Annotated in this window: 109 protein-coding genes, 1 tRNA gene, 1 pseudogene and 1 other annotated feature (1 of these 112 running past the window's edge); of the genes and pseudogenes, 94 read left to right on the top strand and 17 right to left on the bottom strand. The window is 35.8% G+C overall.

Annotated features, from left to right (window positions below):
* Positions 1-609, bottom strand: the 5' end (the start) of a protein-coding gene (locus tag RWM19_RS04515) for an FAD-dependent protein (protein WP_313984210.1). Its footprint begins 945 nt before the window's first position; 609 of the gene's 1554 nt are visible here — the first part of the coding sequence; its start codon is at positions 607-609; the stop codon falls past the left edge of the window.
* A gap of 76 nt (positions 610-685) precedes the next feature.
* Between RWM19_RS04515 and RWM19_RS04510 the strand changes: the two genes are divergently transcribed.
* The 12 genes from RWM19_RS04510 to RWM19_RS04455 all read left to right on the top strand — a co-directional run bounded on the left by RWM19_RS04510 (position 686) and on the right by RWM19_RS04455 (position 13369).
* Positions 686-1555 carry an RluA family pseudouridine synthase gene (locus RWM19_RS04510; RefSeq protein WP_313984207.1) on the top strand — a complete coding sequence of 290 codons (870 nt, stop codon included), beginning with the start codon at positions 686-688 and terminating at the stop codon, positions 1553-1555.
* A gap of 74 nt (positions 1556-1629) precedes the next feature.
* Complete coding sequence (locus RWM19_RS04505; protein ID WP_313984204.1) at positions 1630-2733, top strand: M20/M25/M40 family metallo-hydrolase; 1104 nt, start codon at positions 1630-1632, stop codon at positions 2731-2733.
* 124 nt (positions 2734-2857) lie between these two features.
* Positions 2858-2934 (top strand) — tRNA-Arg (locus tag RWM19_RS04500).
* Positions 2935-3006: 72 nt separating this feature from the next.
* Complete coding sequence (gene argS / locus RWM19_RS04495) at positions 3007-4662, top strand: arginine--tRNA ligase (RefSeq protein ID WP_313984202.1); 1656 nt, start codon at positions 3007-3009, stop codon at positions 4660-4662.
* Positions 4663-4902: 240 nt separating this feature from the next.
* On the top strand, positions 4903-6132 hold the full coding sequence (arcA, locus tag RWM19_RS04490) for an arginine deiminase (RefSeq protein ID WP_294020162.1): 1230 nt from the start codon (positions 4903-4905) through the stop codon (positions 6130-6132).
* Positions 6133-6181: 49 nt separating this feature from the next.
* Entirely contained in the window at positions 6182-7174 is a 993-nt protein-coding gene (gene argF / locus RWM19_RS04485; RefSeq protein ID WP_294023273.1) for an ornithine carbamoyltransferase, read from the top strand.
* 4 nt (positions 7175-7178) lie between these two features.
* The gene (gene arcC, locus RWM19_RS04480) at positions 7179-8117 is read left to right on the top strand and encodes a carbamate kinase (protein ID WP_313984198.1); all 939 of its coding nucleotides are present in this window, start codon (positions 7179-7181) and stop codon (positions 8115-8117) included.
* A 17-nt stretch (positions 8118-8134) separates the two neighbouring features.
* Positions 8135-9646, top strand: coding sequence for a YfcC family protein (locus tag RWM19_RS04475; protein ID WP_313984194.1), 1512 nt, complete (start codon positions 8135-8137; stop codon positions 9644-9646).
* Positions 9647-9755: 109 nt separating this feature from the next.
* On the top strand, positions 9756-11030 hold the full coding sequence (locus RWM19_RS04470; protein ID WP_294020167.1) for an AraC family transcriptional regulator: 1275 nt from the start codon (positions 9756-9758) through the stop codon (positions 11028-11030).
* Between the two features lie 25 nt (positions 11031-11055).
* Positions 11056-12666 carry a putative manganese-dependent inorganic diphosphatase gene (locus RWM19_RS04465; protein WP_313984190.1) on the top strand — a complete coding sequence of 537 codons (1611 nt, stop codon included), beginning with the start codon at positions 11056-11058 and terminating at the stop codon, positions 12664-12666.
* Between the two features lie 27 nt (positions 12667-12693).
* The gene (locus tag RWM19_RS04460) at positions 12694-13254 is read left to right on the top strand and encodes a phenylalanine--tRNA ligase beta subunit-related protein (RefSeq protein WP_313984187.1); all 561 of its coding nucleotides are present in this window, start codon (positions 12694-12696) and stop codon (positions 13252-13254) included.
* Positions 13223-13369 carry a hypothetical protein gene (locus RWM19_RS04455; protein ID WP_313984184.1) on the top strand — a complete coding sequence of 49 codons (147 nt, stop codon included), beginning with the start codon at positions 13223-13225 and terminating at the stop codon, positions 13367-13369. Before RWM19_RS04460 ends, RWM19_RS04455 begins: the two co-directional genes overlap by 32 nt.
* Positions 13370-13463: 94 nt before the next feature.
* Here RWM19_RS04455 and RWM19_RS04450 read toward each other — a convergent pair whose 3' ends face one another.
* Positions 13464-13910 (bottom strand): hypothetical protein, encoded by a 447-nt coding sequence (locus RWM19_RS04450; protein WP_313984181.1) that lies wholly within the window; start codon positions 13908-13910, stop codon positions 13464-13466.
* A 297-nt stretch (positions 13911-14207) separates the two neighbouring features.
* Between RWM19_RS04450 and trxB the strand changes: the two genes are divergently transcribed.
* The 17 genes from trxB (at position 14208) to brnQ (ending at position 35585) form a co-directional block, all read left to right on the top strand.
* Positions 14208-15107 carry a thioredoxin-disulfide reductase gene (gene trxB, locus RWM19_RS04445; protein WP_313984178.1) on the top strand — a complete coding sequence of 300 codons (900 nt, stop codon included), beginning with the start codon at positions 14208-14210 and terminating at the stop codon, positions 15105-15107.
* 72 nt (positions 15108-15179) lie between these two features.
* On the top strand, positions 15180-15884 hold the full coding sequence (locus RWM19_RS04440; RefSeq protein WP_313984176.1) for an HAD-IA family hydrolase: 705 nt from the start codon (positions 15180-15182) through the stop codon (positions 15882-15884).
* Positions 15885-15950: 66 nt separating this feature from the next.
* The gene (gene bcp / locus RWM19_RS04435; RefSeq protein ID WP_313984173.1) at positions 15951-16403 is read left to right on the top strand and encodes a thioredoxin-dependent thiol peroxidase; all 453 of its coding nucleotides are present in this window, start codon (positions 15951-15953) and stop codon (positions 16401-16403) included.
* 110 nt (positions 16404-16513) lie between these two features.
* Positions 16514-18820: an FAD-dependent oxidoreductase gene (locus RWM19_RS04430; protein WP_313984170.1), complete on the top strand. Its 2307-nt coding sequence runs from the start codon at positions 16514-16516 to the stop codon at positions 18818-18820.
* An 82-nt stretch (positions 18821-18902) separates the two neighbouring features.
* Positions 18903-19478: a hypothetical protein gene (locus RWM19_RS04425; RefSeq protein ID WP_313984168.1), complete on the top strand. Its 576-nt coding sequence runs from the start codon at positions 18903-18905 to the stop codon at positions 19476-19478.
* A 1-nt stretch (position 19479) separates the two neighbouring features.
* Positions 19480-20091, top strand: a complete 612-nt coding sequence (locus RWM19_RS04420) for a hypothetical protein (protein ID WP_313984165.1) — start codon at positions 19480-19482, stop codon at positions 20089-20091.
* Positions 20092-20435: 344 nt separating this feature from the next.
* Complete coding sequence (gene nrdD / locus RWM19_RS04415) at positions 20436-22640, top strand: anaerobic ribonucleoside-triphosphate reductase (protein ID WP_313984163.1); 2205 nt, start codon at positions 20436-20438, stop codon at positions 22638-22640.
* Between the two features lie 339 nt (positions 22641-22979).
* Complete coding sequence (locus tag RWM19_RS04410; RefSeq protein WP_313984160.1) at positions 22980-24902, top strand: Cna B-type domain-containing protein; 1923 nt, start codon at positions 22980-22982, stop codon at positions 24900-24902.
* Positions 24903-25049: 147 nt separating this feature from the next.
* Positions 25050-25284 (top strand) — a binding site (T-box leader).
* 80 nt (positions 25285-25364) lie between these two features.
* On the top strand, positions 25365-26972 hold the full coding sequence (locus RWM19_RS04405) for an ABC transporter substrate-binding protein (RefSeq protein WP_294023148.1): 1608 nt from the start codon (positions 25365-25367) through the stop codon (positions 26970-26972).
* A gap of 80 nt (positions 26973-27052) precedes the next feature.
* Positions 27053-27985: an ABC transporter permease gene (locus RWM19_RS04400; RefSeq protein WP_294023147.1), complete on the top strand. Its 933-nt coding sequence runs from the start codon at positions 27053-27055 to the stop codon at positions 27983-27985.
* The gene (locus tag RWM19_RS04395; protein ID WP_294023146.1) at positions 27985-28848 is read left to right on the top strand and encodes an ABC transporter permease; all 864 of its coding nucleotides are present in this window, start codon (positions 27985-27987) and stop codon (positions 28846-28848) included. The genes RWM19_RS04400 and RWM19_RS04395 overlap by 1 nt, the downstream gene beginning before the upstream one ends.
* Positions 28845-29831 carry an ABC transporter ATP-binding protein gene (locus RWM19_RS04390; protein ID WP_313984154.1) on the top strand — a complete coding sequence of 329 codons (987 nt, stop codon included), beginning with the start codon at positions 28845-28847 and terminating at the stop codon, positions 29829-29831. The genes RWM19_RS04395 and RWM19_RS04390 overlap by 4 nt, the downstream gene beginning before the upstream one ends.
* Entirely contained in the window at positions 29824-30801 is a 978-nt protein-coding gene (locus tag RWM19_RS04385) for a dipeptide ABC transporter ATP-binding protein (RefSeq protein ID WP_313984152.1), read from the top strand. Before RWM19_RS04390 ends, RWM19_RS04385 begins: the two co-directional genes overlap by 8 nt.
* Positions 30802-30805: 4 nt before the next feature.
* Positions 30806-31885, top strand: a complete 1080-nt coding sequence (locus tag RWM19_RS04380) for a hypothetical protein (RefSeq protein WP_313984149.1) — start codon at positions 30806-30808, stop codon at positions 31883-31885.
* 86 nt (positions 31886-31971) lie between these two features.
* Entirely contained in the window at positions 31972-32661 is a 690-nt protein-coding gene (locus RWM19_RS04375; RefSeq protein WP_313984146.1) for a phosphatase PAP2 family protein, read from the top strand.
* A 15-nt stretch (positions 32662-32676) separates the two neighbouring features.
* The gene (gene abc-f / locus RWM19_RS04370; protein ID WP_313984143.1) at positions 32677-34239 is read left to right on the top strand and encodes a ribosomal protection-like ABC-F family protein; all 1563 of its coding nucleotides are present in this window, start codon (positions 32677-32679) and stop codon (positions 34237-34239) included.
* 8 nt (positions 34240-34247) lie between these two features.
* The gene (gene brnQ / locus RWM19_RS04365; RefSeq protein ID WP_313984141.1) at positions 34248-35585 is read left to right on the top strand and encodes a branched-chain amino acid transport system II carrier protein; all 1338 of its coding nucleotides are present in this window, start codon (positions 34248-34250) and stop codon (positions 35583-35585) included.
* Positions 35586-35593: 8 nt separating this feature from the next.
* Here the strand turns inward: brnQ and RWM19_RS04360 are convergent, their stop codons facing one another.
* Positions 35594-35941, bottom strand: a complete 348-nt coding sequence (locus RWM19_RS04360; protein ID WP_294025088.1) for an HIRAN domain-containing protein — start codon at positions 35939-35941, stop codon at positions 35594-35596.
* 247 nt (positions 35942-36188) lie between these two features.
* On the opposite strand from RWM19_RS04360, the gene RWM19_RS04355 reads away from it, so the two are divergent.
* From RWM19_RS04355 to RWM19_RS04335, 5 genes are all read left to right on the top strand, one after another.
* The gene (locus RWM19_RS04355) at positions 36189-37406 is read left to right on the top strand and encodes an aminotransferase class V-fold PLP-dependent enzyme (RefSeq protein WP_294020193.1); all 1218 of its coding nucleotides are present in this window, start codon (positions 36189-36191) and stop codon (positions 37404-37406) included.
* Positions 37407-37477: 71 nt separating this feature from the next.
* Positions 37478-39031: a Cof-type HAD-IIB family hydrolase gene (locus tag RWM19_RS04350; RefSeq protein ID WP_313984134.1), complete on the top strand. Its 1554-nt coding sequence runs from the start codon at positions 37478-37480 to the stop codon at positions 39029-39031.
* A gap of 93 nt (positions 39032-39124) precedes the next feature.
* Entirely contained in the window at positions 39125-40474 is a 1350-nt protein-coding gene (locus tag RWM19_RS04345; RefSeq protein WP_294023137.1) for a PTS transporter subunit IIC, read from the top strand.
* A 20-nt stretch (positions 40475-40494) separates the two neighbouring features.
* A complete protein-coding gene (locus RWM19_RS04340) occupies positions 40495-40797 on the top strand; it encodes a PTS sugar transporter subunit IIB (RefSeq protein ID WP_294023136.1) in 303 nt (100 codons plus the stop codon).
* 36 nt (positions 40798-40833) lie between these two features.
* Positions 40834-42282 (top strand): hypothetical protein, encoded by a 1449-nt coding sequence (locus RWM19_RS04335; RefSeq protein ID WP_294023135.1) that lies wholly within the window; start codon positions 40834-40836, stop codon positions 42280-42282.
* Positions 42283-42352: 70 nt separating this feature from the next.
* Here the strand turns inward: RWM19_RS04335 and RWM19_RS04330 are convergent, their stop codons facing one another.
* Positions 42353-43156: a DeoR/GlpR family DNA-binding transcription regulator gene (locus RWM19_RS04330; protein WP_294023134.1), complete on the bottom strand. Its 804-nt coding sequence runs from the start codon at positions 43154-43156 to the stop codon at positions 42353-42355.
* A gap of 217 nt (positions 43157-43373) precedes the next feature.
* On the opposite strand from RWM19_RS04330, the gene ulaG reads away from it, so the two are divergent.
* Genes ulaG through RWM19_RS04295 form a run of 7 tightly spaced genes read left to right on the top strand, consistent with a single transcriptional unit; the run spans position 43374 to position 49316 of the window.
* Positions 43374-44438, top strand: coding sequence for an L-ascorbate 6-phosphate lactonase (gene ulaG / locus RWM19_RS04325; protein WP_313984128.1), 1065 nt, complete (start codon positions 43374-43376; stop codon positions 44436-44438).
* A gap of 13 nt (positions 44439-44451) precedes the next feature.
* The gene (locus RWM19_RS04320) at positions 44452-44907 is read left to right on the top strand and encodes a PTS sugar transporter subunit IIA (protein WP_294025092.1); all 456 of its coding nucleotides are present in this window, start codon (positions 44452-44454) and stop codon (positions 44905-44907) included.
* Positions 44908-44924: 17 nt separating this feature from the next.
* Positions 44925-46385: a PTS ascorbate transporter subunit IIC gene (locus tag RWM19_RS04315; RefSeq protein WP_294023132.1), complete on the top strand. Its 1461-nt coding sequence runs from the start codon at positions 44925-44927 to the stop codon at positions 46383-46385.
* 7 nt (positions 46386-46392) lie between these two features.
* The gene (locus tag RWM19_RS04310; RefSeq protein ID WP_006525163.1) at positions 46393-46686 is read left to right on the top strand and encodes a PTS sugar transporter subunit IIB; all 294 of its coding nucleotides are present in this window, start codon (positions 46393-46395) and stop codon (positions 46684-46686) included.
* A gap of 47 nt (positions 46687-46733) precedes the next feature.
* On the top strand, positions 46734-47783 hold the full coding sequence (locus RWM19_RS04305) for a hypothetical protein (RefSeq protein WP_313984123.1): 1050 nt from the start codon (positions 46734-46736) through the stop codon (positions 47781-47783).
* A 2-nt stretch (positions 47784-47785) separates the two neighbouring features.
* Positions 47786-48475, top strand: a complete 690-nt coding sequence (gene araD, locus RWM19_RS04300) for an L-ribulose-5-phosphate 4-epimerase (protein ID WP_294025095.1) — start codon at positions 47786-47788, stop codon at positions 48473-48475.
* Positions 48465-49316 carry an L-ribulose-5-phosphate 3-epimerase gene (locus tag RWM19_RS04295; protein WP_313984117.1) on the top strand — a complete coding sequence of 284 codons (852 nt, stop codon included), beginning with the start codon at positions 48465-48467 and terminating at the stop codon, positions 49314-49316. The genes araD and RWM19_RS04295 overlap by 11 nt, the downstream gene beginning before the upstream one ends.
* A 78-nt stretch (positions 49317-49394) precedes the next feature.
* On the opposite strand, the gene RWM19_RS04290 is transcribed toward RWM19_RS04295, so the two are convergent.
* Positions 49395-50180 carry an HAD-IIB family hydrolase gene (locus RWM19_RS04290; RefSeq protein WP_313984114.1) on the bottom strand — a complete coding sequence of 262 codons (786 nt, stop codon included), beginning with the start codon at positions 50178-50180 and terminating at the stop codon, positions 49395-49397.
* Positions 50181-50370: 190 nt separating this feature from the next.
* Here RWM19_RS04290 and agaB point away from each other — a divergent pair, with 190 nt between their 5' ends.
* From agaB to RWM19_RS04265, 5 genes are all read left to right on the top strand, one after another.
* On the top strand, positions 50371-50844 hold the full coding sequence (gene agaB, locus RWM19_RS04285) for a PTS galactosamine transporter subunit IIB (RefSeq protein WP_294020211.1): 474 nt from the start codon (positions 50371-50373) through the stop codon (positions 50842-50844).
* Positions 50845-50858: 14 nt separating this feature from the next.
* Positions 50859-51662 (top strand): PTS galactosamine transporter subunit IIC, encoded by an 804-nt coding sequence (agaC, locus tag RWM19_RS04280; RefSeq protein ID WP_294024928.1) that lies wholly within the window; start codon positions 50859-50861, stop codon positions 51660-51662.
* Complete coding sequence (gene agaD, locus RWM19_RS04275; RefSeq protein ID WP_294024930.1) at positions 51649-52449, top strand: PTS galactosamine transporter subunit IID; 801 nt, start codon at positions 51649-51651, stop codon at positions 52447-52449. The genes agaC and agaD overlap by 14 nt, the downstream gene beginning before the upstream one ends.
* 323 nt (positions 52450-52772) lie before the next feature.
* Complete coding sequence (locus RWM19_RS04270) at positions 52773-53399, top strand: DUF4230 domain-containing protein (RefSeq protein ID WP_294209319.1); 627 nt, start codon at positions 52773-52775, stop codon at positions 53397-53399.
* 27 nt (positions 53400-53426) lie between these two features.
* A complete protein-coding gene (locus RWM19_RS04265; RefSeq protein WP_313984106.1) occupies positions 53427-54035 on the top strand; it encodes a DNA-3-methyladenine glycosylase I in 609 nt (202 codons plus the stop codon).
* 27 nt (positions 54036-54062) lie between these two features.
* Here RWM19_RS04265 and RWM19_RS04260 read toward each other — a convergent pair whose 3' ends face one another.
* The gene (locus tag RWM19_RS04260) at positions 54063-55040 is read right to left on the bottom strand and encodes a YafY family protein (protein ID WP_294023125.1); all 978 of its coding nucleotides are present in this window, start codon (positions 55038-55040) and stop codon (positions 54063-54065) included.
* A 114-nt stretch (positions 55041-55154) separates the two neighbouring features.
* Between RWM19_RS04260 and RWM19_RS04255 the strand changes: the two genes are divergently transcribed.
* The 20 genes from RWM19_RS04255 to RWM19_RS04160 all read left to right on the top strand — a co-directional run bounded on the left by RWM19_RS04255 (position 55155) and on the right by RWM19_RS04160 (position 71779).
* A complete protein-coding gene (locus tag RWM19_RS04255; RefSeq protein ID WP_294023124.1) occupies positions 55155-55844 on the top strand; it encodes a DUF3862 domain-containing protein in 690 nt (229 codons plus the stop codon).
* Positions 55845-55946: 102 nt separating this feature from the next.
* Positions 55947-56273: an HIRAN domain-containing protein gene (locus RWM19_RS04250; RefSeq protein WP_313984099.1), complete on the top strand. Its 327-nt coding sequence runs from the start codon at positions 55947-55949 to the stop codon at positions 56271-56273.
* A gap of 144 nt (positions 56274-56417) precedes the next feature.
* Positions 56418-58262 carry an FAD-binding protein gene (locus RWM19_RS04245; protein WP_313984096.1) on the top strand — a complete coding sequence of 615 codons (1845 nt, stop codon included), beginning with the start codon at positions 56418-56420 and terminating at the stop codon, positions 58260-58262.
* Positions 58263-58322: 60 nt separating this feature from the next.
* Positions 58323-59132 (top strand): Cof-type HAD-IIB family hydrolase, encoded by an 810-nt coding sequence (locus tag RWM19_RS04240; RefSeq protein ID WP_294023121.1) that lies wholly within the window; start codon positions 58323-58325, stop codon positions 59130-59132.
* 43 nt (positions 59133-59175) lie between these two features.
* Positions 59176-59706, top strand: a complete 531-nt coding sequence (locus RWM19_RS04235; protein ID WP_294023120.1) for a flavin reductase family protein — start codon at positions 59176-59178, stop codon at positions 59704-59706.
* Positions 59706-59993 (top strand): hypothetical protein, encoded by a 288-nt coding sequence (locus RWM19_RS04230; protein ID WP_294023119.1) that lies wholly within the window; start codon positions 59706-59708, stop codon positions 59991-59993. Before RWM19_RS04235 ends, RWM19_RS04230 begins: the two co-directional genes overlap by 1 nt.
* The gene (locus RWM19_RS04225) at positions 59978-60331 is read left to right on the top strand and encodes a tRNA-binding protein (RefSeq protein WP_294020223.1); all 354 of its coding nucleotides are present in this window, start codon (positions 59978-59980) and stop codon (positions 60329-60331) included. Before RWM19_RS04230 ends, RWM19_RS04225 begins: the two co-directional genes overlap by 16 nt.
* Before the next feature lie 261 nt (positions 60332-60592).
* Complete coding sequence (locus RWM19_RS04220; RefSeq protein ID WP_313984091.1) at positions 60593-61621, top strand: ABC transporter substrate-binding protein; 1029 nt, start codon at positions 60593-60595, stop codon at positions 61619-61621.
* Positions 61608-62366: an ABC transporter permease subunit gene (locus RWM19_RS04215; protein WP_313984088.1), complete on the top strand. Its 759-nt coding sequence runs from the start codon at positions 61608-61610 to the stop codon at positions 62364-62366. The genes RWM19_RS04220 and RWM19_RS04215 overlap by 14 nt, the downstream gene beginning before the upstream one ends.
* Positions 62363-62950, top strand: a complete 588-nt coding sequence (locus RWM19_RS04210) for an ATP-binding cassette domain-containing protein (RefSeq protein ID WP_313984086.1) — start codon at positions 62363-62365, stop codon at positions 62948-62950. Before RWM19_RS04215 ends, RWM19_RS04210 begins: the two co-directional genes overlap by 4 nt.
* 31 nt (positions 62951-62981) lie before the next feature.
* A complete protein-coding gene (locus RWM19_RS04205; RefSeq protein WP_313984084.1) occupies positions 62982-63293 on the top strand; it encodes a hypothetical protein in 312 nt (103 codons plus the stop codon).
* A gap of 12 nt (positions 63294-63305) precedes the next feature.
* Positions 63306-64571, top strand: a complete 1266-nt coding sequence (locus RWM19_RS04200) for an amidohydrolase (protein ID WP_313984081.1) — start codon at positions 63306-63308, stop codon at positions 64569-64571.
* A gap of 108 nt (positions 64572-64679) precedes the next feature.
* Positions 64680-65681 carry a zinc ribbon domain-containing protein gene (locus tag RWM19_RS04195; protein ID WP_294021002.1) on the top strand — a complete coding sequence of 334 codons (1002 nt, stop codon included), beginning with the start codon at positions 64680-64682 and terminating at the stop codon, positions 65679-65681.
* A 105-nt stretch (positions 65682-65786) separates the two neighbouring features.
* Positions 65787-66485, top strand: coding sequence for a TIGR02206 family membrane protein (locus tag RWM19_RS04190; RefSeq protein ID WP_313984079.1), 699 nt, complete (start codon positions 65787-65789; stop codon positions 66483-66485).
* Positions 66486-66526: 41 nt separating this feature from the next.
* Entirely contained in the window at positions 66527-67525 is a 999-nt protein-coding gene (locus tag RWM19_RS04185; protein WP_313984077.1) for a DUF6709 family protein, read from the top strand.
* A 103-nt stretch (positions 67526-67628) separates the two neighbouring features.
* Positions 67629-68987 carry an MATE family efflux transporter gene (locus tag RWM19_RS04180; protein WP_294023623.1) on the top strand — a complete coding sequence of 453 codons (1359 nt, stop codon included), beginning with the start codon at positions 67629-67631 and terminating at the stop codon, positions 68985-68987.
* 9 nt (positions 68988-68996) lie between these two features.
* The gene (nrdG, locus tag RWM19_RS04175) at positions 68997-69518 is read left to right on the top strand and encodes an anaerobic ribonucleoside-triphosphate reductase activating protein (protein ID WP_294024967.1); all 522 of its coding nucleotides are present in this window, start codon (positions 68997-68999) and stop codon (positions 69516-69518) included.
* A 246-nt stretch (positions 69519-69764) separates the two neighbouring features.
* Positions 69765-70649: a DMT family transporter gene (locus RWM19_RS04170; RefSeq protein ID WP_313984072.1), complete on the top strand. Its 885-nt coding sequence runs from the start codon at positions 69765-69767 to the stop codon at positions 70647-70649.
* Between the two features lie 133 nt (positions 70650-70782).
* Positions 70783-71337 carry a DUF3793 family protein gene (locus RWM19_RS04165; RefSeq protein WP_313984069.1) on the top strand — a complete coding sequence of 185 codons (555 nt, stop codon included), beginning with the start codon at positions 70783-70785 and terminating at the stop codon, positions 71335-71337.
* A gap of 19 nt (positions 71338-71356) precedes the next feature.
* Positions 71357-71779, top strand: a complete 423-nt coding sequence (locus RWM19_RS04160) for a flavodoxin (RefSeq protein WP_294020994.1) — start codon at positions 71357-71359, stop codon at positions 71777-71779.
* Between the two features lie 102 nt (positions 71780-71881).
* Here RWM19_RS04160 and RWM19_RS04155 read toward each other — a convergent pair whose 3' ends face one another.
* From RWM19_RS04155 to RWM19_RS04145, 3 genes are all read right to left on the bottom strand, one after another.
* On the bottom strand, positions 71882-73339 hold the full coding sequence (locus RWM19_RS04155; RefSeq protein ID WP_313984065.1) for a polysaccharide deacetylase family protein: 1458 nt from the start codon (positions 73337-73339) through the stop codon (positions 71882-71884).
* 86 nt (positions 73340-73425) lie between these two features.
* Complete coding sequence (locus RWM19_RS04150; RefSeq protein WP_313984063.1) at positions 73426-73731, bottom strand: hypothetical protein; 306 nt, start codon at positions 73729-73731, stop codon at positions 73426-73428.
* 62 nt (positions 73732-73793) lie between these two features.
* Complete coding sequence (locus RWM19_RS04145; RefSeq protein WP_313984060.1) at positions 73794-74318, bottom strand: DUF7000 family protein; 525 nt, start codon at positions 74316-74318, stop codon at positions 73794-73796.
* A 105-nt stretch (positions 74319-74423) separates the two neighbouring features.
* On the opposite strand from RWM19_RS04145, the gene RWM19_RS04140 reads away from it, so the two are divergent.
* Genes RWM19_RS04140 through RWM19_RS04130 form a run of 3 tightly spaced genes read left to right on the top strand, consistent with a single transcriptional unit; the run spans position 74424 to position 76693 of the window.
* The gene (locus RWM19_RS04140) at positions 74424-75278 is read left to right on the top strand and encodes a CPBP family intramembrane glutamic endopeptidase (protein WP_313984057.1); all 855 of its coding nucleotides are present in this window, start codon (positions 74424-74426) and stop codon (positions 75276-75278) included.
* Positions 75253-76248, top strand: coding sequence for a D-2-hydroxyacid dehydrogenase (locus RWM19_RS04135; RefSeq protein WP_313984055.1), 996 nt, complete (start codon positions 75253-75255; stop codon positions 76246-76248). Before RWM19_RS04140 ends, RWM19_RS04135 begins: the two co-directional genes overlap by 26 nt.
* A 58-nt stretch (positions 76249-76306) precedes the next feature.
* Positions 76307-76693 carry a rhodanese-like domain-containing protein gene (locus tag RWM19_RS04130; RefSeq protein ID WP_313984052.1) on the top strand — a complete coding sequence of 129 codons (387 nt, stop codon included), beginning with the start codon at positions 76307-76309 and terminating at the stop codon, positions 76691-76693.
* 24 nt (positions 76694-76717) lie between these two features.
* Here RWM19_RS04130 and RWM19_RS04125 read toward each other — a convergent pair whose 3' ends face one another.
* On the bottom strand, positions 76718-77521 hold the full coding sequence (locus RWM19_RS04125) for a hypothetical protein (RefSeq protein WP_313984049.1): 804 nt from the start codon (positions 77519-77521) through the stop codon (positions 76718-76720).
* A gap of 125 nt (positions 77522-77646) precedes the next feature.
* On the opposite strand from RWM19_RS04125, the gene RWM19_RS04120 reads away from it, so the two are divergent.
* From RWM19_RS04120 to RWM19_RS04085, 8 genes are all read left to right on the top strand, one after another.
* Positions 77647-78678 carry a hypothetical protein gene (locus RWM19_RS04120; protein ID WP_313984046.1) on the top strand — a complete coding sequence of 344 codons (1032 nt, stop codon included), beginning with the start codon at positions 77647-77649 and terminating at the stop codon, positions 78676-78678.
* Between the two features lie 135 nt (positions 78679-78813).
* Entirely contained in the window at positions 78814-79911 is a 1098-nt protein-coding gene (locus RWM19_RS04115; protein WP_313984043.1) for a hypothetical protein, read from the top strand.
* A gap of 189 nt (positions 79912-80100) precedes the next feature.
* Complete coding sequence (locus RWM19_RS04110) at positions 80101-82044, top strand: BglG family transcription antiterminator (RefSeq protein ID WP_313984040.1); 1944 nt, start codon at positions 80101-80103, stop codon at positions 82042-82044.
* Positions 82045-82054: 10 nt separating this feature from the next.
* Positions 82055-82492 (top strand): PTS sugar transporter subunit IIA, encoded by a 438-nt coding sequence (locus RWM19_RS04105; RefSeq protein ID WP_313984038.1) that lies wholly within the window; start codon positions 82055-82057, stop codon positions 82490-82492.
* A gap of 18 nt (positions 82493-82510) precedes the next feature.
* Positions 82511-82798 (top strand): PTS sugar transporter subunit IIB, encoded by a 288-nt coding sequence (locus RWM19_RS04100; RefSeq protein ID WP_294020981.1) that lies wholly within the window; start codon positions 82511-82513, stop codon positions 82796-82798.
* A gap of 26 nt (positions 82799-82824) precedes the next feature.
* A complete protein-coding gene (locus tag RWM19_RS04095; protein WP_313984034.1) occupies positions 82825-84093 on the top strand; it encodes a PTS ascorbate transporter subunit IIC in 1269 nt (422 codons plus the stop codon).
* Positions 84094-84110: 17 nt separating this feature from the next.
* A complete protein-coding gene (locus tag RWM19_RS04090; RefSeq protein ID WP_313984031.1) occupies positions 84111-84854 on the top strand; it encodes an SIS domain-containing protein in 744 nt (247 codons plus the stop codon).
* Between the two features lie 210 nt (positions 84855-85064).
* Complete coding sequence (locus RWM19_RS04085) at positions 85065-85427, top strand: type II toxin-antitoxin system HicB family antitoxin (RefSeq protein ID WP_294023745.1); 363 nt, start codon at positions 85065-85067, stop codon at positions 85425-85427.
* A gap of 35 nt (positions 85428-85462) precedes the next feature.
* Here RWM19_RS04085 and lysS read toward each other — a convergent pair whose 3' ends face one another.
* Both lysS and RWM19_RS04075 read right to left on the bottom strand, forming a co-directional pair.
* Positions 85463-87097: a lysine--tRNA ligase gene (gene lysS, locus RWM19_RS04080; RefSeq protein WP_313984025.1), complete on the bottom strand. Its 1635-nt coding sequence runs from the start codon at positions 87095-87097 to the stop codon at positions 85463-85465.
* Positions 87098-87366: 269 nt separating this feature from the next.
* Positions 87367-88725 (bottom strand): solute carrier family 23 protein, encoded by a 1359-nt coding sequence (locus RWM19_RS04075; protein ID WP_313984022.1) that lies wholly within the window; start codon positions 88723-88725, stop codon positions 87367-87369.
* Positions 88726-88859: 134 nt separating this feature from the next.
* Between RWM19_RS04075 and RWM19_RS04070 the strand changes: the two genes are divergently transcribed.
* Genes RWM19_RS04070 through RWM19_RS04060 form a run of 3 tightly spaced genes read left to right on the top strand, consistent with a single transcriptional unit; the run spans position 88860 to position 91047 of the window.
* Positions 88860-89588: an HAD-IB family hydrolase gene (locus tag RWM19_RS04070; RefSeq protein WP_313984019.1), complete on the top strand. Its 729-nt coding sequence runs from the start codon at positions 88860-88862 to the stop codon at positions 89586-89588.
* Positions 89589-89600: 12 nt separating this feature from the next.
* On the top strand, positions 89601-90182 hold the full coding sequence (locus tag RWM19_RS04065) for an NUDIX hydrolase (protein ID WP_294023751.1): 582 nt from the start codon (positions 89601-89603) through the stop codon (positions 90180-90182).
* A complete protein-coding gene (locus RWM19_RS04060) occupies positions 90172-91047 on the top strand; it encodes a GNAT family N-acetyltransferase (RefSeq protein WP_313984014.1) in 876 nt (291 codons plus the stop codon). The genes RWM19_RS04065 and RWM19_RS04060 overlap by 11 nt, the downstream gene beginning before the upstream one ends.
* A 21-nt stretch (positions 91048-91068) precedes the next feature.
* On the opposite strand, the gene RWM19_RS04055 is transcribed toward RWM19_RS04060, so the two are convergent.
* Together RWM19_RS04055 and RWM19_RS04050 are read right to left on the bottom strand one after the other, a co-directional pair.
* Complete coding sequence (locus RWM19_RS04055) at positions 91069-92466, bottom strand: penicillin-binding transpeptidase domain-containing protein (protein WP_313984011.1); 1398 nt, start codon at positions 92464-92466, stop codon at positions 91069-91071.
* Positions 92426-93856, bottom strand: coding sequence for an FtsW/RodA/SpoVE family cell cycle protein (locus tag RWM19_RS04050; RefSeq protein WP_294023444.1), 1431 nt, complete (start codon positions 93854-93856; stop codon positions 92426-92428). The genes RWM19_RS04055 and RWM19_RS04050 overlap by 41 nt, the downstream gene beginning before the upstream one ends.
* Before the next feature lie 153 nt (positions 93857-94009).
* On the opposite strand from RWM19_RS04050, the gene RWM19_RS04045 reads away from it, so the two are divergent.
* From RWM19_RS04045 to RWM19_RS04035, 3 genes are all read left to right on the top strand, one after another.
* On the top strand, positions 94010-95020 hold the full coding sequence (locus RWM19_RS04045) for an aldose epimerase family protein (protein ID WP_294023445.1): 1011 nt from the start codon (positions 94010-94012) through the stop codon (positions 95018-95020).
* A 45-nt stretch (positions 95021-95065) separates the two neighbouring features.
* The gene (locus tag RWM19_RS04040; RefSeq protein ID WP_313984006.1) at positions 95066-96589 is read left to right on the top strand and encodes a sucrose-6-phosphate hydrolase; all 1524 of its coding nucleotides are present in this window, start codon (positions 95066-95068) and stop codon (positions 96587-96589) included.
* A 103-nt stretch (positions 96590-96692) separates the two neighbouring features.
* Complete coding sequence (locus tag RWM19_RS04035) at positions 96693-97709, top strand: helix-turn-helix domain-containing protein (protein WP_313984003.1); 1017 nt, start codon at positions 96693-96695, stop codon at positions 97707-97709.
* 38 nt (positions 97710-97747) lie between these two features.
* Here the strand turns inward: RWM19_RS04035 and RWM19_RS04030 are convergent, their stop codons facing one another.
* Both RWM19_RS04030 and RWM19_RS04025 read right to left on the bottom strand, forming a co-directional pair.
* Positions 97748-99016 carry a 2-hydroxyacyl-CoA dehydratase gene (locus tag RWM19_RS04030; protein ID WP_313984001.1) on the bottom strand — a complete coding sequence of 423 codons (1269 nt, stop codon included), beginning with the start codon at positions 99014-99016 and terminating at the stop codon, positions 97748-97750.
* Positions 99016-101937 (bottom strand): acyl-CoA dehydratase activase-related protein, encoded by a 2922-nt coding sequence (locus RWM19_RS04025; protein WP_313983999.1) that lies wholly within the window; start codon positions 101935-101937, stop codon positions 99016-99018. The genes RWM19_RS04030 and RWM19_RS04025 overlap by 1 nt, the downstream gene beginning before the upstream one ends.
* A gap of 191 nt (positions 101938-102128) precedes the next feature.
* Here RWM19_RS04025 and RWM19_RS04020 point away from each other — a divergent pair, with 191 nt between their 5' ends.
* The 6 genes from RWM19_RS04020 to RWM19_RS03995 all read left to right on the top strand — a co-directional run bounded on the left by RWM19_RS04020 (position 102129) and on the right by RWM19_RS03995 (position 109936).
* Positions 102129-103562, top strand: a complete 1434-nt coding sequence (locus tag RWM19_RS04020) for a TldD/PmbA family protein (RefSeq protein ID WP_294021305.1) — start codon at positions 102129-102131, stop codon at positions 103560-103562.
* Complete coding sequence (locus RWM19_RS04015) at positions 103562-104842, top strand: metallopeptidase TldD-related protein (RefSeq protein ID WP_313983996.1); 1281 nt, start codon at positions 103562-103564, stop codon at positions 104840-104842. The genes RWM19_RS04020 and RWM19_RS04015 overlap by 1 nt, the downstream gene beginning before the upstream one ends.
* A 137-nt stretch (positions 104843-104979) precedes the next feature.
* Entirely contained in the window at positions 104980-106500 is a 1521-nt protein-coding gene (locus RWM19_RS04010) for a PAS domain-containing protein (RefSeq protein WP_313983994.1), read from the top strand.
* A 168-nt stretch (positions 106501-106668) separates the two neighbouring features.
* Positions 106669-108165 (top strand): carboxypeptidase M32, encoded by a 1497-nt coding sequence (locus tag RWM19_RS04005; protein ID WP_313983992.1) that lies wholly within the window; start codon positions 106669-106671, stop codon positions 108163-108165.
* Positions 108162-108731 (top strand): xanthine phosphoribosyltransferase, encoded by a 570-nt coding sequence (locus RWM19_RS04000; RefSeq protein ID WP_313983989.1) that lies wholly within the window; start codon positions 108162-108164, stop codon positions 108729-108731. Before RWM19_RS04005 ends, RWM19_RS04000 begins: the two co-directional genes overlap by 4 nt.
* Before the next feature lie 35 nt (positions 108732-108766).
* Positions 108767-109936: an iron-containing alcohol dehydrogenase gene (locus RWM19_RS03995; RefSeq protein WP_313983987.1), complete on the top strand. Its 1170-nt coding sequence runs from the start codon at positions 108767-108769 to the stop codon at positions 109934-109936.
* A gap of 229 nt (positions 109937-110165) precedes the next feature.
* Here the strand turns inward: RWM19_RS03995 and RWM19_RS03990 are convergent, their stop codons facing one another.
* The gene (locus RWM19_RS03990; RefSeq protein WP_313983984.1) at positions 110166-110378 is read right to left on the bottom strand and encodes a hypothetical protein; all 213 of its coding nucleotides are present in this window, start codon (positions 110376-110378) and stop codon (positions 110166-110168) included.
* A 137-nt stretch (positions 110379-110515) separates the two neighbouring features.
* Between RWM19_RS03990 and RWM19_RS03985 the strand changes: the two genes are divergently transcribed.
* The 5 genes and pseudogenes from RWM19_RS03985 to RWM19_RS03965 form a co-directional block, all read left to right on the top strand.
* A complete protein-coding gene (locus tag RWM19_RS03985; RefSeq protein ID WP_313983981.1) occupies positions 110516-111193 on the top strand; it encodes a response regulator transcription factor in 678 nt (225 codons plus the stop codon).
* A 4-nt stretch (positions 111194-111197) separates the two neighbouring features.
* A complete protein-coding gene (locus tag RWM19_RS03980) occupies positions 111198-112109 on the top strand; it encodes a sensor histidine kinase (RefSeq protein ID WP_313983978.1) in 912 nt (303 codons plus the stop codon).
* Between the two features lie 87 nt (positions 112110-112196).
* Complete coding sequence (locus tag RWM19_RS03975; protein ID WP_313983976.1) at positions 112197-112958, top strand: ABC transporter ATP-binding protein; 762 nt, start codon at positions 112197-112199, stop codon at positions 112956-112958.
* Positions 112958-114937 carry an FtsX-like permease family protein gene (locus tag RWM19_RS03970; protein WP_313983973.1) on the top strand — a complete coding sequence of 660 codons (1980 nt, stop codon included), beginning with the start codon at positions 112958-112960 and terminating at the stop codon, positions 114935-114937. Before RWM19_RS03975 ends, RWM19_RS03970 begins: the two co-directional genes overlap by 1 nt.
* A gap of 143 nt (positions 114938-115080) precedes the next feature.
* Positions 115081-115343: pseudogene (locus tag RWM19_RS03965) on the top strand (hypothetical protein); the annotation flags it as partial.

The raw sequence follows: 115343 nt of genomic DNA, 5'->3' as shown, positions 1-115343 counted from the left end.
TTTGACGATTGTTTGTAGTACATCAGTACCTAGGTGAGGGCGCTGTTGGTATAGAATGGCGGGGTTAGCACCAGCTTCTACAAATTCTTCATATACTTTAGAAACACGTATATTCTTCATGCGTGTTGTAAGTTTCCCGTCAGAGAACGTACCGGCACCACCTTCACCAAACTGTACGTTGGATGATTCTAAAAGTTTCCCTTTGGTAAAGAATTCGTTGATATCTTTGGTACGTTGTTCAACTGCTTGACCACGCTCGATGATGATTGGTTTTAAACCGGCTTCTGCTAAGATTAGACCGGCATACATACCACTAGGTCCAAATCCTACGATGATGGGTCTTTGGCTTGGAGTCTTTGCGGTTGTAGGAAGATTATAGACTTCTTTCGATTCTTTTTTTACATCACGGTTCTTGAGATATTTATCTTCGTTTTTAATGGATGCGTATACACTATAGGAATAGTGTAGGTCATCACCCCTAGCATCGATAGATTCACGATCGATTTCAAAGGAGTGAATATCATGAATAGAACAGCGTAATTTCTTTGCGATGTGATGAACCGAAAATGTCTCTCCAACTTCACAACGAATCTGGTTAATTTTTAGCATAACGTACCTCTCAACAATGATTATACAATAGCATTCTCTCTTTTGATTAGAGATTGATTTGCGTTATAATTTGAACATGAAAATCGCAAAACAAAAGAAAATTAAATCAAGTGAAGATGGTCTTCTTGTTAAGAATATCTTATCGAAACAAATGGGTTTTTCACGTCGCGAGATAAGTAGATTTCATGTGTCTGGTTCGATTTATCTCAATGATGAAAAGTGCAGACTGACACAAGAGGTACATACAAATGATGTAGTGACTATACGGACAGAAGAGTCACAGTTAGAATCAAAACCAATCATCCTCTATGAGGACACTGAGATTGTTGTGGTTAATAAACCTGCTGGAATTCCAAGCCATGCGAGTGCAGAACATTTTAATGATGATATGGGGTCTATTTTAAAACGCTACTATCAAGATGATAACTTTACAGTTAGAACAGTTGGACGCTTAGATAAAGGTGTTTCAGGCATTGTTGTATATGCAAAAACAAAGCAAATGGCAGCTTTGCTAGCTTCTGCTCGCGAGGAACAATTATTACATAAAGAATACTTGGCTATCGTAAAAGGAAGGTTTGAAGAACAAAGTGGGACTTTAACGTATACCTTAGGAAAAGAGAAGGGAATACGTGGAAGAAGTGTGACCGTGGATGGTCAAAATTGTATTACCAATTATGAAGTGATTATCGAGGGTAATTTCTTCTCTCTGATTAAAGTTCATATTGAAACTGGAAGATTACATCAGATACGTGCAGGTATGGCTTATTTTGGACATCCACTGATTGGTGATCGTCTCTATGGTGGCAGTATGCATGCGATGAAGCGACCAGCATTACATTGTTGGAAAGTAGAGTTTATCCATCCTAAAACAAAGAAGCAGATAAAGATAGAATGCAAATTACCAGATGATATGCAAAAGGTAGTTGATAGACTTCAAGAAAAATGATGGCATTGTGAGATTTGTAATCAAAAATATTTAGGCATAGAATCAATGATAGAAGTGCGCAAAGGAGTATCTGTATGAAACAGGAAAATCTTGAAAAGATTATTGCGTTTCGCCATGTATTACATGAGCATCCAGAATTGTCTAATCACGAAGTAAATACACGAAAATTAATTAAAGAATTTATTGCACAAAATATGTCTAGTTATCTCGTGTTTGATGAAGGGGATTGGTTGTATTGTATGAAGCCATATCAACCTACCAAGAAGACGATTGTATTACGTGCAGATCATGATGCGATAATGAATTCTTCAAATACACCATTTCATGGCTGTGGTCATGATGGACATACTGCGATTTTGCTGGGTGTGATGCTAGAAGAAGAGGATAGAAAAAGTGAGTATAATGTTATCTATCTTTTCCAACCGGCCGAAGAAAATGGTAGTGGTGCCGCTATCTGCAAACCATTATTTGAAAAGTATCATGTGGATAAAATTTTTGGCCTGCACAATATGCCTAATTTAAGAAAGAATGTGATTTACTATCGACCAGAGACAGTCATGTGTGCTTCGGTTGGGTATCGCATTTCTTTAACAGGAGTACAAAGCCATGCTTCAGAACCTGAGAAAGGACTTAATCCAGTATATGCTTTATCTGCATTTGCTAAATCGATTGAACCTCTAGCAAAGCAGACTGGATTTAAACCATTTACATTTGCGAATAATCACTTCAGTTCACTTGCAATGATTACGATTATCCATATGAATGTGGGTAGTTTGAACTTTGGCATCTCGCCAGCAAATGGGGAAATTTGTTTGACTTTACGGGCGGCTAAAGAAAATGAACTAGCTGTCTTAGAAGAATATGTTCGTGCTTACTTTGAGGGATTAAATGGAAAGTTTAAAGTAAGCATTGAAGAGTTTGATCGCTTTGATGAAAATTACGCAGATCCATCTCTAGTAGATAAAACTGTTAGGAAATTAAAGACTGCGGATCTAGAGGTTGAAGAATTATCTGAACCAATTCGTGCCAGTGAAGATTTTGGTTATTATAAGAAGTTTGCACCATGTATGTTTGTCTTTGTTGGAATGGGAACGTGTCCTTCTTTACATCATGATTCCTATGTATTTGATGATGAAATTATTCCTACCGCTGTATGTATGTTTGAAACAATTATTTGATAGTGCTTGCATGTATTTCACAAGTACTATTTTTTCATTGATTTTACAATACTTTTTTCTGAAAAAGGCTTGTATTTTCTAGGGGAATGGAATACTATTAAAAAGCAAGGTGATAACACCGAATGCGCCGATAGCTCAACTGGATAGAGCATTTGACTACGAATCAAAAGGTTGCGGGTTCGACTCCTGCTCGGCGCGCCATTTATAAAAAGCCCGCTACAAGCGGTTTTTTTATTAGGATATTTATGCTATCAAATGAGGGAGGACAAAAAGATGAGTGATTTTGAAAGCAAAATTAGTTCAGCTGTCCGTGAGGCAGTGAAGCAAGTGTACGATATTGACGCAGATGATTCAATATTGATTGTTGAAACCCCACGTGATCCAAAGATGGGAGACTATTCAACTAGTGTAGCTATGCGCCTTTCCCGAACATTGCATAAGAGTCCATTAGATATAGCTGGACCTATCGTTGAAAAGTTAAAGGAAATCTACACAGAAGCTTCTTCAATTGAAGTTGTAAAGCCAGGCTTTATCAACTTTCGCTTGAAGAAAGATGCTTTGGCTGAAGTGATTAATACTGTTATCGACGCAGGTGATGATTATGGTAAGAATAACACTGGTGCAGGTGTGAATGTATTGGTTGAGTGGGTATCCGCTAACCCTACAGGTGACTTACACTGTGGACATGCTCGTAACGCTGCTTGGGGAGACTGTATCTCACGTCTTTACGAAGCAAGTGGTTATAACAACTACAGAGAGTTCTATGTTAACGATGCTGGTAACCAGATTGTGATGTTAGGTGAATCTTTAATTTCTCGTTACTTTGAGCACTTTGGAAAAGAATATCCACTTCCAGAAGATGGATATCATGCACAGGATATCATCGATATCGCAAATCAGATTGCAGAAAAAGATGGTGATAAGTGGTTAAACGCTGATCCTGCAGAACGTCTTGAATACTTCAAGAAGACAGGTGTTGAGTTAGAATTAAAGAAGATTGAGGATGACTTAAAACTATATCGTTGTGATTTCCAAAACTTCCAACATGAAACATTCTTCTATGAAAACAATCGTCAGCGTATCAATGATTGCTTAATAAAGATGGCTGATATGGGTCTAACATATGAAAAGGATGGTGCTCTATGGTTTAAGAGTACTGAATATGGTGATGACAAGGACCGTGTATTACGTAAGAGTGATGGAACATTATCTTACTTAACACCAGATATCGCTAATCACATCTATAAGATTGAAAGAGGATATGACCACTTAATCGACTTATGGGGTGCTGACCACCATTCTTATGTAACACGTATGCAGTCTGCTTTAACAGCATTGGGTTATCCAGATGTACTTAAGGTTGATATCATCCAGATGGTACGTATGGTTGAGGATGGTAAGGAAGTGAAGATGTCCAAGCGTACAGGTAACGCAATTACAATTCGTGAACTTTGCGAAGATGTAGGTGTTGATGCCGCTCGTTGGTTCTTCGTTTCCAAGGACGTTGCGACTCACATGGATTTCGATATGAAGTTAGCTCGTTCTAAAGATAACAACAACCCTGTATTCTATGCACAGTATGCATATTCCCGTATGCATTCCATTATGAACAATCCTAAGATTCCTGCATTCACACAGGTAGCTACTTATGATCGTCTCAGTGATGAGAAGGAATTACAGTTGATGAAGCTCATCAGCGAATTCCCAATCGAAGTTGCAAATGCAGCAGCAAGCAGAAAGCCAAACAAGATTACTGAATATATCATTTCTCTTGTAAAGGTTTACCACAGCTACTACAACAGTTCACGTGTCAATAACCCAGAAGATCCTGAGTTAACAAACCAACGTTTAGGCTTAGTGAAGGCTACAATGATAACATTGAAGAACGCTCTAAACCTTGTTGGTGTAGAAGCACCTGAATCAATGTAATTCCACAATAAGAACGATAAACAGTGCCCCTATAGTGATATAGGGGTTTTTCTTGTGAATTTTAGGCATTTCTTGACAAAAAGCAATGAGATGATGTTTACAAAAAAATACAAAATTTTAGGCATTATGTTTCCAATTATAGAAAAAAATATGTATACAATAATAGTATAGATTTGAAACCGGTTACATATCATGCGCGCGATATGTAGCCCAAATGAAAAGACAATAGGAGGAAAGCAAATGTCTAACATTCATGTAACGAGTGAAATTAAAACACTCAAAAAGGTTTTATTACACAGGCCAGGAGAAGAATTATTAAATCTTACACCTGATACATTAGGGGAATTATTATTTGATGATATTCCTGATCTTTATGAAGCACAGGTTGAACATGACCGTTTTGCAAAGATCTTACGCGACAATGGCGTAGAAGTTGTTTATCTAGAAGACTTAATGGCTGAAACTTTAGATGCTCACCCAGAAATTAAGGAACAGTTCCTTGATCAGTGGTTAGTTGAATCAGGTGTTCATACAGCTGAATATCATAAGATCATTAAGGATTACTTAGCTAAGTTTACAAACAATAAGGAATTAGTTCTAAAGACTATGGCTGGTATCACATTCAGAGAAATTGGTGAGATCCACACAAACTTCTTAGTTGACCGTCTTGAGACTAACTCACACTTATTAGTAAACCCAATGCCAAACCTATACTTTACACGCGACCCATTCGCTTCTGTAGGTAATGGTGCAGTTATTAACAGAATGTATTCTGTAACAAGAAACCGTGAAACAATCTATGCAGATTACATTTTCAGATTCCATCCAGAATATGCTGGAAATGTTCCAGACTTATATGGACGTAACAACCACTTCCATATCGAAGGTGGAGACGTATTAAACGTTAATGAAAAACTCTTATTCATCGGTATTTCACAGAGAACACAGGCTGAAGCAATTCAGGACTTAGCTATGAAGATGTTCTATGAAAACGAAGGAAATAAGATTGAGACAATTTTAGCTTTCAATATTCCTAATTCACGTGCATTCATGCACTTAGATACAGTATTTACACAGATTGATACTGATGCATTTACAATTCACCCAGGTATCATGGGAACATTACAGGTATTTGCATTAACAGCTGATCGTGCAAATCATGATGTTCATATCGAAGAACATACAGGTAAGTTAGAAGATATTCTTGCTAAGTTCATGGGCTTAGATAAAGTTCGTTTATTCCCTTGCGGAGCTGGCGATCCATTAGCAGCTGAACGTGAACAGTGGAATGATGGTTCTAATACATTGACAATTGCGCCAGGTAAGATCATCGTTTACAAGCGTAACTATGTTACAAACCAATATCTAAAGGATAATGGATTTGAAGTATTAGAATTAGAAGCATCCAACTTATGCGTAGGACGTGGCGGACCAAGATGTATGTCCATGCCATTAGTTCGTGAAGACTAAGTTTAAAATCGAATAACCATAAAAATAGAAAAAAAGAAAAGGAGCTATTATGGGCGTTAATGTTAGAGGAAGAAGTTTTTTGACACTATTAGATTTTACATCAGAAGAAATCAGATATTTCTTGGAATTATCTGCTGAATTCAAGAGATTAAAGGCTAACGGTGTTGACCACAGTTATTTAAAGGGCAAGCAGGTTGTTCTCTTGTTCGAAAAGACATCTACAAGAACACGTTGTGCATTTGAAGTTGGTGCACGTGACTTAGGTATGGGTGTTACATTCCTAGATTCTGGATCATCACAGATGGGTAAGAAGGAATCATTAGAAGATACAGCTAAGGTATTAGGTCGTATGTATGATGGTATCGAATACCGTGGATTCAAGCAGGAAGTAGTTGAAGAACTTGCTAAGTATTCTGGTGTTCCTGTATGGAATGGTTTAACAGACTTATATCACCCAACACAGATGTTGGCTGATATCTTAACAGTTAAGGAAGAATTCGGCGATGTTAGAGGCCGCAAGTTAACATTCTTCGGTGACGCTCGTAATAACGTTGCTAACTCATTGATGATTGTTTGTGCTAAGTTAGGTATGCACTTCTGCGCATGCGGACCTAAGGAATTAATGCCTTCTGATGAACTTGTTGCTAAGTGCAGAGAAGTAGCTAGCAAGACAGGTGCTGAAATCGAATTAACAGATGATATCAAGATCGGTGCTAAGGATGCAGACGTTCTTTACACAGATATTTGGTTATCAATGGGTGAACCAGAAGAATTATGGGAGCCAAGAATCAAGCTCTTACGTCCTTACCAGGTTAATAAGGAATTGATGGCTATGGCTAAGCCAACTGCTATCTTCTTACACTGCTTACCATCATTCCATGATCGTAACACAACAGTTGGTGAGAACATTTACCAGAAGTATGGCTTAGAGGCTATGGAAGTTACAGATGATGTATTCTTAGGCACACAAGCTAGACAATTTGATGAGGCAGAGAACCGCATGCATACAATTAAGGCTGTTATGTATGCAACTCTGAAGTAATCACATGGCAAAGCGTATAGTAGTAGCTCTTGGGGGTAATGCTTTAGGCAATACCCCTGAAGAGCAGCTTGAATTAGTTCGTCATACTGCTAAGACTATCGTTGATTTAGCACAGGACGGCTATGAAGTAATTGTTGGCCATGGTAATGGACCACAGGTTGGAATGATTAACCTAGCAATGGAATTCTCATGCACAAAGGGCGGCAATACTCCATATATGCCATTCCCAGAATGTGGTGCGATGTCCCAAGGCTATATCGGTTATCATTTACAACAAGCAATTCAGCAGGAATTAAAGGCTCGTGGTGTTGACAAGGAATGTGCAGCTATTGTTACACAGGTAGTTGTTGATGCAAACGATCCAGGATTTGCTAAACCTACAAAACCAGTAGGAAGCTTCTATACTAAGGAAGAAGCAGATAAGATTGCTGCCGAAAAGGGCTTTACATTTGTAGAAGATGCAGGACGTGGATATCGTCGTGTTGTACCTTCACCAATTCCACAACGTATCGTTGAATTAAAGGTTGTTGAACAACTTGTTAAGGCTGGCGACATCGTTATTACAGTTGGTGGTGGAGGAATCCCTGTAGTTGAAACAGAGCAAGGATTAAAGGGCGTTGCAGCTGTTATCGATAAGGACCGTTCCAGTGCATTGCTAGCACAGTCCATTGGTGCAGATATGTTGATTATCTTAACTGCAGTCGACAGAGTATGCATCAACTATAACAAGCCTGATCAAAAGGAACTTCCAACAATGACATTGGAAGAAGCAGAGAAGTATATCGGAGAGAAGCAATTTGCTCCTGGAAGTATGCTTCCAAAGGTTCAATCATGCATGGAATTTGTTAAGAATAACACACATGGTGGAACTGCATTAATTACATCATTACAAAAAGCAAAAGTTGCTTTACAAGGTGAAACAGGCACCATTATTACTAAATAATTAGAAGGGGGGATAGTATGTCTGTGAAAGCCAAGAAACGCTCTTTAACAGCGTTTACGATTTTATTTATTATTTTAGCAGTACTTTGTTTAATTTCAGTATTCTTAAACGGACAACCAATTAGCGATAGCTTAATCAGTGGTTTAAACCCTGAGAAGTATGGCGAATTAGTTGACATGGTTGCTAACGGCAAAACCGTTACGGTTGTCGGTGCAAAGTTTAGTGATTTCTTCATGGCATTCCCAAGAGGATTTGTGGATGCTGCTGACCTGATCGTATTTATTATGGCTATCGGTGGATTCATCGGTGTTGTAATGAAGACAGGCGCTCTTGAAGCTGGTGTTTACCACTTAGTTAAGAAGATGCACGGCAGGGAAGAAGTCCTAATCGTTATCTTGATGATCTTATTCTCTATCGGTGGTTCCACATATGGAATGGCTGAAGAGACAATCGGTTTCTACGCTTTGATTACTACAGCATTAGTAGCAGCTGGCTTCGATACAATGGTAGCAGTTGCAACTGTATTGCTTGGTGCAGGATGTGGTGTATTAGGTTCAACAATTAACCCATTTGCTACTGGTGCAGCTATGGCTGCATTGCAGAGTGTTAACGTTCCTTATGACAACACATTAGTTATGATTCTTGGTTTTGCATTGTGGTTTACATCACTTGCAATCGCTATTTTCTTCGTATTAGGTTACGCTAAGAAGGTTAAGGCTGATAAAGGTTCAACAATTCTTTCTCTACAAGAGCAGGAAGATATGCGTGAACACTTCACAAAGGATGATGGCAACAAGTTAGAATTTACTGGCAAGCATAAGGCTGTATTAATTGTATTTGCAATCTCATTTGCAGTTATGATTGCTTCACTCATTTCTTATGTTGACATCAACTTTGCTGGTGATGAAGAAGCTTACTTAGCAGTACTTGGATGGACTTCAGTCTTAACAGGTTTACCTTTAGGTCAATGGTACTTCTCTGAATTGGCAGCTTGGTTTACATTCTCGAGTGTTCTTATCGCTATCATGGCTAGAATGTCTGAAAGAGAATTTATTGATACATTCTTAGACGGTGCTAAAGATCTATTGTCAGTAGCTATCGTTATCGCAGTTGCTCGTGGTATTACAGTCGTTATGAAGTCTACTCATATGGACTTCTGGATCTTGGACAAGGCAGCAGGTATGTTGATGGGTGTTCCAGGATTCGTATTCGCTCCTCTATCATATGTAATTTACTTAGTATTGAGTTTCTTAGTTCCTTCAACATCTGGACTTGCTGGATTCTCAATGCCAGTAATGGGTGGTTTAGCAAATACATTAGGCTTCAACGCTTCAATTATGATCAATATCTTCTGCGCTGGTTGCGGATTAATCAACCTCTTCACACCAACATCTGGTGTAGTAATGGGTGGTCTAGGTGCAGCTAAGGTTGAACTAAAGACATACATGAAGTGGGGTATGAAGTTATTTGTAGCGATTGCTATCGCAAATATCGTTGTTCTATCATTAGCAATGATGTTAATCAAATAATTAAAACTCAAATATGTTTGGATAGAGTTCCGGCTGTGTGAGAGCACGGTCGGAACTTTCCGCTTTTATTCAAATATGCTATGATATGTGCAACAGAGGTACAAAATATATGACAAAGACAGCAACGATTCAAGATAGCTGGACGTCGGAAACTAATCCTATTTCTTTTTGCTCATTTGACTATGAAGCAATTGAAAAACCAACTAAAGCTTTAATGCACCAGGCTGCTCGTTTTATGTACTTTAATAAAGGTGTTGGTAAGATCAAAGTAGATGGCGTAGAGTATGATATAAAGCCTCATACACTATGTGCGATTACACCTTGGAAAATTACAGATATTATTGACGTAAGAGATACCTTACACCTAAATTTAGTTGTTTATGATTATCAGTTTATTAACACAATGCTCAAGGTAACACCAGGATTGGAAGAAGAAAGTGTAGACCTTCTAAATTTCCTTGCAGTTGAACCGATTGTATATTTAAACGATGAACAAACAAAGTACGTAGATGGAATCATGTCACACCTACAAAAGGAACTCGGTGTTGATTCCGCATTGGTCAGGCAACCTAAAAAGCCGTTATCATTCTTATATTCACTCGTTAAAATTATTGAGTTAATGGTGGCATATCGCCGCTACTTTAAAGCTAGTGAAGAAGTAGTGAATGAAGAAAATGCTTCCGTCATGCAGAATTCGATATTAAGTTATATTTATTCCCATTCTTCAGAGCGCTTGACACTTGAAAAAGTTGCGGAAGTATTCTTTATATCAGAATCAACATTATCAAAGAAGTTAACTGATTTAACAGGTACTACATTTACAAAATTGTTAAATAATATTCGTATTGAGAAAACGTCAGATTATTTAATTTATACGGATATGACACTTGAAGAAATCGCCATTCTACTTGGTTTTGCGGATGCTTCGCATCTATCAAAGCACTTTGTTGAAAAGGTAGGTATTACACCAAACAAATACCGTAAGATCTATAGCAAAGTAAAATCTGGATATAATCGTGCAGATAAGAATGTTGCTTTTGAAGTAACCAACTATCTCTACAAGCACTATGATACAGAGAAGTTACTTGCTAGTACGATGGCTGAGAAATACGGTGTAAGTGTCTCAGAATTAAATCGATCATTACTCTATTATTCTGAGAAGAACTTTGAAACATTATTGAATTTCATTCGTATTAATAAAGCTAGTGAGTTATTGATTTCTACAACATATTCTGTCTTAGATATTGCGGTAGCTGTAGGTTATAACAATATTAAGACATTCAATCTTAACTTTTACAAATTTAAAGCAATGACACCAACAGAATTCCGCACTGGTATTACTTTGCAAAAAGTGGATCGTTCTGAAAGCGGCTTTGCTGGATAACTATAATTAGAAAGTTGGGTAAATAATGAAACCATTCTATGTGACAGGGCATATGAATCCAGATTGTGATGCAATCGTATCCGCAATCGCCTATGCTCATCTGAAACAACAACTAGGGCAAGATGCTATCGCATGTGCTTTAGGCAAGGCAAAGAGTGAAACACAGTATTTATTACAGAAGTTTGGTTTTGAACATCCTAAGCTAATCCATACAGCTAGATGTATGTTATCGGAGATAGAGAAGGATGAACCATTACTTGCAGGCCCAGATTTAACAATGAAGGAAGCGTTAGACCTTATTTTATCTCGTAAAAATAAAGGTATTTTCATCGTTGATGAAAAAGAAAGACTTTTAGGATTGCTATCTGTTTCTGACTTAACAAAGCTTTGGGCAGAAAGTGGAAAGTCTTTGAAAGACTTGATAAGTACAGCTACTTTAACCAATATTGCAAGAGTATTGAAAGGTAAGTATTATTGTGAATCGAAACAGTATCATCCAAGTGGTATTGTACAGATTATGCCTTCCATGTCTGATAAGCCAGAAGTATATAAGAATTCTATTGTAATTGTACGTAATAATCCAGATATTCAACGCTTTGTAATTGAGGCGGGTGCAGCTTTAGTGGTTGTATCTGGCGAAGATTGGATAGATGAAGTTACTTTATCCTATGCAAAAGAAAAGGGTGTATCCATGTTGCATACGGATTACTCCGTTATTGAATGTTCACGTTTGATTTATCAAACACCATCTGTCAAATCAGTTATGACAACAGATGTAATGACATTCCAAGAAACAGAGTATGTAGATGAAGTAAGTGATCATATTGCCAAGACGCGTTATCGTACCTATCCTGTTTTGGATAAAGACGGTAGAGTTGTAGGAGCTATCTCACGCTATCACTTATTCCATTATGAAAAGAAGAAGTTTATCCTCGTTGACCATAATGAAGCGATGCAATCTGTACGTGATTTAGAGTTTGGTGAAGTGGTTGAAATTGTTGATCATCATCGTATGGGTGGTATCGAGACGGTGACACCAATTAATATCGTTGCACGTACGGTAGGAAGTACAGCCGCAATCATTACAGGCTTATATAAGTCATCGCATATTAAATTGTCAAAGAATCTTGCAGGTATTCTTCTTGGTGCTGCTATTAACGATACGATGTGCTTGCAGTCACCAACAACTACAACTTTTGATCATGAAATGGTGAAGTATCTAGAAGAAGTTTCTGGTACAAAAGCTATCGACTTATATCAAGAGATGTTGGATGCTTCAGATTCTGTCACAAATAAGACTAATGTAGAACTGCTATATAATGATTTTAAAGAATTTAGAATTAGTGGCACAAGAATTGCCATTGCACAGGTGCAATGTAAGAAAGATGATTACTTTGCAATCAAAGATCACTTCCATGCATTCATGGAAGAAACAGCAGAGTCACAACATTATGATTTAGTATTAACACTGTTTACTGATCCTATGGGATCAGGATCCTACTTTTTAGCGGCAGGGAAGAAGTCGAATATTGTTGGAGATGCTTTTGGTGATATACTCAACAAAGAACATTTTGGAAAGGGTATTGTATCTCGCAAGAAACAAGTATTACCTATTATTATCGATACTTTAAAGTGATATACTGAAGTGTAAGAGGTGATAATCATGAGAAAGTTTATTGTAGATAAAGGCTTTTGGGAGATATTTCCAGAAGCTAATATTGCGGTATTAGCTGTAAAGAATGTTCAAGAGGCTATTCATTTAGATGATGAAAAGGCTGCTGAAATCAAAGTACTATTAGATGGCGCAAATGAAGCTGCTAAGAAATATTTGACTAGTGATGTAATTTCTGAAAATGCAGTTGTAAAAACATGGCGCGAAGCATATTCTAAATTCCCTACAAAGAAGGGTGCACGTTGTTCGATTGAAGCTTTACTAAAACGTGTATTGCATGGTACGCCAGTTGGCTCTATCGCACCTACTGTTGATATTACAAATGCAATATCATTAAAGTATGCATTCCCAATTGGTGCTGAGAATATGGAAGCCTTCAAGGGAGATTTACACTTAGGTATTATGAAAGGTGGAGAAGACTTCTGGCCAATTGGTTCAGATAAATCAGAACCACCGTTAGCAGGTGAAATTGCATACTATGATGAAGAGGGTGTTATCTGTCGTTGCTGGAACTGGCGCGATGGAATGTGTAGAACCAAACCGTGTGGCTGAATTACAAGAAGCTATCGATGAACTGGCAGATCTTTTAACACAGTATGTTGGTGCTGAAGTAATCAATAAGCAGATTATCAATATCAACACAAAAGAGACAATGATTCAAGAATAAACAAAATGCGCACTCTATCAAGAGGCGCATTTTTTGTTTATATGTGTATAAGAAAAGAGATGATATCCATATATCATCTCTAGCATTAACTATTTTATTTTCCTGAGTTTGAAGACATGTAGTCAGACCAGATTGTGTTTAATTTTTCTATCTGTTCATCTGTTACAGAGTAAACTACAACATCTCCACCTAACTTTTGAACTCTCATGTAGCCATTGTAGTAAAGAGTAACGTTATATGTACTTTCCTTGTCAGCTACTTCAACACCGAATGCTGTATCCTTTTGATTGAAAGAAACCTTGTCTTTAACAACTTTTGTTGAAAGTGTCTTTAATTCATCAGCAATTGCGTTAACTACATCCTTTTGGTCTGTAATTGTTTCGCGTTGAATGTCAGATTCTGGATCAACATAGATAACGGAAACCTTTGTTGGTTCCTTTGTTAATTTCTCGGAAATGCTCTTAGTAGATAATGCGCTTGCACCACAGCCAGCTAAGAATAATAAACCAGCTAATACGATTGTGCCTAATGTCTTTTTCATCTTAATCCCTCCAAATATACTGATAAGAAACATACATAAGAATATAACATATATTTTATAAAAAAAGATATGTTTTTTATCATGCTACTCAATGATAATATAAAGAAAATAAAACTAACAGAAGAATTATATTGAAAAGATTATATAATTGTTAATTTATGATAATAGAATGTAAAATTTACACGATAGTTTACAATAAATGAAAAAGTTTACGTATAAAAGATTGGGCATATATTTTGTGTTATTTTGCGCAGAGGTATAAAGTTTAGTTGTATAAAATATAAAAGGAGTTAAATTATGATTGATGTGATTATTATAGGTGCAGGTACAGCTGGTCTTTCAGCGGCCATTTATGTACAAAGAGCAGGGAAGAAAGCTTTAGTTTTGGAGGAGTCTACATATGGTGGACAAATCATTAATACTGCAGATATTGAGAATTATCCAGGTATCAAGCATATTTCTGGTTTTGATTTTGCGACAGATTTATTTAACCAAGCAAAAGATTTAGGTACAACTTTTGCATTTGAAGGTGTAGTAAAGATTGAAAATCGTGAGGATGAAAAGGTTGTCTATACTGCCAAGAATGAATATCATGCAAAGGCTATTATTATTGCGACTGGCATGAAACGTAGAGAACTCGGAATTGACCGTGAAAAGGAACTGACGGGGAAGGGCGTATCTTATTGTGCAATTTGTGATGGAATGTTCTTTAGAGGAAAAGATGTAGCTGTAACTGGAGGTGGAAATGTTGCAGTTGAAGATGTGGAATACTTAACACGTTACTGCAATCGTGTATATATTATTCATCGTCGTGATGAATTCCGTGCAGATGAAGCTGAGGTTGTAAAACTTAACGGTAAAGAAAACCTTGTAAAGGTAATGAATAGTACGGTTACAAAACTGAACGGAGACGACCGTCTACAATCCATTGAAGTGACGGATAAAAATACTGGTGAAGTAAAGACACTAAATGTGGATGCACTATTTGTCGCAATTGGACAAATTCCTATGAATCAGATTTTCTCTGAAATTGTTGAATTGGATGAATATGGATTCATTAAGGCTGATGAAGAATGTCGTACATCTGTTAAAGGTATTTACGCTGCAGGAGATTGCCGTGTAAAGAGTGTTCGTCAGTTAACGACGGCTGCCAGTGATGGCGCTATCGCTGGTTTGAATGCATGTAATAATATATAAAGAATATTACAAGATATATTCCTCTGTTAGTATTGATAAGTGGTATAATAGTACTAACAAGAGGTAGGTATAATGAATCAGATAAAATGTATATTTTTTGATTTAGGCTGGACCCTTCTAGAACCATGCAGCGGTGATTGGAATTTGAATCAAAAATTCTATGAACTATTTCCTCGAGAGAAAATTTCGAGACTCGACCAAAATGTATGGCAACATGCATACAACACAGCGTATTTACCATTTATTGAAAATCCGACAATGAGAAGTGAGCAGGAACAGATTGAAAGATTAACTCGTTTCTATCTAACACTATTTGATCAAGCAAAGTTAGGTGGAACGTTCCAACATGCAGTAACTTTGGCAGTTGATGCAGTAGAAAATCTTGCAACAATGAATTTGATACCAAGTTCCTTGGAAACACTGAAAACATTAAAGGATGCAGGTTATCGTATTGGAATTATTTCTGATACATGGCCATATATTGAAAGACGTATCCATGCATTCAAATTAGATGAATATATTGACCAATATACGTTTAGTTATGAATTGGGTGTTTTAAAACCGGATGTACATATGTTTCAAGATGCATTAGAAAAAGCAGGATTTAAACCTGAGGAGTGTATTTTTGTTGATGATCAGTTAAGGAATCTTAAAGCTGCAGAATCTATGGGAATCCATCCGGTACAAATCGTTTATCATGAGGGTGTTGAAACTGGAGAATATCCAACGATTTATAAGCCAAGTGATATTCTGAATTTACTAAAACAATATCAATAAGCATATTCAAGGCTTTAAATTCCATTATGTATTATCATTGAAATATAGAACTGGGAGATATGAAAAATGTTAAATGTCGGAGTAAAAGCACCAGATTTTAAATTACCAGATCAAAATGGTGTAGAGCATACACTTTCTGAGTATAAAGGTAAAAAGGTAATTCTCTATTTTTATCCAAAGGATAATACATCCGGTTGTACAGCAGAAGCTTGTAACTTCCGTGATCGTCTTCCTCAGATTCAAGAAAAGGGTGCAGTCGTATTAGGTATTTCTAAGGATAGTGTAAAGTCACACAAGAAGTTTGAAAGTAACTATGATTTACCATTTACGTTGTTATCTGATGAAAGTACAGAGACTATTCAGGCATATGATGTTTGGGTAGAAAAGTCGATGTATGGTCGCAAATATATGGGAATTGAACGTTCTACATACTTAATTGATGAACAGGGTATTATCATCAAAACTTTCCAAAAAGTTAAGGCTACAAGCCATGTAGAAGATGTTGTTAAACAATTATAAAATTTTTAAACTGCCGATGGGCAGTTTTTTAATATTTCATTAGCAAAAAAATAAGAAGTAAGATACTATATGATTAGGGTATTTGTTAAAAAATACACACGGAGGGAAAAATGAAGAATTACGTGAAGTTAGGACTCAGTTCTTTGATGGCTATTTCACTTGTTGCATGTTCACCAGGCAACAAAGAAGATAGTGCAAAGAAAAAAGAAAATGTAAAGGTAACTTACAAGGAAGGTACATATACAGGTACTGGCACAGGTTATAATGGGCCTATCAACTTATCAGTTACATTTACAAAGGATGGTATTTCCGAAATTGATTATAGTGATAATAAAGAAACAAATCATATCGGAACACCAGCATTTGATTATTTAGTAGCAGATGCGAAGGAAGCAAATGGTGCTGGCATTGATGTTGTTTCGGGTGCTACATTTACTTCAATCGGCTTCAAGAATGCGTTAATTGATGCAGCAAAACAAGCAGAAGCTAATGATTTAGATGGTTTTAAGAAGAATACAGTAGAACATAAAGCTGGTGAAGCAATCGAAAAGACAACTGATGTTGTTGTAGTAGGTGCTGGTGGTGCTGGTATGGCTACAGCAGTTCAGTCTGCACAGAATGGTAACTCAGTAGTTGTATTAGAAGTTAACTCTGAGATTGGTGGTAATACAGTAGCTTCTGGTGGACAGTTCCAGTCTGCACAGCCTTACTTAGTTTGGGATCCAGCTGATCCAGATGCGACAACAGGTGTTTACAAGGGTGTTACATACAATAAAGTACATAACGCTACTGGTAACATCAAGGTATTAAAGGAAATCCTTAACTGGAATGAAAATGAATTCGATAGTAAGTACTTTGATAAAACACCATTTGTAGCAGGTGATATTGAAACATTGTCACATGCTGGTGTACATGCAGAATACTTAAGCACACTAAAAGAATTGAAGAGTGAGATTCAGGCTTACTTGAACTGGGCACAGCCACAGTTAGATGCAGGTAAGGCTGAAGGTGAAATCACATTATTCTCAACTCCAAATCTACATATCTTCCAGACATACTATGGTGGATTAAGACCAAATGCTGAAAAGACTTCATGGATCTATGGTTCATATGATCTTGTTAAGCAGTTTGTTGAAGGCGGACAAGACCTTAAGGGTTGGTTAGAAGATCAGGGCGCAATCTTTGATAACTCTATTCAGCCAATTATTGTAGGTGCTTTATGGAACCGTGAAAATGACTTCAAGGGAAGTGATCTTAATGGTGATGGAACACCAGATCCAGATGGAAAGAATGTAAAGGGTAAGACAGTTTGGAATACATACTTTGCAACAACTAAGAAGACATTACTTGAAACAGCTGCTAACCATGCAGACAACGAAATCATGTTACGTACAAAGGTGACAGAACTTATCACAGATAAGGATGGAAAAGTAGTTGGTGTTAAGGGTGAGCAGTACGATGGAACTCCAGTTACAATCCATGCTAAGAAGGGTGTAGTACTCGCAACTGGTGGATACGCTGCAGATATCAAGCGCGTTATGGAAACAAATGACTACTGGGCAGATGGAGATATCACAACAAATACACGTACAACAAACCGTTCTTCATTAGTAGGTTCTGGTATTGATATGGCAGAAGCAGTAGGCGCTGCTACAACAGGTATGGGCTTTACACAGATGATGCCTATCTCTTGGGTAGATAATGGAAATCTCGCATTTGGTGGTGGACACTATGCAATCTATATCAACCCTACAACTGGTAAGCGTTTCGTTAACGAAACTGGTGAACGTGACGTATTATCACTTGCTGAATTTGAAAACGGTGTAAGCTTCAATGGTACAAATGGAACAATTATGGATATTGCAAACTCCAACCAATTAGTTCCTGGTCCATATCCTTATGGAACACCAAAGGATGAAGATCTAACACTTTGGGAAAGTGATGTTGAAAATAGACAGTACACAAGAACTGTTGATCAGTTAGGTGAGTTATTCAAGCAATTAGGCTTTGAATGCACACAAGAAGAAGTTATCAATACAATCAAGGAATACGATATGGCATTGATGACAGGTACAGAAAACACATTGAACCCAACAAAGACAGGTTGGACAACATTAATTGGTACAGCTGAAAAGGATGAAAACGGTAAGTATATCGTTGATACTTATAAGCTTGATGGCGTTAAGTTAAAGATTAGAATACTAGCTCCATCTACACACCATACAATGGGTGGTGTAACAGTTGATGCACAGCGTCACGTATTAGATAAAGATGGCAAGATCATCAAGGGTCTATACGCTGCTGGTGAAGTAACTGGTGGTATCCATGGTGGTAACCGTTTAGGTGGTAATGCGATTGTCGAAATCTTCGTTTCAGGTCGTACAGCTGCTGATACTATCGTTGCGGACAACAAGTAAAACATGCTTAGAAAGAGGTTTGAGAGACCTCTTTCTTTTTATTTCTCTATTCATGGTATAATCGCTAAGAAGGGGTATTATTATGCGTAAGATATTTACATTTCTTTCGGTAGTATTTATAGCTATAGCAGTATATATTGCCTATGGGACATTTCAATCTGCACAACAGTTTGAAAGGGACTCTATTCAACGTGCTAATCAAGCAAATGCATTATCACAACAGATTGCAGATGCACAAGCATTACAACAAGAAACATCTTCAGAAGAGTATGCAAAACTTGAAACGATGTTTAATGCTGGAAATGCAGTAGCACAAGCACAGACACAGGCTTTGCAAGATCAAACAGATACTGTAAGTTCAGAATTACAGACATCGATGCAGACATATATTGTTGCTGGTGATAATACGAATTTCTTGTCTATATGGTATCCGATAGATGGTGCATATACATGGTCATTTGCACCAACGTTTATATTCTCGGGTTCAAGTCAAAAAGTGATTTGGATTTTAAGCGATGGAGTGAACATGCTTGCATGGGTACAGGGCTATTATGATGTTAGTACAAATCATTTCTCGAATCTTGTTCTAAATTACAGTCAATATGGAAATCCAAATGGTAGGGAACTGAAAGGAAGTTCTGTGGAGGCTTGGTATTAATATGAAAAGACTAGCTAGTTTTGTTATATGTTTGTTATGTGCACTTATCATGGTAGTTACTCTTTTTCTGAGTTGGCAGTGGGGTAATCGTAAAAATGTTCAATGGCTATCTCAATTAGATGAGATAGAAGGATTGAAGAATCAATTGGCACAAATACCGTCAGGATATGTAAATGGTTTTGGGGAAAGCGATACAATTTACACTTCCTCTAAACGATTGTCCTCAGATACTGCAATGATGGATCAACTTTGGACAACTGCCTTTGTTTGGAATTCACCAGAAGAATATGCAACGCAAAGATCAAGTATAATTTCCACATACAACTTAAAAACAGATACACAGTTTTTTGTGGAGGGAATGAAAGATCCAGCAAGTATTACAGATGGATCAAATCCTACTTTTGAAATCCTATCAGATATGAAGTATCTTAAGCAGGATGTACAACTTGTAACAATAAAAGATGATGTATATCGCTACTTTGTGCGAATTAGTTATTATACTGCAAATCATCGTTCTGAAACGCCATATCGTTTCTGCTATATCTTCTGCGATATTGACGCAAATCAACAAATCACCAACTTGGAATATTATTCTTCAAAGGGTTGGGAATAAGCAAAATGAATCTATCCTATAGGGATGGATTTTTTTCAAGATATTATGATGTAAGGAATTTTACAAATTGTGAAAGTAAAGTATACTCGTTTTCATGGTAGTTTGTAATTTTGATAGGGTGGATTTAATTGGCATGATAATTACAAAAATATTTTTGATGAAAAATTATTACATTTTTAAAAAGTCCTTTATAGATGCGGACTTTTTAAAATGAAAGTTTTTAGGCATATTTTTTGATGTGATTTTCATAATAATGATGCTTGTATTTCATCTGGTGAGAGGGTATTATTCTTGTATACGAAATAATAGTTGGAAATGCAACTATTTTTATATGGAGGAGTAAAATGAACGTAATTAAGCGTAGTGGTGAAGAACTCGCATTCGATGTATCGAAGATTGAAAATGCGATTACAAAGGCAAATAACGCGACAGATTTGTCACACCGTACAACAGCGGAAGTAATCCATGATATTACAGAACGTGTTTCTAACAAGTGCAAATCTCTAAAGAGATCTGTATCTGTTGAAGAAATTCAAGATATGGTTGAAAACGAATTAATGAAGGCTCAAGTTTTCCAAGTGGCACATAACTATATTACATATCGTTATGAACGTGCTTTAGTTCGTAAGGCAAATACTACAGACCAAAAGATTCTTTCTTTATTAGAAAGAAACAATGAAGAAGCAAAACAAGAAAACTCCAATAAAAATCCAACTGTAAATAGTACACAACGTGACTACATGGCGGGTGAAGTTTCTAAAGATATTACAAAGCGTTTTTTATTACCTCAAGATATCTATGAAGCACATGAAAAAGGTATTATTCATTTCCATGACTCAGATTACTTTGCACAACCGATGTATAACTGTTGTTTAGTCAATCTAGAGGACATGTTACAGAATGGAACAGTTATTTCAGGTACAGCAATTGAAAAACCTCATAGTTTTGCGACTGCTTGTAATATTGCGACGCAAATTATTGCGCAAGTAGCTTCAAACCAATATGGTGGACAGACAATTACACTATCTCATCTTGCGCCATTTGTTGAAATATCACGTCAAAAGCATCGTCGTAATGTAGCGGAAGAATTAGCTGTAGCAGGTATTGAAGTTGATAATGACAAGGTTAATGCACTTGCGGAATTGCGTGTACGCAAAGAAATTACAACGGGTGTACAGACAATTCAGTATCAAATCATTACACTGATGACTACAAATGGACAGGCACCTTTCGTAACAGTGTTTATGTATCTAGATGAAGTGGAAGCTGGTCAGACAAGAGATGACCTTGCGCTTATCATCGAAGAGATGCTCAAGCAAAGAATGACAGGTGTTAAGAACGAAAAAGGCATCTATATTACACCAGCATTCCCTAAACTTATCTATGCATTAGATGAAGATAATGTATATGAAGATAGTAAGTATTACTACTTGACGAAACTTGCGGCTGAATGTACTGCGAAGAGAATGGTACCTGACTATATCTCTGCTAAAGTAATGAAGAACCTTAAGAACGGTGATGTATATCCATGTATGGGATGTCGTTCCTTCTTAACAGTAGATCGTTTTACAGATAAAGATTTAGGAAATATTGCAGAAGCAGAGAACTATGATCGTAACCACCATAAATACTATGGAAGATTTAATCAGGGTGTTGTAACAATTAACTTAGTTGACGTGGCATGTTCTTCAAAGGGTAATGAAGAAGAATTCTGGAAAATCTTTGATGAAAGATTAAATCTCTGCTATAGAGCATTGATGATTCGTCATAAGAGATTGCTTGGAACACCATCTGATGTAGCACCTATCTTATGGCAATATGGTGCGATTGCTCGTTTGAAGAAGGGTGAGGTTATTGATAAACTATTGTTTAATGGATATAGCACAATTTCATTAGGCTATGGTGGCCTATATGAGTGTGTACACTACATGACTGGTACATCTCATACAACAGAGAAGGGCAAAGAGTTTGGTATGCGTGTAATGCAGCACTTGAATGATGCTTGCAACAAATGGAAGTCTGAAACAAATATTGACTTCTCCGTATATGGAACACCGATGGAATCTACAACATACAAGTTTGCAAAGTGTCTACAAGAGCGTTTTGGAATAATTAAGGGTGTTACAGACCGCGCGTATATTACAAATAGTTATCATGTACACGTTGCTGAAGATATCAATGCATTTGATAAGCTAACGTTAGAATCTGACTTCCAACAGTTATCTCCAGGTGGCGCAATCAGCTATGTAGAAGTTCCGAATATGCAAAATAACATTCCTGCAGTACTTGCACTTATGAAGCATATCTACAATACTATTACATACGCTGAATTGAATACAAAGAGTGACTATTGCCAAGTATGTGGATATGATGGCGAAATTAGTATCATCGAAGATGAGCACCATAAGTTAATTTGGAAGTGTCCATGTTGCGGTAATACAGATCAAACAAAGATGAACGTAGCACGTCGTACTTGTGGTTATATTGGAACACAATTCTGGAACCAAGGAAGAACACAAGAAATCAAAGAGCGCGTACTACACCTATAAGAAATGAGAGGATGTGCATTGCATATCCTTTTTTGTGTGATGAAAATGTCATAAACCTAATGTAAATTACAACAGAAATATAGTTGATATTATTAATAGTTTCTTAAATTGTTAATGTAAACATATAGGGTTATCATAATGGAAAGATGTAAATGGCTATATTGTATGCTTAGATTTAATGAGTAGAAAACTCTATGAAAAGTATCGGTATAGCCATATATATTGGAAACTCAAAGGGATGTAGGTTAGTATAACAAGTTACACATAAAAGTGGATAGAATCTATTCGTTGGTTGTCGTAATACTCTTTGGGAGAATGACGATTATGGGAGATGGGAAAATGGAGAGAAAGAAGTTTTTTCGGTATGTATTATCAGTAGTAATGATGTTTACTTTGTTATTTCAAGGTATCATGTGGCGTGTTTCTGCGGCTGGTCCTGCTAGACAAGTTCCATCTACAGTCACTTCATTTGAGATACAGAATAGTTCTGGCCAAACTGTGAATAGCGTATGGTATACAGAGCGCTTCTTAATGAAGTTGGATTGGGATGCTAGTGGAACACAATTACAGGCTGGTGATTATTTTGATATTGATTTACCGCAAACAATGAAGTTTCCATCAGATACAACAACTTATGATTTCAATGTTATGAGCGATGATGGAACAGCAGTAATCGCAACGGCACATATTACACCTGGTCCGGGGGATGTAGGTGGTAAAGTTCGTCTAACATTTACAAACTGGGTAACAGGTAGAACAGATGTTAGGGGAAATATAAAGATTGCATCGAAGTTTTTGTATACATCTTTATTGGTCAATCAGAATAATACATTTTCAGTTTCTGTAAATGGTCAAGTTGTAAATAAAATTATTAGATTAGATGGCCCAACACCTTTAGATAATGACGAGGTTCTTAAGAAGAGCGGTGAGGGAGTACCGGGTACTACAGATCAAGCTTTATGGAAAGTACGTATCAATTACAAGAAAGCAACTTTGACAAATGTTGTGATTACGGACCATTTAACAGGTGGTAATGGTACAGAGACGTATATTCCTGGTAGCTTTGAATTATATAGTGTAGATTACTCAACTCTTGGAGAAGCAAGTAATCCTGTTGCGGTAAGTTTAGCTGGAAAAATTACATTTGGTGCAGATAACAGAAGCTTTACAATCAATCTCGGTACAATAAATGCTACACAATATCGTCTAATATATAAGACAACATATACACCAGATACTAGATTAACAAATCATGTAGATCTTACATCGACTGAGCAAAATGGTGGAGATAGTGGGTATTATCAAACACTTAGTTCAAGTGGTACAGCAACAGGAAACTTGGCTAATAAAATCAAGCTGATTAAAGTGGATGCGGAAGATAATGCGACTCGTTTAGCGAATGCGGTATTTACTGTAACTAGACCAGATGGCACTACATTTGAACTAACTACAGGTGCGGATGGTACAGTTACTTCAGCTGCACTCCCTGTTGGAACATATAAAGTGAAAGAAAGAGTGGCCCCCCAAGGATATGAATTGAATGAGGATGAATATACGTTACAGGTAACTGCTACAGATGGTGCGATACAGACTATAAAAGATAATCCTATCAAGATTGATGTTGCAACAAAGAAGAAATGGATAGGACCAGAAGGTACTTCAGTAACGATTCATCTATATGCTGATAATGTAGATACGGGGAAAACAGTTGTATTGAATGCAGCGAATAACTGGTCGGATACATTTGTTGACTTGAGAAAATATCAACCAGGAACAACTACTGAAATTAACTACACGGTTCTAGAAGATGCTGTTTTAAATTACGATTCTGTAGTGACTGGAAGTATGGTAGGTGGTTATACAATCACAAATACAAATACTGAAATAAGATCGATTGATGTAGAGAAAAAGTGGGTTGGGCAACCGGCAACATCTATTACAGTTAAACTTCTTGCAGATGGTTCTATCAAAGATACAATCACAATCACATCTGCTGATAACTGGAGACATACATTTGCAAATCTACCAAAATATGATGCAAACGATGGACACGAAATTATCTATACAATTGATGAAGATAGAATTGCTGGATATACGACAAGTATAACTGGCGATGTACAAACAGGCTTCACAATTACAAACTTTAAGGAGACACCAAAGACAGCGGATTACTTTAATCCAATGATGTATACAACTCTTATGGTAATTTCTCTTTCAATCATGATTATGGTAATGGCTAAAAAGAAAACAGCAACAAGTTAAGAAAAAATTGGAAACTTAAAAACGCTATTAAATACGTACGATATAGGTTGATAAATACAATTCTATAAAGTATTTGAAAGAAAATTTTAGCAAATGAAAATTATTTTGTTTGACAGATAACAATATATGCATTAAAGTAGTTCACATACAAAAGCAATGAAGAGAAAAGTAGTTACTTTAACACTTCTTAGAGAGTTCGGTTAGGTGAAAGCGAACAAGTTAATGAGTAATGAAAATGGTCTTGGAGCTGTTGTGTCGATAAGTAGGCATGACCGGGCATTCCCGTTATAGGATTAGAGTATGTTGGTACTCGATGAGGTTGTTTCAGTGATGAAACAATAAAACAAGGTGGTAACACGTGATGATATATCCCGTCCTTGCAGTATACGAATGTATATTGTGATGACGGGATTTTTTGTATAGTACTTTACGCCAACACGATAAAGGTACAGGGAGGAAAAGATGAGTAAATTTATTAAAAAGTTTGCAGTAATTGCAACAACAATTTCCTTGCTTGCAGGATGCAGTGCAGGAAAGTCCAGCTCTACAGCTGAAACAACAACTGAGAAGAAAGTATTACGCTTCGGACAAGCCAATGCAGGAACAGGCTTAGACATGCAGATTAGTACATCTTCTGGTGCTGCTTCGATTGCAGATGAAGTAACTGAGTCACTCTTACGTTTCGATGATAACAATGAAGAAGAACCAGTATTGATTGAAGATTTCCCAAAGGTTTCTGAAGATGGAAAAGTATATTCCTTTACATTAAAGAAGGGTGTTTACTTCACAGATGGTACAGAACTACATTCATCAGATGTTAAGTATACCTTTGAACGTATGTTTACACCTGCTACAGGAGCCAAGTCAACAACATACTTCTCAATGATTGCAGGTGCGAAAGACATGCTTGCAGGAAATGCTACAGAGCTTTCTGGATTTGAAATCGTTGATGATTATCACTTCAACATCACACTAGATTATGCATTCGCTCCTTTTGTTAAGAACTTAGGAACTTCATATGCAAATATTTTCCCAGAGAAAGCAACAAAGGAAGCAGGTGCTGCTTGGGGTACAGGTACAAACCTCATTGGTACAGGCCCATACAAGATTCAATCAAACGATGATACAACAGAAGTAGTACTCGTTAAGAATGAAAAGTATCACGGTGGTGATGTAAATCTTGATGAACTACATTTCCTTTACTATGATGATGCACAGACAAAGTTAATTGCTTATGAAAATGGTGATATTGATTTAGCAGATTTACCTGCAAGTTTATTAGAACAATATCAATCTTCTCATAGTGATGAAATTCATACATATCATCCATTAGGAACATCATTCATCTCACTAAATCTCAAGAGTGAATATATCTCTGATGTAAATGTACGTAAGGCAATCTCCCTCGCTATCAACCGTGAAGAATTAGTTAAGACAATTCTTGCGGGTGCTGGTATTCCTGCAACATCATTCTTGAACAACCAGATCCCTGGTCATGATGATTCAAGAAAGGTATTAGAATACAATCCTGAAGCTGCTAAGAAGTTATTAGCTGAAGCAGGTTACAGCAATGGAATCTCACTGACAGCTGAAATTCGTGAAGCAGATAAGACAGTATTTGATGCATTACAAGGTTATTTAGCTGAAGTTGGTATCCAGTTAACATTGAATATTGTTGATAACGCTACATGGAACTCTGATCGTGCTGCAGGTAACCTTGCATTAACAGGCATGACTTGGAATGCGTTATATCCAGATGGTGACTTCCAAATGTATAACTACTTCTACTCAAAGAACTCTGTAAATCGTGGTGTGTTCTATGATAACCCAGCGTATGATGCAGCGTTAGATAAGGGTAGAGCTTCTACAGACGAAAAAGAACGTGCAGAATTATATAAAGAAGCAGATAAGATTCTTACATTCGACGACTATGCATGCATACCTCTATACTATCCACAGAGCCAATTCATTGCGAAGTCATACGTTAAGAACTTTACAGTAGGTAACTTAATCTACCACTTCTGGAATGCAGATATTGATGCACAAGCAGCAGCAAAAGAACAAAAGTAAAAAACATTAGGATAGCAGTCTGTGTGTGATGATTCCATACACACAGACTGTATTTCTGTTATTGATGAAAGGATATAGGCATGGGTAAATATATTTTAAAAAGAGCACTGTTGGCAATAATGATTATCTTTGCGATTTCCTTACTTACATTTATCGTTTTAAATGTAATTCCAGGAGACGTCGTAGCCGCAATGCTTGGTGAATTTGCAAGTAAAGACGCAATTGAAACTGCTAGACACCAACTAGGTCTTGATGTGCCTTTGCCACTCCAATATTTGCGTTGGCTACAAGGCCTACTTACAGGAAATTTAGGCACTAGTTACTTCCAACGTAAAGCAGTATTAACTTTAATTTTACAAGCATTTAAATATACATTTGTGATGGCGATTGCGGCATACATTATCGCAATCGTAATCGGATTATTATTTGGCGTATTAGCAGCGGTATACCACAATCGTATTATTGATCGTATTCTTATGTCGCTTTCTGTCTTTGGTATCTCAGCGCCATCGTTTTGGATTGCGATTATCTTACAGATTTTTGTTGGTTTGAAACTTGGCTGGTTTCCAGTATCAGGTGTGAAATCTGCAATATGGTGGGTGTTACCGTCATTTTCGCTAGGCATTCGATCTGCCGCATCGATCGCACGTGTTACACGTACGTCGATGTTAGAAGTAATGAAACAGGATTATATCCGTACAGCATTTGCGAAGGGTATTAGTTATCCAAGAATCATCTTCTTCCATGCATTCCGTAATGCACTAATTCCAATTATGACGATTCTTGGAAACGACTTTGGTGTGTTACTAACAGGATCGATGATTACCGAGAATGTATTTAATATTCCAGGTATCGGTAAGTTATTGATTGATGCAATCAATCGTCGTGATATTCCGCTTGTACAAGGCGGTGTCATCTATGTGGCAGCGATATGTGTACTTGTATATTTTGCGGTAGATATATTATATGCAGTTGTTAATCCAAACATACGTTTAACAAAGGAGGTTAACTAATGAAGAAAAATAATTTCTATAGTGAATCCTTCCAACGTTTTTGTAAAAATAAAGTCGCAGTTGTATCAGCACTCATTCTAATCAGTTTGATTATTATTTGTTTTATCGCTCCACTGATTACTAGTTATGACCCTGAAAAGCAAGCATTGTCAGAGCGACTATTATCACCTAGTTTAAAGCACTGGTGGGGTACAGACCAGTATGGTAGAGATATCTTTACACGTTGTGTGTATGGTTGTCGTGTATCACTATCAGTAGGTATTATTTCGCAATTAATTGCGACAATTATCGGATACTTTATGGGTGTTACAGCAGGCTATGTCGGTGGTAAAACAGATGATGCAATTTCATTTGTAATGCAGGTATTTTCTTCGTTTCCATTTTTGTTATTTGCGATGGCATTAATGTACGCATTAGGACCAGGTATTACAAATCTATATATCTCACTGGGTTTATTGAGTTGGGCAAGTACTGCCAAATTAATTCGTGGGCAAGTAATGCAGCTAAAGGGCCAAGAATACATTCAAGCATGTAAGGTAGATGGTGGTTCTACATTACGTATTATCCTAAAGCATTTATTCCCAAACTGTATTCCAATGTTAATTGTTTCGATTACGTTAGGTATTCCTAGCGCAATCTTATCGGAAGCTAGTTTAAGTTATTTAGGTTTAGGCGTACCTTCACCAAAGCCAAGCTGGGGATCGATGATTGCGGAATCACAGGATTTTATTCGTAGTAATACGTATTACAGTTTATTCCCAGGTTTATGCATTATCGTTACAGTAATGGCCTTTAACATGATGGGTGATGGACTACGTGATGCCTTAGATCCTAAATTACGTATTTCAAGAGGTGAACTATGAGCCAAAATACAGTATTAGAGATTAAAGACTTAGAAGTAGAACTCTTGTCAGAAAAGGGGCCACTTCCAGTCATAGATAAAGTAAATTTATCTATCAAAGAGGGCGAAATTGTAGGTATTGTAGGTGAAAGTGGTTGCGGTAAATCCATGCTGGCATCTGCGATTATGAATCTTTTGAATTCACCCGCAAAAATCGCAGCTGGTACGATATTCTATGCAGGCCAAGATATGACAACACTCAGTCCACGAGAGTTTCAAAGAATACGTGGAAAAGATATTTCTATGATTTTCCAAGAGCCAATGACTTCATTAAATCCGTTGATGAAAGTTGGTAAGCAAATTGAAGAAGCTATCAAAGCGCATGAGAAAGTTTCAAATACTGAACTTAAAGAACGTGCCATCGCTGCGATTCGTGATGTAGGGATTCCGCAACCGGAAAAGGTTTATCATGATATTCCATCCAGATTATCTGGTGGTATGAGACAGCGTATTATGATTGCGATGGCACTTGTTTGTCATCCAAAGCTACTTATCTGTGATGAGCCTACTACAGCTTTGGACGTAACGATTCAAGCACAGATTCTTCGCTTAATAAAGAAGCTACGTGATGAAACAAATACTGCAGTCATTTTTATCTCCCATGATATGGGAGTGATCTATCAGATGGTTGACCGTGTTATTGTCATGTATGCAGGTCAATTTGTGGAAAGTGCTCCATGTAAGAAGTTGTTTGAAAAGCCATTACATCCTTACACGATTGGTTTACAGAATGCAATTCCACAAATTAATAAACAACAATCTTCTCTACAAGATATCCCCGGTTCAGTACCGATGTTGGATAACTTGCCAGAAGGATGTTTGTTCGCACCTAGATGTCCATTTGCGAAGGGCGAATGTTTTACGAAGAAAGTTAGCCTCAAGCACTATGATGATCATGACGTTCGTTGCTTGTTGGTAGATGAAGGAGGATGGCACAATGAGTGAAATCATTCTTGAAGTTCAAAATCTAAAGAAATACTACCAACAAGGTACACTATTTCAAAAGAAGGAAAGTGTAAAAGCAGTTGATGATGTAAGTTTTGTACTACATTGTAAAGAGACACTTGCGATTGTTGGGGAAAGTGGATGTGGTAAATCAACAACAGTAAAATCATTAATTCGTTTGACGGAACCAACTTCAGGGAAGGTTATCCTACATGGAGAAGATTTTACAAGTTTAAAAGGAAAAGAGTTACGCGAAGCGAGAAAGAAGTTAAAGATTATTTTCCAAGATCCATATTCTTCTTTAAATCCACGTATGACGGTACGAGATATCATTGCGGAGCCAATTGATATTGAAAAAACTTGGAAAACACGTAGTGAGCGAGAAGAAATGGTATTAGAAACCATGAAACTTGTTGGACTAGATCCAACGTGGATCAATCGTTATCCACATGAATTCTCTGGTGGTCAAAGACAACGGATTGGAATTGCACGTGCAATTATTTTAAAACCAGATATTGTTATCTGTGATGAACCAGTATCTGCGTTGGATGTTTCTATCCAAGCAAAAATTATTAATCTATTAAAACAACTACAAGAAGAATTGAACATTTCTTATATCTTTATTTCACACGATCTAGGTGTTGTAAAACATATCGCAGATCGTATTCTAGTAATGTATTTAGGACATGTTGTTGAAGAGGGGAGTTGTGCGGATATCTTCAATCATCCATCACATCCTTATACACGAACATTATTAAATGCGATTCCTACAATTGGTGTAGAGATGAGTGAAAATACACTGATTGAAGGTGATCTTCCATCACCATCTAATCCACCAAAAGGTTGTGTATTCCACACCAGATGTCCTTTTGCGAAAGAGGAATGTGCACTCAAACAACCAGAAGTTAAAGACCTAGGAAATGGTCATCAATATGCATGCATACTAAATGCAGAAAATGAAAGTGAGTAAACTTATGGAATTTAATCGTGAACAAATTGAAAAGAACTTCCGCGAGCGTATCAAAGGATTGTCATCCGTATTTGGACCTAGCGGTTTTGAAGAAGAAGTCGCAGAACTTATCAAGCAAAACTTAGCTGATTCAGACTTCACACATTCTACAGATGTGCTTGGTAATTTAATTTATCATCGTAAAGGAACTGGTGATAAGAAGATTTTGATTGCGGCACATATGGATGAAATTGGTTTGATTATTCGTCATATCGACAGTAAAGGATTTATTTGGGTAGATACACTTGGAGGTTTCGCGCCTCAACAGTTCTTTGGCAAGCGCGTCATCATTAAGACAGATGAAGGTAAGCATATCAATGGTATTATTAATTCACTTCATCCTGGAAGACCAGACCGTTGTACAACAATGCCTTCTTCCGTACATGAATTCTTTATTGAAGTGGGTTGTGAATCTCGCCAAGAGGTATTAGACCTTGGTATCGAAGAGGGAAATGCAGTTTCGATCGACTATCCAGTAATTGAACTTGGTAAGCATAAATTAGGTGGTAAGGCACTGGATGATCGTGCACTCGTGTTTATCTTGGAAGAAGTTGTACGCTTACTACAAGGTAGAGAAGACATTCCTGATTTCTATGCTGTATTTACAACCCAAGAAGAAGTAGGTGCTCGTGGTGCTATTGTGGCTGCGACAAACATTAAACCTGATATTGCGATTGCTTTAGATATGAGTCTTGCGACAGATATTCCAGGTGTTCCAGAATCGGAATACATCAACGTATTAGGTAAGGGAACATCCATCAAGGTGATGGATAAACTTTCTACTTGTATTGGTGGCTTGATTGCACATCCACAGCTTGTGCGTGATTTAAAGAAGGTTGCAAAGGATAATCAGATTCCATACGGAATTGAAGCGTATGCGGCTGGTGCGACCGATGCGAGCTTTATGCAGACATTAAATGGTGGTATTATCGCTGGTGGTGTCCAGATTCCAATGCGTTATGTACATAGCTATGAAGTCGTCGATGTACGAGATGTTGTTGATACAGTTGAATTATTATATCGATACATCCTTACACAGGCATAGGGAGGTAATTTACCTCCTTTTTTGATGATAACGATAGGAGATTTACATTGTCTACGATATAATAAGCGATGTGAAAGAGGACGATTATGAAATGGTTAAAAGACTGTTTAAATAAGAGGTTTTTCAAGATTCCAGTGTATGGATATATCGCTGGAATAGGCATGTTTATTTTGCAGAGATATATGTATCTTTGGGCAAATGATATTAGTCTTGCGCTTGGAATTAGCTGGCATACAACTAAGATTGCATGGTTGGATGATTTGATTCCACTATTTCTTCCTTTCATTACTGTTTATATCTTGTCGTATTTTTTCTGGATTTATGGTCCAATGGCTGTAGCGAAAGATGGAACAAAGGACCATTTCAAAGATTTCTTGATTGGAATGTTTGTCGCCTATTTAATTGGCGCGATTGTATTTACAGTCTATCCTACACGTATGGATCGTGTTGCAGAGAACCTTCTTAATGATAATCCTGGTGTGCTAAATCAAGCACTGCAGTGGATTTACAATATGGATGGTGGCCGCTATGGTACAAACTTAGCACCAAGTTACCATTGTTTGATTAGCACTTGTTGTTATATGGGAGTCGCAAAATGCCCTGAGTACGCAAAGTCCTATCGAATCTTCTCCGCAGTATTCTGTGTTTTGATTTTCGCAAGTACGGTATTATGTAAACAACATTATTTCATCGATATTCCTGCAGGGATTATTATTGCGTATATCTCAATGAGACTAGCATTAAAACATCACTGGGGAAAAGTTTTAACATTTTAAAGTAAAGAGGTAGTCATGAGTATATTGAACGTTGAACATTTATCACATAGCTTTGGAGATCGTGTCATCTTTGATGATGTGTCTTTTCGTCTTTTGAAAGGTGAACATATTGGTTTAATTGGCGCAAATGGTGAAGGTAAGTCAACGTTTATGAAAATTGTGACTGGTCAACTCATTCCGGAAGAAGGCAAAGTGGAATGGGCAAAACATGTCATCACTGGATATATGGATCAGACAGCTATCTTAACAAAAGGTAGCACAATACGTATGGTCTTACAGACAGCCTTCGATGAACTTTTTGAAATGGAAAGTCGCATGAACCAACTTTATATGGATATGGCAGATGAGTCCATCAGTGAAGCACAGATGGATGAGATGATGAGTGAAGCGGGTTCATTAGCGGATGTACTAAATGCACATGACTTCTATATGATTGATGCGAAGATTGATGAAGTATCACGTGCATTGGGCCTATATGATTTAGGTTTGGATAGAGATGTTGTGGATTTATCAGGCGGACAACGTACAAAGGTCTTACTAGCCAAACTCTTACTCCAAAAGCCAGATATTTTACTCTTAGATGAACCTACAAACTATCTCGATGTAGAACATATCACATGGTTACAGAAGTACTTACAAGAATATGAGAATGCGTTTATTTTAATTTCACATGATATTCCATTCTTGAATAGTGTCGTCAATATTATCTATCACATGGATAATAGTGCACTTACAAGATATGTAGGTGATTATGATAAGTTTATGGAAGTCTACGAAGTTCGCAAGGCACAAAAAGAAGCTGCCTATAATCGCCAACAAAAAGAAATTGCAGAGTTAAAGGACTTTGTGGCTAGAAATAAAGCACGAGTCTCTACACGTAATATGGCGATGTCACGACAGAAGAAACTGGATAAGATGGAGATGATTGAAAAGACTATCGAAAAACCAAAGCCAGAATTCTCATTCCGTACAGCACGTACACCAGGTCGCATCATCTTTGAGACAAAACAACTCGTAATTGGTTATGATACACCACTTTCCAAGCCACTTGATTTTCTTGTGGAAAGAAAAGAGAAGGTGATCCTCAGTGGTGCCAATGGTATTGGTAAGACAACACTTTTAAAGAGTCTACTTGGTATTATTCCACCATTATCTGGTGAGATTGAAAAAGACCAATACCTAGAGATTGGATACTTTGAACAAGAAGTGTTTGGTGATAATGATAAAACATGCTTGCAGGAAATTTGGGATACATTCCCAGCATGGACACAATATGAGTGCCGTGCGGCACTTGCTAAGTGTGGTTTAACAACAAAGCATATTGAAAGTCGTATTCAAGTACTTTCTGGTGGCGAGCAGGCAAAGGTCAGACTTTGTAAGTTAATGAACCGTGATGCGAATATTCTCGTATTAGACGAACCTACAAACCACTTGGATGCGGATGCGAAGGATTCATTAAAACAAGCATTATTAGATTATCAAGGAACTGTGCTAATGGTATGTCATGAGCCAGATTTCTATGAAGGTTTAGCAACTCGTGTTGTGGATTGTACTGAATGGACAACACGTATTATTTAAGGAGTTCTATGAAAAAATTAACAATAAAAGAATATCTATTACTTGGATCAATGTTGTTTGGAATGTTCTTTGGTGCAGGTAATTTGATTTTCCCAGTATATATGGGACAGTTATCCGGTGCCAACAGTATTCCAGCGATTATTGGTTTCTGTATGACTGGTGTAGGTTTACCACTACTTGGAATCGCCGCAATCGGTATCTCAAAGAGTGAGGGGCTATTTGATGCCTCAAAGAAGGTATCCACAGGGTTTAGTTACTTCTTCACAGTTATCCTATATTTGAGTATTGGTCCATTATTTGCGATTCCAAGAACAGCGACGGTTAGTTTTACAACAGGAATTACACCATTTATTTCATCTGATCAAACACAACTTGGATTATTTATCTATACACTGATTTTCTTTGCGCTAGTGCTACTATTCGCTTTGCGTCCATCGAAGATTATGACTTGGATCGGGAAATATATTAACTCAATCTTCTTAGTATTATTATTCTGCTTATTGGTATTAGCATTTATCAAACCGATTGGAGCTTTTACATCTGTACAACCAGTAAATAGTTATGTATCACAACCATTCTTTACAGGTCTTTTAGAAGGTTACAACACGATGGATGCTTTAGCCTCTCTAGCATTTGCGATCGTACTCATTAACGCAATCAAGGAATTTAAAATCAAGGACGCAAAAGAAATTGCGAAGATTACGCTCAAGAGTGGAATTATAGCAGTCTTATTAATGGCAATCATCTATTTTGGATTAACAATCTTAGGTGCACAATCTGTACTACTGCAAGGTGCTAGTGAAAATGGTGGTGTTGCCTTAGCAATCCTTGCAAAACATTATTACGGCTCAATAGGAAATGTATTGCTTGCAGGAATTATGATTTTCGCATGTTTAAAGACAGCGATAGGTCTTGTGACTTCTTGTGCAGAAACATTTGTTGAGGTATTTCCGAAGTCACTATCCTATCGTGTTTATGCGATTGGCTTTACACTCATTTCATTCCTATTATCAAACTTTGGATTAGATCGTATTCTTAAGTACTCATTACCTGCATTACTATTTCTATATCCAATTACGATTGTATTTATCTTCTTGTTGTTGGTTGGAAGCTTTGTAGGAGAGAATAAGATTATCTATCAATCTACGATTATCGCAACAATTATCGCTGCGTTTATCGATACCTTTTCTAAGCCATCCTATACATTCATGCATAGTACATTTACGGATGGATTAGTAAATCTATATCAGAAATTACCAATGTATGAAATTGGATTTGCATGGGTAATCTTCTCTGTGATTGGATTACTCATTGGTTTCATATTATCAAAGACAATAAAAAAATAGCCTTGCGGCTATTTTTCGTTACATGCATTCTGCTGGTAAGCTTGGACTTCAGAAAAAGAAGGATCTAAAACAACTTTACAAATGATATAATCCTCGGATTTGAAGGTAACGACTGCTTCTGCAGTTTGTCCAATTTTATCATAGAGTCTACCAGCACTCATACATTCTCCAATCACAGTTTGAACGCTGTTTGCGACATATCCGATTTTACCAAAAGGGATATGATTTACCTGAATAGATTCAGTGTCATATTCGTTATTTGTATCTTTCTTGAGATAAAGGATATCTCCTTTTTCAACCATTTCTGTACCATAGCGGTAGAGTGTTCCTGTAACTGTTATATAAACTTCTTTCATGGATAAATCCCTCCTTGTTTATCTATTAGTACTATATAGGAGGGGTTGTACATAAAATATGCCAGATTAGAATTACTTTTAAGAATTTGGTTAAATATAAGAATTATAAATTTAATTTAATGCAATTATACTGATTGAAAGTATCATAAAATTATTGTTTCAATCATATAATACGATTGAACTAAGGAAAGAAAACAATTATTGTATAAGCATAAAGATGTATAAATTATAATTTTGGGTGATAAATATGGATGTTAATATAATACGTACAGATTTCCCTATTTTTTCAAATAACGCTAATTATATATATTTTGATAATGCTGCAACGACTTTTAAGCCTAAATGTGTACTTGAGAGAATAAAAAATTTCTATGAGAATAGTACGTCTAATATACATAGAGGAGAGTATTTAATTGCACGTGAGAATAATGAACTCTTTGATCAAACTAGAACGTCATTAGCTCGATTAATCAATTGTAAAAGTGAAGAGATTATATTCACTTTTAATACAACGCAAGGATTAAATCAGATTGCATATAGTTTTGGAGAAAATCTATTAAAATCTGGTGATGTTATTTTGACTACAAAAATTGAACATGCATCAAGTCTGCTTCCATTTTTTAGACTTGAAAAAAAATATGGTATAAAAATCAAATATATAGATGTTGAAGAAAATGGAAGTATATCTCTAGATAAATTGGAAAAATCTATCAACGAAAGAACGAAAGCAATTGTGATTGCACATGTAACAAATACGCTAGGCGGTGTTAGACCAATAAAAGAAATTTGTAAAGTTGCACATAATCATAATATGCTTGTTGCTATAGATGGTGCTCAGTCTGTTCCACATATGCCGATAGATGTTAGAGATTTAGATTGTGATTTTATGGTTTTTAGTGGGCATAAAATGTGCGGGCCTGATGGGGTAGGTATACTGTTCGGAAAGTATAATCTACTAGAAAAGATGGACCCACTATTAATGGGTGGCGATATGTCATATAGATTTCAAACAGATGGAACATTAATTCTTAAAAGTATTCCATATAGGTTTGAAGCTGGAACACCGAATATTGAAGGAGTGATAGGATTGGGTGCTGCAGTAGATTATCTGATGGAAATTGGTATGAGTAATATATATCGTTATGAACAGAAATTGCGAAAATATCTACTAGATAGATTAGTGAATTTAAAAAATATCAAAGTTTTAAATCAAAATTCGGATACCGGTCCAATTCTATTTAGTGCATATGGTGTTATTGCTTTGGATGCAGCTAGTTTTCTTTCTAGTCGTGGTATAGCGGTTAGAAGTGGTGATCATTGTGCGAAAACTTTAAACGAAGTAATAAAAAAATCATCTACTGTTAGAATTTCTTTATATTTCTATAATACTAAGGATGAGATAGATAAACTTGTTGATGCAATTTCTGATATTTCAGTTGAATCTGCGACAGGGTCTTATTTCTAAATGAAAATTATATTGAGTAATTAAATGTGAGTCTATTCATAGTAATAAATTATTTTGAGGAGGTAATTATTATGTATGATTTGTCTCAAATGACATATATTGAAGCTAAGAAAAAAATTCTTTTATGTGATGCAATAATTGTGCCACTTGGAAGTGTGGAACAACATGGTTATGTACTTCCGCTAAATACAGATAATATAATATGCATGCATATTATAAATGATTTGTGCGAAAGGTTTAATTTAGCGCATTTACCTCTAGTTCCTTTTGGACAGACTTGGAGCTCTTCAAATTTTCCTGGAACAATTTCTATAGCTCCAACCAATATGCAAAATTATATTTGTGATATCGCTCTCTCATTAGAAAAAGCAGGGGCAAAAAAAATAATATTTTATTCTTTTCATAATGGAAATCAAGAAGTAATAAAGCAATGCGCAAGATCATTGTACGAACAATATAATAATATGTATTATCTTAACTCCAATAATATGAAAAGAATATGTGAGAATATTGAAGAAATAACATTTAAACATAATATATGGCATGCAGGTGAAATAGAGGTTTCTTTAATGATGTATTTATCTCCTGATGACATCCGAAATAATAAGCTGAACAATTCTGAGGTGGATAATAATATTGCGGATTTAAAACCAATGAAATGGGATAGATTTAATCCGAATGGATCATTTGGTGATACAACTCTCTCATCAGTTATTAAAGGCAAAAAAATTTATTCAAATTTATTGAGGGAATTGAATGAACAAGTCGAAAAAATAATTAGCGATAATCAAAGAATTAGTGATATTGAATTGTTTGTGTCGGATTTAGATGGAACATTATTGACAAATAACAAAATGGTTACTACATATTCAATAGAAGTTATAAATAGATTAAGAGAAAATAATGTTGCTATATGTATTGCTACAAGTAGAAATATACATATGTCTAAACAGATTATAAAGGCGATTGGGGATAGAGATTTATATCTGATATCTGATAATGGTGCATATGTATATGACTGTATGAAAAATATGCCAATTTATGAGAAAAATATTAATCTAGAGGATGCAGAAAATGTAATTAAATATTTAATAAATAATAAGCATAGATTCGTAGCATATTCTTCATCTGCGATGTATTGTTTCTTGTTAAATGAAGAGATCAAAAAAAAGATAATAAAAGTAAGAAGAATTGAAGAAGAGCAGAAACTAGATAATCTGCTAGTTACAAAAAAAATTAATAGTTTTGATGATATTGATTATCCTGCTAAGCTACTGAAGATAGTTATATATTTAGAACAAAAAAATGATATAAACGATATTTCTACTAATCTAAAAAATGATTGCGTAAGTTTCGAGCAAACTGGCGAAAGATATTGGTCTATTTGCCACAGAGTAGTTTCAAAAGAGAATGCATTAAGATATTTGCAGAAATACCTTTTTATAAATTGCGAAAATACAATTGCATTTGGAGATTTTGATAATGATATTTCTCTATTCAAACGTGCGAAGTATAAAGTTGCAATGTCTAATGCATCAGACTCATTAATTATGCATTCTAACTACATGACAGATACGAATGATTCTGATGGTGTAGCAAAATTTTTGAGTGAAAAAATACTTTAAAGATATGCATACATGAAAATTGATTTCAAGAATTACTGAGTATAATTAGCCCATTAAAGAGAGAACCATATAATTTGAAAAGGAGGATATAATATGGATAAAATTCTCAATTTATTTTTGCGACAGATTCTTGGACAGCCGTTTTTATTAATTCCTATCGTTGTTTTGATTGGCTATTTGGCAATGGGGCAAAAAATCCAAAAAGCAATAATAGGTGCAATTAAAGCTTCGATTGGTGTTCTTGTAATGGGAATGGGATCGGGAGCATTGATTGGTAATTTTAATAAGGTTATTACAGCTGTAACAACAATTACAGGACTCAAAGGAGCTGGACTAAACACTTATCCAACAATGACAGCAGCCTATGAAGTTATGGATAAAATGCTGGGTGATGGTACTGGAGCTTCTTGGGGTATCTATGTACTCTTATTTGCATTCTTGATAAATGTAGTCATGGTAGCACTTAGAAAATATACCCGTATTCGTGCTCTTTATTTGACAGGAAATGCAATGATTGTACAAGCTGGAATTACAACATTCTTAGTTTGGAAATTTTTAAATACTGGTGCGATTGCTACAATTGCAATAGCTTCTGTAATTACAGCATTATACTGGGGTATTTTCTCAACGTTACTAATTAAACCTACCCAAGAAATTACAGGTGCTGATTTTACAATTGCTCATCAGCAGATGTTCTCTAATTTCTTAGCATACAAATTAGCCCCATTTATTGGTGATCCTAAAAAAGATAATATTGAGAAAAAGAAATTGCCAGCATCACTGAGTGCGCTACAGGATAATATTATTGCTACATTCATAATGATGTTCATTTCCTTAATAATTATTTTCTTTATTATTGGTAAAGATGGTATTGACTGGCTAAGAGGTGCTGATGGATTAAAACAAGCTGGTCTTTCAAATAATGTAATATTCTTGCTCTGGACATCGCTGACACTTACTGCAAATATATTTGTATTACTTGCCGGTGTAAGAATGTTTGTTGGTGAAATTATGATGTCATTTAAGGGTATTTCAGAGAAGATTCTACCTGGTGCTGTTGCTGGAGTAGACTGTGCTGCATTATTTTCTTTTGCACCTAAGTCTGTCGTTTTAGGTTTGATGTTTGGAACAATTGGACAGTTAATTGGTTTATTACTATTAGTAGTGTTTAAATCACCAATATTCTTGATTCCTGGATTTATTCCATTGTTTTTTGATAATGCGACAATTTCAATTTATGCAAATCATTATGGTGGTTGGAAGGCTTCTGCACTAATTGTAACGATTAACGGTTTGATTCAGATACTTGGATCAGCTCTTGTAATATATTTAGTTAATCTACTGTGGTGGCAAGGAAGTTCTGATTATTCAACAATTTGGCTAGGAATAACAGCACTCTTGAAGTTTGTTGGCTCATTATTAGGTATTACACCTGCAGCTTAGTAATTGGAGGGGAAGACAATATGATTAATGTTCTATGTGTGTGTGGTAATGGTATGGGTACAAGTACTATTACAAAAATAAATGTAAAAAAAATATGTGACAATCATAATATCGATGCAAATTTAGAATCATGCTCATTTGGAGAAGCTCTTTCATTCTTACCTACAACGGATATAGTAATTTCTACACCTGAATGGGTATCAACGTTGCCTCCAGGAAATTATGAAAAAATTGTTGTGAAAAATATATTTGATAATGAAACAATTGATAAGTTTCTGGTGCAACTTATGAAAGATAATTTTCCAGATGAAAATTGTGAATAACGAAAGTCGGTATTAAATTAAGAGGAGGAAAAGTATATGGAACACTTAGATAATACAAGTGCTTTAAATTTAAAACTAAATGTGCAACCTGTTTTTGTTAGTTTAATGCATATTCATGAATTTATGGGGCCATGTCGATACGGGTGTGGAAAAGAACTGAGTTATGAATATGATAGAGAACGCGCAATGGAGGCAAATGATTTATTTATTGATGACTTAGAAAAATATGTGAATCATAATTTAGTTAATTTATTACCACCAAAATTTTTAGAATGGCATGAAGATTTTTATGTGAAAGAAGAAGAAATTAATGATGTATTAGAAAAAAATAACATAGTAGATGTTTATTTGATTTCAGGTACAAGATTAGTATCTTATGTATCGACTATAATTGCAAAGAGATCACATCGTGCAATTGCTTTTTGCCCATTATCCAATAGTATACAATCTAGACTAGGTGGAATCGATGCTTCAGCAAATCTACATGCATTAGGTATACATGATATTTGTAATGCGCTAAATTATGATGATCTAAATAAGTATTTCCGATTGAAGCGTGCAATTAAGGCAATTTCAAAAACAAAGTTAATGTTTGCGGTAAGAACTAATGTATTATCTTATGGATGTGTAAGTTCGTTTATAAACTTGCAAGATATTACAGATAAATTTGGAATGGAAATATTAAATTGCAGCGGAGTTGAATTCTTTAAGGATTTAGATGAAATGTCTGAAGAAGATAATAAACGAGCACAGGAAATTGCAGATGCATTGGTTGCAGAGGCCCATGGAATGCATATGCCTGCAGAAAATGTTGTGAATGATGTTCGTTTCTATATTGCTGTAAAGAATAAGTTAAATGCTTCTGAATGTAATGCATTTACTATTCCGTGTTTTGAAATGTGCGCTACACGTCAGTTAAATGCTAGACATCTTACCTTCTGCTTAACAAATTCTTTGCTTAAAGATGAAGGAATACCAGCAGCTTGTGCAGCTGATGTTGGTTCTGTTGTTTCTCTATCAATTCTAATGAATTTATTCTTTGCAGCCCCACATATGGGTAACTGCATGGTTATGCTAAAGGACATTGATAAGAATCAGATGAGAATATTACATGATGTTCCTTGCAGAAGAATGAAAGGGTTTGATAAACCTGATTTACCAATTGAATATGTCTCCTTTACTCAAGGTAAATGGGGTGCAACAATGAGATATGATTTCGCACAAGATTCCGGTGAAAAGATTACAATGATAAATATGAGTCCAAGAATGGATAAAATGATGATTGCAACAGGAACAATAAATGGCTGTGATGACTTCTTGCGCGAAGAATGTCGCTTAGCTGTAGATTTTACAGTTGCTAATGCAAGGGACTTCCATGCAAAGCAAGAATATTTTGGACAGCATTATGCATGGGTTTATGGAGATGTGAAAGAAGATCTAATTAAATTCTGCAATATGATGAATATTGAGGCTGTAATTGCATAAAATATCTAAGATAAAACGTAAAAAGCAGGTTTATGAAAATCTGCTTTTTACTTAATAGTTCTATTGTAAGTTATTGATGATTAATTGCTGTTGAACTAAGTGGTTCAACGGTATGTATAATGATGCTTGGGTTAGAATCTTGAATCTTTAAAAGTTCATCTTCAGGTGCATTAATATCCGTGATAAGAAAATGAATTTTACTCACATTAGCTGAAATGTAATTGTGTGTTTGTCCAACCTTAGTATAATCGCAGATAATAAATATATTACCTAAAGTATTTCTGACCATAGTTTCGTTAATTGCTGTTTCTGAGAAGATTGCAGTAGTAACACCACTAGTATTACTAATACCACTACATCCTAAAAAGCATTTATTTGCACGAATTTTAGATAAGTTATTTAACGCAAAATCACCAACCATAGCTTCCTTTGGATAACGTAGTTCTCCACCAGTCAATACGATACTAATTAAAGGACTATGTTTGACTAAGACCATTTTTGCGTTATTAGTAATTATGGTACAACGCTTATTTAAAATATACTGTGGGATGAGCAGAGCTGTAGAACTTGTATTAATGAATACGGTATCGCCATCTTCGATATAACTTGCTGCCATTTTGGCGATGGCATGTTTATAACGCTCGTTTGTGAAGTCACTATTATCATGGTCAACCATATGTTGAACGATTTTTGCACCACCGTGATAACGGATAATCGCCCCACGATCTTCCCAATATTGTAGGTCACGACGAATAGTAATCTCAGAAACATTGAAATCATTCATTAACTGCTTGACAGTAACATCTCCTAATTTTTGGATAATCATCATAATGTCATCACGACGTTTTTGAACAATCTGATAGTCTACTTTCATATTTTGTTCTCCATCTTTGAAATGATTATATCATTTAATGAATGAACAATCATAAAAACTTTTTGAATTTATCAAAATCATGTCAAAATGTACTATACAAATATATAAAAATGATTAAATCTAACAAATAAATCGTAAAAATGATTAAATGAACATATAATTCTTTGATAATCAAAAAATGTGTTGGTATGATAAAACCATCACAAAGGAGGTTATCATGCCAAAAGTAAATGAAATTACAAGGGAGTCTTGGATTTTAGGTGCATTCCCAGAATGGGGAACATGGCTAAATGAAGAGATTGACAACACAGTTGTTGAACCTGGTACATTTTCAATGTGGTGGTTGGGATGTGTAGGTGTATGGTTTAAAACAGAAAATGACACAAACATCGCAATCGACTTATGGTTTGGTAATGGAAAGAGAACACAAAAAGTATCATCCATGGCCCCATACCATCAAATGAGAAATATGATGGGCGTTGAAAATCTACAACCTAATCTGCGTGCAGCACCAATTGTTTATGATCCATTTGGTGTAACAAAGTGTGATGCAGTATTAGCAACTCATTATCATAATGATCATATCGACCCATTCTTTGCGGCAGCTGTATTAAAGAACTGTAGCAATGATGTGCCATTTATTGGACCATTAGAGTGTGTGAAAAAGTGGGTTGGCTGGGGTGTTCCGGAAGAGCGTTGTAAAGTTGTTAAGCCAGGGGATATCATTACAATCAAGGATACAAAGATTCATGTATTAGAATCCTATGACAGAACATGTTTAGTCACTACTGAAGTTGGTGAAGATATTGCAGGTATCTGTCCTACAAACATGGATCAAAAAGCAGTCAACTACTTAATCGAGATGCCTGCAGGAACTGTATATCATACTGGTGATTCGCACTATAGTATCTGTTATGCGGACATCGGTAAGAAGTACAATATTGATATTGCCTTCGGTGCGTATGGTGAAAACCCTGTAGGATGCCAAGATAAGATGACATCTGTTGATATGTGCAGAATGGGCGAAGCAACTAACGCAAAGGTAATTATTCCTTTACACCATGATGTATGGACAAATATGAAGGCAGATCCAGAAGAAATTATGTTAGTATATAACTTCAAGAAGGATACACTGAAGTATAAGTTCCATCCATTCATTTGGGATGTGGGTGGTAAGTATACATGGCCATTAGATAAAGACTTATTGAAATTCCACTATCGTCGTGGATTTGAAGACTGCTTTACAAAGGAGCGTAATGTTCCATTCCCAAGTATTCTATAATTGGAGAAAATAAATGTTATTACAAGAAATACTAGATAATCATCTGACTAGCTACCATCAAGATTTTCCAACCTGGCAAGATGCCATCAAAGGGTGTGGAGAAACGTTGATTGAACAAGGATTCATCGATAATCGTTATGTAGAAGCAATCATTAAATGTGTTACAGAATATGGACCATACATCGTGATTTGTCCTAATGTAGCAATGCCGCATTCTACGCTTGGTGCAGAGGGTGTATACAAAACTGGTATTGGTTTTATGAAAGTAGAGAAGCCAGTTGCATTCGATGATAATGATAGAGAAAAAGACGCAAGGCTATTCTTTACACTCGCTGCTGTGAATCATGATCAACATTTAAATAATATGATGCAGCTATCTGAACTATTAATGAACGAAGAGGTCGTAAATGACTTACTAGAAGTTCACAATGATGATGATTTAAGAAATGTCATCGAAAAATATAAATAATATAATTAGGGGGAAATATGAGCATTTTATACGGAATTTGGGTATGGTTCGCAAGTAATATCTTGACCAAACCAGCATACTTTATTGGTTTAATCGTTTTAATTGGTTACATTCTTCAGAAAAAGACTTGGTATGATTCACTAGCCGGCTTTATCAAGGCAACTGTTGGTTTCTTAATCTTAAGCGTAGGTTCTGGTGGACTAGTTAGTAACTTTAGACCAATTCTTGTTGGATTAAAAGATCGCTTTAACTTAGATGCAATGGTTATCGATCCATACTTCGGACAAAATGCAGTGCAGTCAGCAATGGAGGGAATTGGACGTAGCTTCTCACAAGTAATGTTCCTATTGTTAATTGCATTTATCTTTAACTTAGTTCTTGTTAAGTTTAACAAGATTACAAAATTACGTGCAGTATTCACAACAGGCCACGTTCAAATGCAACAGGCCGCAACAGCATTCTGGTTAATTCTATTCTGCTTCCCACAGTTGGGTGATACACCAATGTTAATTATCATGTCACTTATTCTTGGTTTATACTGGGCAGTTGGTTCTAACCTCACAGTTGAAATTTCTCAGGACTTAACAGATGGTGGTGGATTCTGTGTGGCTCACCAACAGATGTTTGGTATTGCATTCTTCTCATACTTATCCAAGAAGTTATTTGGCAATAAGAAGAATTCTAAGAGAATTGAAGATATCCAATTACCTGGTTTCATGTCAATCTTCAATGAAAACATGGTTTCTACAGCTATCTTAATGATGATCTTCTTTGGTGCTATCATGGCTGTATTAGGTAAGGATTACTTCATTGAAACAAAGGTTCTTAAAGAAGGCGCAAGCTTCTTCATGTATGTAGTAGATACATCACTTAAGTTTGCTGTATATCTAGCTATCTTACAACTTGGTGTACGTACATTCGTAACAGAATTAACAAACTCATTCCAGGGTATTTCCAATACATTCTTACCTGGTGCTGTTCCTGGTATCGACTGTGCAGCTACATATGGATTTGGTAGCCCTAATGCAGTAACTATCGGTTTCTTATTCGGTGCATTAGGTCAGTTTATCGCTATCATCGCATTACTATTATTGAAGTCTCCAACAATTGTTATTGCAGGGTTCGTTCCAGTATTCTTTGATAACGCAACAATTGCTGTATACGCAAATAATAAGGGCGGCATTAAGGCTGCTATGTTATTCCCATTTATCTCAGGATTATGCCAAGTATTCGGTAGTGCTTTAATCGCTGGTGCAGTAGGACTTGCGGCTCATGGTGGTTATTTAGGTATGTGGGACTGGGCAGTTGTATGGCCAATCTTCACTGTTATCATGAAGTATGCAGGATTCATTGGTTTAGCAATTATCTTAGTAGTGCTAATCTTGATTCCACAGTTACAATATCGTAGCCATCCAGATACATATTTCTTATGTGTAGAGGATTACGAAGCTTATAAAGAAAAAGTAAAGAAGGAGTGAACAACAAATGATTAAAGTTTTAGTCGCATGTGCAAATGGAGCCGGAACATCTTTGATGATGAAGATGAGAGTGGAAAAGGCATGTAAAGATTTAGGTGTAGAGGTATCTACAATTCATCACTGTTCTTTATCAGAAGGTAAGAGTGCGGCAACTCAATATGATGTTGTATTTTGCCCACTAAACTTTAAGAACATGTTTACAGATGCAGAGAAAAAAGGCGTTAAAATCTGTGGCATGAAGAACGTACTATCAGATAAAGAAGCACAAGCACTTTTAAAAGAAGCAGGCTTTGCAGAATAACAACGAAAGCTACTGCTGAGCAGTAGCTTTTTAGAAAGGTTTACTGAATGAAAGTAAATAAGAAAGTATTGGGTACTTTAAATAAGTGTTATGCATTAGCACAGGTAGAATTCGATGGGAAGAACTATCTTGCATGTGCTGCTGAAAAAGAAGACCCATGTTACTTATATGATTATGAGGGAAACTTTGTAGAAAAGTTGTGGGATGGACCTGGTGGTGTGATGTCATTAGAACAGTATCCAAACCAGACATATCCTACATTACTTGCGACTTGGAAGTTCTACTCTCCAAATAATGGAGCAGAATCTAAGATCGTATATTACCTCAGAAAAAATGGCGAGTGGCAGATTCATACATTATGCAAGCTTCCATTCGTACATCGCTTTGGTGTGATTGAAAGAAATCACCAGAAGTATCTTGTGGCTTGTACGCTAAAGAGTGCACATGCATTCAAAGATGACTGGACATGTCCTGGAAGAGTGTGGGTAGCTAAGTTACCGGAAGATATCTCCATCTATGATGAAGATCATCAGTTAGAACTTACACCGTTAATCAGTGGTCTGACACAAAATCATGGCTTCTTTAAGACAGAAGAAGAGGATTATCAGATTGCCATCGTTGGCACAAAGAATGGCATCTTCAAGGTCGTTCCACCAGCAGATGAAAATGGTGAATGGACATACGAACAACTTACGACTGATCCTGCTTCCGATATGTTGTATCTAGACTTTGATCAGGATGGACAAAAGGAACTAATGACTTTCGCACCATTCCATGGTGATACATTAGCTGTTTATAAACTAGTAGATGGCTCATATCAGAAGGTGTGGGAAGATGAAAGAAAGATGCCATTCTTGCATGCAATCTATCCATTAGAGATGAATGGCAAGGTATATGGTATCTATGGTTATCGTAGGAATGAACTAGAGCTCAACCTACTTTCTTACGACAAAGAAACGAATACATATGTCAGTGAAAACTTAGATTGTAATGCAGGTCCTACAAATGCACTAGCGTTTAAAGATGGAGATGTACAGAAGATCTTTGTATCAAATCGCGAAACAGATGAGATTGCACTGTACACGATTGAGGAATAACTATGTTAGAAGAATTAAAACAAAAAGTATATGAGGCAAATATGATGTTGCCTAGAAATGGACTTGTAGTCTTCACCTGGGGTAACGTTTCTGGTATCGACCGTGAAAAGGGTTTAATGGTTATCAAGCCATCTGGTGTTGAATATGATCAATTAAAACCAGAAGATATGGTCGTCGTAGACGTAAAAACAGGTGAAAAGGTAGAAGGTAAATATAAGCCATCTTCCGATACGGATACACATCTAGTGTTATATCGTAATTTCCCTCACATCGGTGGTATCGTACATACGCATAGTAAGTGGGCAGTTAGCTTTGCCCAGGCTGGGGTAGGTGTTCAACCGATGGGAACGACACATGGTGACTACTTTTATGGTGAGATACCATGTACAAGAAAGATGAGCGAAGAAGAAATCGCCGGACAGTATGAACTGGAAACAGGAAATGTCATCGTCGAAACATTCAAGGATAAAGAACCGGATGATGTTCCTGCAGTACTCGTACATAGCCATGGACCTTTTACTTGGGGAACAGATCCATTCAATGCAGTACATAACGCAGTTGTATTAGAAGAAATCTGCTTTATGAACTTCCATGCACACATGTTAAATCCACAAAAGGGAAATATGCAGCAGGAACTCTTAGATAAACACTATCTACGTAAACATGGAAAGAATGCATACTATGGACAATAAAGTTTATCGTTTGGGAATGTATGAAAAATCCATGCCTAAAGAATTATCTTGGGAAGAGAAACTCACTATCTGTAAAGAATCTGGCTTTGATTGGTTAGAGATTTCTATCGATGAAACGGATGATAAACTAGCTCGCTTGGATTGGAATCAAGAAGAGAGAGATACAATCAAACAAGCAATCATAAAGACAGGTATACCTATTCATACGATGTGTCTAAGTGGACATCGTAAATACCCACTCGGTGATCTAGATCCAGAGATTGAAGAAAGAAGTCTAGAAATCATGGAGAAGGCTATCTACCTTGCACAAGATTTAGGAATCCGAATTATCCAATTGGCTGGATATGATGTTTATTACAAGGAAGGTAGTGCAGAAACTAAGAAACAGTTTATCAAGAATCTTCACATCGCTACCAAGATGGCAGCTAAGTACGGTATCGTCATGGGCTTTGAAACAATGGAAACACCATTTATGGATACAGTTGAAAAAGCGATGGAGTATGTAAATATCGTTGATAGTCCATACTTACAAATCTATCCAGATATTGGAAACCTAACCAACGCTGAGAAAATCTACGGAGTTTCAGTCATCGACGATATCCAAAAAGGTAAGGGCCATATCGTAGCAGCTCACCTAAAAGAAACAGTACCAGGCAAATATCGAGAGATACCATTTGGAACTGGACATACAGAGTTTGTACAAGACATCAGATGCCTAAAAGAAATGGGTGTACGAATGTTTACTGGTGAATTCTGGTATACAGGTGAAGAGAATTGGAAGGACATCTGCAAACATGCAGGAAGTTTCCTAAGAGATAAATTAGAACAAGTATTTGAGTAAAGAGCGTATAAAAAACGCTCTTTTTAAAATGAAAAGGTGATTATTATAATCACCAAAAAATTCAACTTAAAAGTCTTTTTAATCACTATCTAAAATAGAATGTATACCTTCATTTACACTATTTACATGGGTTGGGAATAACTTATAAATAGATGGTACAGCTGTTTCCATTGAGATAGGATAGCCACATGTCTGTAATATTTGTTTATCATTATCATTATCTCCAAACATCACAGTATTTTCTGCTGGTATGTTTAAATAGGAGAGTAATTTTAAAAAACCTGTACTCTTATTTACATTTTTTGGAGCGCAATCCAGCCAACATTTACCACCAACCTGGACAGTAATCTTTTCATTAAACATATCTACATAATCCTGATAATGCTCATATACACCATCTTTAAAATAAGCGGATATTTTTGTGTATGGCTCAGGAATGTTGAGTAAATCATCAACAACAGTCACATGATTTTTAACTGTAGTTGTTAAATGTTCATAATAACTTTGATTCTTTGGAGTGATATAGCATGTTTTCTCGCCAGAAACTAGGACTTCCGCATTTGAATCATTTTGTATTGTTGTGATGAGTTTTCTGGCGATGGTGGTATCCATGATCTCTTTTGATATGCATTCATTATGATAGAAGGTTAAGCAACCATTTAAGCAAAGATAAGCGATATCATCTGCAACAGGTGCAAATAAATTACGCAGATTTGTATACTCTCTACCAGAAGCTGCCATGAATAGTATGCCTTTTTTATGTAGTTCACGAATCAGTTTGAAAATCTCGGAATCTAATGCCTTTGCACCATTTAAAAGAAGGGTTCCATCGATGTCACTAGCAACTAATTGAATATATTTCATAACTATATACTACAATACTTTAATGACTATGTATGAAATTTGTTGTGTGGAATGGTATTGCTTTTAGGAGTGTAGAGGACCATAATGGAATTAGCAATACAAAAAGAGAATCATTCTCATGCATTATAATGATATTTCACCATAATGCATGTTCAATAATTTATCCGAAATAGAAAGGAGATGAAGTAACATGAAAGGGGATAATATTTTATTGACTAGAATTGATAATCGTCTTGTACATGGACAAGTAGGAGTTACTTGGACACAAACATTAAATGCAAATTTGATTGTAGTTGCAGATGATGTTGTTGCAGAAGATGAATTACAGAAATCATTGATGACAGTAACTGCGAAATCAAGTAATGTTGGGATTCGCTTTTTCACGATTCAAAAAACTGCTGATGTGATTGATAAAGCATCTCCTGATCAACACATTTTCTTAGTTGTACGTAATCCACAAAGTGCTCGTGCATTGGTAGAAAAAGGTGTACATCTAAAAGATTTGAATGTCGGTAATATGCACTTTGCACCAGGTAAGAGAGAACTTTCTAAGAAAGTATATGTTGATGATACAGATATGGACGATTTGAAATTTATAGTCTCAACAGGAACGAATGTATTCATACAGGATGTTCCAGGAACACAAAAAGAAATGATTAAATAATAGAGGAAATCAATATGGAAATTACATTTATACAGGGATTGTTATTATCAATCGCTGCAATGATCTTCGGCATCGATTTCTGGTTGGAATCATTCTTTATCTTCCGACCACTAATCGTTTCTACAATTACAGGTATGATTCTTGGAGATGTAAAGCTAGGTTTAACAACTGGTGCTTTAACTGAACTAGCATTTGCTGGATTAACACCTGCAGGTGGAACACAACCACCAAACCCAATTCTAGCAGGTGTAATGTGTACAGTAATCGCCTATACAACAAATGTTGATGGACAAGCTGCACTTGGACTTTGCTTGCCATTCTCATTTTTGATGCAATATGTTGTTTTATTCTGCTATTCTTCATTCTCATTCTTTATGGGAGTATGTGATAAGGCGGCAGAAAATGGCGATACAAAGAAGATTGCACAGATGAACCTTCTGATGACAGGTATCGTAGCACTACTCTATGGAGTGGTTGTATTTGCATGTACATTCTTAGCGCAGGATGCGATGAGTGCACTAGTTAATCAAATGCCTGAATTCTTGACACATGGTTTAACTGTTGCGGGTGGAATCTTACCGGCTATCGGTTTTGGAATGTTACTAAATGTTATGATGAAGCCAAAGTACATTCCATACTTTATTGCAGGTTTCTTAGCAGTATGCTTTATCGACATGAAGAATTTACTTCCAGTCGCATTAATGGGTACAGCCTTTGCATTATTTGATTTCTATAATGCAAAGCAACGTCAGGAAGAGATTAAAGAAGCAGTTAAAAATTTGAAGGTGGATGGAGGTGACGACCATGTCGGAATCTAAACGTGTACTAACAAAGAAAGATATTACGAATCTTGCAATTCGCTCATCATTATTACAAGCTGGTTTCAGTTATGAAAGAATGCAAGCTGCGGGTTGGTTATATGCACAACTTCCTGCATTAGAGAAGATTTATAAAGATGATAAAGCAGGTCTATCTGCCGCAATGGTAGATAACATGGAGTTTATCAATACACATCCAAACTTAGTTGGATTCTTAATGGGGTTATTAGTTTCACTAGAAGAACAACATGAAAATCGTGATACCATCAAGGGTTTGAAACTTGCGCTATTTGGCCCTATCGCTGGTATTGGTGATGCAATTTTCTGGTTCACATTATTACCAATCATCGCTGGTATTTCATGCTCATTTGCTTCACAGGGTTTGATTTTAGGTCCAATTATCTTCTTTGCATGTTATCTCATTATTTGGTTACTGCGTATTGTTTGGACACATATGGGATATAACCTAGGTATCAAGTCATTTGAAAAGTTACAGGAGAATTCATCTATTATTGCTAACTCTGCAACGATTCTAGGTATCACTGTTGTTGGTGCATTAATCGCAAGTTACGTAAATATTGAATTACTACCTGTTATTACAGTAAGTGGAGATATTTCAGTAGGAGTACAGGAAGCTTTCTTTGATACAATCTTCCCTAAACTACTCCCGATGGCATATACCTTACTTATGCTTTACTTCTTAAAGAAGAAACAGGTATCACCAGTTATCTTGATTGTTGCAACAATCGCTATTTCAATTATTTGTTCCGCAATTGGACTTCTATAGATTTATGAAGCTATGCAAACTATCGATATAACGATATCTATGCATAGCTTTTATAATGGGATTTATGTAGGATGAAATACTAACGGACTTTATATATTGACGTATAAATATGGAAAGTCTTAATATAAACAAATATAATAAAGAAGTAGTTTTACTCAGTTTTAAGATTCACCAAGTATTGGGAGGAAAAATGAAGAAAATTATTTTAGTAGCAATTTTTGTGGTTATAGTTGTTGTATTGTATTTATTAAATCCATTACTTGCAATTTTAGCTGCTGTATTGGGAGTATTTGTTCTACTAAAGTTATAATTAGGGAGAGAATATGAAAACAATTAAGAAATTTCTTGGAATTAAAATATCTTTATGGGTATTATTGCTGATTTGCGCAATTTTATTAGGTACTTATCTATATGGCTATACACAAAATAATCCGAAAAATAATAGCCAGTCTTCATCTATGGTTCAATATATACAAGAGGCTAATGAAGTTGTATTTTTGAATGTGGGTATTGAAAAAGTAGTTACCGCTAAGAATCAAACTACTATTCCATGGACAGATATTGGAATCCCTTTTTCAGAGAAAAAATCTATTATTATTCTAAATTACGCTGCAAAGCTTGGTATTAGAACACATGTTAAAGTGGAACAGATTAGCGAGAAAAAATATAAAATCATTGTTCCTAAATACGAAGTGTTAGGAATTGAATTAGACAAAACAAATCCGTATCAGCTTTATGATAGTTCTGGTGAGTTATTAAGTTATTCGACACAAGACATTGATACTGGCACTCTTGTTGCACAAACTCTTTCTAACGAAGAACAAGAAAAGTATCTAGAGAAATATGTTGAGAATATTAATGACTCTGCGAAGAGTTACTACAAGGCATTATTCCAGTCGATTAGTAAAGATATTGAATTAGAATTTGAATTCTCAGGGCAAGCCAAATAGGCTTGCTTTGTGCATAGGAGACTAACTATGGCATGCAATTGGAAAGATAGCAGTAAACAAATGCAAGAATATCATGATCAAGAGTGGGGCATTCCAACGCATGATGATCAGAAGTTATTTGAGTATCTTGTATTGGAATCCCTACAAGCAGGGTTAAGTTGGGAATTGATTATTCGTAAAAGGGAAGTGATACGAAAGTGTTTTTGTGACTTTGATGTTGAAAAAGTTGCGTCTTTTGATGCTGATGACATTGAGCGTATCATGCATACAGATGATATGATCAAATCTTTAAGAAAAGTGAATGCAATGATATCAAATGCGAAAGCATTTAGAGATGTTCAAAAGGAATTTGGTGGTTTTGATAAATATTTATGGTCTTACAGTAACGATAAAACAATTTGTTATAAAAGACATGAGCAGGGAATTAATATTTCTAAGAATGATTTATCTACACTCATTAGTACTGATTTAAAGAAACGTGGGTTTAAGTATGTTGGACCTGTTATTATTTATTCGTATTTACAGGCTTGCGGTATGATCAATGATCATGATAAAGACTGCATTTGTTATCAGAAAATTAAGAATCACTATCCATGCATTACAATGGATGAGGAAGATATCTATAAAATGTTCTAGAGGTTAAGTAAAATACAGCAGATTAGTTTATCTGCTGTATTTTTGAAGTGTGAGTTCTAATTGTTCTTTCATTGTTTTGCGTAAGTTATCTGGCTCAATTATTTCAATTGCTTCCATGAATTGTTGAGCAAGAAAGAGAATGCCTTGTTTATTTACAAGAACACTAGTAATAAATGATTCATCATCTCGTTTTAAAATTTTCATCTCTGTACCGAATATATCAATCATCTGATCCATAATGCGATTTTCGCAACGCAAACGAACATGAAGTTGTTCATCGGAATACATGAATAATTTATTCTTCGCATAGCGATATGCGTCTTGTTCACTTTCCTTCATGAATGGATTCACTTTCTCTGTCGTTATTGAAAGTTTACAGATTTTATCAATACGATAATGAGCAAAACCAGGATGTGTTTTACTTGTTGTAATTAAATAAGGACGACTATCTTGATATACAATGAAACGAGGTTCGACTGTATATACCATTTCTCGCTTTGGAACTAATTTCTTATTTGAATCGTAATGCATGTATACAAATTGAATGACTTTTTTCTTTTGAATAGCTTCGGAAAGCTTCGCAATATTATCGAATAAAAGATCGTTAGGGGATTTTTGCAGATTTGGCATGTAGACTGCATCGTGGTAATCTTTTTGGTCATATTTATTGAGAGTCTTCAATAAGTTTGCAATCAATGCATTGCTTTGTTTGTTAGAGATAAAATGAGAAGCGTGAATAGCATTACATAAAAGTAAGACTTCCCCCTTACTAAATTGACGCTTTTCAAGATAATAGCCTTTCCCATTATCTGAAAACTTATTAATGATATAGCCAGCTTGCTCTAAGATTTCGATGTTTGAATAAAGGGTACGACGTTCAATACTAATACCTGAGCGCATTTCGATATGATCAATGAGTTCGTTTGTTGAAAGAATATGAGATTCATCGGAAAGTTCTTCGAGAATTTGTAGCACAATGAATGGTAAAAATTTCTTTTCTGCCATAACTTTTCTCCTGTTTATTAAATTTTATCATAACTGGCATGTTTTTTGTACACTGTCTATTTTAATCTAGAACCATAGACAGGAGGTGGATTGTATCAGAAGATATAATCCGAAATGAAGATGAAGAAAATTATAAAATTCATTTTAGTAGTAATTGTATTATTTGGTATCACCAAAGTTTTTGGTAAACATGATGACCAAAAACAAAGCGAAGACGCAACAACCGTTACAACTACAGCAGAAACAACATCTACAACAACTCCAAATTCAGAACAAGAAACACCTAAAAATGATACAAAAGAAGAGAAGGTATCTGAAGCTCGCACAAAGTATCAACAAATTGTATTAGGAGATCCAATGTATGGCGGTGAGGGTGGAACATCTTTTGAAGATGTTAAGGCAATCTTAGGGGAACCAGATTCAGTAAGCACGAATAGCTATGGAGATACACAGTCAATGTTTGTGACATGGCATGATTCATCCCTAAAGGGAATTGCTAGTTTTACAGTTTCCTTTACAAATAATCTAGCAACAGGAAAAGGCTATTCGGGTTTTAGTTTGGTAAACCATAATGAAAAAGTTACATTAGATGAATTTAATGCAATTGTTACAGACGGATCGTTCTCTTATGATCAAGCTATTGCACAGTTTGGTCAACCAGATAGTGAGTCAGAATCACTGTTCTACGGTTCCTATTCGAATATCGTCTCTTGGCATAACGCAAATGGAAGCTTTGGTGCTAACTTTGATATTACCTTTAAAGATGGATACGCAACCGGTAAAGGGCAGTACGGAATGAAATAATGTTTACTCCATATCCGCAATGATATGGAGTTTTTCTTATCAGGCAGTTTTTTTGTACCTATGTTTATCTATACTAGAATCATCAACAAAAGGAGCGAACATATGAAAGAAAATGATTTTATAACTATTACCAATATTAAAGAATATATTGAGATGGGAATGATAAAAATAGGTGAAGTATTACATCTAAAGAAAGAACCAGAGAATGCATATGATATGGAAGCTATCCTGGTAGAAGATAAGAATGAAATTCCAATTGGTCATGTTGCGAATTCTGTTAATAGTGTTGCGAAAGGAACGCATTCTGCAGGGTATATTTATCAGAGTTTTAAGGATTCCGTTCTATGTACAGTTAAATTTATATATCATGATATGATCATTGCACAATTACATTCATCACGAGAAGATAACGAAGACATGCATAATTAAATGCATGTTTTTTACATTCTACATATTTTATACAATTATTATGAAAACATACTTGCATGTTTAATAGTCAAATTGATAATATAGTAATTACAAGAGTTGTGTGTTTGATGTAGGAGCGAGACATTTGTCTTACTCGGAGGATATATGAATCATAGAATATTGAATGTGGTGGCTGCCTCATCTGTTCTTTTGAGTGGATGTACTGCTTATTTAAGACCCGCTATCAAACCGGGGATAAAGACTGCAAAGGTAGCTGATGGTACATATGAGGGTAAAGCAGAAGCTTATGCAGTTGATGGTGAGATGAATCTCAGTGTTACATTTCAAGATAATAAAATTGTATCGATTAAAACAATCAATTCGGGCAGTACTGCAAGTATCTATAGAGGAATTGAGGAACGATTATTTCCGCGTATCATCAATACTCAATCGATTAATATTGATGACATAACTGGTGCGACAATATCTAGCATCTCCGCAAAATATATCATTCAGAATATCATTAATGAGAATGGTGGTAATGCGGATGAATGGAAGATGGAGAGTCCAAAGTCGACAGATGTTGTTAAAAAAGATGGCTATGATGTAATTGTGGTCGGTTTAGGTTCTTCAGGTATTTCCTCATATTTAAGTGCGGCTAGTAATGGAGCGGCTGTATTTGGTATGGATTCTGCAGCTAAGATTGGTGGTAATGGTGCGATGTCAGCAGGTGCTATGGCTGTGAATCCACAAGCACAGGTTGCATTGAATGATGGTAATCCTTTTGTAAATGAAGAAGATATGATAGAAGATTGGCTTTCCTATACGGATGGCGATGCCAAAGAAGAAATCATTCGCAAAATCGTTCAAGAATCAGGTAAGACATTTGATTGGTTAGAGACGAATTATGATTTTCATTTTGGTGAAAAGATGTTTGCTTTCTACCATCCAAAATTATGGCCATTATGGACAACCTACACGGATAAATCAGGAACGGATAAAGATACTGCATATATAAACTCTATGAATCAAGCAACTGCTCTAAATTCTAAAAACGAATATATGACAGAGTTGACCGCAAAAGAGTTACTAAAAGATACTGATGGAAAAGTGGTTGGTGTAAAAGCTGTTTCGTATGATGGTACAACCTATGAAATTTATGGAAAGTCTGTAATACTAGCGACTGGTGGCTTTCTTGGTAATGAAGAGATGTGTCAGAAATATACAGGAAGTGTATGGCAAACCTATGGTATGACACAGTGCAATGGCGCAGGGATTCAAATGGCAGAAGCTTCTGGTGGAGTAGTTATGAATCCTGATGCAGGGGTTGAGACACATATTGCACAGATTGCCAATATTATCCGCAGTGATGATGTGAGTGCAGATGACAAAGCAATTCTCACCTCATTACTTTTAGATACTAATGCAGTCATGGTGGATTCTTCAGGTAATCCTTTTAATGAACAAGCAGGAAACAATTTATCGTTTAATGCATGGTTAGCAGGAAAAGAATTTTATACTATTTATAATGCAGAAGAGATTACAAAAATGAAGACGAGTGGTATATCTTCCTTTTATAAACCAACATTTTTATCACAGGGTGGTAGTTATGAAGTGAATACCCCGATTCCAAATATTGAAAATATTCTAGCAATCGGGGAAAAGTATGATGATGTAATAACAGCAGAATCAATTTCTGAATTAGGAAATAAGTTGGGATTTAAATTATTGATTTCTGATGTACATGGTAAAACAACTGGAAAGTTCTATGCTATCAAAGGGGCAGCATATATCTATTCCACAACTGGTGGATTGGATGTAGATGAAAACTTCAACGTATTAACAAAGGAACACGAACCTATTTCAAATGTATATGCGGTTGGAAATGACTCCATGGGCGTGTTATTTGCGTCTAAAAAAGCATATATTACATATGGTGGTGTTGCACAAGGATATGCATTAACTTCTGGACGACTAGCAGGATACAATGCATCAGTGAATACTAAATAAACAAGAGAGCCGAACGGCTCTTTTGTTATGGTAAGATAATATAAACAAAGGAGAATGCCTATGGCACAATATGATATCAAAGCTGTTTTCTTCGATGTGGATGGGACACTTATTTCACATCGTAAACATGCAGTACCTGTTTCTACAATTCGTGTGATTGCACGTTTGCGCAAGCAGGGGATATTAACATTTGTAGCTACCGGTAGACATCCGATTGAACTAAAGAAGTTATTACCGGAAAGTTTGGAATTTGATGCATACCTCTGTTTGAATGGAATGTATTGCTTTAATCATCGTGAAGTCATTAGTACAAAGCCAATTCCACAAGATGATATAAAAGGACTGTTGAAGATATTAGATGAGAATCCATTTCCATGTACATTCATTACACAGGATGAAATGTATATGAACTATGCAAATGATTTGGTGGCGGAAGTGCAGCGAGATATTAGTTCTGATGTATCAAACACTAAGGATATATCAAATGTACTACAGGAAGAAATTCTACAAGTAATTCCTTATGGTCTAGATGATATAGAAATTAGCACCGTATTAGATTATATGCCTCATTGTAAGGCGACTTCTTGGCATAAGCGTGCAAGGGATATTATTGTCAAAGAAGGTGGCAAGGATATTGGTATTCAGGAAATCCTACAGTACTATAATTTAGACTTGTCTCAAATCATGGCTTTTGGTGATGGGGATAATGATGTAAAGATGTTAGAGATTGCAGGCATCGCGGTTGCGATGGGTAATGGAAATGACAATGTGAAAGCTATGGCTGACTATGTAACAGATGATATTGATGAAGATGGTATTATAAAAGCGTTGTATCATTATGGTATCTTTCATGAAACACTCATAAAATAATGATGGATTCTACATTATAATGAAGTAAGAAAGAAGGTGTGAAATGAAGGAAGTAAATTATGCGGATCTAAAATTTCATCCTACAAATATGCTCGCAAATGAATGGATGATTGTATGTGCTGGAAATCAGGAAATGGGATACAATGGTATGACAGTTTCTTGGGGACATTTTGGCTCTATATGGGGATATGATGGAAAACATAATCTTCCTACGATACTTGTATATGTTCGACCTTCTCGTTATACGCTTGGATTTATGGAGAAGGAAGAATACTTTACAGTAAACCTTTTACCACAATCACTAAAGAGAGCTTTGGCGATATTCGGTTCAAAATCAGGTCGTGATTGTGATAAATTTAAAGAGGCAAATGTAACACCAGGATTTACAGATTGTACTACTTATATCGAAGAGTCCAAGTATGTCTTTATATGTAAGAAGTTGTATACAGGTGATTTGAAAGAAGAAGGATTCAGTGTTCCTGCAATCGTAGAGGATTGTTATCCGAATAAAGATTTTCATCGTTTCTTCATTGGAGAAATCGTAAAAGTTTTACAGGCGATAGATGGTGAGTAATGAGTATAGTAATTCATAGCCTATCGATTATACTAATTATTCTTGTTGGTGCTTGGCTAATCTATTATGCAAAATATAAACACGATCCGATGGGCAACCGTATTGATGTAGAAAAGACGCATATGCTTGTAGGTTGTTTGATTGGTGCCGTAATTGGAATTTTATGTGGGATGTATCTGATAGGATCAGCTACCTTAGGGATTGGCCTAGGCATGTTAATAGGAATGATAATTGGTGTTACAGTACCAAAAATAAAGAAGAAGGAGAGAACATGGCAGCAGAAGTAAAAAAGGAAGTTTCATTTGATGTATTTGGACAATTAGATTTTCGTGTAGGTACAATCTTAAAAGTGGAAGATGTAGAGAAATCTACAAAACTAACGAAGTTAACAGTTGATCTTGGTGAGGAAGAACCACGTACAATTGTATGTAGCCTTCGTGAAGTACGTGAAGATTACAAGACTGTTGAAGGAAAACAGGCGTTATTTTTAGTGAATCTTGCGCCAAGAAAAATCATGGGAATTGAATCTCATGGTATGTTAGTAACACTTGGTTATGATGATGGAATTGCGGATACATTATTATTCCCAGAACATTCATTACCAAATGGTACAAGAGCTTCCTAAAAGAATTTCGTATGAATACCGGTGTATATTTGATATACATCGGTATTTTCTTTGATAGATGAAAGTGGCTCAATCATCGCTTTAGTTGAATTTGAGGATATTTAGGAGATAGTCGTGATAAATATAGCGTGAACACTTTAGTGGTATGTTTACTAGATTCGCGTTACAATTGGGAAATAGTAGAGGGAATCATGATTAATGATTCTACTTATATAAGAGAAATTACACATGTTGTGTGATTAACAAGCATAGGGAGAGAATATGAAAAATATCGCAAAGAAACTGTTGACTACTATATTATCTGTAGCACTTTTGGCAGGATGTGCACCAACAACAAAGAAAGAATCATCCACACCGAAAGAAACACCAAAAATAGTTGATCCAGTTGATGTAAACGTAGCAGCTTTAAAGGGACCAACATCAATGGGTATGGTTCAAATGATGAAGGAAAATGACGAAGGTAAGATTACATCCAACAATTATAAGTTTGAAATCTTATCTGCAGTAGATGAAGTTACACCAAAGATTGTAAAGGGAGATGTTGATATTGCGGCAGTTCCTGCAAATCTTGCGTCTGTACTTTATAACAAGATGGAAAAGAATCTACAGGTATTGGCTATCAATACATTGGGTGTTCTATATATCTGTGAAACAGGTGATTCTATCCACTCTGTAGCGGACTTAAAGGGTAAGACGATTTATGCAAGTGGTAAGGGTGCTACTCCAGAGTATGTACTTAATTACATCTTAGAAAAAAATGGCCTTCAAGTAGGAACTGATGTTACGATTGAATGGAAGAGTGAACACGCAGAATGTGTTCAGGCTTTAGCACAAGATCCAAACGCTATCGCAATGTTACCACAACCATTTGTTACTGCAGCTGCAGCTAAGAATGATAAGATTCATGCGGCATTAGACTTAACAAAGGAATGGGATGCAATCCAAAAAGATGAAAAGAATAAGAGTTCATTGATTACTGGTGTTGTAGTAGCGCGTAAAGATTTTGTGGAAGCACACCCAGAAGCGGTTGTGGATTTCTTAGAGAAGTATGAAGCATCTATTAAGTTTGTAAATGAAAATAACGATGAAGCAGCGACAATGATTGAATCATATGATATTATTGCGGCAGCAGTCGCTAAAAAAGCATTACCATTCTGCAACATTACATACATTGCTGGTAAGGAGATGAAAGAAAAACTTTCAGGTTATCTCAGTGTATTAAATGAACAGAATCCAAAGTCAGTCGGTGGCAGCTTACCGGAAGATGATTTCTATTATGGAGCTAACTAAATCAAAGATTAAAATCTGGACTATACTATTCTGGTTTCTTGTATGGCAAGCCATCAGTATGATATTAAATCAGGAGATACTACTGGTATCTCCTTTTACCGTTATTTTACGACTGACAGAATTACTAAAAACAGTGAATTTTTACCAATCTATTGTACGTTCACTTGTGAATATTAGTTTAGGTTTTATAGTAGCGATGATTGTAGGAATTCTGATGGCTATCTTTGCCACAAAGTATAACTGGTTTAAACATTTACTAGCTCCACTTATCTTTACAGTAAAGTCGATTCCTGTCGCTTCCTTTATTATTCTTGTGCTAATTTGGGTGCGATCTGCACAACTGTCAATTGTGATTTCCTTCTTGATGGTTTTTCCGATTTTCTATGAGAATGTGCGAAAAGGGATTGAGATGTGTGACCATCAGCTAATAGAGATGGCAGATGTATTTGAACTATCCAATTTCACACGTATTCGTTATATTTATACTTCAAGTATTCTTCCATACTTCCAAAATGCCTGCTCCTTAGCATTAGGACTTGCATGGAAATCAGGTATAGCAGCCGAAGTTATTGGTTTACCAAAGTTTTCGATTGGTGAACACTTACAACAGGCAAAGGTATATTTTGATACAGCTGATTTATTTGCTTGGACACTTGTTATTATTATTTTAAGTACAGTACTGGAAAAACTTGTGATGACTTTCATACGTCTGTTGATTAAGTATATAGAAACGGAGTGTTTATGATGGATACAATTCAATTACAGAATATTTGTAAAACATTTGATCAACATCCCGTTTTTATAAATTGGAATCAAAACTTTAAAACGGGGATGGTACACGTCCTTAAAGGTCCATCTGGCTGTGGTAAGACAACACTGTTAAGAATGTTAATGGGTTTAGAAATACCAGATTCAGGCACAATCACACCATTACAGAACTATCGTAAAGCAGCGGTGTTTCAAGAAGATAGACTCTGTGAGAATTTAAGTGCCATGCAGAATGTTTTGATGGTAGTAAATAATCAATCTAAGAAAGATTTACTTGATCAATTAAAACAAGATTTTTATCAAGTAGGACTAGATGATATGTTTCAAAAAGTATCTACTTTATCTGGTGGTATGAAGCGCAGAGTTGCAATTCTACGTGCAATGTATGCAAAGGCAGATGTATTATTCTTTGATGAACCACTCAAAGGATTAGATGATACTACTAAAGAAAAAGTCATGCTGTTCATCAAAGAACGAATCAAAGATAAGACTGTCTTTTGGGTAACGCATGACGTAGATGAATATACAGTTTTTGATAAATATCAGCTACATGAATTATAATGAATGTAGCTTTTTATATGAGGATAAAATCATGTTTAGTAAGAAACCGATTTATGTAAAAGTCTATGCAAATCATTGTAGTAAAGCACTACTGTTTCAAAGCGAAGATAAATCAATTCAACCAGGAGATATTGTGATGGTTTCTATGCACGAGAAAGAAGTTCCGGCAATGGTTGTACAAGTTTCTCGTAAGATAAAGAATACAAATATAAATCCAGAGTTTATCTTACGCAAAGCAGGATTCTTTGAAAGAAACAAACTATCTACAGATGTTCGTAATCGTGTGAAGAATGAAGAACTTGCATGGATCGATGAGATTGAATATTGGAATGCGATGGATTAGGAATGAGGCTATATGAAAATAGAGATTAATAAAATCATTGATGCACAACAAGATGAGATGATTGCATTAGGCAAAGAGTTGTTTATGCATCCAGAACTTGGTTATAAAGAATTTGAAACAAAAAAGATGGTTCAAGAAGAACTTGCTAAGTATGGCATTCATGTGGAAGCGGAATATTTTGAGACTGGCTTTCAAGTAAGCATTGGAGAAGGGAAGCCACATATTGGACTAATTGCGGAACTAGATGCAATTCCTGTAGAAGGACATCCATGTTCAAATCCAAAGGACCATGCGGCACATGCATGCGGACATAGTACGCAAGTCACAATTATGGTGAATGCAATCATTGCGTTAAAGAAATCAGGTTTATTAGAGAAAAAAGGAAAAGTAACATTGTTCTTTACACCAGCAGAAGAATATACCGATTTAGACTATCGACGCAAACTCATTCAAGAAGGAAAAATTCAATACATCGGTGGAAAGATGAACATGCTAGAAGCTGGTGTATTTGATGGCTGTGACTGTATTATTCACTTACATGCGATGGGTTCTACATATGCGTATGGCTATGGTTCTTCACTTGCTGGATTTAAATACAAGAAAATTATCTTCAAAGGAAAAGCGTCACATGCAGGGGTATTACCACATTTAGGTATCAATGCGCTCAATGAATTTACATTATTCAATACAGCCTTAGGGATGTTGCGTGAAACCTTTGAAGAAAAGGATATGGTACGTGTTCATGGGATTCTGACAAAGGGTGGAGATACGATTAACAGTGTTCCTTCAGAAGTAATCTATGAATGTTATATTCGTACCTTAAATCAAGATAAATTATTAGAAATTGATCACCAGATTACATCGATGGCACAACATTGTGCTGCCGCATTAGGCGGAAGTGTAGAGTTTGCGGATATGATAGGTTATCTACCATTTACACCAAATCCAGTACTTAGCGAAGTTGCATATCAGAATATCTTGGATTACACAACAGAAGATAAAATCATTGCAAATGAAAGAAGTATTGCAGGTGGTGATGTTGGTGATGTATCCTGTTTCTATCCGATGATTCAGTTTGGATATAATGGTTTTAGTGGTGCAATTCACGGGGTGGATTTTAAGATTGTAGACTCATATAAAGCATTTATAGAACCAGCAAAAATTGTATGTGGATGTATCGTTGATTTATTGGAGAAACCAGAGTTAATTGAACAAATCAAAGTTTCTCATCACAGTATGGATAAAGAAGTATATAAAACATATCTACAAGGAAAATAAATTGAGAGAGAACTGCTATCAAAAGATAGCAATTCTTTTTAAAAAATATTTGACTATTGGTCAAAAATCTATATGATTAAATTGTGAGTAATAAAGGGGGAAATTCAAATGACAGATACAGAAAAGAATGCAAGCATGGTTTGTCCAAAATGTGGTGCGAACTTAAAGATTGAGGCATATAACGATAATTACGATCAAATCGTATGTCCGTATTGTGATTACAAGAGAATTGAACCAAAGAGAAAGTCCACTGCAGAGCAGATGGAACATGAAGAAAACATCGTCTATGCAAAAGAAAAAGGATATTTGCGTGCAAATGATGAAATTGAAGAGATTAAAAAGAGACGTACTCGCAAGAGAATCGGAATTTCGATTAGTATATTATTATTTGCGGTGATTATTTTTAATTTTATTGAAAAGATGAATCGTCCTAAGGTTGATCCATTTTCTAACGTAACCATTGAATGCTCAGGTATTGATGGTAAAGGGAAATGTCAAATGAAATTAGGAGATACCAAAGATGATAAAGGAAAAATCGTTAATACAGGTAAAATCAAATACCAGATTTCTAAAACTGATGAATTCTCAAATGATGATACATTTACAGTGACAGCAGAAAGTGATACATATCAACTTACAGAAAAATCAAAGGTGTATACTGTTAGTGGTCTTGATGAATATCTGAAAAATGTAGATGAACTGAGTCAAGATAATATTGATTTATTTGTTTCAGAAGCTCTAGCAAAACAACCTGATGTTACTAAGAATTCATCTGGTGCTACATTTAACTCCATAAAAGCCAAAAAACTCATCGTTATGTCTAGTGACCAAAATAGTACAGTCTATGTGATTTCTGAAATTAACTATACGTTACAGGATGGTACAAATGTTTCGTATTATCTTTCTACATACTTTAAAAATGTAGTGCTTAGAAAGAACAGTAGTGGTGAATATTCTGTGGCTCATGGAGAATCTATGTATACTGGGAATATGATTAATCTAGTTGGTAGTAGATTCTTTACTGGATATGCAAGCCAAGAGGCAGCTGAAGCAGCAGCTAGAACAACACAAACACCAGATTCAGACTATTCCGCAATTGATATTAAGTAAACGTTATCCATGTGATAACGTTTTTTATACATACATGCATGTATAAAAACCTGTTTCCTATTATGATGATATCTTTGTTATAATAGATTGCAGAGGGTTAACTACATGACATATTTTTTTCGCTATGAACCAGATGGGGTTCATAACATGTCTATCTTCATCATACGAATTGTATTTATAGCGGTTTTGTTATTTGCGCATACGCAAAAACATAATAAAAAATTGTTAAAGATTTCTTTAACACTTGGATTATTCTTACAAGTAGTTTTGTTTTTCTGGTATTCTGGAAACCCAGTTTTATTTATGAAAGAAGGACTACCAATGTATCATTGTCGATTATCCGCAATCATGCTTGCGGCATCTTACTTCTTGAAGAAAGAAAAGTGGATGCGATACTTTGCATGGCTAGGTTTACTTGGCGCAATCATTGCATTCTCATTTCCAGATCCATCTCCATTCCTATGGCCACACATCACCAATATTACGTATATTGGCAGTCATATGTTACTGGGGATGTCTGCAGTCATCATTTTGTGTCAAGAGGAAATTGAACTGAATATAAAAGATATTTTCTTATATACAGTAACGATGAATCTTGTGATTTCTTTTGTGAATCATTTTATGGGGAGTAACTACGGTTATCTAAAAGCTTTACCAAAAATGTTTCCCTTTGATTTTATGCCAATACAGTTATTCTTTATACTTTCTGTACTCATAAGTGTCATAATTATCGTTACAGAAAAGATATATCTGTATATTCATGGAGACCATCATAAAAATGTTGAGGAAGACATCATTATTTAATGGTAAAATAGATAAGTATTATAGTTTAAAGAGGAGATTTTATGGACGATATCAAGCAGGGATTTAGAAGGTATTTTAAAGTAGGAAACCAAGGAATTATTCTTTCTTTGATTGCTTGCATTATTGGTATTGGTTTGATGACATTACCAAGAGTAATGCCAAAGTTGTTAGCAAATAAAAACAGTGCATTGATGTTTAACGCTGATGATAGTAAGCAGGATGGTAAATATACTTACATCGATATTATAGCAATTGATGATTATAGTGCTTATCAAGGTTCAGATTATTACTATGTAGCAGTTGATACAGATCGTTTATTAAACGTCGTTAAGATTGATCAAAGCATCTACAATCAGATGAAGGAACAACAAGCCTACTGGTCAACACGTGGTGATGACACAACTGGAGAGTTAGCACCAAAGCCATATCGCTTATATGGTGTACAGAAGTATTTGTCAGATGAACACATCAACGCTATTGCGGGTGCTTACAATAAAACGAATGCAGAGATGCGTAAGTATGTAGGCTCTTACTACTTCTCTAATGGGGTTGAATCCAATAAGGATACCGTCAGAGTATTATTCTTAGTAGGTATTGTATTTACTATTGGTGGTGCAGTTTCCGCATTTGAATGCAATAAGAAAAACAAGAATATTGAAAAGACAATCGCATACCTTGAAAGTACAGGTAGACTATATGAAGCGTGGAATGAATTACAGACATACTTACAAACGCATAAGGATAGCTATTGTGTCATTCTAGATAACTATGTAGTTTCGAAACAGAACGGTATGATGAGACCATATGAAGATATTCTTTGGGCATATCGTTATGTCATGAGAAGAAACTTCGTTGTCGTAAATCAATACGCATTATGTCGTTTGGTTGATGGTGACAAGATGGAACTGACACCTCCAGGCTTTGGTAAGAAGGGCGCAATTGAGGAAATCTTAAATACAATTGCGATGAAGAATCCTTCTGTTCTATTAGGTTATACAAACGAAAACCAACGTGCATATAATGAAATGACAAAACGTTAAAGAAGATATGTTCTTACAGAAATGTAGGAACATATTTTATTTTTCGCAGAAGATACGCATGAATGGGTATGCTATAATGAAAGCCAAATGAGAGTGGGATTCTATGATTAAAGAGCGTCAATTTTATCAATACTTAGTAGCGATGATGATACCTCTTGTGATTCAAGAGATTATAAATTTCTGTGTACAAATGCTAGATACAGTCATGGTTGGATCTTTGGGGGATGCGGCAGTATCGGCAGTCACCTTGGCAGGACAGCCATATTTTATATTTAATGTCTTTGCGTTTGGCTTGACTTCTGCTGGGGCAGTTATGATTTCTCAATATTGGGGACAGAAGAATATCGAAAAGATCAAACATATCATGAGTGTTATGTTATGGTCAGTTATCGTCGTATCTGTACTATATATGGGAGCTTGTTGGTTATTTCCACGACAAATCATTCATATATTTGCAAGTGATGAAAAGTTAGTAGAACTTGGTGTATCCTATCTTCAAGTAGTTGTTGTTTCATATCTATTGAATGGATTATCCATGTGGTACTTCTCATCATTATCCGCAAAGGAAAATGTTAAAATCAGTGCAGCTGTATATACGGGATCTTTCTTTGTTAATCTAATCTGTAATTTTCTTTTGATTTATGGAAACTTTGGTTTTCCAAAGTTAGGCGTTGTTGGAGCCGCAATTGGTACGATTGTCGCAAGAGCCTTCCAACTTGTATGTGCAAGTATATATGCGCGATATCACGAAAAGGATATTCGATTTGGCTTGCGTGATATTTTCGATTTTGATAAAACAATGATTCCTACTTATTTCCATTTAAGTTTGCCTGTGATTGGGGATGATTTGATTTGGAGTTTGGCGGTATCTACACAGTTAGCCATCATCGGTAGGATGAGTAGTGATTATGTTGCGGCTGCTTCTATTGCGAGTGTTGCCCAACAATTTGTAATGATTCTTGTCTATTCCATGGCGAAAAGTGCTACGATTACTACAGGAAAAGCAGTTGGGCAAGGAAATTATGAGCGCGTTAAACAAATTGGTAGAACATTTTTGGTGTTATCTGCGTTTGTAGGCATCCTTGCGTGTGGAGTTGTACTTTTCATACGTACACCAGTATTATCTCTTTACCCAAATGTAACAGTTGAGACTAAGAATCTTGCGTATCAGTTTATGACTGTTATCGCTGGTATTATGTTATTTACAGGAATTGAAAATACGTCAATTGTAGGGATTTTACGTGGTGCAGGGGATATGCATTATGCATTCCGTATTGATGCCGGTTGTATGTGGTTTATTGGCTTACCAATGGGATTACTTGCGGCCTTTGTTTGGAAATTACCTGTTACGTATGTATATTTCTTCTTGCGCTTCGATATTATTTTCAAAATTATTCTATGTATTCGTCGTATTTTAAAGGGCGAATATATTAAAGACTTTACACGTGACCCTGCATCCTAGGAGGTATTTATGTATTACGGAAATATAAAAGAATATGACATTGCGGATGGTCCGGGGGTGCGTGTATCACTCTTTGTATCGGGTTGTACAAATCGTTGTAAAGGGTGTTTTCAACCACAGACATGGAGTTTCTGTTATGGCAATTTATATACCGAAGAAGTTGAAAATCGTATTCTAGATGCTCTAGGAAGAGAGTATATACAAGGGCTAACACTTCTTGGTGGAGAACCATTTGAACCAGAGAATCAGGTAGAGCTTGTCAAACTTCTTCGTAAAGTAAAACAGCGCTATCCAGAAAAAGATTTATGGAGCTATACAGGCTTTGTCTATGAACGTGACCTTGTAAAGGGTGGAAGAAGATACACTGAAGTTACTGATGAAATGTTGGACTTATTAGATGTTTTGATTGATGGACCATTTATGTGGCAGAAGAAGAATCTTCGCCTGATGTATCGTGGCTCAGAAAATCAACGTGTGATTGATCTTAAGAAAACCCGCAAAGAGGGGAAAGTTGTATTACTAATTGAATGAGAGTGGAAAAAAGAATTCCATTCTCATTTTTACATGGTATAGTAATGATTGCGTGGCCGTAAAAGATTAGATAAATTCGCCATGCATGTACTAAAATGTTGTATTTGGAAATAAAATATAAAAGGATTTTATCTAGATGATGTAGATAAAATAGCAGTATTCTTTGATGGTTATCTATGTTCAAGAGTACAGCGCATCTTTCAAAGGACAACGAAATATCGCATTCTGAAGAAAGAGGAGTAGATTATGAAGAATAAGAACATCTTAGGACATTTACAGATTATCGTGTCCTCATCACTGTTTGGCTTAATGCCGTTGTTTACAAAGATGGCATATAGCTATGGCGCAACCCCAATTACAGTTGCGTTCTGTCGTTGTTTCTATGCGACAATCATTCTTGCACTAATATTGCCACTCATGAAGAAAAATATCTTCTCGATTGAGCGTGCACAAATAATTCCAATGTTGAAAATTGCGATTCCATTTGGGTTAATTCCTGTTGCGCTATTTAATGCCTATACACATTTGGATTCGGGTATGGCAACGATTCTGTTTTATACACATCCAATCTTTGTTATGTTATTGTCAATTCTGATGTACCATGCATTTCCATCTAAGAAACAAATACTATGTATGGTTTTATGTTTAGCAGGTATTGTCCTATTAAACGCAATTCAAGGGGAAGTTAAGATTGTTGGTGTAGCTATCGCAATTCTTGCAGGATTTATCTATAGCGTCTATGTAATTGCTTGTGATCAAAAGGGGATTGATAAAATCGATCCAACTGTACTATCCTTCTGGATTAACTTCTTTGCGTCCATTGCGGTAGGTGTCATTGGCATCGCTAGTGGTCAGCTGATGATTGTTACAGAACCGATGGGACAGGTATCTATGTTTATCCTTGCGTTAGTGGTGTCTGTTATTGCGGTCTTACTATTCCAACATGGTGTATTAATTACTGGTGGTTTAAAGGCTTCGCTACTTAGTACATTTGAACCACTCACAAGTTTATTTATCGGTGTGATTGTATTCCATGAGTTATTAACAGTACGTCAATGGATTGGAATTGTACTCGTCCTTGTATCTGTTATTCTACTTGTCATACCATTTGGAGCGAAAAAAGAAAGCTAAATTTATAGGGAGATACACATCTTGTATTTCCTTTTTATAGTGCGTTTTGAAAGCGAATAATATTAGTTGACGAGCAAAACGAAAAGTATTATATTTAACTTAGTTAGTTTAGTGTAACTAACTACTGAAAATTATGCCGGAAGAACTCATTGTAGAACATTGTGCACCGACATTAGCTGGTGTCAAAACAGGGAACCTTTTTAACTGTGGTTATTCTTGTAAAGAACAGTTAATGAAACAGATTGCGGAAATCAATCATCGCTTCAGGAATTGTGATCTTAGAATGACTGTCCTTAGTTATCCAAAGGATCGAGCACTTATATATCTGTATCGACCAACATGGTTGGCAACAGATTTATCGAAAGAAGATGTTATTTCGATTCTGAAAGAAAGAGGGTATCCTATTGAAGATATGTCTGCATGTATTGATGTATTAAGTCAACGCATTCAATCATCAGGGCAGCGTGCATTCCCGCATGAAATTGGATGTTTCTTGGGGTATCCAGCAGAAGATGTTCGAGGTTTTATTGAGGATAGTAAACCTTGTAAACTTGTCGGAACTTGGAAAGTTTATGGCAATGAAGAGATGGCAAAACATCTATTCCAAATATATGAGAAATGCACATATGCATATTTGGAACATTTTGAAAAAGGAATGTCTTTAGAGCAGTTAGTTAGATTTGTCTAAATTAAAGGAGGAAAAAATCATGAGTAAAGTAGCAGTTGTGTACACAAGTACAACAGGTAACACAGAAAAGATGGCAGAGGCTGTCGCTGAAGGTGCAAAGAGCAAGGGAGCAGAAGTTGTTGTTTTAACAGCAGATGCATTCAACGCTGGTGAAGTAGCTAATTATGATGCAATCGCATTTGGTAGTCCAGCAATGGGTGTTGAACAGCTTGAAGAGAGTACTTTCGAACCAATGTTCGCAGATGTTGAAGGTAGCCTAGCTGGTAAGAAGGTTGGACTATTTGGCTCCTATGGTTGGGGTGATGGCGAATGGATGCGTACATGGCAGGATCGTGTAGCAGCAGATGGAGCTGTATTAGTACAAGATGGTGTTATGGCAAACTATGAACCTGATGATGGTGCATTAGCACAGTGCAAAGCATTAGGAGAAGCATTAGCTTAAGTAAAGATATGAAATAAAAAACTGTCACTTTCTAAAGATGGAAGGTGACAGTTTTTATAATTCTCTATACAAAAGGTAATCCCTTTATTCGGGATTACCTCATTAATTTGCGACACCATGATGCGCAGTATAGCTACCTGACGTTAGGGAAGAGAAATGATATCCATTCTGTAGACCCCAGATAATAATACGTTCTACCGCATCAACTGAGAAACCTTTAGAATCATGCTGTAACACAACAGAAGGGCGATTGTTTGCGGAAACATTTTGGACTTGAGTTGTTACATTCTCAAATACTTCATCTGCAGTGGAAGCTCCGCCCGCATCACCACTGGATACATTCCAGTCAAAGTAAGTATAGCCCTTTAAAGCAGCTTGTCTTACTAATGCCGTCATGATACCAGAAGTATAGTTACGGCTGACTGTATTAGAAGAACCACCTGGGAAACGGAATAGATTTGCGTATGTTCCTGTCTGTTGATAAATGATATTATTCATTGCGTTAAAGTCATTCCAGAATGCATCAGTACTGGAATATACATTTGAGTAATCATGCGTGTATGAATGCTCCGCAACAACGTGACCTGCTTGTGCTTCCTTTTGAATCATATAAATATAATCCGGTTGTAAAGCAGTTACGAAGAAGGTTGCTGGGATGTTGTACTTTGCAAGTACATCTAATAGACGTTGTGTATGTGCACTTGGTCCATCATCAAATGTTAAGTAGATTGTTTTATTGTCTTCTGCTTGAATTTGATTTGCAGGAAGATCTTGTACATGCACGATTCGTTGAACAGTTGTTTCATTATTATGTGCATCCTTACATGTATAAGTAAGAGTATAATCACCAGGAGTATTGACATCCACACTACCACTAACGACTGTGTTTGCGGTAATATCTCCATCAAGATCATCGATAGCTGTATAAGAATCCGCAAATTCATTTCCACGTATCCATGTGATATCATTACCACCCACAAGTGTAATAACTGGACCTTTACGATCATCATAAACAATCTTGCGTTCTACTGTAGATTTATTACCGTGAGAGTCAATAACTTTATAAGTTACGACACCATCTTTTTCTTCACGTACAACTTTATCAGTTAAATCACCATCAAAATTATCAACTGCAGTATATCCTTCTTCTTCATATGGATGATTGAAGAGGGTATAACTATCAGGATTAGATGTAAGTGTAATCTTTGGTGGAGTCGTATCTTGTACAACGACTGTACGTTCTTGAGATGCCTTTAATCCATCTTTTTCAGCTGTGTACTCAATTTTATAAGAACCTAATTTACTCGTATCAACTGTACCTTTTGTTTCGACATCTATTTTTTCACGAAGGAAGCTAAGAATCGTACCTTGTTTATAGGCTATAGCACCTTGATCTTCATAGTTTGATTTATATTCTACTAGCGTTGTTTGATCGCCATTAACATTAATTACGACTTCCCATTTATTTAACAATAGTACAAGACTTGCACTAAATAAAAATAAGACAGTAACGAAAATCAAAAACTTTGTTAATGGTTTTTGGATTGTCTTTTTATTCATATAAATACCTCACCATCTATTCTAACATCAATAACAATAAAAAGAAAAAAACCACCAGTTTTTATCACTGATGGTTTCTTAAGATTTTATTTACTAAATAGATCTTTAGCCTTGTCGATTAAGTTTTCACCAGCTTCTTTCGCTGCGTTAGCTACTTTCTGTAAATCATCAAGACCGAGCTTACCATCTTCGCCAAGAAGACCCTTTACGATGTCGTTCTTCTTTACTTCAGCAGCGATACGGTCAAAGTCTTCCTTTGTTAACTTTCCATCATCGCCTAAGATTCCCTTTAATACTTCATTGTTTGCTGCGAAAGTCTTTAACTTTTCAGGACTCTTCTTTAATTCTTCAATCGCTTTATTAGCTAATTCTTGTACATTAATATCTGACATTTTAATTTCTCCTTTTAGGTTGAAGATATCATAGAAGATATTTATCTTCTACACAAGCAAAACTATTTCGTCTCACTTGCATCCTTTGTAGATGTGATAGGAAAGTGGATTTCATCCGCATAGATAAAACTTTCTATACGAGATGTATACTGTTGGATTGTATCTAGAATTCTAGGCATTTGGTCATCTGCATTATCTGGCTGAATACGCTCTACAATAGAAACTTCAATCATACCGAAAGCAGGGTTATGCATGATTTTGTCATACCATTCTGAATCGGCTAGAAGCACACTGTATGCATGTTTACCTTTTTCGTTTTGTGAGACTAACCAAAGTTCGATTCCAAGTGTGCGGTGGTCTAATGCAATGATAAACTTTAGATAGCGGTCATATAAAAACGCATCATGAATAGAGAAGTAACTGAAATCCATAAACCCAGGTGTAATCTCACTGACAGTGAACATAGAAGGGATGGAATTATGTAATTTCGTAAAATAGTTCATGATTTCGATATATGCAACCTGTATATCACCTTGATTTACTACTTTTTGATAGGTATCAAGATAATAGTTCATATCTTTTGCCATAGAAACAACCTCCACATAATCAGATTATACTTCATATAACTTTAAGATTATATGATTTTATCATACTTCATGATTCATATATAATAAAGAACGGAGGTTCATTCTATGAATTTTGATAAATTAAAAAATAACAGCCGTAATATCCTAAGATCAATAGGGCTAATCATTCTGGCACTTGCTATCTATAATGTTGTTTCAGACGTCGTAGTTAATCTTGGAAATAGTTTCTTTACGGATGAACAGATTGAAGCACTGAGTTACTATTTCTTTGATACAGTTATCTGCGTACTAACATGTATCTTATTATATGCGGTGTATTACTTTACTTCTAGAAAGAAAACTGGATCTGTATTAGTGAATTCTAAGATGCCTAAATGGTTTATTGTTCCATTTGCAATTATAATTACACTTGGTATGGGTTTAGTGAGTGCACTATGGTTAGACTTTGCATACAATCAGCTTGCAGATGTTCCATTTGTAGCACAGAGCGTTGAAAGCTTTGACTCTGCTTGGTCTACAATTGGAGAAGATCCATATATTTGGGTATGCTTATCCGTTGTTATCTTTGGCCCAATCGCAGAGGAGTTACTATTCCGTGGTATTATTCATAACTCGATTAAGAAGGTATGTAATCCATTTGTCGCAATTATATTATCTGGTTTGATGTTTGGTATCTGGCATGGTGAATTTGTACAGTCTGTATATACAACATTCTTTGGTATCGCTCTAGCAGTGGTATATGAATACAGCGGTTCTTTATGGGTACCGATTGGTATGCATATCTTGAATAACTTTACATCCACATTACCACCAGCGCTTGATACAACTTCTAACTACTTACTAATCACACGCATAGAAGAGATTAGTTTCCTACCTACAATATTATTACTTATCTACATGATTCATACGATCCATAAGAAGGAGAAAGAAAACCATGAAATTAATTCTGTATCATGCTAATGCAATGATGAAAGAGATTGCCGAAAATTGGGCAAAAAAAAATCAAATTGAAGTAACCGTATTATCTGAATTATTAACTGCTGAAAGTGTAAAACTTGCGAAGGGTTATGACGGAATCATCAACTCACAAGCTGCAGGAACTATCGATAAAGAAATCTATAGTACATTACGTGAATATGGCATTCGCCAGATCGCGCTAGTTAGTGCAGGATATGAATTATATGATTTAAAACTTGCAACTGAAAATAACTTAGTTATCACAAATGTTCCAAGTTATTCACCAGAATCTATCGCAGAATATACAGTATTAACAGGATTAAACCTTATACGTAATAACAATACTATCATTGCTAATGTCGCAAGGAATGATTTCCGTTGGCAACCATCTATCTGTGGAAGAGTTATGGGTGATATGAAAGTTGCGATTATCGGAACAGGTAGAATCGGACAAATCACAGCGAGATTATTCCATGGATTTGGATGTGAACTTGTTGGATTTGATCTATATCAGAATGAAGGAATTAAGAGTATCTTGACATATAAAGACTCGATCGAAGAAGCTGTTAAGGATGCAGATATTGTTTCCATTCATATGCCTGCGACAGCAGAGAATCACCATTGCTTTAATTATGAGATGTTTAAGAAGTTTAAGCCAGGTGCCATCTTACTAAACATGGCAAGAGGTTCTATTGTTGATACAGAAGGATTATTAAAGGCGTTAGATGAAGGAATTCTATCTGGTGCAGGTATTGATACCTACGAATATGAAATGCCATATATTCAAAAGGATTATCAAGATAAGGCAATTGAAGATGAGGTCTTTGCACGCTTAGTACATCATCCACGTGTGATGTATTCACCACATATTGCTTACTTTACAGATGAAGCAATCAAGAACCTTGTAGAAGGTGCTTTAAATGCTGCGGTTGAAGTGATTACAACAGGAACATCTAAATCTAGAGTAAACTAGGCATATTCTTTGTATTTTATGCTTACTTTGACTATCATCAAAGTAAGGAGTAAAGAAAATGAAAAAAATATTGATTCTCGCTTTATCATTGTTTTTAGCTGGATGTATGGTTACTAAGACAAGTGAAACATCCAGTAGCTATCAAACAATTACATCAACAGAGGCTCAAAAGATGATTGAAGAAAACAAGGATGTAGTCATTCTTGATGTTCGAACAGCAGACGAGTATGCAAGTGGACATATCCCTAACGCTATCAATCTTTCCAATGAAGATATTCAAGCAGGTAAGGTGGATAGCTTAAAGGATAAGAAACAGCTCATTATGGTATATTGCCGTAGTGGTAACCGTAGTCGTCAAGCAGCACAGAAACTAGCTGAACTAGGCTATACAAATGTTGTAGACTTTGGTGGTATCCAAAGTTGGCAAGGAGATATTGAAAAGTAAAAACTGGTTAAAAACCAGTTTTCTTTATGATAAATGCTCAGCTTTGCAAATTTCTTTTTCATGTTGTAAAGCAAACCAAAGTTTTGTACCATCACCAATCTCATCAGATTCTAAACGTATGGGTGTAAAGTTTAACTTCTCCATGATACTTGCATTCACTAGACGACGAGGTTCATCAACCTCGAAAGAATAGTAATAAGGTTCTGGCTTTGTATCAGGCCCATATTGTGCAATATCAGGATCTAGTGCAATAGCAGTATATAAATCCGTATTCTCATACGAATAACGTAATGCATGGTCTTTAATCATCTGTACCATGTTACGGAATATTGATTGTCTACGATAGGCAGTAGTTACATATGCATTTGTAACTAGTAAAGCTTCTCCTGAAACTAATAGTGAGGAGCTTTCTTTATTTGGCGGATAAGTAATATTTGGAAAGTAATTTCCACATAGACAATAATGCTCAAGATAGGTCCAATCAGATTCGTCTGCACAGAAGTTAAATACTTTCTCATTGGTTAATAGTGTATCCATGGATGCATGTAATCCTGAGATATCCGCAATAATCGTATCCCCCTCATATACTAATATTGTGATACGTTCTAATACATTACGATCAATCTCACTAACGTGCTTAATCTCTTTACCGTTTGATGAAATCACTGGTAAAGCAAATAAACAGTATACATAGTTACCAATAGGTAAAACAGAATAATAGTCAGTATGAATATCGTACCAATCTAAAAGAGTATATGTATCATTTGGTAAATACTTCTCTAATCGAGTTAATGCTTTTGTTAAGTATGTTATCGAAAGGTTATCCATGATTGAATTTTAACATTTTTGATGATAAATGGATGGGAAATTGAATACAAGAATTATCCATTGTAAAATACAGATAGTATGTATTTTACAATTTAGTAATAGAACTCGACAAAAGGAGAACTGGGATGAAGACAGTAATGGATAATAATACAAATCATTTCGAACTACGCTTTGGTTATGTTGTAAATATATTCTATAAAATAAAAAATAAACCAATGCCTAAACAGTTAGATTTATTAAATGAATGGTTTCCTTCGTTGATTGTTCAAGAAAGGAATAATGAAGGTGTAAAAGAGGCTCCAACATACAATGATCTAGAACGGATAATATATGCTACAAAATATCAACATACATTTTATGGTACAGGTGATGTTCGTGTAACACATATCATTGGAAAATTAGTTGGAACGACATCTAGTAATCAGGAAAAAGAGCGAAAAAGTGCAGAACTGATTCAAAAGAAGATTTCTCGAATTATGCTAAACGGGAATCAAGTTATGATTAAAACATTTCAACATATTGGTGAGAAGATAAATGATTTTGATCAAAAACAACAGAAAATCTTTCACAAAAAACTTGAAGAATTTATAATACAAACCGCTTCGAGATATTACGAAAAAGAAGAGTATATAAGGGAAAACGAACTCTTTTCGTTTGATGATGAAGTATTTGACCAGATTATTTATAATTCATTTTATCAATTACAATTACAGAATCATGATAGTTTAATCAATGCTTATCTTTGGTTATTACTTGGTAGTTTGCTTAGAAATGAATGTGGACGTATCACACGTGCGTACGATAGTTCATTTGTGCCATTATATAAAACACCTGGGGAATCAGAAACATTATTAGACAAATTGAACTACTTAATGAATCCGGAAGAATATTCACCATATTATGTCGGAGATGACATGGATAAACGATATCCTGGAATAGAGTGGTATTGTGATGAATGTATTGATCATTTAAATGAGCAAGAGGGATTTGACGATCATTTGCCAGTATGGCAATGCAGAAAATGTGGTTATTTAAATATTATTGGTGATGAAGAAATCTATATGAATAAAGAGGGATATGACCATCAAATACAAAAATTTGATATAGATTTATTACAAAAAGCCATTAAAGATAGAAAAAAAGAAATAGAAAAATGACATGGATTAAATTCATGTCATTTTTTTGGGTATTTAATTTAACCTTCCAATAGAATAATCTGTACTTGCATGCATGAGAATTCATAAAATACACGTGATTTCTGAAATACAATACAACGAGGACAGGGAGGGTTTATGAAAAAACTGATACAATTAATTGCTAGTATTTTTATTGTCATTTCAATGACAGCTTGCAGTAGTAATCAAGTAACAAATAATACATCAACAAAAACTACTGAAACAAAACAATTGTTAGATTTGAGTGGAAAATGGATTCAAGAAATAAAAAAAGATGAAGGATATGTAGCTGCGGAAATTCGTAAGGATGGACAGATTGGTGTATTCATAAATTTAAAGAATGATGAGATTCCATGGACATACTGGGTTGGTACATATGATGCTCCAAAAGATAGTAAAGATGAATACAAATGGACATCCAAAAATACATATACTGGTAATGGTTTGATGGCATCTAACGATAAAGAAAAAGAGTTTACTTATAAAGATGGAAAAATAAGTTTCTCTTATACAATCCAAGGTAAAACTGTAACTATAAACTTGGTGAGAGGAGATTGGGAGACAAAAAATATTCCAAGTGATGCATTCAGTTCTTCGCAAGATACAAAACATACTTCAGAAAATAAACAGGCAACAGAGTCAACGCAGAATGATTTTCAACCATTGGAAATCCGAGATTATGGATGGTATCTCTCTAATGGAAAATACTTATATTATTATGTAAAAATATATAATCCAAATAAAAATGTTGCTGTAAGATACCCATCCTTTAAATTACAGGCACGTAGTAGTGATGGAAGTTTATTAGGAATGAATGATCAAACTCTATCTATCATTTATCCTGAACAGGAGTTTATCTATGGGTCGCAGGCATTTAGCGTAGATGACGTGCCAGCCTCAGTTGAATTCACTATGATGGATGTAAAAGATAGAAATCGTGTCAATATTAAATTACTTGGCTCTTATGAGCCACTTCAAGTAATTAATACAGCAGTTCGTTCAGATAAAATTTTAGGAGAGGTATATAATCCGAATTCGGATACTTATAATTCAGCCATGGTAGTAGCAATATGCCGTGATGAGAACGGAAATTTTGTGAAAGTAGGTACTGACTTTATTTCTGATGTTCAAGCAAAATCAAATACTGCATTTTCTATGTATGCATATGATACATCTTCGTTCTATAGCGTTGAGTATTACGCATATCAGTGGTAAAAAACATGCATGATTCTACTAAGAATCATGTTTTTTTTGACTATAATATTTGATGATTATGATAATTTTATGCTAAATTGAAAATTGAAGAGTGATTTATTCTGCTAATTTATAAATTGCCGCATTTAGGAAATAGATTAGTATTGAGATAGATAATTTATATTAATATCCTTTAGATAGAGGTATTCAATGATTACTTTAATAGAAAGACAAATTGAAATTATAACCTTATTGTTATTGAAAGATGATTGGTGCATTGCTGAAGATCTTGAAGATGCATTTTCTGTTAGTAATCGTACAATCCGTAATGATATAGCGCAAATAAAAATATTTTTAAATACTTATGGTGCGGAATTAAAATCAGAACCACATAAAGGTTATCTAGTTATTGCAGATATTGATTCAAGACATAAGATTCTAGGGCGACTTGAATCTGCAAAGTCTCTATCCCAAGAAGAAATAGTAAAAGCAATTTGTATTCTTTTATTGAGCTTTGAATGTACAACATATAACAAGTTGGCCTCATATTTAGAAATAAGTAAGCAGACATTAATAAAGTATATGGATGCTGCTGAAGTAGCTTTAGCAAATCGTAAAATAACAGTATGTAAAATAAAAGGAAAAGGTTTAAGTATTCTAGGAACTGAATTTAATATCCGTGAATACACAAAGCAATTAATTAATGAATCAGAATTAAGTAGTTTTATAGTGGCAATTACCGAGAAAACTTTCCTAAATGGATCATCTTTAAAAATTGCTAGACAAATTATCAGTGATATTGAACTTGATTCTAAAGTGCATTTTTATGAACAAAGAAGGCTAGAACTTCTATTGAGCTATTGTTTATATCGAATTTCAATGGGGAAGACAATTACGGAATATGACTTAGATATTAAAAAGGGTATTTCTATCAAAGGTAGTGAATGTAATTTGTTTTATAAATCATTAAAGACATTTCCGATATCAGATTATGAAAAAAATTATTTTATATCAATATTATTAGAAACGAAGGTTAAGCATTTAAATAAAAAACATGATAACAACAGTGATGCCGAACAACTTGCAAAATTTCTTATGAAAAAACTGCAGTTGTTGCATCCATTTAGAAAACAAAATACAGAACATTTTTTAACTGGATTGACTTCACATCTTACTGTTGCACTATATCGTATAAGAAATAATATTCCAATTCAAAATGAATTACTTGAACAGATAAAGATACGAATTGCATTAATTTATCTATATACAAAGCAACAACTATTATCACAAGAAGATAAGTATGATGTGATATTTGATGAGAATGAAATTGCGTATGTTGCCATGTACTTGGCTAGTACTTTCGAAACAAGTTTGCAATTTGACATGAAGATTAAAGTTTTAATTGAGTGTTCTTTTGGAACTACTACAAGCGCAATTTTAGATTCGAGAATACGCCAGTTAATTACTGAATATGAGATTGTAGGACCGTTCTCTACGACAGAGACAAAGAAGTATTTAGATAAAGAAAAAGTAGATTTAATTATTACTACTCATGAGGGGACCAACTATAGATATCCAACTTTAATTGTAAATCCACTTCTAAATCCAGAGGATGCCGATTATATTCATGCACGCATATTCCAATTATCATATGAGAAAATGTGCGAAAGCTTTATGGATAGCTATCTAAGTCAAGATGACAATAAGTCAAAAGTTGTAAGTATCAATGATTTAATTATGAGAAATGATATTCAGATACTCGATAAATGCGATTCTTGGGAAGAAGCAATACAAATTGCAGCAGCACCATTACTAAACGCTGGAAAGATAGAACAGCGATATGTATTAACGATGATTGACGCAGTAAGAACTTTAGGAACATATATGGTCTTATTGCCAGAAACTGCTTTTGTACATGCTGGTAATGATAGTGGAATATTTGAAGACTGTTGTTCATTACTTGTATTAAGACATCCGATTATTTTAGGGGATGGAAAGGGTAAGCTAGTAAGAAATATTATAGTTCTTGGTGTAAAAAATAGAGAAAAATTGACCCTATTAGACATAGTATCCATTTTCCAAGAAGAAAAGAATAGAGTACTACTTTCTGATAAGAATATAGATATAGATACAATTTTAGAATTGCATAATTAGAGAGGTAAATATGGAAGAACTAATTCAAAAGAAAAATATAGAAGTGAATCTTGATGTTGATAACTGGGAAGATGCCATTAAAGGCGTAGGTAATTTATTGATAAGTAGTAAACAAATTGAAGAAGGTTATATAAATAGCATGATCAATAGTGTCAAAGAACTAGGACCATATATTGTATTGTCACAAGGTTTTGCATTAGCACATGCTGCACCAAACTCAGAAACAGTACATGAGCCTTCACTTGCGATAGTTACTTTAAAAAATCCTGTTAAATTTGGCAGTCCAAATGATCCAGTAAAAGTATTGATGTGTTTAGCATGTACAGATAAAGCAACTCACTTAGATTTATTATCTAAAGCAGCAAAGAAACTTATGCAAGAGAATTTTGTGGAACATGCTGCTAAATGTAAAACGTTAGATGAGTTATATCAAGTAATAAATGATTAATAGAAAGGAGGAATAAAAATGAAAAAGCCAAAGATTCAATGTGTATGTGGATTTGGATGCGGTTCTTCTTTGATGTTGAGAATGGCAATCGATGATATTTTGAAGAAACATGAGTTAGAAGCAGATACATTCTGTGGTGATGTTGGAACTTGTTTAAGTAATCAATGTGATTCAATCTTTATATCAAAAGAATTAGCAGAAAGAATTAAAGATCGTGCAGATGTACCTGTAATCGTAATTGAAGATTTTATGAATAGTAAAGAAGTCGAAGATAAAACTTTAGATTACATGAATTCTCTGCAATAAAATTCAAATGAAAGGAGATAGAAAATATGTCAGTTTTGAATTTTATAATTAAAGAAATTTTTGGACAAGGTGCTATTTTCCTTGCTCTAGTCGCAATGGTGGGCTTAATTTTACAGAAGAAAAAACCTTCAGAAATTGTTAGAGGAACATTGATGACAGCAATTGGTTTCTTTGTATTAAATACTGGTACAGGTTTAATTACTGGAAAATCAATTGATGGTATTATCGCAACATTTAATACTTTAATGCCTGGTAATGCTGCTGCGCCAGCTTCAGTTGATATTGGTGCGGAATATGGTACACAAATTGGTGTAGTAATGTTGATTGGTTTTGCATTTAATATTTTAGTTGCACGCTTTACAAAATGGAAATCGGTATTCTTAACAGGTCACATGTTATATTGGTTCCCATTTGTATTTATTGCGGCTGGTGTTGATGCTGGTTTAACAGGTGGTAAGTTAATTGGCTTTGCTGCTGTATTTACAGGTCTATATATGGTAATAGCACCAAATTTAATGCGTCCATTAGTGAAAGCAGTAACTGGTAAAGATGATTTTACAATTGCACATCCAACAACAACATTATCTGTTATTGCTGGATTTGTAGCAGGTTTAGTTGGAGATAAATCAAAGAGTTGTGAAGATTTAAAACTACCTGCGTCCTTAGGTTTCTTAAGAGAAGTATCTATTACTGGTTCAATTTCGATTGCGCTAGTATATCTCATTCTATTTGGTGTTGTAAGCTCACAGGGATTAGTTCCGGCTGAAGTATTTGGATATACTGGTAGTTTCTTTACATACTTATTTACACACTCAGTATACTTTGGTGTTGGTGTAACTGTTATGTTACAAGGTGTACGTATGTTAATTGCTGAGATTGTCCCAGCATTCAAGGGAATTGCTGAAAAGTTAGTTCCAGGTGCCATTCCAGCATTAGACTGTCCAGTATTATTTGGATATGGACCTAACTCATTATTAATTGGTTTCATCGTTGCAGTAATTACTTCAACAGCTACAATTTTATTGACAAGAGGAATGTTCCCGACAGTAATTATTCCATTGATCTTCACGTGTTTCTTTGAAAACGGATGTGCAGCAATTATTGCAAATGCAAAAGGTGGAATTAGAGGAACAATTATTGCATCAGCGTTAAACGGTGTAATTATGGTTCTCTTAGTTGGATTTGGTGCATATTTCTTTAATAAGACAATTCAACCATGGATGTTAGTATATGGTGGTCAGGACTTCTCATTATTTGGAATTATTGAAGGTATTATTGCTAGATTGATTCCTTAATAAGGTGGTTATTAAAAATGGGAATCGAATATATAGAAAAAATTGTAAAACTTATTAATGATGTTGAAACTCATGAGAGTGAAAACATATTGAAAGCGGCGTCGAAAATTTGCAATGCAACTTTAAAAAATAAGTCTATATACATTTTTGGTGCAAGTCATGCTGGAATTTTAAGCCAAGAGGCCTTTTACAGAGCGGGTGGCTTAATAAACATTAATCCAATTTTTGCGCCTGAAGTAAGTGTAGATAGGTCTCCAATTACATTAACAAGTAAAATGGAAAGACTGGTTGGATATGGAGAAACTATAGCTGAATCAGTAGGTTTTGAAGAGGGAGATATATTAATCGTTCACTCTGTATCTGGTAGAAATCCAGTAACAATAGAGATGGCTAATATGGCTAAATTGAGAGGTGCAACTGTCATTGGAATAACAAATATGTCTTATTCTGAAAAGGTTACATCCCGTCATCCTTCAGGAAAGAAAATGTATGACTTATGTGATATTGTTATTGATAATCATGGAGAAATTGGTGATGCATGTATTTCGTTAGAAAATGCTCCTCAGAAAGTGGCTCCTACATCTACGGTTATTGGAGCTACAATTCTAAATAGTATTTTTTCTGAAGCAGCAAAGTTAATCTCAGAAGCAACTAATGGTGAAATGATTCCTATATTTGCAAGTGCAAATATGGATCATGGAGATGAGTTCAATAAAAAACTATTTAATAAATATAAAGAAGTAATTCATTACAAATATTAGATAGTGCTAGATGAATTAGGTTAATAAGTTTCTAAAATGCAGAAGACAGGATGCCGTAAAGAGATAATATCTTTACAATAAACAACCTGTCTTTTTTTATTATTTAGACTTTATTGTGATAGTTGGATTGACACCACATGTGATACCAACTAAATTTAATATATATGTGTGTATACGAACAAATTCATAAACATATTAAGGAGGGTCTTAATGAATACAATTGAATATTACTTACAATATCCATATCGCTTAGAGATTGTTCCTGATGTAGATGAGGGTGGATATGTCGCAAGCTATCCTGAACTAAGTGGTTGTATTACAGTTGGTAAAACGTTGGATGATGTTGTTAAGAATGCTGAAGATGCTAAAAGGGAATGGATCATTGCTGCTTTGGAAAATCATATTGCTATTCCGGACCCAACAACTTCTGAGTATTCTGGACAATTTAAGTTACGTCTTCCAAAGAGTCTTCATCGATCTTTAGCGCAACACTCTAAAGAAGAGGGTGTTAGTATGAATCAATATTGTGTATATCTATTATCAAAAAATGACGCAATTAAAAATAGTAAATAAGCACATTAAAAAGCCAGACTAGCTGGCTTTTTGTGTTAGTTATTTCTATCTTTCATTGTTGGGAATAAGAGTACATCACGGATGGAATCTGTTCCTGTTAACAACATTACGAAGCGGTCGATACCGAAACCGATACCACCTGTTGGAGGTAGACCGTATTCAAGTGCCTCTACGTAATCTGTATCCATCTCGTTGGCTTCATCATCACCAAGTTCTTTTGCCTTGAGCTGAGCTTCGAAACGTTCTCTTTGGTCGATAGGATCGTTAAGCTCTGTAAAGGCATTATCCATTTCAATACCATTTACTAATAACTCAAAACGATCTGTGAAACGTGGATCTTCTGGGTTCTTCTTTGCTAGTGGTGAAATTTCAATTGGGTGACCATATACGAATGTTGGTTGTACAATCTTATCTTCACAGAATTCTTCGAAGAATAGGGAGATGATATGTCCAACTGTCATCTGGTGTGGTTCAACTGTAACGTGGTGTTCTTGTGCAAGCTTGTATGCTTCTTCAACACTCATTGGTTGCCAGAAGTCAACACCAGTTACTTCCTTAACAGCATCTACCATGTTCCATCTCTTGAATGGAGCCTTTAATGAAATGTCCTGACCCATGAACTTGAAGTCTGTTGTACCACAAACCTCTAATGCAACATGTTCAAATAAACCTTCGTTTAATTGCATCATGCCTTCTAGGTCTGTGTATGCACAATATGCTTCCATTGTTGTAAATTCTGGGTTGTGCTTGAGGTCCATACCTTCATTACGGAAGATACGTCCAATTTCATATACTTTTTCAAGTCCACCAACGATTAATCTCTTTAGTGGTAACTCAGTCGCAATACGTAAATAGAAGTCCTTATCTAATGCATTGTGGTGTGTGATAAATGGTCTAGCATTTGCACCACCTAAAATTGGCTGTAAGATAGGTGTTTCTACTTCAAGGTATCCTTGGCTATCCATATAACGACGGATTGCGCTTACGATACGTGGACGTAAGATTGCAATCTTACGGGATTCATCATTCATGATGAGGTCAACGTATCTTCTACGGTAGCGTTCTTCCTTATCTTGTAAACCATGGAACTTATCTGGAAGAGGGCGTAGTGCCTTTGAAAGGTGTGTATACTCATGTGCTTCAACGGATAATTCACCAGTCTGTGTCTTGATAACTGTACCGCGGATACCGATGATATCACCTAAGTCACTTGCCTTAAATAATTCATAGATTTCATCACCAATAATTCGCTTATTGATAACGACCTGAATCTTACCTTCACGATCTAAGAGGTGAATGAAGCCTAACTTACCCATTCTTCTCTTTTGCATGATACGACCTGCGATGGAAACTTCAGCGTGTAAGCTTTCCAATTCTTCGGCACTCTTTTCACTATATTCGTTCTTGATGAGCTGAGAATTGCTTGTGCGATGGAATGCTTTACCAAATGGGTCAATACCTTGTTCACGTAAGGCGTTCATCTTCGCAATACGGGCTTCTTGTTGGTCTGTTAGACGAACTTCTTCAACAGCTTTGACAAGTTTCTTTGCATTCTCCTTGATTGCTTGTTTTGTACTTTCAAGTGCAGCTTGTGCTTCTTCTAATGCTTTTTGTCTTTGAGCGAGTTCCTTTTGGAGTTGCTCAGTAATGTTGTTCATTTCTTCTGCCATATGATGACCTCCTTTTCATATAAAAAGCTCTACGTCAAGGGACGAGAGCTTTGTTCGTGGTACCACCCTAATTTACAGTATCTAATACTGCCTCATTTTTGATTGTTAACGCGATCGCGGAATGACTCGGGAGTCCTTGTCAACATATATCCTCTCTGTTTCACTTTCACCATCAGAAACTCGCTGTAAGATACTCTATATGTTCTATCTCCGTCGTTGTCCTTCAACACGCATAGTGTAACAATTTTTTATCAAAACTGCAATCAACTTTACTGGTTTTCTTCAGTGTTTTCTGGTTCTTTTGATAAAAGTTTGTTTACGATAATTCCGAGAATTAATGCACAAGCTACAGAAGTGATTGTAATCTTACCGAAGCTTAATGATAATCCACCGATACCTGAGATTAAGATACTTGAGATAACGAATAGGTTTTTGTTGTGGTCTAAGTCAATCTTCTGTACCATCTTTAATCCACTCACGGCAATAAACCCGTAGAGCGCCATACATACACCACCCATAACACATGCTGGGATAGTGGAGATAAATGTAACAAATGGTGTAAAGAATGAGATTAAGATACATTCAATTGCAGCACCGATAATTGTTAAGACAGATGCGTTCTTTGTGATAGCTACACAAGCAACTGATTCACCATAGGTTGTATTAGGGCATCCACCGAAGAATGCACCAACCATAGAACCAACACCATCACCAAGTAATGTTCTATCAAGGCCTGGATCTTTTAATAAATCTCTTTCAATAATACTTGAGATATTCTTGTGGTCCGCAATATGTTCTGCGAATACGACGAAGGATACAGGGATGTACGCTACTGCGATTGTTCCAATATAGCCAAGGTCAATATCCTTAATGCCTTCTAGTGCTGTTATAAATGTGAAGTCTGGAATCTTGAAGAAGGTTGAGAAGGAAATACCGTTTGCGAATAAATTAACGATAGGTTGATAGTTTAATATCTGCATTGGTTCATAACCTGTCTGCACACCGATAAATGTTAGGATAGTGGCTACAATATAACCAGCTAAGATACCGATGATGAATGGAATCATCTTGGCATGGGATTTACCGTAGGTACTTGCAATCATTACACCAAGTAGGGCAATGATACCAACTAGTACAGCAAATTGTGTTCTTTCACCTGTTAAACTACTTGTCTGTAAATCGCTAACTGCATTAGCTGCGAGTGATAAACCAATGATTGCGACAGTAGGGCCTATAACAACTGGTGGCATGATACGATTTACCCAATCGACACCAATACGTTCAATAAATAGCGCAATCACTACATATACTAGTCCTGCAAACGCTGCACCAATAATGAGTCCAACATATCCAGCCGCTATCGTTGTAGCTCCAGCAAACGCAGCGGACATCGAACCAATAAACGCAAAAGAAGAACCCAAAAATACCGGGCTCTTCTTACGAGTAAATGCAACATAAACAAGAGTACCAACACCGGCACCAAAAAGAGCAGCAGCGGTATTCATACCGTTTTTGATGATGAGAGGTACTGCGATTGTTGCGGCCATAATTGCTAGCAACTGCTGGAATGCAAAAATAACTAATTGATGAAACTGTGGTTTGTCTTCAACTTTATAAATCAATTTCATGTGAAATTCCTCCCTTTAGTTAGGTATGATATCAAATGCATAGTGGATTTACAATAATGAATTTCACTAATTTTTAAACTTTTTTTTAATATGATTTATAATATAAACAAGTAAATAATTTGGAGGTGAATTGCATGAAAAAAGTTGCTGCGTTTTTCGATATTGATGGAACGATCTATCGTGAAGGTTTGATTACAGAAGTATTCAAAAAGATGGTTACACATGAGATTGTTTCTGGTTCACGTTGGACAGATGAAGTGAAGCCTGCTTATATGGCTTGGGATCGTCGTATGGGTGACTATGATAATTACTTACAAAAGATGGTAGAGATATTTAAAGAAACCACAAAGGGAATCTCTGCTGTACATATTGAACATATTGCCCAGAAGGTTATCGAACAAAAAGGGGAACGTGTCTATCAGTTCACGAGAAAAGAAATTGAACGTCATCGTAAACAAGGACATCTCTTAATTGCGATTTCAGGCTCCCCAGAGCCGCTTGTTAAGGAGATGGCTGAGAAGTATAAGTTTGATGACTTCCGTGGGACACAGTATCTGAAGGATGACAATGGAATTTATACAGGAGAAGTTGTACCAATGTGGGATAGTGTTTCCAAAGAGAAGGCAATTCTGACATTACAGAAGAAGTACGACTTAGACCTGCAAGCATGTTATTCCTATGGTGATACAAATGGTGATTTTACAATGTTTAAGAATACAGGTCATCCTTGTGCAATCAATCCAACACGAGAATTATTACACCGTATCCAAGAAGATGAAGAGTTATGCAAGCGTATGCGTGTTGTAGTAGAAAGAAAAGATGTTATTTATAACATTGATATCAATAATTTACATCTAGAGTAGAAGGACAAAGAAATGAATCGACAGGATTTAATACATCAATTACAGATATATCAATCATTTAATGAACAAGAAGAAACTGACCGTAAAGTAATGTTAGAGTTACTTGAAACAACAGAAGATATTTTTTATCGTACTAATTTACTAGCACACTTTTCTGCATCTGCGTGGGTGTTAAATAAAGCACATACACATGTACTGATGGCATTTCATAATATCTATCAGAATTATGCATGGCTTGGTGGACACGCAGATGGAGAAGAGGACCTTCTTTCTGTTGCCCTAAGAGAAGTACAAGAAGAAAGTGGAATTCATACTGTTAAACCAATCAAAAAAGATATCTTTTCGCTAGAGACGATTGAAGTAAATGGACATGAGAAAAAAGGGAAGTATGTCCCAAGTCATCTGCACTTAAATGTAACATATCTATTAGAAGCTGATGATACAGAGAGTCTACATATCAAGCAAGATGAAAATAGTGCAGTCAATTGGTTTCCAATCGATCAAGTGATTGATGTTGTTCATGAGCCATGGATGGTAGAACGTATCTATAAAAAACTGAATCAAAAGCTGAAAGAGGCTAACTATGAAAGTTAATTTAGCAGATGTCATCGATGCAATTGATACAATCAATGAAGACGAAACCTATTTTTACAGTATTCAGGATGAAGAAATTGTATATGTATTAGAGGATGATGAGGATGATGAATTCTTCATTCCACTTCCAACCAAAGAGGAAGTAAATGATTATCAAATTATGGTCAACTTTACAGAGACAATTGAAGATGATAAAAAACAAGATTGGTTTGAGAATGCAATCCGTGGCAAAGGTGCTTTTAGACGCTTTCGAGCTACGCTGGAGCGATTTGGCATGGAAACAGAATGGTATAACTATCTAGAAACAAGCCATCGAGAACTTGCAATCGAGTGGTGTGAACAACATGGAATTGTCTATGATACATCAATACAAAGTGAAGAAGTAGATGATGATTGGGGTGAAGAAGATGTTGTTAAAGAGAAAGAACCAATCAAACAAATACAGATACCACTACGATTTGTACACATTGATGACGATAACTATATGAGTGCACTTTCTCTCTGTGATACATATTTACAGGAATTAGATCAGTATGCAGTTGTTTCTTCTTCAAGTGATTATGACCGTGCGCAGGATTATCTAGAAGAAGCACTTGAAGAAAAAGATATGTATGTACTCAGTGATCACGGTCGATTCATTGCCATGGCAATCTGTAAGATAGATGGTTGTGTAACAACGATTACAGACTTATGTGTTGTCAAAGATAAACGTAGAAGTGGTGTGGCACGTAAGCTCATTAGCGAGATTCAAAAAGAGGAAGTACAACCACTTCAGTTTGAAGTACCAACAAATAATCCAATCATGCATGCATTCTTACAGGCGATTGGATATGCAAAAATCCTTCATACAACTTATACAAAGTAAAAGGAAATCGCAAGATTTCCTTTAATATAGGTTATTTAAATATCTTACAAGTCTTTGTGCAATTCCATATAATTCAGCGCTGCCGTTATTGTTGTTTGCGCTGATGCAGAAAGAATAACGATCTGTAAATCCCATCATGTAGCTGTGAATACGATTATTTGCACATTCAGCAGTACCTGTTTTGGCATATACCATACCATAACCACTTTCTGATAAACCATATTCTAAGGCTGCACTATGCATATATTCCTTAAGTTTTTCATTTACACTATGTGTTGTGGTTGTACTTAAGGAATTCTTTGAAGAACGATAGAGTGTTCTTCCATCGGATTGAATAGACTTTACAATTTGTGGTTGTAACATCACACCATCATTTGCGATTGCCTGTGCCATCATCGCAATATGAAGGGGAGTAATGGTTGTATTGCCTTGTCCAAATGCAGTTTGTGCAAGTTCGGCGTTGTCGTTGTTGCCGATATTGTAGCTGGAATGAATGGTATCTAGATATGGGATGGTAATATCTTTTCCTACCATGAAGGCATTCATCATCTTAGTGAGTTTATCTGCCCCAACACGGATTCCCAAATCCGCAAAGTAACAGTTACAGGATTTTGCTAGAGCGGTGTTCATATCGATTGTACCGAATACTTGATTTTGAAAGTTGGTAATAACAAAGTCACTGCCTGCTGGGATGTAGCTGCCAGTATCGTTAAACTGGAAGAAGCTATCATCAAGATTTTCATCTTCCTGCATGGTTAAAGCTGCTGCTGCAGTTACGACTTTAAAGGTACTGCCTGGAGGATCTTTCTCAAAGGTACCACGACGATATTGTGACTCCGCAACGTTACTTGCAAGCATACTATCTGGATCATTCACATCAAAGTCAACTGTGCTTTGTGAACTAAGACAAAGAATTTCTCCAGTTTGGTTGTCAAGCACGGTGATACTTCCTTCCATACCATCTAATAGTTGGTATGCATAGTTTTGTAAGTCTGTATTCGTAGTTAGTTTTACAAGTGCTCCTTGATTGTTTTTATCCAGTTGAAATAGGAGATAGTCTTTTAAATTTCCTCTTAGACCATAACTATTTTGTTGATGTTCATTTATGGAGTAATAACCAAGCAACCATGCATAACTTAAATTCTGTGGATAGTCTGCAGTCGCTCTTGTATCAGCAGCCGCATTTCCAAGGATAGTATTTCCATCCCGGTCCACAATCGTTCCTTCAACCGCATAGGATTTGATTGCATCATAAATAATATGATATTTCGTTTTGTTTGCGTTTGTATTGATACGAGGATTAATTAAATATTTATAGGCAAAAAATGAGGTAAACACTAAACTGACGATGATACCTACGACTTCTACAAGTCGTATCCTACGCATCGATATCGATTCTGGTGAACGCTTGTTCGTCATTGTTTTCGTCACCTCCTTGTTTGAAATCTTCATCATCAAATTCATCATGACGTTCTGACATCTGTAGTAATATACCCGCAAAGAAGAAGGCGATTGCTTGATAGGTTCCACCACGCGATAAAAATGGAATAGGTAAACCGGCTAACGGAATGATATTACATGAACCTAAGATGACAAGCATTGCTTGCATAAATAGCAGTACTGTCGCACCATAGGCTACAACCGCATCCTGCTTATCTGTTAGAATTAAACGTCTACTCAATTCACTACCACGTATTCCTATCTGTAATAATAGGAATACTACAATAAAGCCTAAAGGCATACCAAATGAGTTCACTAATGTCACAAATGCCATATCACTTTCAGGAACTGGAATAGCAGTAAAATTAACAGTATTTCCAAATAATCCTGACATCCACAAAGCACGTTTTCCTTGGAATAATTGGAAGCCTGCACCATAAGGATCAGAGTTGATATTTGCGGTAATAGAGAAGCGTAAATATACTTTACGGACAATTGGCCAAAGGATTCTCGTTAAGCCATTTAATGTACCGGCAGCAGCGCTAGGCGCAAGTATCTTATACAGTAAGAATAGAATTACAATTGCAGAAATTGTCGCAATCGCAATTGTTAAAAGATAGATTCTCTTCTTTTTGCCTTTTTCCATAAAGATATACAACATGGAAAGGTGTAAGAAATATAGGATATAGAATGAACCTAGTTCATGAATCAGAACAGACCCAATAAAATTAACGATAAAGAATATGCTAGAAAGAATTAAAATCGAACGATTTGAATAGGTCTTTCGAGCAGAAAATAGAGAACTATAGAAGAGAATTGCGGTAATCTTAGCGAAATCGGTTAACTGTAATGATACAGGACCAATCTTAATCCAAGCAGTTGTGCCATAACCATTGGTATCTTTTCCAAAGAAAAGAAGGGCAATGTATAGACAGGCAGCCACAACCAATAAGAAGTAGGTTGTATAATTAAAGTTTAATGCTTTTCGTATCAAGCGATACATAAGAATTAATACGATTGCGATCGCAAGTCCTGCAAAGTATTTGACCATACTGAACTGTGAAATGACTTGATATTGTGCATCGATAATCACTTGTAATGCAATGCCAATCGCCGCAAGTCCAGTAAATGCCGAAAACATACGCATATCCGCAGATCTGTTATAGAAATACGTACCAGAGAAGGCAATGACTAACAATAAAGGTACTAAAGTTGTTAAATATTGAATGCCAGCGTTCATTGATTTCCAGAAGACAAATCCACCTAATAGAAATGTAAACAGTATGGACGTTATCATCCATATCGCATCTTTACCAGAACGTGTATCAGTTTCTTCCACTTCTACAGAAGAGGTCTTTTTAAAAAACATAGTATGCTCCTTAATATGAATAAGAATAACTTTTTTAAAGAAAAGTCGCAAGTAAACGAAAATTAAGAATCACCATGTCGAATTTTCGTAGTGAAAAGGCTATACTGATGATAAGTAATTTTGAAAATAAATATCATCGGAGGCTATATCATCATGGAAAAGATACTATTTGGTAAAAAACAAAGTGGAGAAGATATCTATCTTTACACGTTGGAAAATAAGAACTTTAAAGTACAGGTAACGGATTATGGTGCAACGCTTGTTTCCTTTATCGATAAAGAAAGTGGTAAGGATATTGTGCAAGGCTATACAACAGCTGAACAATACCAAAAAGAGACAACATTCTTAGGCGCTTCAGTAGGAAGAACCGCGAATCGTATTGGCAAGGGTAAGTTCTCTTTAAATGGAAAAGAATACACATTATTTATCAATAATAATGGAAACTGTAACCATGGTGGTAAAGAGGGATTTGATAAGAAGATGTATGCAGTAACTTCATCAGAAGACTCTATTACATTCTCTCGCGTATCTTTGGATGGGGAAGAAGGTTATCCTGGTAATTTAGACTATGCAATTACCTATCGTTTATCTGAGAAGGGATTACATATTGAAACAACAGCCACTACAGATCAAGATACCTTGTTTGCATATACCAACCATGCATACTTTAATCTTGATGAAAGTGAATCTATCCTCAATCATACACTGATGATTCCAACAGATCACTATGCATTATTGGATGAAACATGCTTAACAAAGTCAGAATTTCAAGCTGTAGAGAATACTGCCTTTGACTTCCGTCAGGCAAAGAAGATTGGTCAAGATATTAACCAAGATGATATACAACTTGTATATGGCAAAGGGTATGATCATCACTTTCCATTCCCAGTAGAAGGGTTACGTACAATGGCAATTCTCTCCGATGGAAAGCTAGAACTTGAAATGGCATCAGATTATCCAGGTTTTCATTTATACACTGCCAACTGGTTAGATGGCGCAATTGGTAAGTATGGACATCACTATCCAGAAAGAAGTTCTGTATGTTTAGAGGCAGAATATCTACCAAATGGAATCAACTATCCTCATATTGAACCAAAGCCTATTATTCGTGTAGGTGAAACACAAAAACATCGTATCGACTTTTTGGTTCGACATGTGAAATAAAGAGAAAATGACTTATAATAAGTATGTAGTAATAGGAGGCACAACATGACAACAGTCAATGAGTTAGATAAAAAGCGGATGTTAATGAAGAGAGATACAGATGAACTGGTGCGTGTACATGAAAAGAATGCCGCATCTATGTGGCGTGCAACATACCACGTACAACCAGTCACTGGTTTAATGAATGATCCAAACGGTTTTACGTACTGTAATAAGAAATGGCATCTATTTTATCAATGGTTTCCATTTGGACCAGTTCATGGCTTGAAACATTGGTACCATGTGACTAGTCCAGATTTAATTCATTGGGAGAATCGTGGTGTAGCACTCTTACCAACAGGAAAATACGAAAATTGCGGTTGTTATAGCGGTACAGCAATTAGTGAAGGGGACACAATCTACTTTGCCTATACAGGAAACTATCGTGATGAAAACCGTATGCGTAGACCTCATCAACTTCTAGCAACTCTAGAAGGAGATGAACAATACACAAAGGCAATGCGTCCTTTGATTACTCCAAATGAGAACTATACGGAACATCAACGTGATCCAAAGATTGTGCGTATTGATGATATGTACTATATCTTCTTAGGTGCTCAAAACAAACAAGAACAGGGTGTTATTTTAGTGTATTGTTCTGATTCTATTTTGACAGACTGGAAATTCCTTGGTGAGTTAAAAGTCAAAGGATATGAGAATGGATTTGGATACATGGTGGAATGTCCGGATGTACAAAAGATTGGATTACATGATGTCCTGATCTTTAGTCCACAGGGAATTGAACCTAATGGAGATGAATTCTACAATAAGTTTAACAGTGTCTATTTAATTGGTGATTTAGACCTTGAAACACTCACATTTACACCAGATGGTCCAATGCATGAACTTGATCGTGGCTTTGATTTCTATGCGCCACAATGTGCTTCACAGAATGTTTATTCCGACTGTTCAATCATGTCTGCATGGTTTGCTGTTCCAGATTATACATATCCACCAACAGATGAAGAAGGTTGGTCAGGATTACAAACCTTTGCACGTGAATTAACAATTCGCAAAGGCAAATTATACCAAACACCAGTTCGAGGATTTGAATCCATCAAGAAAGATGAACTCTTCTGTGCCAAGAATGGTGAAATTATCAGTGATAAACTACATGGTCAAATGCCAAATAGTGCGATTATTCGCATTGAAAATCCTGATGCGGAATCACTTGATTTAAATCTATTCTCACGCAACTATGTTATTGCAAGAGGCTTTGCGATTTCCTATGATAAGTACGCAAAACGCTTACGTGTTGATCGTTCTGATTTAACAAATAAACTCAATGAAGAATATGGTACCGAACGCCAAATTATCTTAGAGAATGGTTTAACTTCAATGGATATCCTAGTGGATCATAGTACAGTAGAAATCTTCGTAAACGAAGGGGAATATGTACTATCTGCTCGTATCTTCCCAACCAAGGAAGAACATATGATTCGTATGGGTGGTAAGAATCTCAATTTATCTATCTGGAGTACAGAGTCAACTGTAGATGATGCGCCAGTATTCTTCGCGGAGAATCAATAAAGCAGGGAAACCTGCTTTTTTCAATGATTGGTTGAAAAAAATCAATGATTCATCAATGAACAGTTGTACTATTAATCTATAAGATGTTTCTAGGAGGTGTAGTATGACACTAGGAAAAACAATTAAACAATTGCGGAAAGAAACATTCTTATCTCAAGAACAACTGGCCGCAAAACTTAACATCACTGCACAAGCAGTTTCAAAATGGGAAAATGAAGAATCTTATCCAGATATTTTATTCTTGCCCAAAATCGCTGCGATATTCGGTGTCAAGATTGATGAACTCTTTGATTACAGCCAAGAAAGTGCGTATCAACAGATTGAAAATATGCTGAATCATGAACGTTACTTTACTCATGCGGATTTTAGTAAATCAGAAAATTTCTTGTTACAACAACTATCTGTAAATCCAAATGATTTACATGCATTAACATTACTTGGTGACTTATATCATACATACGCAATTAAATTAGACGAGAAAGCAGCTAGCTATACCAAACAAGCACTTGCATTAAATCCAGACGATAAGTCTTTACATAATACATTTCATAATGCAATGCATGGTGGAAGACTGGATTGGAATGTCGCAAATCACAGTGAATTAATTGCATATTACCAAAACTTTATTCAAGAACATCCAACCACCACACGTGCATATTTGTATCTATTAGATAATTTGATTGATGATGGTAGACTTGATGAAGCTGCTAAAGTACTAGAAAGACGTAGGACAGTCATTCAAGATTGTTTCAATGATTTTTATCGCTTGTTAATTCACGAGTCATCAAATGGCTTTCAAGCGACGCGCAAAGAGTATGATATGTATCTAGAAGAAAATCATGATTGGCAAGCATATTTCTTGGTTGCAGGTAGATATGCTAGTCATGGTGAGTACGAAAAGGCAATCACTTTATTTGAGAAGTCTTTTGAGCTACAACCAAAGCCACGCTATATTGATCATCTAGAATCTATTGCACAACTGTATTTACGTATGTACAAAAAGAATGAAGCGAAACATGCATACAAACGTGAATTACAGTTATTAAAAGAAGAATGGCACCAGGATGACTCTGCGGATGTACAACGAGTAAAAGCTTTACTAGCAAAGTGTAATGGATAGATGTAAAAGGGATTGACCGTATTGGCCAATCCCATTTTCTATAGTTTTGTTGAATTGTTTTTCTGATTGAGACGTTCTTTCGCTACTGATAACATTAACTTGATACGGTTTTCTTGGTTAACTTTCGTAGCACTAGGGTCATAGTCAACAGCTGTAATATTTGCGTTTGGATACTTCGCACGGATACGATTGACGACACCTTTACCAGCGATGTGGTTTGGTAAACAACCAAATGGCTGTGCACAGACAATATTTTCATATCCTGTTTCAATTAACTCAATCATTTCGGATGTTAATAACCAACCTTCACCCATCTTAACTCCAAGAGAGAGGATACCCTCCGGTTTTTTCATTAATTCCTTAAAGGACATAGGACCGTGGAAGCCTGCGCTTTCCATAGCTTTAGCCATGGCGATACCAATACTATCTAAGAATGCTAGTAGAAGATCAGCTACTTTACGCTTTACAAATGGACCACCATAGATTTGTACGTCTAATGTAGCGTTGGCAACACAGTATTCAATATATCCCATAAGACCTGGCATATTGACTTCGCAATCTTGTGATTCTAGGAAGGAGACTAAGTCATTGTTTCCCATTGGGGAGAACTTTACATAGATTTCTCCTACGACACCAACTTTTACCTTCGGTGTACGATTCACTGGAATTTTAGCGAAGTCATTTGCAATATCTTTGAAGCGACGCTTCATAGAGAAGATAGTGTAGTTTTTATTGTGGTTTAACCAATCCTGTACTTGTGCTGTCCACTTGGCAACACAAGCAGCCGCATCTCCCTTGTTAACCTCATATGGTTTTACTTGATTGTGTAGTGCGGCAATCAAGTCACCGTATTCTGCAGCGGCTAGAACCTTGAGCAGAAGACGTAAAGTCATTGGCATCGAGGATCCTTTTTCAAGACCTGATGCATTGAGTGATGCGACAGGGATATAATCATAGCCTGCTTTTACAAGTGCCTTACGTAATAACTTAATGTAGTTAGAAGCACGACAGCCTCCACCTGATTGTGAAATCAATAGGGCTGTATGCTGTAGGTCATACTTACCACTGTTTAAAGCATCTAAGAACTGACCAATAATTAATAATGCGGGATAACATGTATCATTGTGTACATACTTCAAACCCAATTGGGCAACTTCTGCACCAGAGTTTTCTAGCATGACAATACGATAGCCCTCACTTTCCATGGCAGCCTTAATCGCAGCAAACTGCATTGGAGCCATGTTAGGCGCAAGAATCGTATGTGTTTTTAACATGTCTTTTGTAAAGTTAGGTGTCATGTATTCCATTAGGCTTGTTCCTTTCTTTCGTCTAGAGCGGCGAATAATGAACGAATACGGATATTGACGGCACCGAGGTTGGTGATTTCATCAATCTTTAACTGTGTATAGAGTTTGTTTCCTTCTTGAAGAATTTCCTTTGTTTCATCGGAAGTTACAGCATCAAGACCACATCCGAAGGACACGAGTTGAATTAAGTCCATATCCGCGTGATTGACACAGTATTTTGCGGCGGCGTAAAGACGGCTGTGGTAGGACCATTGGTTTAAGACAGAAGTATCAAACTTTTGAACTAAGTTAGAGATGCTGTCTTCTGTAATGACGCAGGCACCATGTTGAATAATCAATTTATCGATACCGTGGTTTACTTCTGGGTCGACATGGTATGGACGACCAGCAAGAACGATAATACGTTTACCTTCGTTGCGGGCTTCTGTCATCATACGTTCTGCTTCTTTGCGAGTATCTTCCATGTGCTTGCGGTATGCAGTATACGCTACTTCAATTGCGTTATGGATATCTGATGTCTTTAAATCTGGATAGTACTTCTGCATGATCTTTGGCATTAAGCGAACAAAGTCTTTACGTTGTTCAAGGTTAAGATACTCATAGATAAACTTTGTATCTTCTAACTCACGAATATTACCAGCTAAAACTTCAGGATAGTAGGCAACGACAGGGCAGTTATAGTGATTATCACCTAGGCCTTCATCAACGTTATAACTCATACATGGATAGAAGATGGCGTCGACATCTTTCTTGAGTAAAGCGATGATATGACCGTGTGTTAATTTGGCAGGGAAACATACGGTATCACTAGGGATAGAGCCTTGACCTGCTTGGTATAACTTACGGTTACTAAATGGACTGACAATTACCTGGAAACCTAGGTTTGTAAAGAAAGCATGCCAGAATGGTAATAGTTCGTACATGTTAAGAACCATTGGAATACCAATCTTACCACGTGTACCAGTTCCAGGGTTTTTCATTAACTGGCTGAGTTGTTGTTGCTTGTATGCATATAAGTTAAGCGTATCATCATTGGACTTACCTGTAATTGGACGGTCACAACGATTTCCAGTGATAAAGCGTTTGCCATCCTGGAAGACACTAACTGTCATTTGACAGTGGTTACCACAAAGTCCACATTGAACATTTTGAACTTTCTGTGTGAAGTTGTTGAGCTCTTCTAGTGTAAGGATGGAAGAAGTTGTGCCTAGTTTACTATGTTCTTTGCCGTGTAATGCGGCACCATAAGCACCCATCAAGCCGGCAATATCAGGACGTACGACATCTACACCCATCTCTTTTTCAAATGCACGTAACACAGCTTCGTTATAGAATGTACCACCTTGTACAACGATTTTCTTACCAAGTTGTTCAGGACTGGAAGTACGAATAACTTTATACAATGCATTCTTAACGACAGAAATGGATAGACCAGCAGAGATACAGTCAAAGCCTGCACCATCCTTCTGTGCTTGTTTAACGCTAGAATTCATAAATACGGTACAACGGCTACCAAGGTCAACCGGGTGCTTGGCAAAGAGAGCTTCTTGTGCAAAGTTCTTTACGCTATAGCCAAGAGCTTCAGAGAATGTCTGTAAGAATGATCCACAACCAGATGAACAAGCTTCATTTAAGAAGATGTCAGAGATTGCGCCATTTTCAATCTTAAAACATTTCATATCCTGACCACCGATATCGATGATGAAGTCTACATCTGGCATAAAGTGTTTGGCAGCTGTAAAGTGAGCAACTGTTTCCACAAGACCAAAGTCAGTATGTAATGCATGTGTCATTAACGCTTCACCATAACCAGTTGTTGTTACAGATTGAATCTTTAAGTTTGGATGAGCTTCATATAGACCCTTTAAGACATCAATGACGATAGGTAATGGGTTACCACTATTGGATTGATAGTCTGTATAAAGTAGGTTTGCATTATCATCAATGACCGCAACTTTGATGGTAGTTGAACCAGAGTCGATACCAATATGAACAGGTCCAGTATTTTCATCAAAGTCTACGCGTGGGACGCTAGCCTTTGCATGACGCTTTTTAAATTCATTATATTCTTCAACATTGTTGAAGAGTGGTGGTAAGCTTGCGTATGTCGCAGTTTTACCATAGTTGGCTAAGCCCTTAACAACATCGTCAAATACAACTTCCTTATCTGCGTAATATGCGGCACCTAAGGCAACATATAGAAGACTGTTTTCAGGACAGATGCCTTCAACCTTTAATGTTTCGTTGAAACTATCACGTAAACATTTAGAGAATGTAAGTGGGCCACCTAAGTATAAAATCTTTCCAGAGATTGGACGGCCTTGGGCAAGTCCAGCAATTGTTTGGTTAACAACCGCTTGGTAAATAGAAGCCGCAATATCACTGGCTAAAGCACCTTGGTTAATTAATGGTTGAACGTCACTCTTTGCGAATACACCGCAACGAGCCGCAATCGTATACTTACGTGTTGCTTGTTGAGCAGCCTTATCCATCTCATCGGCACTCATCTTTAGAAGGGTAGCCATTTGGTCAATAAAGGCACCAGTACCACCAGCACAAGAACCATTCATACGAACTTCTGTACCATTTGTTAAGAATAAGATTTTAGCATCTTCACCACCAAGTTCGATGATACAGTCAGTGCCAGGGTTTAAACGGTTCGCCGCAACGCGGTCCGCAAATACTTCCTGTACGAAACTAACACCACAACTATCAGCTAGGCCCATTCCGGCAGAACCGGAAATCGCAAAGTATGCTTTTTTACCTTTTAAATATGTATCATTTAAAGACGTTAACAGTTCACGTGTCTTTTCAAGAATGTGACTGTAATGTCTTTCATATGCGGAATAGATGATTTGATCATTCTCATCCAGTACAACGCACTTGATGGTTGTTGATCCGATATCCATACCAATACGCATAGTCGATCCTCCTCTAAGTCTAAAAATGCAAAAAGCCGTGTATGTCCACGCCTTATAATTGTCATTTGTCATCAATTTTAATAATTTCTTCCTAAAAAAACAATGAAAATGCTATGAGATGTTACAAAAATGAAATATCCAAGCAAGATAAATTGATGTACAATATAGCAAAATGAAAGGATGAAAAAATTATGAAAGCACCATTTTCAGAATATTTAAATACACTTGCGCCAAGTTTAAAACAATTAGTGTCTAAACTAGGCGAAGATTATGATTATGTCAGTGTTCTTTCGACCGATTCTAAGGGCTTTGCGATTCGTATCTCTCAACAGGTGAAAGTCATCAGCTCTTCCAATCTAACGACAGAACGCGGTAGTGTTGTGCGTGTCTATAAAGATGGGTTATATAGCGAATATGCATTTAATCACTTTGATGCGGATTCTATCGAGGAAACTTACCACAAGATTAAAAAGGAACTCGATGCGCAACTTTCAGTATTAAAACTCACAAAGACAGCTGTATACAATACAGAGAAGTTAGAAGATGAACCATTAACACTTTTTGTGGAAAAGGAATGTGAACAGTTACCTGAAAACACAGATATCGAAAAGTTAGTAAATGACTTGAATTCTTATTCCCTTGAGGCAATCGGTAAAGATGAACATGTTGTTGACTGTATGGTGATTGCACAATCCACACACGTTTCAAAGTTATTCTTAACTGCTAATCGTGATTTAAGACAGAGCTATGTATATTGTGAAGGTGTAGTCGCACCTATCATCGTGATGGATGGCAAGAATGAAATTGGCTACCAAGGATTATCTGCTTTAGGTGGACCTGAAGTATTTACACAGTTAAAGGATAAGATTGATTACGCAGTGAAATTTGCCAAAGAAGTATTAACTGCAGACCCAATTGAACCAGGTGAATATGACATTATCACAACACCAGAAGTATCTGGTCTTATCGCACACGAAGCGTTTGGTCATGGTGTAGAGATGGATATGTTCGTTAAAAACCGTGCCCTTGGTAAAGACTTTATCAATAAACGAGTAGGTAGTGATCTTGTGACCATGCATGAAGGTGCACTTTGTGCAGATAACGTGACTTCCTTTGCGTTTGATGATGAAGGAACACTTGCAGGAGATGTCATTGAAATCGAAAACGGTATCTTACGTAGCGGTATTTGTGATGCCTTAAGCGCACTACGTTTAGGGGTAAAACCAACTGGTAACGGTAAGCGTCAAAACTATGAACATAAAGTTTATACACGTATGACAAATACACTCTTTGATTCAGGTACAGATAAGGTTGAAGATATGATTGCGTCTGTAAAACATGGATACTTACTAGAGGGTATGTCCTCTGGTATGGAAGATCCAAAGCACTGGGGTATTCAATGTATTCTCAAACTTGGACGTGAAATCAAGGATGGTAAGTTAACGGGCAAAGTTGTAGGACCAGTCATCATGACAGGATATGTGACAGAAGTATTAGGTAATGTTTCGATGCTATCTGGTGATCGTGGTGTCTATGGCTGTGGTGCTTGTGGTAAGGGCCATAAGGAATGGGTCAAAGTCAGTGATGGTGGACCATATTTAAAGACGAAAGGAAGATTAGGCTAATGTTAGAGAAGATTATAGAAATTCTAAAAGAATCTAAAGCTGATGCTTGGGAAATCACAGATACGAAAACACGTGGCTGGGAATTCTACTTCATTCGTCATGAGCTAGACCAAAACCGTGCAAAAGATGTAGAGCATATTAGACTAACAGTACACCGTTCTTTAGATAACGGTGAAGCACTTGGTAGTGCAAGTGATGAAATCAATCCAACAGATTCCATTGAAGATATCAATCGTAAAGTAGAACAACTCATCTACACTGCAGAATTTGTAAAAAACAAGGCATATTCTCTTGTAAAGCCAAGTCAGGAAGTTGTACCTAATCAAAAGACAGTTGATATCGCAAAGGTCGCGGAAGACTTTATTACAACAATGCGTTCAATTCATGAAACAGAAACAGAAGATATCAACAGCTATGAAATTTTCGTTAATGAAGTAGAACGTCGTTTTATAAACTCTGAAGGGGTAGATGTTTGTGAGACCTATCCAAGTTCCATGGTAGAAGCAGTTGTGAATGCACGTAAAGATGGTCATGAAATTGAACTCTATCGTATGTACAATTCTGGTGGATGCGATAAAGAAGGTTTAACACGTGACGTCACTAAGACTTTACAGTATGGAAAAGACCGTCTGAGTGCAGTACCTACACCTAAACTACCTAAGATGGCTGTTATCTTTAGTACAAGCGATTCAACAAGCATCTATCAATACTTCATTCAGAAGTTAGCTGCAGGTAGCGTTTATCGTAAGCTAAGTGATTGGAAGATTGGTGAAGCCATCGCTCAAGATGTAAAAGGTGATAAGGTAACACTGAAGACAGTGAAGGAATTACCAAATTCCTCTGAAAACTTCAATTACGATGATGAAGGTGCACCAATCCGTGAAGTAGCACTCTTAGACGCAAACGTTCCAATGCAATACTGGGGTGGCTGCATGTTTGCTAGCTATATGAATCTAAAGGATAGCTTCAAGATTTCTAATGTTGTTGTCTCAGGTGGACAAAAGGATGAAACAACACTTCGTACAGGGAAGTATTTAGAAGTTGTTGAATTCTCTGATTTCCAAGTTGATCCAGTCACAGGAAATGTCTTTGGTGAAATTCGTCTAGGATACTTACATGATGGAGATAAGGTGACGGTTGTTTCTGGTGGATCCTTATCTGGAAGTATGAGCGACTACGTAAAAGAACTATACATGTCCAAAGAGACAGTACAGTACAATAACTTAGTCGTACCATCTGTAACACGTTTAGAAGGCATGACAATTACAGGTGCTGAATAAATCAATCTATTTCATACAGGACCATGGCGAAAGTTATGGTCTTTTTTTACAGGTATAGAAAATATGATAATCTCAAATGACAAAATGAGTGATACTTGATAAAGTTAGTTTGTGAAAACTAACAAGAGGTGTCTAACATGAAAGAATATTTAAAGAATGTAAATGATGAAAAACTAAAAACAGTTTTTGAAGTACGTAATGCATATGATGCAGGAAAACTCACAATGGAAGAAGCACGTGCAATTCTTAAAGAGAAGGTGCACACTTTAGAACCATATGAAGTTGCTCTGATTGAACAAGAATTAAAAGAAGAAATCGATGATGAATGCCGTAAGGAAGACATCCAAGCGATGCTAGACTTATTCGATGGCATCTTAAATACAAGCAAACCAAATTTACCAAAGACACATCCTATTGCTTGTTACTATCTTGAAAATGAAAAGATGAAGGAACTTTTACTATCCGTAGAAGACCTTGTACAATACCCAGTTATCAAGAATCAGTGGTTTGAATTATATGACCAGATGATCCAGTGGCGTAAACATCTTTCTCGCAAGCAGAATCAGTTATATCCAGTGCTTGAAAAGAAAGGCTTCACACGTCCTACAACAACAATGTGGACATTAGATGACTTTATCCGTGATGAAATCACACAAGCCTATAACTTAATCAAAGAAGGCAAGGAAGATGAATTCATCGAACTACAAAGCACGGTTGTAGCAGATGTAAGAGATCTGATGCAGAAGGAAGAAACAGTGCTATATCCTACATCCTTAGCTTTAATCTCTGATGAGGAATTTGAGCATATGAAATCAGGGGACCAAGAAATTGGTTTTGCGAATATCACAGTAGAACCAACAAAGACAGAAACACCAGCATCTTCAAAACCAACAGAAGGATTTACAAATGAACTTGCAAGTCTTCTTGGAAAATATGGATACCACATCGGAAACGACCAAGAGTTCGATGTAAAGACTGGTAAGATGACACTTGAACAAATCAACTTGGTATATCAACATATGCCAGTTGACTTATCATACGTTGATGAAAACGAAATCGTTCGTTTCTATACAGACACAAAGCACCGTGTATTCCCACGTTCTAAGAACGTTATCGGTCGTGATGTAAAGAACTGCCACCCAAAGAAGAGTGTTCATATCGTTGAAGAAATTATTGAGAAGTTTAGAAGTGGCGAACAAAATGAAGCTGAATTCTGGATTAACAAGCCAGAAATCTTCATCTACATCAAGTATGTTGCGGTAAGAGATGAAGACGGTAAGTTTAGAGGTATCTTAGAAATGATGCAAGATTGTACACATATTCGTGCATTAACAGGTTCCCAAACTCTACTTACATGGTCAAATAATGAACATGGCATAGAAGAAAAATCAGAACCAGTTGAAGAAAACACAGTGTCTACAAGTTCTTCTACAATCAATCCTGAAAACATCACAAAAGAGACAAAACTAAAGGATTTATTGGATGCAGATCCTAATCTAAAGCAGTATCTCTTTACAATCAGTGATAAGTTTAGAGCACTTGATACTCCACTAGCACGAATCATGTTACCAAAGGCTACAGTGGAAAAGATGTCTGAGCGTACAGGTGTAGCGTTGGATGAAATCATCGCTAAACTAAAACAGTACTTCCAAAAGTAATCTAACAGGGGTTTGATAACTCCTGTTTTTCTTTTCTGTTAGGAATGAAAAAATAATACAGACTTATCACAGGATTAGGCTATACTGTAAGTAACAAACATTGCGTTATAAGTGTCATAAGATAGTTGTTGGGTGTATGATAAACGCAATAAAATAGGAGGAAATATCATGACATACGAAGAGAAACTACAACAATATAAAGATTGGATATTTCGCCGTTCTGCATATCAGATGGCATTAGCAATCATTAGTATAGACAAACAGACAGTCGCACCATCCGCAGGAGCTGCTTATCGTGATGAGCGCTCAGCATATCTTGCAGGAGAATTATTCTCGATTGAAACAGATTCAGCAATGGTTCAACTTTTAAAGGAATTAAAGGATGACCCGCAGATTGATGGTGATAACAAGCGTGCGGTAGAACTCTACTACAAACAAGCAATGGATACGATGTGCATTCCAAAGGAAGAGTTTGTCGCATATCAAAAGCTACGAGATGAATCCTTTGATGCATGGATCAAGGCAAAGTCACAATCCGACTATTCTATCTTTGAACCATACTTAAAGAAGATTATCGAAGTGAGTAAGAAGATGTATCGCTATCGTAATAGCGATAAGAACCTATACGACCAGATGCTTGATGACTATGAACCAGGCATGACACAAGAAAAGTATGATGTATTCTTTGCGGCACTAAAAGAAAGACTTGTACCACTTATTCAAAAGATTACACAAGCCAAACAAAAGAATGAAGCATTCCTACATCAGGAATTTCCAATTGAAGACCAAAAGAAATTCATGACACAATTACTTGAATATCTACACTTTGATTCATCATGGGGATATCAGAATGAATCGGAACACCCATTTACATCATGGACATGCGAAAATGATTGTCGTACGACTACGAAGTACGTAAAGAATGATGTTGTTTCAGCAGTATTATCAACAGTCCATGAAGTAGGACATGCATACTATGAACATGATGTAGATCCTAAGTATGATGGTATGATTCTATCCGAAGGAATTTCATCAGGTATGCATGAATCACAATCTAGATTATGTGAAAATTACTTAGCGCGTACAACCGCTTTCTGGCAATATCACTATCCAAAACTACAGGAAACATTCCCAACTCAGTTAGGTAATGTATCCTTTGATGAATTCTATGAAGCTATCAACGTCGCAAAACCATCCTTTGTTCGTACGGAGGCAGATGAATTAACATATCCATTACATGTCCTAGTTCGCTATGAAATTGAAAAGGGACTTTTCAATGGAACAATCTCTACAGAAGACCTAAATGAAACTTGGAATAAGATGTATAAGGAATACTTAGGAGTTGACGTACCAAATGATAAAGTAGGTATCTTACAAGATGTACACTGGTCAGATGGAAGCTTTGGGTACTTCCCAACATACGCATTAGGAACTGCATTTGCGGCACAATACATGCATGCAATGCGTAAAGATTTAGATGTAGAAACATTACTAAGCAATAACCAATATAATGTCATCATGAACTGGCTCAAGGAACATATCCATAAGTATGGCTTTAGATATGAAGCACCAGAGTTAATGAAGATGGTATCCGGGGAAGAATTCAACGTGAATTACTACCTAGATTATCTTGAGGAGAAGTATACAAAACTATATAACCTATGAGAGAGTTAGAAGAAAAGATATTACAAGATGGTAAGGTTTTTCCAGGAAACATCTTAAAGGTAGATAGTTTCCTGAATCATCAAATAGATATTGAGATGCTCGATCAGATGGCAGATGAATTTTACCGTCTATATAAAGATGAAAAGATAACACGTATTTTAACCATTGAGGCTTCTGGTATTGCGGTAGCAGTAGCGATTGCCCAACGTTTCCATGTACCAGTTGTTTTCGCAAAGAAAGCAAAATCGAAGAATATTGGAGATGGTGTATATACTTCTCATGTACATTCCTATACTTACAACAAGGACTTTACAGTAACGGTATCCAAAGATTACTTAAATAAAGATGATTCTATCTTAATTGTCGATGACTTTTTAGCAAATGGGCTAGCGGCAGATGGTCTCATTGATATTGCAAATCAAAGTGGTGCAAAAATTGTAGGACTTGGTATCTGTGTAGAAAAACTCTTCCAAGGTGGTGGCGAGAAGCTACGTAAACAAGGCTATCGTGTCGAAAGCCTTGCAAAAATTAAAAGTTTCGACAATAACAAAGTAAACTTTGAATAATTGATTTGTATCGCTATAAAAAAGGAGAACATACAATGGAAAACTTTGAACATTACATTCCAACCAAACTCTACTTTGGCAAAGGAGCAATTTCACATCTAGCCAAGAGCTTAAACGAATACGGCAAGCGCGTACTACTTACCTATGGTGGAGGCTCTATTAAGAAAATCGGACTATACGATGAAGTGATGAAGATTTTAAATGAAGGTGGATTTACTGTTGTAGAATGTGCAGGTGTCGAACCAAATCCACGTATTGAAACAGTTGAGCGCGGTTCTAAATTATGTAAAGAACACAACATCGATGTAATTTTATCCGTTGGTGGTGGTAGTACGCTAGACTGTTCAAAGGCAATCGCAGTAGGAGCCTATTATGAAGGTGATGACTATTGGCAGATGATACTTGATTCACGTGGTACTTCTAAAGCGTTACCACTCGTTGATATTTTGACACTCGCCGCAACAGGATCTGAATTCGATGGTGGTGGCGTTATCTCCAACATGGCATTAAACAAAAAGATTGGCAGATCCTTTACATTTCCACAGGTATCTATCTGTGATCCTACGTATACATACTCCGTATCTGCATACCAGACAGCTGCAGGTTCAGCCGATATCATGAGTCATATCATGGAAGGATATTTTTCACGAACAGATGATTCAGACCTCTCTGAAGCAATTCAAGAAGGTGTCTTAAAATCAGTGATTCAGAATCTTCCAATCGCATTAAAGGAACCTACAAACTATTCTGCACGTGCAAATCTAATGTGGAATTCATCGATTGCATGTTCAGGTATTCCAGAATATGGCAAGCTAGATACATACTGGCCATGTCATGCGATGGAACATGAATTGAGTGCATACTATGACATCACACACGGAGTAGGTCTAGCGATTCTTACTCCTAGATGGCTAGAGTATATCCTTGCAAAAAACCCAATGATTACACCACGTTTAGCAAAGTTTGCTAGAAATGTATGGGGTCTAGAAGGTGATGATGAAGCACTTCTAGCAAAACAAGGTATTCAAGCATTACATGACTTCTTCAAGTCCAATGGAATTCCAATGACACTAACAGAAGTCAACATTAATGAAGAACACTTCCAAGCAATGGCAGAGTCGGCATGTTCGCATGATCGATTAAAGCATGCATATGTTCCATTAACAGTGGAAGATGTAAAGAAGATTTACCAGATGTGTCTATAAAATAATCTGTATTCAGAAGTGAGCCTATCGTCAAAAGGTTCACTTTTATTTAGGATGAATAGATAAACTAATTTATATTTATCGTACGAATATAAAAGTATATAAAAACGCAAGCAAACTCTGGCAAACACGCACTTAAGCGATAAAAGGTTGCCACAGAATACTTGCTTTCAGACTATACAACATGAATTATAAAAATGCTAGTGTTAATAAGAATGGTCTTTAAATATTATGACTTGTTCTCTAGAACTTCCAGTAGGAATGAAATATCATCTGCAGTGATATCTTTTTCCAATTGATATGACATATCGATAAATTGAGATATCGTAAGAATATTTTTTTCTGTTTTCGCAAACGCAATAACTCCTTTGACATAGTTGTCATTATCCCACAATTTTTTAAGTTTTATTGCTAGTTCTTTAGCAGCTTTACTATCAACCATAGAATCCTCATACTCATTGATATTATAATAACATCACGATTTAAATAACTAACATATTAAGCTATAAGATTCACTGGTTTTTTGTGTGTTATGATAGTTCTGTGTATTTTATACACGAATTAGTTAGGGTAATGATGATGAAGATATTAATAGTAGAAGATGATAAAGACATAGTTGCAGTCATCAGTGAAGAATTAAAACAATGGGGATATGAAACATGTTCTATTCATGACTTCAATGCAGTATTAGAAGAGTTTAGAGAACATATACCTCAATTGATTTTAATGGATATTACACTACCATATTTCAATGGATATTATTGGACTCAAAAGATTCGTGAAGAGTCTAGCGTACCGATTATTTTTATATCTTCACATAGTGATGACATGGATATGGTTATGGCAATGCAGTGTGGGGCAGATGATTATATAACTAAACCAATTAATATTCACTTAGTACGTGTGAAGATTCAAGCATTACTTCGTAGAACATATGATTATGTATTATCTACAGATAATTTAATCTTTGGTAATTTGAAGTTGAATTTATCGGCTGCCAAATTAGAAAGTAGTGATAAATCGATTGATTTAACACATACAGAACTGTTGATCCTAGAGACTTTATTTAAAGCAAAAGGGGATATCGCAAAGCGTGATAGTATCATGGATCATTGTTGGCAGAGTGATAATTTTATCGATGATAATACTTTAGCAGTGAATATGACGCGTCTAAGAAAAAAATTATCAGAAATTGGGTTTGATGATTTGATTCAGACTAAAAAAGGAATTGGATACTATCTGAAAGAGGGCAAATAATACGATGAAATTGTTCTTGGATTATATGAAAAATCAAAGTGTCATCCTATTTGGATATCTTCTTGTCTGTATCGTATTTATCACTATTTCTGTACTAGCGACATTAGAGATAGAATATGTATTTCTAGGAATAGAGATACTGGGGTTTATATTATTGATTTATTTAATTGTACATTGGTTTCAGTATCAAAAATTAAGTGATGTAAAAGATGACAATGAAAGACTATTAAATGAAAATAAAAATTTGAAAAGTGAAATGTTAAACCAGAAAGATGATTTGAATGCATATTTTTTAATGTGGCTACATCAAATTAAAACTCCTATGACTGTTAGTAAACTTCTGTTAGATAAACCGGATGACACTACCAATACGAAATTAAAAATGCAGTTAATGTATATAGAACAATATATCAATATGGCAATGAATTATCTAAAGATGATTGATCATTCTACTGATATGGATATTACAGAGGTGAATCTTGATGATATTATCAAGAATCTATTGAAGAAATATTCATTGTTATTTATTCATAATCATATTTCTCTAGAATATCAAAGTAATTTAACATATGTAATTAGTGATAGTCAGTGGCTCACGATTCTTATCGAACAAATTTTATCGAATGCATTGAAGTATACAGAAAATGGAAAGATAGCGATTCAATATCTTGAAGAAAAACATGCACTAGAAATCAGGGATACCGGAATCGGTATACGCAGTGAAGACATTCCTAAGATATTTGATCGTGGATATTCAGGTTTTAATGGCCGAATGAATGAGAAGTCCAGTGGATTAGGATTATATCTTGCTAGAAAGATTTCAGAAAGATTAAATATTCAAATCGAAGTAGAATCAAAGCTATCGAAAGGTAGTATCTTTCGATTGGTATTTCCTACTAACCTTACAAAAATGTAAGAATACAGGCATGATTTGTCATGTTTGATAAATGCTAGTAGTCTTTTACGACTATAAAATAAGACTATACAAAAGGAGATTTCAAATATGACAACAGTATTGGAACTTACAGATATTAAGAAAATATATCAAACAAAAAATATTAAAACAGAAGCCTTAAGTGGTATTCACTTCTCTGTACAGCAGGGAGAATTTATATCGATTATGGGAGAATCTGGCGCAGGAAAAACAACACTTTTAAACTTGATTGCGACACTAGATAAACCAACGTCAGGAAATATCTTATTGAATGGAAAAAATATTAGTAATTTAAAAGATTCAGAAATTGCAAGCTTTAGAAGAACTGAACTTGGATTCGTATTTCAAGATTTTAATTTACTAGATCAATTTACCAATCAGGATAATATCTTTCTTCCACTTGTCCTTTCTGAGGTTCCGGTAAAAGAGATGAAGGATAGACTATCCAATATGCAGGACCGCCTTGGAATCAAAGAATTGCTAAATAAATACCCTTATGAAATTTCTGGTGGTCAAAAACAAAGAGTAGCTATCGCAAGAGCAGTGATTACAAAACCATCATTGTTGTTGGCGGATGAACCGACAGGTGCTTTAGATTCTGCTTCATCCGAAATGATTCTAAATCTATTTGATAGTATTAATCGAAATGGTCAAACCATTTTGATGGTTACACATTCACTTCGTGCAGCTTCTTATGCAAAGAGAGTCTTATTTATTAAAGACGGTATTGTTTATCATGAATTGTACCGAGGAACAAATGAGAACCAAGCAAACTTCATGGAACGTATTCATCAGGCACAGTTAGTTCTTTCAAAAAGAGGTGAAGACTAATGAAGTGGGGAATGGCATTTGGGTTTGCAAAGCGTAACCTGCATGCAAATAGATTGCTTGAAATACCATTTGTATTATCAATTGGAATCATGTTTCTATTGTTTAATATCATGGTATCTCTCTTATCAAATCAATATGTATTGACACGGCATGCAGATCTACCATCTGTTATTCAATTTGGTGTTGTAATGGTTGCTATCTTTGCGTTTATCTTTGTTATGTATGCAAATGGTTTCTTAATCAAGCGTAGAAACAAGGAATTTGCATTATATGGAATTCTTGGTTTAGAAAAGAAACATATTCGTAAAATTCTATTCATTGAATATTTTGTATTGTTTATTTGTGCACTTATCATTGGCATTATCGGTGGATATATTTTTGGCAAAGTTACTTTCATTGCATTGAATTATCTGTTGAAAGATACAGCAGGTAGCTTAATGGATTATCCATTTAGTATAAAGTCATGTGTATCGACAGCAGTATTAGCTTTCGTATTATTTGTGATTACTCTTATCAGAAATAATATTAAGATCTATCTTGCAACTCCTGTACAACTTCTAGGAAATCAACATAAAGGTGAGGGTGAGCCCAAAAATAGATATCTATTCTTATTATTAGGCTTTATTTTACTTGGTGCAGGATATGCAATTGCCTTAACGGTTCAAGGAATATTAAGTTCATTAGTTTATTTCTTCTCTGCCGCTTTATTAGTACTATTTGGAACATATCTTTTATACATATCATTCTCGATTTTTATCTTAAAACTACAAAGAAGAAATGAAAAATTTTACTATAAGCCAACGCATTTTCTAAGTGTTAGTGGACTGTTGTATCGTATGAAGGCAAATGCAGTGTCACTAGCAAGTGTATCTATTCTTAGCACGGGTGTATTAATTACATTATCTGTAACTGCAGCAATTTACTCGACAATTCAAAAAACGGTAGATTATGTAATGCCACGCGATTATTCATTATCCTCAGATGAAATCGTTACTACAGAAAACAAAGATGAAATTGAACATATTTTATATACTGCAGCTAATCAAGGTCTAGAAGTTTCTAATGGTCTTGAGGATGATTATGTTTCTTATGGATACGAAACAGCAGCAAATCGTGTAGGGGATGAATTAACGGTTTTAAAATCAGAACAAGCACTAAAACCATATTTTATGATTGTTCGTGACCTTGCAAGTTACAATAAACGTACACATCAACAAATCGAATTAAAAGACAATGAAATCTTAATGTGTACAAATCAAAAAAATCTGCTTGATTTAGACCAAGTTAAGATTGGTGATATTACATATACGATTCATAAAGTTCCGAATTTTATTCCTTCAACATATGCTGTAGAAAGTTATGGAATCATCGCAAAAGATTTCACAGTTATGAAAAAAATTGGAGAAGTTCTTCAGATGAAGAATATTGATACAGGCGAATATTATACACCAAATATTACGGCAAACCTAAATTGGAATCTTAAGTCAAATGTAGTTGATAAAACAAAATATTTTGCAACACAGTCAACATACGCGAAAGAACACTCATTCGATTTTGAAACGAGAGAGGAAACTATCAAAAAAGCGTATGAGTTAAATGGTGGATTCCTATTCCTAGGTATACTAATTGGCATTATCTTTATTGTCGGTACTGTGTTGATTACATATTACAAACAGATCAATGAAGGATATGAAGATCGCGATAAATTCCAGATTATGAAAAAAGTTGGATTACCAGATCAATTAATTCACCAAACAAGTAATTCACAAGTATTATGGCTGTTTTTAGCACCATTAGCAGTAGCTACTTTACATAGCCTAGTAGCATCAAAGATAGTTTCTCAATTACTTGGTTTATTTGCGGTAAATTCCTATATGGAGTATGCACAGATGTTATTTGCGGTAATCGGAATCTTCTTCATTGTTTATTTTGTTATATTCCGTCTTACATCAAGAGCATATTATCGCATTGTTCATTAGTTAGTTATGACAGTACATTGATTCAAATGTACTGTTTTTTATATCAGATGGAAATTTTCATGCATGGATGAACAGATGTTTATAGGTTATGATAAATATATACTTTATATATTTATTTTTCTGAAACATGAGGAGACGTAGTAATGAGTAAATTCCGTATTGATACATTTATGTCTCACTATCCTGGTAAAGGAGTTGATACATATGACGAAATCTATGAACCTATTAAAATGGATGATGATATACCATTATCTATCATTGAGGTGAAGATTGATAATACTTCAAAAAATATTTCTGTACCACGGCATTGGCATCGAAGTATTGAAATCTTATTACCGAAATCTGGTGGTACACAAATTCATGAAGATCAAGGTAATAGAAAAGTATATCCAGGTGATTTTGCACT

The sequence above is a fragment of the uncultured Solobacterium sp. genome (assembly GCF_963517755.1).
GTDB lineage: Bacteria > Bacillota_I > Bacilli_A > Erysipelotrichales > Erysipelotrichaceae > Bulleidia.
Note: the sequence above shows the minus strand (reverse complement) of the source record. Positions and strands in the feature narration are given on the sequence as shown.

What these genes read in the sequence shown, in the direction of transcription:
- RWM19_RS04510 (WP_313984207.1), top strand. Translation starts at nt 686, where the DNA reads ATGAAAATCGCAAAACAAAAGAAAATTAAATCAAGTGAAGATGGTCTT.
- RWM19_RS04505 (WP_313984204.1), top strand. Translation starts at nt 1,630, where the DNA reads ATGAAACAGGAAAATCTTGAAAAGATTATTGCGTTTCGCCATGTATTA.
- argS (WP_313984202.1), top strand. Translation starts at nt 3,007, where the DNA reads ATGAGTGATTTTGAAAGCAAAATTAGTTCAGCTGTCCGTGAGGCAGTG.
- arcA (WP_294020162.1), top strand. Translation starts at nt 4,903, where the DNA reads ATGTCTAACATTCATGTAACGAGTGAAATTAAAACACTCAAAAAGGTT.
- argF (WP_294023273.1), top strand. Translation starts at nt 6,182, where the DNA reads ATGGGCGTTAATGTTAGAGGAAGAAGTTTTTTGACACTATTAGATTTT.
- arcC (WP_313984198.1), top strand. Translation starts at nt 7,179, where the DNA reads ATGGCAAAGCGTATAGTAGTAGCTCTTGGGGGTAATGCTTTAGGCAAT.
- RWM19_RS04475 (WP_313984194.1), top strand. Translation starts at nt 8,135, where the DNA reads ATGTCTGTGAAAGCCAAGAAACGCTCTTTAACAGCGTTTACGATTTTA.
- RWM19_RS04470 (WP_294020167.1), top strand. Translation starts at nt 9,756, where the DNA reads ATGACAAAGACAGCAACGATTCAAGATAGCTGGACGTCGGAAACTAAT.
- RWM19_RS04465 (WP_313984190.1), top strand. Translation starts at nt 11,056, where the DNA reads ATGAAACCATTCTATGTGACAGGGCATATGAATCCAGATTGTGATGCA.
- RWM19_RS04460 (WP_313984187.1), top strand. Translation starts at nt 12,694, where the DNA reads ATGAGAAAGTTTATTGTAGATAAAGGCTTTTGGGAGATATTTCCAGAA.
- RWM19_RS04455 (WP_313984184.1), top strand. Translation starts at nt 13,223, where the DNA reads ATGGAATGTGTAGAACCAAACCGTGTGGCTGAATTACAAGAAGCTATC.
- RWM19_RS04450 (WP_313984181.1), bottom strand. Translation starts at nt 13,910, where the DNA reads ATGAAAAAGACATTAGGCACAATCGTATTAGCTGGTTTATTATTCTTA.
- trxB (WP_313984178.1), top strand. Translation starts at nt 14,208, where the DNA reads ATGATTGATGTGATTATTATAGGTGCAGGTACAGCTGGTCTTTCAGCG.
- RWM19_RS04440 (WP_313984176.1), top strand. Translation starts at nt 15,180, where the DNA reads ATGAATCAGATAAAATGTATATTTTTTGATTTAGGCTGGACCCTTCTA.
- bcp (WP_313984173.1), top strand. Translation starts at nt 15,951, where the DNA reads ATGTTAAATGTCGGAGTAAAAGCACCAGATTTTAAATTACCAGATCAA.
- RWM19_RS04430 (WP_313984170.1), top strand. Translation starts at nt 16,514, where the DNA reads ATGAAGAATTACGTGAAGTTAGGACTCAGTTCTTTGATGGCTATTTCA.
- RWM19_RS04425 (WP_313984168.1), top strand. Translation starts at nt 18,903, where the DNA reads ATGCGTAAGATATTTACATTTCTTTCGGTAGTATTTATAGCTATAGCA.
- RWM19_RS04420 (WP_313984165.1), top strand. Translation starts at nt 19,480, where the DNA reads ATGAAAAGACTAGCTAGTTTTGTTATATGTTTGTTATGTGCACTTATC.
- nrdD (WP_313984163.1), top strand. Translation starts at nt 20,436, where the DNA reads ATGAACGTAATTAAGCGTAGTGGTGAAGAACTCGCATTCGATGTATCG.
- RWM19_RS04410 (WP_313984160.1), top strand. Translation starts at nt 22,980, where the DNA reads ATGGAGAGAAAGAAGTTTTTTCGGTATGTATTATCAGTAGTAATGATG.
- RWM19_RS04405 (WP_294023148.1), top strand. Translation starts at nt 25,365, where the DNA reads ATGAGTAAATTTATTAAAAAGTTTGCAGTAATTGCAACAACAATTTCC.
- RWM19_RS04400 (WP_294023147.1), top strand. Translation starts at nt 27,053, where the DNA reads ATGGGTAAATATATTTTAAAAAGAGCACTGTTGGCAATAATGATTATC.
- RWM19_RS04395 (WP_294023146.1), top strand. Translation starts at nt 27,985, where the DNA reads ATGAAGAAAAATAATTTCTATAGTGAATCCTTCCAACGTTTTTGTAAA.
- RWM19_RS04390 (WP_313984154.1), top strand. Translation starts at nt 28,845, where the DNA reads ATGAGCCAAAATACAGTATTAGAGATTAAAGACTTAGAAGTAGAACTC.
- RWM19_RS04385 (WP_313984152.1), top strand. Translation starts at nt 29,824, where the DNA reads ATGAGTGAAATCATTCTTGAAGTTCAAAATCTAAAGAAATACTACCAA.
- RWM19_RS04380 (WP_313984149.1), top strand. Translation starts at nt 30,806, where the DNA reads ATGGAATTTAATCGTGAACAAATTGAAAAGAACTTCCGCGAGCGTATC.
- RWM19_RS04375 (WP_313984146.1), top strand. Translation starts at nt 31,972, where the DNA reads ATGAAATGGTTAAAAGACTGTTTAAATAAGAGGTTTTTCAAGATTCCA.
- abc-f (WP_313984143.1), top strand. Translation starts at nt 32,677, where the DNA reads ATGAGTATATTGAACGTTGAACATTTATCACATAGCTTTGGAGATCGT.
- brnQ (WP_313984141.1), top strand. Translation starts at nt 34,248, where the DNA reads ATGAAAAAATTAACAATAAAAGAATATCTATTACTTGGATCAATGTTG.
- RWM19_RS04360 (WP_294025088.1), bottom strand. Translation starts at nt 35,941, where the DNA reads ATGAAAGAAGTTTATATAACAGTTACAGGAACACTCTACCGCTATGGT.
- RWM19_RS04355 (WP_294020193.1), top strand. Translation starts at nt 36,189, where the DNA reads ATGGATGTTAATATAATACGTACAGATTTCCCTATTTTTTCAAATAAC.
- RWM19_RS04350 (WP_313984134.1), top strand. Translation starts at nt 37,478, where the DNA reads ATGTATGATTTGTCTCAAATGACATATATTGAAGCTAAGAAAAAAATT.
- RWM19_RS04345 (WP_294023137.1), top strand. Translation starts at nt 39,125, where the DNA reads ATGGATAAAATTCTCAATTTATTTTTGCGACAGATTCTTGGACAGCCG.
- RWM19_RS04340 (WP_294023136.1), top strand. Translation starts at nt 40,495, where the DNA reads ATGATTAATGTTCTATGTGTGTGTGGTAATGGTATGGGTACAAGTACT.
- RWM19_RS04335 (WP_294023135.1), top strand. Translation starts at nt 40,834, where the DNA reads ATGGAACACTTAGATAATACAAGTGCTTTAAATTTAAAACTAAATGTG.
- RWM19_RS04330 (WP_294023134.1), bottom strand. Translation starts at nt 43,156, where the DNA reads ATGAAAGTAGACTATCAGATTGTTCAAAAACGTCGTGATGACATTATG.
- ulaG (WP_313984128.1), top strand. Translation starts at nt 43,374, where the DNA reads ATGCCAAAAGTAAATGAAATTACAAGGGAGTCTTGGATTTTAGGTGCA.
- RWM19_RS04320 (WP_294025092.1), top strand. Translation starts at nt 44,452, where the DNA reads ATGTTATTACAAGAAATACTAGATAATCATCTGACTAGCTACCATCAA.
- RWM19_RS04315 (WP_294023132.1), top strand. Translation starts at nt 44,925, where the DNA reads ATGAGCATTTTATACGGAATTTGGGTATGGTTCGCAAGTAATATCTTG.
- RWM19_RS04310 (WP_006525163.1), top strand. Translation starts at nt 46,393, where the DNA reads ATGATTAAAGTTTTAGTCGCATGTGCAAATGGAGCCGGAACATCTTTG.
- RWM19_RS04305 (WP_313984123.1), top strand. Translation starts at nt 46,734, where the DNA reads ATGAAAGTAAATAAGAAAGTATTGGGTACTTTAAATAAGTGTTATGCA.
- araD (WP_294025095.1), top strand. Translation starts at nt 47,786, where the DNA reads ATGTTAGAAGAATTAAAACAAAAAGTATATGAGGCAAATATGATGTTG.
- RWM19_RS04295 (WP_313984117.1), top strand. Translation starts at nt 48,465, where the DNA reads ATGGACAATAAAGTTTATCGTTTGGGAATGTATGAAAAATCCATGCCT.
- RWM19_RS04290 (WP_313984114.1), bottom strand. Translation starts at nt 50,180, where the DNA reads ATGAAATATATTCAATTAGTTGCTAGTGACATCGATGGAACCCTTCTT.
- agaB (WP_294020211.1), top strand. Translation starts at nt 50,371, where the DNA reads ATGAAAGGGGATAATATTTTATTGACTAGAATTGATAATCGTCTTGTA.
- agaC (WP_294024928.1), top strand. Translation starts at nt 50,859, where the DNA reads ATGGAAATTACATTTATACAGGGATTGTTATTATCAATCGCTGCAATG.
- agaD (WP_294024930.1), top strand. Translation starts at nt 51,649, where the DNA reads ATGTCGGAATCTAAACGTGTACTAACAAAGAAAGATATTACGAATCTT.
- RWM19_RS04270 (WP_294209319.1), top strand. Translation starts at nt 52,773, where the DNA reads ATGAAAACAATTAAGAAATTTCTTGGAATTAAAATATCTTTATGGGTA.
- RWM19_RS04265 (WP_313984106.1), top strand. Translation starts at nt 53,427, where the DNA reads ATGGCATGCAATTGGAAAGATAGCAGTAAACAAATGCAAGAATATCAT.
- RWM19_RS04260 (WP_294023125.1), bottom strand. Translation starts at nt 55,040, where the DNA reads ATGGCAGAAAAGAAATTTTTACCATTCATTGTGCTACAAATTCTCGAA.
- RWM19_RS04255 (WP_294023124.1), top strand. Translation starts at nt 55,155, where the DNA reads ATGAAGATGAAGAAAATTATAAAATTCATTTTAGTAGTAATTGTATTA.
- RWM19_RS04250 (WP_313984099.1), top strand. Translation starts at nt 55,947, where the DNA reads ATGAAAGAAAATGATTTTATAACTATTACCAATATTAAAGAATATATT.
- RWM19_RS04245 (WP_313984096.1), top strand. Translation starts at nt 56,418, where the DNA reads ATGAATCATAGAATATTGAATGTGGTGGCTGCCTCATCTGTTCTTTTG.
- RWM19_RS04240 (WP_294023121.1), top strand. Translation starts at nt 58,323, where the DNA reads ATGGCACAATATGATATCAAAGCTGTTTTCTTCGATGTGGATGGGACA.
- RWM19_RS04235 (WP_294023120.1), top strand. Translation starts at nt 59,176, where the DNA reads ATGAAGGAAGTAAATTATGCGGATCTAAAATTTCATCCTACAAATATG.
- RWM19_RS04230 (WP_294023119.1), top strand. Translation starts at nt 59,706, where the DNA reads ATGAGTATAGTAATTCATAGCCTATCGATTATACTAATTATTCTTGTT.
- RWM19_RS04225 (WP_294020223.1), top strand. Translation starts at nt 59,978, where the DNA reads ATGGCAGCAGAAGTAAAAAAGGAAGTTTCATTTGATGTATTTGGACAA.
- RWM19_RS04220 (WP_313984091.1), top strand. Translation starts at nt 60,593, where the DNA reads ATGAAAAATATCGCAAAGAAACTGTTGACTACTATATTATCTGTAGCA.
- RWM19_RS04215 (WP_313984088.1), top strand. Translation starts at nt 61,608, where the DNA reads ATGGAGCTAACTAAATCAAAGATTAAAATCTGGACTATACTATTCTGG.
- RWM19_RS04210 (WP_313984086.1), top strand. Translation starts at nt 62,363, where the DNA reads ATGATGGATACAATTCAATTACAGAATATTTGTAAAACATTTGATCAA.
- RWM19_RS04205 (WP_313984084.1), top strand. Translation starts at nt 62,982, where the DNA reads ATGTTTAGTAAGAAACCGATTTATGTAAAAGTCTATGCAAATCATTGT.
- RWM19_RS04200 (WP_313984081.1), top strand. Translation starts at nt 63,306, where the DNA reads ATGAAAATAGAGATTAATAAAATCATTGATGCACAACAAGATGAGATG.
- RWM19_RS04195 (WP_294021002.1), top strand. Translation starts at nt 64,680, where the DNA reads ATGACAGATACAGAAAAGAATGCAAGCATGGTTTGTCCAAAATGTGGT.
- RWM19_RS04190 (WP_313984079.1), top strand. Translation starts at nt 65,787, where the DNA reads ATGACATATTTTTTTCGCTATGAACCAGATGGGGTTCATAACATGTCT.
- RWM19_RS04185 (WP_313984077.1), top strand. Translation starts at nt 66,527, where the DNA reads ATGGACGATATCAAGCAGGGATTTAGAAGGTATTTTAAAGTAGGAAAC.
- RWM19_RS04180 (WP_294023623.1), top strand. Translation starts at nt 67,629, where the DNA reads ATGATTAAAGAGCGTCAATTTTATCAATACTTAGTAGCGATGATGATA.
- nrdG (WP_294024967.1), top strand. Translation starts at nt 68,997, where the DNA reads ATGTATTACGGAAATATAAAAGAATATGACATTGCGGATGGTCCGGGG.
- RWM19_RS04170 (WP_313984072.1), top strand. Translation starts at nt 69,765, where the DNA reads ATGAAGAATAAGAACATCTTAGGACATTTACAGATTATCGTGTCCTCA.
- RWM19_RS04165 (WP_313984069.1), top strand. Translation starts at nt 70,783, where the DNA reads ATGCCGGAAGAACTCATTGTAGAACATTGTGCACCGACATTAGCTGGT.
- RWM19_RS04160 (WP_294020994.1), top strand. Translation starts at nt 71,357, where the DNA reads ATGAGTAAAGTAGCAGTTGTGTACACAAGTACAACAGGTAACACAGAA.
- RWM19_RS04155 (WP_313984065.1), bottom strand. Translation starts at nt 73,339, where the DNA reads ATGAATAAAAAGACAATCCAAAAACCATTAACAAAGTTTTTGATTTTC.
- RWM19_RS04150 (WP_313984063.1), bottom strand. Translation starts at nt 73,731, where the DNA reads ATGTCAGATATTAATGTACAAGAATTAGCTAATAAAGCGATTGAAGAA.
- RWM19_RS04145 (WP_313984060.1), bottom strand. Translation starts at nt 74,318, where the DNA reads ATGGCAAAAGATATGAACTATTATCTTGATACCTATCAAAAAGTAGTA.
- RWM19_RS04140 (WP_313984057.1), top strand. Translation starts at nt 74,424, where the DNA reads ATGAATTTTGATAAATTAAAAAATAACAGCCGTAATATCCTAAGATCA.
- RWM19_RS04135 (WP_313984055.1), top strand. Translation starts at nt 75,253, where the DNA reads ATGAAATTAATTCTGTATCATGCTAATGCAATGATGAAAGAGATTGCC.
- RWM19_RS04130 (WP_313984052.1), top strand. Translation starts at nt 76,307, where the DNA reads ATGAAAAAAATATTGATTCTCGCTTTATCATTGTTTTTAGCTGGATGT.
- RWM19_RS04125 (WP_313984049.1), bottom strand. Translation starts at nt 77,521, where the DNA reads ATGGATAACCTTTCGATAACATACTTAACAAAAGCATTAACTCGATTA.
- RWM19_RS04120 (WP_313984046.1), top strand. Translation starts at nt 77,647, where the DNA reads ATGAAGACAGTAATGGATAATAATACAAATCATTTCGAACTACGCTTT.
- RWM19_RS04115 (WP_313984043.1), top strand. Translation starts at nt 78,814, where the DNA reads ATGAAAAAACTGATACAATTAATTGCTAGTATTTTTATTGTCATTTCA.
- RWM19_RS04110 (WP_313984040.1), top strand. Translation starts at nt 80,101, where the DNA reads ATGATTACTTTAATAGAAAGACAAATTGAAATTATAACCTTATTGTTA.
- RWM19_RS04105 (WP_313984038.1), top strand. Translation starts at nt 82,055, where the DNA reads ATGGAAGAACTAATTCAAAAGAAAAATATAGAAGTGAATCTTGATGTT.
- RWM19_RS04100 (WP_294020981.1), top strand. Translation starts at nt 82,511, where the DNA reads ATGAAAAAGCCAAAGATTCAATGTGTATGTGGATTTGGATGCGGTTCT.
- RWM19_RS04095 (WP_313984034.1), top strand. Translation starts at nt 82,825, where the DNA reads ATGTCAGTTTTGAATTTTATAATTAAAGAAATTTTTGGACAAGGTGCT.
- RWM19_RS04090 (WP_313984031.1), top strand. Translation starts at nt 84,111, where the DNA reads ATGGGAATCGAATATATAGAAAAAATTGTAAAACTTATTAATGATGTT.
- RWM19_RS04085 (WP_294023745.1), top strand. Translation starts at nt 85,065, where the DNA reads ATGAATACAATTGAATATTACTTACAATATCCATATCGCTTAGAGATT.
- lysS (WP_313984025.1), bottom strand. Translation starts at nt 87,097, where the DNA reads ATGGCAGAAGAAATGAACAACATTACTGAGCAACTCCAAAAGGAACTC.
- RWM19_RS04075 (WP_313984022.1), bottom strand. Translation starts at nt 88,725, where the DNA reads ATGAAATTGATTTATAAAGTTGAAGACAAACCACAGTTTCATCAATTA.
- RWM19_RS04070 (WP_313984019.1), top strand. Translation starts at nt 88,860, where the DNA reads ATGAAAAAAGTTGCTGCGTTTTTCGATATTGATGGAACGATCTATCGT.
- RWM19_RS04065 (WP_294023751.1), top strand. Translation starts at nt 89,601, where the DNA reads ATGAATCGACAGGATTTAATACATCAATTACAGATATATCAATCATTT.
- RWM19_RS04060 (WP_313984014.1), top strand. Translation starts at nt 90,172, where the DNA reads ATGAAAGTTAATTTAGCAGATGTCATCGATGCAATTGATACAATCAAT.
- RWM19_RS04055 (WP_313984011.1), bottom strand. Translation starts at nt 92,466, where the DNA reads ATGACGAACAAGCGTTCACCAGAATCGATATCGATGCGTAGGATACGA.
- RWM19_RS04050 (WP_294023444.1), bottom strand. Translation starts at nt 93,856, where the DNA reads ATGTTTTTTAAAAAGACCTCTTCTGTAGAAGTGGAAGAAACTGATACA.
- RWM19_RS04045 (WP_294023445.1), top strand. Translation starts at nt 94,010, where the DNA reads ATGGAAAAGATACTATTTGGTAAAAAACAAAGTGGAGAAGATATCTAT.
- RWM19_RS04040 (WP_313984006.1), top strand. Translation starts at nt 95,066, where the DNA reads ATGACAACAGTCAATGAGTTAGATAAAAAGCGGATGTTAATGAAGAGA.
- RWM19_RS04035 (WP_313984003.1), top strand. Translation starts at nt 96,693, where the DNA reads ATGACACTAGGAAAAACAATTAAACAATTGCGGAAAGAAACATTCTTA.
- RWM19_RS04030 (WP_313984001.1), bottom strand. Translation starts at nt 99,016, where the DNA reads ATGGAATACATGACACCTAACTTTACAAAAGACATGTTAAAAACACAT.
- RWM19_RS04025 (WP_313983999.1), bottom strand. Translation starts at nt 101,937, where the DNA reads ATGCGTATTGGTATGGATATCGGATCAACAACCATCAAGTGCGTTGTA.
- RWM19_RS04020 (WP_294021305.1), top strand. Translation starts at nt 102,129, where the DNA reads ATGAAAGCACCATTTTCAGAATATTTAAATACACTTGCGCCAAGTTTA.
- RWM19_RS04015 (WP_313983996.1), top strand. Translation starts at nt 103,562, where the DNA reads ATGTTAGAGAAGATTATAGAAATTCTAAAAGAATCTAAAGCTGATGCT.
- RWM19_RS04010 (WP_313983994.1), top strand. Translation starts at nt 104,980, where the DNA reads ATGAAAGAATATTTAAAGAATGTAAATGATGAAAAACTAAAAACAGTT.
- RWM19_RS04005 (WP_313983992.1), top strand. Translation starts at nt 106,669, where the DNA reads ATGACATACGAAGAGAAACTACAACAATATAAAGATTGGATATTTCGC.
- RWM19_RS04000 (WP_313983989.1), top strand. Translation starts at nt 108,162, where the DNA reads ATGAGAGAGTTAGAAGAAAAGATATTACAAGATGGTAAGGTTTTTCCA.
- RWM19_RS03995 (WP_313983987.1), top strand. Translation starts at nt 108,767, where the DNA reads ATGGAAAACTTTGAACATTACATTCCAACCAAACTCTACTTTGGCAAA.
- RWM19_RS03990 (WP_313983984.1), bottom strand. Translation starts at nt 110,378, where the DNA reads ATGGTTGATAGTAAAGCTGCTAAAGAACTAGCAATAAAACTTAAAAAA.
- RWM19_RS03985 (WP_313983981.1), top strand. Translation starts at nt 110,516, where the DNA reads ATGAAGATATTAATAGTAGAAGATGATAAAGACATAGTTGCAGTCATC.
- RWM19_RS03980 (WP_313983978.1), top strand. Translation starts at nt 111,198, where the DNA reads ATGAAATTGTTCTTGGATTATATGAAAAATCAAAGTGTCATCCTATTT.
- RWM19_RS03975 (WP_313983976.1), top strand. Translation starts at nt 112,197, where the DNA reads ATGACAACAGTATTGGAACTTACAGATATTAAGAAAATATATCAAACA.
- RWM19_RS03970 (WP_313983973.1), top strand. Translation starts at nt 112,958, where the DNA reads ATGAAGTGGGGAATGGCATTTGGGTTTGCAAAGCGTAACCTGCATGCA.